Raw genomic sequence first — 115,343 nt, 5'->3', positions numbered from 1 at the left:
GGGGATGAGCCTCGCCCGCTGGCCCCAGGACAGCGGCTACTCCGCGTGGACCGGCACCTGCGGAACGGTCGCCGCCAATGTCACGAACATCGACGACACGTTGCCGGGGATGAACGTCAGCGCGGCCGTCGCCATGGGCGGGCTGACGGTGACGAACACGTCGACCACGAACCGCACGATCTACCTGGTCAACCAGGCCAGCGGCTGTGCCACCGAGTACTACACAGCAACTGTCGCAGCAGGTGTCGGTAAGACAACCCAGATCGCTCTGCCCTACGGGTCCTGGCGCTACGGCGGCAGCCTCACCAACCTCATCGGCTCGACCGTGACCATGGACCCGAGCAACCCCCTGCGGAGCGTGACGTGGTGAACCGAGCAGTTCGAGCTCTCCGGCGGAGGCTCGCCGGTGGCGGACCGCGGGACGCGGGGATCACGCTCGCCGAACTCACGGTCACGATGGTCATCGGGGGGATCCTCCTCGCCCTCGTCGCGACCGTGGTCGTCCAGGCCTACCAACTGCAGGGCAAGACGACTGCGCGCGAGAACGACACCACCGACGCCCAGATCGTCATGGACACCATGTCGCGGGCGCTGCGGGTGGCGGTCAGCTTGCCCGACCCCAGCGACAGCGACAAGTCGCTCCCGGCGTTCTCGGTGATCTCGCCGACGGAGGTGACCTTCACCACGAACCTCGGAGCCGACCCGAGCAGGGTCAACTACAAGCTGACGAACGGTGTCCTCACCCAGACGGTCTACAAGCCGGTGAAGGCCGGGCTGGGCAAGGCCTCGACCTTCGTCACGTCCGGAGCCAGCCGGCCCCTCTCCACCAAGGTCGTCCGCTCCGGCGGTGCAGCGTTGTTCAGCTACCAGTACCTCAGCGGCAACGACTGCACGGACACAGTGCCCGCTACTGACGCCATCTCGAAGGTCTGCGCCGTCCAGATCATGTTGACCGTCGACACCGACGGCTCAGGACCGCTGGTCGGGACCACCCTCGACGCTGTGGTCGTCAACCAGAACTTGAACAAGGACTGAGGAGGCTCGCGATGCGACACACCGACGACCGTGAAGAGCGCGACGCCGGCTTCGCCATGATCACCGTGGTGATCGCCATGGTGATGCTGCTCCTCGTCTCGTCCCTGGTCCTGACGACCGTACTGCGGAGCCAGTCGTTCCAGCGCAACCAGCAGGACTACGACGCAGCGCTGCAGGCGGCGCAGGCCGGTGTGGACGACTACGTGCAGCGCCTCAACGCCAGCGGCGGGACGTACTACCAGTTCGACGGGGTCACGACGTTCCCGCCAGCCACAGCCCCCAACAACGCCATGGGTTTCGACGGCAAGGGGAAGCCCAACTGGGCCGCGGTCGAGACGGGGGCGAAGGACGCGCGTGGTTCCTTCCACTACTCGATCGACACCTCCGCCTACACCGGGCGCGAGGCCAGTGGCTCCCTGCCGGCCGTCTCCGCCAACGGGATCCTGACGATCACCTCGACGGGTAGGGTCGGTGACGAGACCCGCACCGTGGTGAGTGCCGTCCGGCGCAACGGTTTCCTCGACAACCTGTACTACACGGTCTACGAGACGAAGGACCCGTTCCAGTACCCCTCGACCGGGACGCTGAACAAGACCTGGGCTGCGAGCAACTGCGCTGACTTCTACGGGACGCGCAGCACGTCGTGCGGCGACATCCAGTTCGGCAACGACACCCTCAGCGGGCCGGTCTACAGCCAGGACATCATGATGATCTGCAACGACGTGACCTTCAAGTCCAAGGTCATGACGTCGCACGCGCCCATGGGCGGCAAGTACTACCGGACCAACAACTGCGGCAGCACGAGCAACCAGAAGTTCATCTCCGGTGCCCCCGTCGCAGCCGCGACCCTGGACATGCCGTCGACGAACGGCGGTTTGAAGGCGCAGACGGCTCAGACGGCGATTCCGCGCGGCTGCCTGTACGTGGGTCCGACGGAGATCACCCTCAAGGGCAGCAAGATCTACGTCGAGAGCCCCTGGACCAAGATCGTCCGCCCCGAGTGCGCGCTCAAGACGTGGATCAGCATCCCGGCGAACGGGACGATCTACGTGGACAATGTGCCGTCGAACACCGCGGACGAGAACTACTGGAAGGCTACCGACGCAGGGAAGCCCACGTGCCCCTCGGTGGGCAACAACCTCGGCTACCCGATCGCCAACGAGAGCAACTTCAGCGACCTCGACCTCTACGGGTGCAAGGTGGGCGACGTCTTCATCCAGGAGGAGGGGGGCCTCAAGGCGAACGCTCTCGACGGCCGGCTCACGGTGGCGGCGAAGAACGACCTCATCATCACCGACAACATCGACTACAAGGACGGGACGGCTGGCAAGAGCCTGCTGGGTCTCATCGCCGAGCGGAACCTCTGGTACTGGCACCCCACCAACAGCACCGGGACCTTCGGCCAGGACCTCTGGTACGTCGGGAAGAACAGCGAGGACGGCCAGGCCCGCGTGTCTGCCGCACTGCTCAGCGTCCAGCACTCGGTCGGTCTGATGAACCCCGGTCGCGGGAGCTTCAGCGGGGTGAAGCTGTCGATCACCGGCAACATCACCCAGAGGTTCCGCGGCATCGTTCGCAACCAGTCCGGGTACGACAAGAACTACATCTACGACCCGCGGCTGCAGTACGACGCCCCGCCGCACTTCCTCGAACCGACGACCAGTTCGTTCATCGTCAAGGAGACGAGCGAACCCGCCCCCCTGTACCCCGCGAACTGATGACGACGTTCACCACCCTGGCGGCTGGACTCGCCGGCCTGCTCATCGGCTCATTTCTCAACGTGGTGGTGCACCGCGTCCCGAGGGGGGAGTCAGTGGTGGCGCCGGCGAGCCGCTGCCCGGGATGCGGCCACGCCATCCGTCGCCGGGACAACGTCCCGGTCTTCTCGTGGCTGGTGCTGCGGGGACGCTGCCGCGACTGCTCTGAGCCCATCAGCGCCCGCTACCCCGCCGTGGAGCTGGGGACGGCTCTGATGTTCGTCGGGGTGGCTGCCCTGGTGGGGCCCACCGCGGCCCTGCCCGCCTACCTGTACCTGGGGGCCATCGCGGTCGCGCTGGGGCTCATCGACCTCGACGTGCAACGGCTGCCGGACCAGATCGTCAAGCCCTCCTACGTGGTGGCGATCGTCCTGCTGGCCGGGGCGAGCTGGGGCACCGGCGACTGGGGGGCTCTCGCACGCGCTGGCATCGGCGGCGCCTCCTTGTGGGCCCTGTACATGCTCATCGTCCTCGTGAAACCCGGGGGCATGGGCCTCGGGGACGTCAAGCTCGCCGGTGTGCTCGGCCTCTACCTGGCCTGGTGGGGTTGGGACGCCCTGGCCGTCGGCGCGTTCGGCGCGTTCCTCATCGGAGGTGTCGTCGGGATCGCCGCCATGGTGTTCTCCGGAGCCGGCCGCAAGACCCGGATCCCCTTCGGCCCCTCGATGCTGGTAGCCGCCCTACTGGCCCTGGCGGTCGCTGCGCCCATCGCCGACTGGTACGTCGGGCTACTGGGGATTGCTCCATCCGCGTGATGCTGGTTCACCCTTCGTGCACCAGATCTCAAGGCCGGGCACTCAAGACCCGATCTTCACTGCAGAACGGAAGCGAGCCCGCGGGGCTCCCCACGAGAAGGAGGCGACGTGCCCGGACGAACCGCGATCGGTCTCGACATCGGGACGTCGGGCGTGCGCGCCGCGGAGCTGTCCTACGGACGCGGCGGCATCACGCTCGAGAAGTTCGGGCAGGTGGCGCTTCCGGACGGTGCGGTGCGCGACGGCGAGGTCATCGACCGTGCGGCTGTCGTCGACGCCATCAAGGCGCTCTGGAAGGGGAGCGGGTTCACCGGCAAGAAGGTCGCCCTCGGCGTGGCCAACCAACGGGTGGTCGTTCGCCAGATCGACCTGCCGTGGATGCCGGCCGCTGAGCTCAAGGCCTCTCTCCCCCTGCAGGTGCAGGACTACCTGCCCATGCCGGTGGACGAGTCGGTGCTGGACTTCCACGTCACCGAGGAACTCCAGCAGGACGGGCAGCGCGTGCTGCGCGGACTCCTGGTCGCCGCCTCGCGGGACATGGTCATGTCGAACGTCGCCGCGGTCGACAGCGCGGGACTCCGCACCGCGTCGGTGGACCTGACCTCCTTCGCCGTCCTGCGCAGCATGGGCAAGCCGCACGGTGAAGCCGCGACCGAGGCACTGCTCGACGTCGGGGCCCGGGTGTCGAACCTGGTCATCCACTCCGGTGGTCACCCGCGCTTCGTCCGCGTCCTGCTCAGCGGCGGTCAGGACGTCACCGACGCCGTCAGCGAACGCCTGGGCCTGCCGGCCACCGTCGCCGAAGTCGTCAAGCGCGGCGGGGTCGAAGAACTCACCGACGCCGAGCGTGGACTCGCTTCCAGCGCCGTCGACCTCATGCAGGAGGTCTTCGTCGACGAGATCCGCAGCTCCCTCGACTACTACGCGGCGTCCAACCCCCGCTTCCCGGTGGAACGCATCGTGATCTCCGGCGGTGGGTCCCTGCTGGGCGGGTTGGCCGAGCGCCTCGAGCAGGTGACGCGCCGGCCCGTCGTGACCGGCGAGCCGATCTCCGGTCTGCACATCGGCCGCACGGGTCTGGACGACGACCAGCTGCGCACCATCCAGCCCCTCGCCGCGGTTCCCGTCGGCCTCGCACTCGGAGTGATCTCATGAGTTTCCAGACGCTGGAAGCGGTGGCGACCCGGACTGCGGTCGTGCGTGTCAACCTCCTCCCCCCCGAGATCGAGGACGCCCGCCGGGCCAAGCGGCTCCGCGCGGGTCTGGGCGGAGCGCTCCTGCTCGTCGTCGCCGCGTCCGCGGCGGGGTACGCATTGACCCTCGGACACGTGTCCGACGCGCAGGCCGGCCTGGAAGCCGAACAGAGTCGCACAGCGGCCCTCCAGGCCGCCCAGCAGCCGTACGCCGAGGTGCCCGTGGTGCAGAAGCAGTTGCAGCAGCTCAGCGCGGTGAGGGACAGCGTCTCGGCCAACGACGTCTCCTGGTACCGCTACATCGACCAGGTCTCGGCCGGAGCCCCCGCCGACCTGTCGCTGACCTCGCTGGTCTTTGGACTGACGTCGACGGCGGACTCGTCCACCGCCGCGGACCCGCTGGCCGTCGCTGGCATCGGGACGTTGACGGTGAACGGCCAGACGAAGTCGCAGGGCCAGGTCGCGTCGTGGCTCGAGAGCCTGGCGACGGTCGACGGTCTCAGCGACCCGCGCCTGAGCAGTTCCGTCCTGGACCCCGCCAGCGGGGTCATCACCTTCACGACCGGCGCGACCGTGACGTCGGACGCCCTCAACACCCAGCAGTGATCCGCGAGACGACAGGAGGATCGACGACATGACGAGCAACAAGAACACGGCCTGGGTCGCCGGCGCCGGTGTCCTCGCGCTGCTGATGCTGGTTGCGAGCTACTTCCTGCTCATCGCACCCAAGCGTGCGGAAGCAGCCGACCTCGCCACCCAGACCGAGAGCGTGAAAGCCGGCAACGCCACCATCGAGCAGCGCACGGAGCTGTTGAAGGCGCAGTTCGCCACGTTGGACACCCAGCGCGGGGAACTCAGCCAGATCCAGTCGACGCTCCCGGGCAACGCCGAGGTGCCCCAGTTGCTGCGCACCCTCGAGGGATACGCCGGAACCGCGGGCATCACCCTGGTCAGCGTCGCCCCCGGCACGCCGGAGAACTTCGGCACCGACGCTGCGGACCCGACGTCCGCGACCGCGGCCGTCGACATCCCGCTGACGATCACGACCTCCGGGTCGTTCGCGCAGACCGAGCTCTTCGTCAAGAACGTGCAGGCCGACATGGGGCGCTACTTCCTCGTCGACAACGTGACCCTGCAGGTCGCCGACGGCAGCACCGCTGGGGTGACCAGCACCATCTCCGGCAAGATCTTCGTCCTGCGGGATGCGACCACGCAGACCCAGGACATGGCCACGGCGGGCACCGCCGCGAGCACCGAACCCGCAGCGCCAGCTTCGACTGAGACGGTGAGCTGATGAGCGAGCAGTTTCCTCCGACCGACGCGGAGAACCCCTTCGATGCAGGACGCACCCCGCGTGACCCCCGCGCGGTCAAGACGCTCCTCGCTGGTGTCGCCGGTGTAGCGGTCATCGGGGGCGGTGCCCTCGGTTTCGTCTGGCTGGGCAGTGCGCCCGGCGCCGACGCCTCGGCGCTCGGCGTGACCGGTGGCACCGTGTCCGTCCCGCAGGTGACGACAAGTCCGAGCACGACCGGCGACTCTGCGTTCGCGGCGAACGGGCGCGACATCTTCGCGGCCACCGTCGCTCCCTCGACCGCCGCTTCAGCGGTGGAGACTTCAGGGGCCAACAACGCCGCGGGGGTCTCCACGTCGTCGTCCACGCTGAACTCGGTGATCACCTTCGGGAGCGGGAGCAAGTCCTCCTCTTCATCCTCCTCCACGAAGGCCCCGACGAACGCATCCGGTTCCTCGAGCTCCTCGCCGGTCACGACCTCGGCCCCCGCCCCGGCCGCGACGGCCACCCCGACCGCCGGAGTACCCTGGACGGCTCCGAACGTCCGGTTCGCCGGCGCGAGCACGGACACGGCCGACTTCTGGGTCCGCGACGAACCGACCAAGGTCTCCCGGGGCACCACGATCGGTCTGACGACCACGGTCTTCGACTCCTACGCGACGGTCGCCACGACCGTCGTCGTGGAGGACATCAACGGGGTCAAGACCGAGAAACCCTCCACCGACGGCTACGCCGTCCTCCGCGCCGGGCAGGGTCTCCTGCAGGGGTGGATGTTGAAGAACCCCCCGGGGACCGACATCGTCCCGGTGGACCTCCCGGGCGCGGCCGTCGGCAACACCCAGGGGACGATCAAGGTCTACGAGGTCGGGAACTACGGTCCGATCAACGGTGACGGTGCCCGCATCTCGGTGAACGGCGCGGCACCGGTCTACGTGAAGGCCAAGGCCCAGATTCCGGGTACGGACTTCACCTACGCGCCCGACGCGGCCGCGAAGGCCTTCGCCACCACCACCATCAGCAAGACGCGCAACGACTTCGCCGTCCTCTCCGACGGGTCCGGCCGCATCTACTTCGGTCTCATCGGTGCTGGCGAGGACGCAGGTATCCGCTACTGACGGGCCAGGGGGACCGACCCCGTGGTCGATCCCCCACCCGCCGGTCGTCCGGCGGCTCAGACAACCCACGCTGTTCCACGTCGGCCGACAGGCCCGCAGGAGGTTCCCATGTCCCGCCCCACCACCCGCCAAGCCCGGCGGCTCGTCACCATCGCCGCCCTCACCGGCTTGTCGATGGGGCTAGTCCTCAACTCCGCCGTCGCCTCGCCGCTGCGCGGTGACCGTCTCGCCGGTGCCGACCGCTACGAGACAGCCGTCGCCCTGCGCAACATCGGCTACTACGACACCGTCTACCTCGTCACCGGCGGGAACTTCCCCGACGGTCTGGCGGCCGGCGCTGTCGCGGGCCAGCTCGGCGGCAGTGTCCTGCTGACCACCAAGGACCGGGTTCCCCCGAGCACCGCGGAACTCATCAGCTACGCCCGCAAGATCGTCGTCGTCGGCGATGAAGGCGTCATCAGTGCCAAGGTGTGGACCTGGCTGCAGGAGAACACCAAGGCCTCCATCACCCGGATCGCGGGCTCGGACCGCTTCGACACCGCAGCGAAGCTGTCGGCCGAAGCGAAGCGGGGCGACGGGTCGGCGCTGTTCACGCCCGGTCTGCGCGAAGTCCTCATCGCCACCGGCGCCGACTACCCCGACGCCCTGACCGGTGGCGCGGCGGCGGCCAAGATCGATTCCCCGTTGCTGCTCACCGGCCGGGACTCGCTGCCCGCAGCGACCCTGGCCGAGTTGAAGCGTCTCGCGCCTCAAAAGATCACCGTCGTCGGTGGCGCCGGATCGGTGTCCGACGCGGTCCTCACGCAGTTGAACACGGTGGCCCCCACCGGTCGCATCGCTGGTGCGGACCGGTACCAGACCGCGCGCCGGCTCAACGAGGCGTACTTCCCCGCCGGGGCTCCCATGGCCGTGGTCACCACGGGTACCGGCTACGCCGACGCCCTCGCCGCCTCCGCGAAGGCCGGGCGCGAGGGTGGACCGCTGCTGCTGTCGGACCCGTTGTGCATGCCGCAGGACACGAACGTCGCGATCGAGCAGACCGACGCCGAGATCGTCTGGATCGCCGGTGGCGAGCAGACCCTGACCGAGGACGTGGCGCTGCGCACCGCGTGCCAGGCGCCAGGTACCGCGCCGAAGACCTACCTGCACTCCCTGACCCGGGAGACCGGAAACGCGAAGGCCTTGCAGGCCCACCCGTTCCTCGGCGGTTCCGTCTTCCCGCGGACGCTCACCTACGACACGGACCAGCGCAACAGCGACTACGCGACCTGGAACATCGGCGGGAACTTCGCCCGGTTCACCACCACGGTGGGACTGGGGGACGGGGTCACCTCGGCCCTGGTCTCCGACGTGCAGGTCTGGGGTGACGACCGCCTCCTCTGGTCCGGCCAGGTGAAGGCGGGCGTGAACCTCCCCGTCGACGTCGCGGTCCGCGGGGTGCACCACCTCAAGCTCACCACGACCACCCGCGGTGGTCTGAACCCCGACACCGGGAACCAGGACGTGTCCGCGAACTACGTCTACTTCGGCGACGCCGCCGTCAACTGACGACGTCCCCTGAGGCCCGCACCCCACCGGGGTACGGGCCTCAGCCGTTGCCGGGCCTAGGATCGTCGGGTCAACCGCTGCCCACCGCAGGAGCCCATCCGTGATCGTGCTCGTCGGCTTCATGGGTGCCGGCAAGACGACTGTCGGTCGTCTCCTGGCCGACCGCCTCGGGCTGCCGTTCGTCGACACCGACCTCGTCATCGAGGACCGTGAAAAACGGCCCATCCCGGAGATCTTCGCCACCGACGGTGAGCCCGCCTTCCGCGACGCCGAGCAGGCCGCCGTCGCCGAGGTCCTGAGCGGTCCGGAAGCCGTCGTTTCCCTCGGTGGGGGCGCCTGCGGTCGCGAAGCGACCCGCGAGGTCCTGCGCGCGCACACTGTCGTCCACCTCGACGTCTCCTTCACCCAGGCGAAGCAGCGGACCGCGGGGGACCTGTACCGGCCGATGCTGCACCGGCCCGGGCTCGAGGACCTGCACGCCGAGCGGCGGGCCGTCTTCCAGGACATCGCCGATGTCGACGTTGACACCGACGGGCGCCGAGCCGAGTCGGTCGCGCTCCAGGCCCTCGACGTGGTCACCGGTCGCGACGGGTTCCTCGTCGCTCCGCCGGGTGGCACCTACCGGGTGCTGGTCCGCTCCGGGTTGCTGGCCGACGTCGGTGCCCAGCTGCCCCCGGGTGGGGTGGTGCTCGTCGTGGCGCGCGCCGGTGAACCCTCGCTCCCGGCCGTGCTGGCGAGCCTCGGCCGACCGGCCACCGTCGTGGAACTGCCTCTCGGGCCGGTGAAGACGCTCGGCACGTACGGTCTCCTCGCCGGCCGCGCCGCCGAGGTGGCGCTGCACCCCGAGGACCTGGTCCTCGCCGTCGGTGACGAGGCGGTCATTGACGTCGCCGGGTTCCTGGCCGCCACCTACAACTGCGGCGTGCGCTGGGCGGTCGTGCCGCGGTCGCTGGAGGCGCTCGTCGACTCCTCGATCGGCGGGGAGGTCGCGATAGACCTGCCCCAGGCCCGCAACCTCCTCGGCGCGGTCCACCAGCCCGTCGCCGTGCTCAGCGATCCCGATGGGATCTCACCCTCCACCGACCCGCGGTTCGGAGCCGGTCTCGCAGAGGCGGTGAAGGCCGCGCTCGTCGCAGACCCCACCGACCTGGAACTGCTCGTAGGCAGTGCGCCCGCTGTCCTCGCGGGGGAGCCCGACGCGGTAGCGGCCCTGGCGCGACGAGCCGTCGCAACGAAGGCCCGCATCGTCACCACGGGCGAACGTGAGGCCGCTCGACTGCACTTGAACTACGGGCACACGTTCTCGCACGCCTTCGAGCAGTTGCTCGCCGACGACACCGACGCCCTGGCGCTGGGGTTGATGGCTGCTGCGCAGCTGGCCCGGCGGCTGGGGATGCTCGACGACGCCGGGGTCGAGCTCCACCGCACGGCGTTGCGCGCATTCGGACTGCCGACCGCAGGGCGTTTCGTTACCGCCGATCTGCAACCGTTCTGGTTGCGGGACAAAAAGTTCAAGGACGGAGTCCGGTTCGTGCTGCTGCGCGGCCCGGGCCGACCCGAGGCGGGAGTCCCCGCCGACGACGACGCACTCACCGGTGCGCTGAACGACCTCGCGGAGGACAGATGACCACCCCAAGCACCAATCAGGAACCCGTTCGCATCACCGTTCCCGGCGAAGCTCCGTACGACGTCCTGATCGGCCGGGGACTCCTCGGAGAACTCCGTGGGCTGCTCGGACCGAAGGTCGCGAAGGTCCTCGTCGTGCATCCGCGCGCGTTGCGCAGCACCGGGGAGGCCGTGCGTGACGACCTCGTGGGGCAGGGCCTCGAGGCGATCCTCGCCGAGGTCCCCGACGGCGAGGAGGCGAAGTCAGCCGAGGTCGCGGCCTTCTGCTGGACGGTGCTGGGGCAGTCCGACTTCACCCGCTCCGACGCCGTCGTCGGTGTCGGCGGGGGAGCGGTCACCGACCTCGCGGGTTTCGTCGCGGCGACCTGGTTGCGCGGGGTCCGCGTGGTGCAGGTGCCGACGACGTTGCTGGCCATGGTCGACGCGGCGGTGGGGGGCAAGACGGGGATCAACACCGCGGAGGGCAAGAACCTCGTCGGTTCGTTCCACCCGCCGGCCGGGGTGCTGTGCGACCTCGACGCCCTCGACACGCTGCCCGCGCACGACCTGCGGGCCGGGCTGGCCGAGGTCGTCAAGTGCGGTTTCATCGCCGATGACCGGATCCTGGAGCTCCTCGAGGCCGACGTCGCCGCGGCGACCGACCCGCACTCCCCGGTGCTCGCGGAACTCGTCGAGCGCGCCGTCCGGGTCAAGGCCCGCGTCGTGGGGGAGGACCTCAAGGAGTCCGACCTGCGCGAGATCCTGAACTACGGGCACACTTTCGCCCACGCCGTGGAACTCGTCGAGCGCTACCAGTGGCGCCACGGCGCGGCCGTCAGCGTCGGCTTGGTCTACGTCGCCGAACTCGCACGGATGGCGGGCCGGTTGTCCGACGCGGACGCCGACCGCCACAAGGCTGTGCTGCAGTCCCTCGGACTGCCCACCACCTACCGCGGCGACCGGTGGCCGCAGCTGCTCGACGCGATGAAGCGGGACAAGAAGTCTCGGGGTGCGCTGCTGCGGTTCGTGGTCCTGGACGGGATCGGGAAGCCCTCCCGGTTGGAGGGCCCCGATCCCGCCATGCTGCAGGCGGCCTACGCCGAGATCAGTGCTGAGTGACGCCGTTCAGCAACCCTCGCGGCTGAACGTCGCGGCCGAGGAGTAGTACCAGGGCTGAGAGTCACCGTCGGCGGCCCGACCGCCGAGGCAGAACCCCTGGGTGTCAGCGGCCAGGATCGCGACGTCGCTCGCGGGCTCGGCGATGCCCAGCGCCAGCGGGTCGGCGGTGTAGGTGCCGTTGGCCGCCCAGTAGTTCTGCTCGGCGGTGGCCACGTTCTGCAGGTCCGTCTTGACGGCCGTGTCGGTGGCCTTGGCGCGCTCGTTGAGGAGGACGGGGACGGCCACCGCGGCGACGATCGCCAGCAGGACGAAGGCGACGATCGCGCACCCCAGACCGATCAGGACCTTCACCCAGGTCGGGGTCCGGGGTGTGGTGGCGTAGGAGCTCAGGGCGTGCGTCGGCGCGCCGGACGGTGCTGCCGGGTTCGTCGGAGTCTCCGTCCGTCGATGACTCGCGAAGAACTGGGCGTTGGGGTCGAACGAGGACACGGCTACCTCCAGGTGGGTTGCAGGGAGTTTCGGGTCCTGGTGCGCCCTGCTTGAGATCGTTCAGCCGAGGGTCCGGACGAATGGCCCCCGAGAATCAGCCGCAGGCCTTGTCGGAGACACCGATGACCGGGGTGTAGTAGAGGACGACTCCGCCCGTGACGGACGTCCCCTTGAGGCAGTATCCGTTCGGCGTGACGCCGACGACCGTGACCTGGTTGATGGTCTTGGGGATGCTGAGCGAGCCGAAGTCGTTGCCGTAGGTCCCGTTGAGCCTGAAGTAGCTGGCCTGGCCGGCGGCGACGCCGGCCAGGTCGGCGCTGACGGCCTGGATTTCTTTGGCGTGCACCCTTTCCATGACGACGGGATAGCCGTACTTCGCCCCGATCGCCCCGATGGTGAGCACCACGGCCGCGGTCAAGAGCGTCTTCAACGGATTGCGGCCGGCCCGCCGGGGAACGGCTTCGGTCCGCGGCACTTCGAACGGACGGCTGTTCCCAGGGTTGAACACGGGAGCCCGGGGGGCGTAGAAGTCGTCGCCACCGGTGGGTGCGTTGTTCATCGCGGGTCCCTTCGTGGTGCTGCGGGCGCGCCTCTTGCGTGGCCCGAGGACTGCATCGACCGTTCCGTCGCCGATCTCCAGCTCCACGCCGGGAGGTCACCCGTCGGCACTAGCCGCAGGTAGTACCGCTGAACCCGCGGTCGGGGGAGTAGAAGACCGCCGACTCTGTCCCCGGGTCGTAGGCCCCCACGCAGAAGCTGCCCTCGTCCGCCTGCACGATGGCCAGGTCGTCGTCGCGCCCTGCGAGGCCGAGATCGGCGAGCTGGGTCGTGTAGTCGCCGTGGGCGGCCCTCCAGGCGTTCTGCGCGGTCGCCACCTGCTGCAACTGCTCCCGCAGGTCCGTCGCGGCGCTGGAGGCCCGGTCGTCGAGGACGACGGGGAGGGTGGCGGCGCTCGCCAGCCCGAGGACGAGCAGCACCCCGGCGCCCACGACGACGGTGCGGTGCGGTCGTCGACCCGGCCGCTCGGGGTCGGGGCGGGTGGGGGTCTCCACGTACAGGCTCACACGCGGTCTCCTCTCCCTGGTCCGACGTCGGCGGTGGTGGCTGGGGCGTTGCCCAGGAGTGATCGGGCGGGGTGTCCGCGTGACTGAGGTCCGGAGCCTCCGGGCCACCCGGACGCGCATCCCACTCCACCGTCCGGCCCAACGGACGCCCCTGCAGGCTGGGCGCAGGGTGATCGCCGGGACACCCGGACGCCACCCGTGCGGACGGGACGGGGGCCGTGCGCTCGGTAGGATGCATCAGCTACACCCGCGCCCGTTCCCGGTCGCCGGGTGATCGACGGACAACGAGATGGACTGAGAGACGACGTGGCATCGACGAACGACCTGAAGAACGGCACCGTGCTGAACCTCGACGGCAACCTCTGGGCCGTGGTCGAGTTCCAGCACGTGAAGCCCGGCAAGGGCGGGGCCTTCGTCCGGACCAAGCTCAAGAACGTCCTCTCCGGCAAGGTCGTGGACCGCACCTTCAACGCCGGCTCCAAGGTGGAGACCGCGACGGTCGACAAGCGCGACATGCAGTACCTGTACAAGGACGGCGAGGACTTCGTCTTCATGGACTCCGCCACCTACGACCAGCTCTACGTCAGCGCGACCACCGTCGGTGACGCCGCCAACTACATGCTCGAGTCCACCGAGGCCATGGTCGCGACGCACGAGGGCACCCCCCTCTACGTCGAGCTGCCGGCGTCGGTCGTCCTCGAGATCACCTACACCGAGCCCGGACTGCAGGGTGACCGCTCCACCGGTGGCACCAAGCCCGCGACGGTGGAGACGGGCTACGAGATCCAGGTCCCGCTGTTCCTCGAGACCGGCACCAAGGTCAAGGTGGACACCCGCTCGGGCGACTACCTCGGCCGCGTCAACGACTGATGGCTGCCCGCCGCAAGGCACGCACACGCGCGCTGGAGGTCCTCTTCGAGGCCGACCAGCGCGGGCTGGCACCCCTCGACGTCCTCAAGGACAAGATCGTCCGCGCCGACCCGCCCGTGGGCGAGTACGCGGTCACCCTCGTCGAGGGCGTCGTCGCCCAGCAGGCCCGCATCGACGAGATCCTCTCGACGTACTCGATGGGCTGGACGATCGACCGGATGCCGGCGGTCGACCGCGCGATGCTCCGCATCGGGGTCTGGGAGATCCTGCACGCCCCCGACGTCCCCGACCACGTCGCCGTCAGCGAGGCCGTGGAGATCGCGCAGGACCTCTCGACGGACGAGTCCCCGAAGTTCGTGAACGGGCTCCTGGCCCGGATCGCCGAGCTCAAGGAGACGCTCTCCGCCTGAGTGGGTGGGCGTGCTGGAGGGGGATCGTTGCCTCCCCGATGACGTAGAGCGTCATCGCGGAGGCAACGATCCCCCTCCGCGTCAGCCGACCCGTCGGGCGGCGATAGCGAGGGTCGCGCTCAGTTGCCGGAGGAACCCCTCCATGTCGGCGAGGACGTCGGCGGGGGCGATGGAGACGAGCAGGATCCCGGCTTCCGCGTAGGCCCGCTGCTTCGCCTGGGTACGCCGGATGTCGTGGGGCGTCGAGTGCCAACGGATCCCGTCGACCTCGAGCGCGACGCCGAGCTCAGGCCAGTACGCGTCGGCCTCGCCGACGACCAGGCCGTTCACGACCACCGTCTCGTTCCAGAGCGGCTGCGGCAGGCCGGACGCCGAGATCGCACGGAGAACGGTCGCCTCCGCGGTGCTCCTGACCCCGGCCGACACCTCGCCCAGGACGAGACGGGCGTCGGCAGTGCGTTGCGTCGGTCCGTCGAGGACCTCGTCCCTCAACTCCTCCACCGTGCAGCGCCGCTGGTGCAGGGTCGCGCCGAAGATCTCGCGGATGCGCTCGAGGTCGGCGCCGTGCCGGGCGGCGTCGGCAGCGGCTCGCGCGGGAGGAACGACGGGGAGGCCGCGCCGCAGACTGGTGGTGGCCTCGCGCTGGGTGCGTTCGACGGTGACGAATCCCGTGGACAGGCGTTTCCGGGTCCACGGGATGAGCACGAGGATCTGGTCCCCGATGGCGATCCGATCGCCGGTGACGCCCAGGACCTCGAGCGCGTGCTCTCCGCTCAGGACCGCAGCCGGACCGCAGTAGCCCAGGGCGCCGAGGCGTCGTTGACGCCGCGACAGCGTGCCGCGGTGGCCGGCGACGACGCCGGGGAGGACACGCTGCCAGGGGCCCCTGCTCGCCCACCGCGCGATGGTCTTGATCGGCATCCCCAACGCCCTCAGCTGCGCGTGCGTCGCGATGCGGTCGTTCTCCCGGAGGAGCGCTTCGACAGCGTCCGGGTCGAAAGTCCGTCGAGTCACACCGAGGATGTTCGGGCGGAACGATCGCCCACGTGTCGTGCTGCGATGCGGGGTGTGGACGGCCGGGTGCTCAAGGCGGCTGTGGAGACGGCGCCGTCACCCCTCCGGTGGGATCGTTGCCTCCCCGGTGACGTCTAGTGGCCTCGGGGAGGCAACGATCCCACCCCCGGGGCGCCGACAACGCCGAACGGCCCGGGCCCCACGGGGGGACCGGGCCGTCAGCGTTCGGGTGGGATCAGCCGTGCTCGACGGCGCGACGCGCGTCGGCGTTGAGCACGCCCCAGGCGATGAACTCGTCGCACAACGTCGTCGCGGGGACGTCGTAGATGACGGCGAGGGTGCGGAGGTCGTCGGCGCGGATCGAGAGGACCCGGCCGTTGTAGTCGCCACGCTGGGACTGGATGGTCTTCGCATAGCGGTCGAGGGGGCCGGCCTTCTCGGCGGGGACCTCCTGGAGACGCTCGAGGTCGAGCACGAGCCGCGGCGGCGGCTCGGAGCTGCCCTGCGGGGCGCCTTCGGGAAGCAGAGCCGAGACGGGGACTCCGTAGAAGTCCGCGAGTTCTGCCAGTCGCTGGACGGTCACTGCACGGTCGCCACGTTCGTAAGAACCGACGACGACAGCCTTCCACCGTCCCTCGGACTTCTCTTCGACGCCGTGCAGGGACAGACCCTGTTGAGTACGGATGGCGCGAAGGCGCGATCCGAGTGCGCGGGAGTAGTCCGATGCCATACGAGAATCGTCACGGAGCGTGAACGTCTTCGTCAAGCTGACCTGCCGTTTCCCACCCTGTTCTCAGAGATTCACCACTCTCTCGGCACTCCAGCCATTACTCCGTGTGAGCGTTTGACCCCGCAACGACAGCTCTCGGGAGTCGAGGCGCCCCCGCACGAGGACACCAGCCTGCTCCTGTAAGGTCCCCGGTGACCAGCACCCACCGTCACGACGAGGTGGGGAGCCGGTGAAGACGTCCTTTAAGGATCCGTCCAGTGAGGCGGGGAAGGAGGTCGCAGTGAGCGCTGCCCATGACCAGGCAGACCCGTCCGCCCAGGGCAGGGTGCTCCTCGAAGGAGCCGACATCTCCCGTGCCGTGTCGCGCATCGCGCACGAGCTGCTGGAGACCAACCGGGGTGCGGACGATCTCGTCCTGCTCGGCATCCCCACCCGCGGGGTCCCCCTCGCGAAGCGACTGGCGGCCAGGCTGGCCGAGGTCGAGGGACGCACCGTCCCGACCGGCTCCCTCGACGTGACGATGTACCGCGACGACCTGCGCCGCCACCCCACCCGCGAGCTGCTCCCCACGGAGCTGCCGGCCGGCGGGATCGACGACAAGGTCGTGGTCCTCGTCGACGACGTCCTCTACTCCGGGCGGACCATCCGGGCCGCCCTCGACGCCCTGAACGACCTCGGCCGCCCCCGTGCGGTCCGTCTCGCCGTCCTCGTCGACCGCGGTCACCGCGAGCTGCCGATCCGCGCCGACCACGTCGGCAAGAACCTCCCGACCTCCTCGACCGAGCGCGTCAGCGTCCTGCTGAGCGAGCTCGACGGCCGCGACGCGGTCATGATCACGGGAGGCCCCCAGTGACCATGCGCCACCTGCTCTCCGCCGCCGACCTCGACCGCGACGCCGCCGTCCGCGTCCTCGACGTCGCCGAGGAGATGGCCGCCACCCAGCGCCGGGAGATCAAGAAGCTCCCCACGCTGCGCGGGCGGACCGTCGTGAACCTCTTCTTCGAGGACTCCACCCGCACCCGCACGTCCTTCGAGGCCGCCGCGAAGCGCCTCAGCGCCGACGTCATCAACTTCTCCGCCAAGGGCTCCAGCGTCTCCAAGGGCGAGAGCCTCAAGGACACCGCGCTGACGCTGGAGGCCATGGGCGCGGACGCCGTCGTCGTCCGGCACGGCTCCTCCGGCGCCCCGCACCGCCTCGCGCACGCGGGCTGGACGAAGGGCGCGGTCGTCAACGCCGGCGACGGCACCCACGAGCACCCCACCCAGGCCCTGCTCGACGCCTACACGATGCGTCGTCACCTCCGCGGCGGCACGGGTGACCTCGAGGGCGCGAAGGTCGTCATCGTCGGCGACGTCCTGCACTCCCGGGTCGCCCGCTCCAACGTCCTGCTGCTGCACACCCTCGGCGCGCAGGTCACGCTCGTCGCGCCGCCGACGCTGCTGCCCGTGGGGATCGAGGACTGGCCGTGCGCCTCCTCCCACGACCTCGACGCGACCCTGCGCGAGCGCGACCCCGACGCGGTGATGATGCTGCGCGTGCAGGCCGAGCGGATGGACGCCTCCCAGGGGTCGTTCTTCCCCTCCGCGCGGGAGTACAGCCGTCGCTACGGCCTGGCCCGCACGCGGCTCGAACTGCTCAACGACCACGCGATCGTGATGCACCCCGGCCCGATGAACCGCGGGCTGGAGATCTCCGCCGAGGCGGCCGACTCGGTCCGCTCCACCATCGTCGAGCAGGTCGGCAACGGCGTCGCGGTGCGGATGGCCGTCCTCTACCTGTTGCTGGCCGGCGAACTCCCGGGAGGGGACGCGTGAACACCACGATCATCCGCAACGTGAGACCGCTGGGCGGCGAGACGACCGACCTGCTGCTGCGCGACGGCCGCATCGACGCGATCGGGCCGGGGCTCAGCGCCGAGGGCGCCACGGTGCTCGACGCCACGGGACTCATCGCGCTGCCGGGTCTCGTCGACCTGCACACCCACCTGCGCGAACCGGGCCGCGAGGACGCCGAGACCGTCGAGTCCGGCACCCGCAGCGCGGCCCGCGGCGGGTACACCAGCGTCTTCGCGATGGCCAACACCTTCCCCGTCGCCGACACCGCCGGGGTCGTCGAGCAGGTCCAGCGCCTCGGCGAGGAGGCCGGCTGGGTCGACGTCCGTCCCGTCGGCGCCGTCACGGTCGGTCTCGCCGGGCAGCAGCTCGCCGAACTCGGCGCCATGGCCGACTCCCGTGCGGGGGTCCGGGTCTTCTCCGACGACGGGCACTGCGTCTCCGACGCCGTCCTGATGCGCCGGGCGCTGGAGTACGTGAAGGCGTTCGACGGCGTCATCGCCCAGCACGCCCAGGAACCCCGCCTCACCGAGGGCGCGCAGATGAACGAGGGCACCGTGAGCGCCGTCCTCGGCCTGCGCGGCTGGCCGAGCGTGGCCGAGGAGGCGATCATCGCCCGCGACGTGCTCCTCGCCGACCACGTCGGCTCGCGCCTGCACGTCTGCCACCTCTCCACCAAGGGGTCCGTCGACATCGTCCGCTGGGCCAAGGCGCGCGGGGTCCAGGTCACGGCCGAGGTCACCCCCCACCACCTGCTGCTCACCGACGAACTCGTCCGGGGCTACGACCCGGTCTACAAGGTCAACCCGCCGCTGCGCACCCAGGCCGACGTCGAGGCCGTCCGCGAGGGTCTGGCCGACGGGACGATCGACGTCGTCGCCACCGACCACGCGCCGCACCCGGTCGAGGCCAAGGACTGCGAGTGGTCCGCCGCGGCCATGGGCATGACCGGCCTGGAGACCGCGCTGAGCGTGGTCCAGCACACGATGGTGGACTCCGGCCTCATCGGCTGGGACACCCTCGCCGACCGGATGTCGTTCGCCCCCGCGCGGATCGGCCGGCTCGCCACCCACGGTCAGCCGCTGGACGTGGGCAGCCCCGCGAACCTCGTGCTGCTCGACCCCGCCGCGCGCTGGACCGTCGACCCCGCCGCGATGGCCACCGCCGGGCGCAACTCGCCCTTCCGGGACATGGAGCTGCCCGGCCGGGTCGTCGCGACCTTCCTGCGCGGACGCGCGACCGTCCTCGGCTCGCAGCTGGTGGACGCGTGAAGGTCCTCGCGGTGATCGTCCTCGTCGCGGCGCTGCTGGTGCTGTGGCGGATGATGTTCATGGGCTACCGCGGCCGGGCGTTGCGCCAGCGGCGCGACCTGCCGCGACCGGTCGGGTCCAGGGACTGGAAGGCCATGAGCCGCTCCGTCGAGGGGATCTACGTCTCCACGACCGACGCGGAGAACGCCCTGGACCGGATCGCCGCCCATGGGCTCGGCAGCCGCAGCGCGGTGCAGCTCGGCTTCGTCGAGGAGGGCATCGGGTTCCTGCGCCAGGGCGCGCGCTCGTTCGTCGTCCCGATCGGAGACGTCCTCGGCGTGGGCCACGGGCCGGGCATGGTCGGCAAGTGGATCGGCAAGGAGAAGGGGCTCATCGTCCTCCGCTGGAAGCTGGGGGACAGGGTCGTCGACACGGGAGTGAAACCGCGACACCCCGCCGAGGGTGCGGCGTTCGCGGAGCAGGTGGAGGAACTCGTGCGCAAGCACAAGAACACGAAGAACCCCGGAGGTGCCCAGTGAGCGATCGCGTTCCCGCCGTGCTCGTCCTCGAGGACGGCCGCACGTTCCACGGACAGGCCTACGGCCGCGTGGGTCAGACCGTCGGTGAGGCGGTGTTCTCCACCGGCATGACCGGCTACCAGGAGACGCTGACCGACCCCAGCTACCACCGCCAGGTCGTCGTCATGACCGCCCCGCACGTCGGGAACACCGGCTACAACGACGAGGACCAGGAGTCGGGCCGGATCTGGGTCGCCGGCTACGTCGTCCGCGACCCCGCGCGCACCCCCTCGAACTGGCGCTCGCAGCGCGGTCTCGGCGAGGAGCTCGACGCCCAGGGGGTCGTCGGGATCTCCGGGGTCGACACCCGCGCGCTGACCCAGCACCTGCGCGAACGCGGCGCGATGAAGGTCGGGGTGTTCTCCGGCGACGCCGCCGCGACGTCGCCCGCGGACCTGCTGCAGGCCGTGCGGGACGCCCCCGACATGGAGGGCACCGACCTCGCCTCGCTGGTCAGCACCGACGTGGACTACGTCGTGCCGGCCGTGGGGGAGCGGCGGTTCTCCGTCACGGCCGTCGACCTCGGCATCAAGTCGATGACCCCGCACCGCCTCGCGGAACGCGGGATCGACGTGACCGTCGTGCCCTCGACCGTGACCCTGGAGCAGGTGCTGACCTCCGGGCCGGACGGGAGCGCCCCCGACGGGGTGTTCTTCTCCAACGGCCCGGGCGACCCGGCCGCCGCGACCCACGAGATCGAGGTCCTGCAGGGGGTGCTGGAGCGCCGGATCCCGTTCTTCGGGATCTGCTACGGCAACCAGCTCCTCGGCCGCGCGCTCGGGTTCGGGACCTACAAGCTCAAGTACGGCCACCGCGGGATCAACCAGCCGGTGATGGACCTCACGACCCGCAAGGTCGAGGTCACCGCGCACAACCACGGTTTCGCCGTGGACGGGAGCGCCGGGGAGGTCCGCGACACCCCCTACGGGCGGGCCGAGGTCAGCCACGTCGGTCTCAACGACGGCGTCGTCGAAGGGCTGCGCTGCCTGGACGCCCCGGCGTTCTCCGTGCAGTACCACCCGGAGGCGGCGGCCGGTCCGCACGACGCCTCGTACCTGTTCGACCGGTTCGTCGACCTCATGGCGAACCCGGTGCACGACGACAACGAGAAGGACGCCTGATGCCCCGTCGCACCGATCTGAAGTCGGTCCTCGTCATCGGGTCCGGGCCCATCGTCATCGGCCAGGCCGCCGAGTTCGACTACTCCGGGACCCAGGCCTGCCGCGTGCTGCGCGCCGAGGGGCTGCGCGTGATCCTGGTGAACTCCAACCCGGCGACGATCATGACCGACCCGGAGATGGCCGACGCGACCTACGTCGAGCCGATCACCCCCTCCGTGGTCGAGGCGATCATCGCCAAGGAACGTCCGGACGCGGTGCTGGCGACCCTGGGGGGCCAGACCGCGCTGAACACCGCGATCGCGCTCTACGAGAACGGCGTCCTCGAGAAGTACGGCGCGGAACTCATCGGCGCCGACGTCGACGCCATCAAGCTCGGCGAGGACCGCCAGCTGTTCAAGGGCGTCGTCGAACGCTGCGGTGCGGAGTCCGCGCGCAGCCACCTCTGCCACTCGATGGACGAGGTCCTCGCCGGGGCCGCCGACCTCGGCTACCCCGTCGTCGTGCGCCCCAGCTTCACCATGGGCGGTCTGGGTTCGGGTTTCGCCTACGACGAGAACGACCTCCGGCGCATCGCCGGTCAGGGGCTGCACCACTCGCCCGTGACCGAGGTGCTCCTCGAGGAGTCGATCATGGGCTGGAAGGAGTACGAGCTCGAACTCATGCGCGACCGCGCCGACAACGTCGTGGTCGTCTGCTCGATCGAGAACTTCGACCCGATGGGCGTCCACACCGGCGACTCCATCACCGTCGCGCCCGCGATGACCCTCACCGACCGCGAGTACCAGCGGATGCGCGACATCGCCATCGCCGTCATCCGCGAGGTCGGCGTCGACACCGGCGGCTGCAACATCCAGTTCGCGGTGAACCCCGCCGACGGCCGCATCATCGTCATCGAGATGAACCCTCGGGTGTCGCGTTCCTCCGCGCTGGCGTCGAAGGCGACGGGGTTCCCCATCGCCAAGATCGCCGCCCGCCTCGCCGTGGGCTACACCCTCGACGAGATCCCGAACGACATCACCCGGTCGACCCCGGCCAGCTTCGAGCCCTCCCTCGACTACGTCGTGGTCAAGGTCCCCCGGTTCGCCTTCGAGAAGTTCCCGGCCGCCGACCCCACGCTGACCACGACGATGAAGAGCGTCGGCGAGGCCATGGCGCTGGGCCGCAACTTCACCGAGGCGCTGCAGAAGGCGCTGCGCAGCACCGAGAAGCGCGGTGCGCAGTTCTCCTGGGCGGGTGACCCGGGGGACCGTGCGGACCTGCTGCGCCGCGCCGCGCAGCCCACCGACGAACGCATCGGGCTGGTCATGCAGGCCATCCGCGCGGGCGCGACCCCGGCGGAGCTGTTCGAGTCCACCCGGATCGACCCGTGGTTCCTGGACCAGCTGTTCCTGCTCGACGAGATCGCCGTCGAGGTCCGCGAGAGCGACGAACTCACCCCGGACCTGCTGCGTCACGCCAAGCGGCACGGGTTCTCCGACCTGCAGATCGGCGAACTGCGTCACCTGCCCGAGGACGTCGTCCGCGGCGTCCGGCACGCGCTGGGGATCCGGCCCGTCTTCAAGACCGTCGACACCTGCGCCGCCGAGTTCGCGGCGAGCACGCCGTACCACTACTCCAGCTACGACGAGGAGGACGAGACCCGCCCCCGCGAGAAGGAGGCGATCCTCATCCTCGGCTCCGGCCCCAACCGCATCGGGCAGGGTGTGGAGTTCGACTACTCCTGCGTGCACGCGAGCTTCGCGCTGCGCGACGCCGGGTACGAGACCGTCATGGTCAACTGCAACCCCGAGACGGTGTCGACGGACTACGACACCTCCGACCGCTTGTACTTCGAACCGTTGACCCTCGAGGACGTCCTCGAGGTCGTGCACGCCGAGATGCGGTGCGGCCCGGTCAAGGGCGTCATCGTGCAGCTCGGTGGGCAGACCCCGCTGGGCCTCGCCGCCAAGCTCGAGGAGGCGGGCGTCCCCATCATCGGGACCTCCCCGCAGGCCATCGACCTCGCCGAGGAGCGCGGCGCCTTCGGCCAGGTGCTGGAACGCGCCGGGCTGGTCGCCCCCAAGCACGGGACGGCGTCGAGCTTCCCGGGCGCCAAGGCGATCGCCGCCGAGATCGGCTACCCCGTCCTCGTCCGCCCGAGCTACGTCCTCGGCGGCCGCGGGATGCAGATCGTCTACGACGAGGCCTCCCTCGAGGAGTACATGCGGACCGCGACCGAGGTGTCGCCGGAACGTCCCGTGCTCGTCGACCGGTTCCTCGACGACGCCATCGAGATCGACGTCGACGCGTTGTTCGACGGCGAGGAGATGTACCTCGGCGGGATCATGGAGCACATCGAGGAGGCCGGCATCCACTCCGGCGACTCGGCCTGCGTCATCCCGCCCGCGACGCTCGGGAACTCCGAACTCGCCCGGGTCCGCACCGCGACAGAGGCCATCGCCCGCGGGGTCGGGGTGCGGGGTCTGCTCAACGTGCAGTTCGCCCTCGCCGCCGACATCCTCTACGTCCTCGAGGCGAACCCGCGGGCCTCGCGCACCGTGCCGTTCGTCTCCAAGGCCACCGGGGTCGCACTGGCCAAGGCCGCAGCACGGTTGATGGCGGGCACGTCGATCCGGGACCTCCGGACCGAGGGTCTGCTGCCGTCGCGGGGCGACGGTGGGCTGCTGCCGGCGGACTCGCCGGTGTCGGTGAAGGAAGCGGTGCTGCCGTTCGCACGGTTCCGCACCGCCGAGGGCGTCGTCGTCGACTCCCTGCTCGGGCCGGAGATGCGCTCGACCGGTGAGGTCATGGGCATCGACGTCGACTTCCCGACGGCGTTCGGGAAGTCGCAGACCGCCGCCTACGGCGGGTTGCCGACGGAGGGGACCGCGTTCATCTCGGTCGCCGACCGGGACAAGCGCGCGATGATCTTCCCGATCAAGCGCCTCGCCGACCTCGGGTTCACCCTGGTCGCCACCGAGGGCACCGCGCAGGTGCTGCGCCGCAACGGGATCGCCTCCACCGTGGTGCGCAAGCTCACCGAGGGCGTGGGGGAGGACGGGGAACCCACGATCGTCGGGCGCATCGGGGACGGCGAGATCTCGATGGTCGTCAACACCCCCTCCGGCAACCAGGCCCGCGCCGACGGCTACGAGATCCGCGCCGCCGCCACCGCGGTCGGAGCCCCGATCATCACGACGATCCAGGAGCTCTCCGCCGCGGTGCAGGCCATCGAGGCCTACCGCAACGGCGGCGGACGGAACGTCGCGTCGCTGCAGGAACACACCGCGCGGCTCGTCGCCGCCTGGGACGGGTTCCGCGCGTGACCACGACGGCGCGCTTCGGGGAGCGCCTCGCCGAGGCGATGGCCGCGCACGGTCCGCTCTGCGCGGGCATCGACCCGCACGCCCCGCTGCTCGCGGCGTGGGGCCTGACCGACGACGCCGCGGGCGTCGAACGGTTCGGCCGCACGGTCGTCGAGGCGCTCGCCGGGAACGTCGCCTGCGTCAAACCGCAGGCGGCGTTCTTCGAACGGCACGGCTCCCGGGGGGTGGCGGCGCTGGAACGTGTCGTCGCCGACGCCCGGGCGGCGGGTCTGCTGACGATCGTCGACGCCAAGCGCGGGGACATCGGCTCGACCATGGCCGCCTACGCCGACGCGTTCGTGGGTGACTCGCCGCTGGCCGGGGACGCCGTCACGGTCTCGCCCTACCTGGGGTTCGGGTCGTTGCGCCCGGTTCTGGACCTGGCCGCGGCGAACGGCCGGGGCGTCTTCGTGCTGGCGCTCACTTCGAACGCGGAGGGGGCCGGCGTCCAGCACGCGCTCGGTCGCGACGGTCGCTCCGTCGCCCGGGCCGTCGCGGAGTCGGCGGCGCGGGAGAACTCCGGCGCGCTGCCCTTCGGCGACGTCGGTCTCGTCGTCGGCGCGACCGTGGGTTCCGCCGTGGGGGACCTGGGCATCGACCTCGACGCCGTGAACGGTCCGCTGCTGGCCCCCGGGGTCGGCGCGCAGGGCGCGACCGCGCAGGACCTGCAGCGGGTGTTCGGCCACGGGCGCCGGTTGGTGCTCGCGTCCAGTTCGCGGGAGGTCCTACAGGCCGGGCCCGACGTGACGGCCCTGCGCGACGCGGCCCGGCGCAGCGCGGACGCGGTCGGGGCGGCGCTGGCCCGCTAGCGGCAGCCCCGCCGCTCACTACGATGGACGGGTGCTCCTGCGACACCCCGGCGAGACCTGCTGATGCCCTCGAAGGAGATCGCCCGCGGACTCGCGGCCCTCACGGTGACGGCCGTCGAGGTCGGTCACGACGAGCTCGAGGCGCGGCGTCAGGTCGGCGCCTTCCTGCGCGGTCTCTCGCTGGACCCGGTGACGATCCTGCGCGAGGCCGTCGCGGCCGTGGCCGAGCTCGCTCCGGCGGAGATGCGGGTCGCGGGCGGCGAACGGCAGCTCCTCGCCGCGCTGGAGGCCCGCGCCTGGCTGGAGCGGATGACCGTCGACACCGCGAGCGGCACCCCTCTCTGACCCGTGATCCCGCGGGGAATCCCGCGAGATCGCGGGTCGGGGGAGGTGTTCACCGTGAGGTGGTTGTGTGGTTGCTGAGAGTGGCTAGGTTGCTCCCGATCACGGAACCGACCGGGGGGACCCACTCATGCGCCACGCCCGACTGCTGAGCGGGGGCGCGTTCGCCCTCGTCGTCGCGAGCCCACTGCTCACCGCCCTGCCCGCCGCGGCGACCGGCTGCGCCGCGCCCACGCAGGCCGTCGGGGCCGTCCAGGGGAGCGGCGACGTCAGTCCTCTCGCCGGCCGGACCGTCACCGTGAGGGGGACCGTCGTCGGCGACGTCCCCGGGTTGTCCGGCTTCTACCTGCAGGACGGCGGGGACCGGGACCGCGCGACCTCCGACGGCGTCTTCGTGTACGCGCCGGACGCCGCGGTCGACCTCGGGGACACGGTGACCGCGACCGGCGCGGTGAGCGAGTACTCCGGGCAGACCCAGGTCTCGGCCCGCGGCGGCGTCACCACCGTCTGCGCCGAGGGATCGGCGAGGAACCTGCCGAAGGCCGCGAAGCTGGACCTCCCCGCCGACCCCGCCGCCCGCGAGCGCCTCGAGGGCATGCTCGTCGCCCCGGCCGACACGCTGACGGTCAGCGAGGTCTACGACCTCACCCGCTTCGGGGAACTGACGCTCTCCGAAGGCGGCCGGCTCGTCCAGCCCACCGAACTGGCCCGCCCGGGCTCGCCCCGCGCGCAGCGCATCGCGACGGACAACGCGAACTCCAGCATCGTCCTCGACGACGCCTCCAGCGCCCGCACCAGCACGACGGAGCGGCCCTACCTCTCGGCCACCACCCCCGTCCGGGTGGGCGACGTCGTGCGGTTCCGCGAACCGCTCGTCCTCGGCCACGGGTTCGACGCCTGGCGGTTGCAGCCCGCCGACGGCACCGCCGACGGGGTGTTCACGGCCCAGGACACCCGGGAACGCCGCCCCGACCGCGTCGGCGGGGACGTGCAGATCGGGGCCTTCAACGTCCTGAACTACTTCCTGACCTTCACGGGCCCGGACGCACGGGGGGCCGCGGACCAGGCGGGACTCGACGCCCAGGCCGCCAAGATCGTCCCCGCGATCAGGGCCCTCGGTGCCGACGTCGTGACCCTCATGGAGATCGAGGACACCGACTCCACCGGACTCACCCCCGGCAACGCCGACACCGCGCTGGCCGACCTCACGCGCCGGCTGAACGCGGCGGGCGGCGGGCACTGGTCCTACGTCCCGATGCCGGCCGAGCTGTACGGGGTGCAGCGCGACGCGATCCGCAGCGCCATCGTGTACCGCGACGACACCGTCCGGGCGCTCGGCGCCCCCGTCGGCCTCGTCGACGAGAGCGTCTGGTCCAACGCCCGCGAACCGCAGGCGCAGACCTTCGTGCAGGTCGGGCGGGGGAGGACCGACCGGTTCACCGTGGTGGCGAACCACTTCAAGTCCAAGGGTTCCGGTGACGACGCCGTCGGCGACGACGCCGACTCCGGCGACGGGCAGGGAGCCTGGAACGGTGACCGGGTGCGCCAGGCCGCGTCGCTGGCCGGGTTCGCGGACCGGTTGCGCCGCAGCACGGGTGACCCCGACGTCGTCCTGCTGGGCGACTTCAACTCCTACACGCGTGAGGACCCGATCGAGGAACTGCGTCACGACGGGTTCACCGACCTGGGCTCGAGGTTCGACGCCGGTCGCTACAGCTACGTCTTCGACGCCCTCTCCGGTTCTCTCGACCACGCGCTGGCCACCCGGGAGCTGACGCGGAAGATCACCGGCGTGGCGCACTGGAACGTCAACTCGGTGGAGTCCTTCGCCTACGAGTACGACGGGGACCCGGCGCTGTACGCGGCGAACCCCTACCGCTCCAGCGACCACGACCCCCTGGTGATCGGCGTCGACCTGGAGCGCTGACGGGGACCCGGCGACCCGTTCCCGGAGCCCGCGGGGAGGACCACCCGGGGCGGGTGGGGACCCCCTCCCGTTGCAGGGCTGTGAACAGGGTGGATAGGTTCAGCCGAACTCCTCCTGGTGTTCGTCCGCTCGACCGGGCGACACCGCAGAAACTCGAGTGGACGACCCGAGGTGACTACGTGGCTCTGCCTCCCCTGACCGCCGAACAGCGCGCCGCTGCGCTGGAGAAGGCGGCTGCCGCCCGCCGGGAACGCGCCGCGGTGAAGCACCGCCTGAAGTACACCGGCGGCGACCTCGAAGAGGTCATCAAGGACGGCCAGGAGAACGAGGTCCTGGGCAAGATGAAGGTCTCCGCGCTGCTGGAGTCGTTGCCGAACGTGGGCAAGGTCCGCGCGAAGCAGATCATGGAGGAGATCGGGATCTCGGAGTCGCGCCGCGTGCGGGGCCTCGGGGCGCACCAGATCGCCGCCCTGGTCGACCGGTTCGGGAACCACCGCTCCCCGGACCACGCCGCCGGGAGCCCCTCCTGAACGCTGCGGCCCCGCGCCTGACCGTCCTGGCCGGCCCCACGGCCGTCGGGAAGGGCACCGTCTCCGCCGACCTCCGCACGCGCTACCCCGAGGTCTGGATCTCGGTGTCGGCGACGACCAGGGCCCAGCGCCCCGGTGAGGTCGACGGGGTGCACTACCACTTCGTCTCCGAGGACGTCTTCGACGGCTACGTGCGCGACGGCGAGCTGCTGGAGTGGGCCCGCGTCCACGGCCGCCACCGCTACGGCACGCCGCGTCGTCCCGTCGCCGACGTGCTGGCCTCCGGTCGACCGGCGCTGCTGGAGATCGACCTCGCGGGCGCCCGCCAGGTCCGGGAGTCGATCCCCGTCACCGGCCTGAACGCCCAGTTCGTCTTCCTCGCCCCGCCCAGCTGGGACGAACTCGTCCGCCGCCTGGTCGGTCGCGGGACGGAGTCGGAGGAGGAGCGCGAGCGCCGCCTGGCCACCGCGAAGGTCGAACTGGCGGCCGAACCGGAGTTCGACGTGACCATCTACAACGACGACGTGCGCCGGGCGACCGACGAGCTCGTAGGATGCATGGGTCTACCGGTCCACCCTGCGTGATGGACCGGACGCTTTCGAACCGAGGAGAACCATCGTGGCTGGAACCGTCGCAGCGCCCGAGGGCATCACCAACCCGCCCATCGACGACCTGCTGACGGCCGCCGACTCCAAGTACGCCCTGGTCATCTACGCCGCCAAGCGCGCGCGTCAGATCAACGCGTACTACTCCCAGCTGGGCGAGGGCCTGCTGGAGTACGTCGGTCCGCTCGTCGAGACCCACGTGCAGGAGAAGGCGCTGTCCGTCGCCATGCGTGAGATCAACGAGGGTCTGCTGACGTCGGAGCCGATCGAGCAGCAGTGAGCACCACCCGTGGCCCCGCGAACGGCCCGCGCGTCGTCCTCGGGGTCGCGGGAGGCATCGCCGCGTACAAGGCGGCGCTGCTGCTGCGCGAGCTGACCGAGTCCGGGCACGACGTGACCGTCGTGCCCACCGCGGCCTCCGAGCACTTCGTCGGGCGCGCGACGTGGGAGGCGCTGTCCGGGAAGCCGGTCGCCACCGACGTCTGGAGTCACGCCGACGAGGTCCCCCACGTCCGGCTGGGCCGGCACGCGGACCTCGTGGTCGTCGCCCCCGCGACCGCCGACCTGCTGGGTCGGGCGGCGCACGGCCTCGCCGACGACCTGCTGACCAACGTGCTGCTGACGGCGACCTGCCCGGTGCTGCTGGCCCCGGCGATGCACACCGAGATGTGGCTCAACCCGGCCGTCCAGGCCAACGTCGCGCTGCTGCGCTCGCGCGGGGTCACCGTGCTGGAGCCGGCCTCCGGTCGCCTCACCGGCGCCGACACCGGCCCCGGGCGCATGCCCGAACCCGCCGACATCGCCGCCGCCTGCCGCCGCCTGCTGGCTTCCGGGCCGCGGTCCTACGACCTCGCGGGGCGACGGGTCGTCGTCTCCGCGGGCGGGACCCGCGAACCGCTGGACCCGGTGCGCTTCCTCGGCAACCGCTCCTCGGGGCGCCAGGGGGTCGCGCTCGCCGCGGCCGCCGCCGCGCGGGGCGCGGTCGTGACCCTCGTCGCCGCGCACGTCGAGGTCCCCGACCCCGCTGGCGTCGAGGTCGTCCACGTCGCGACGGCCGCCGAGCTGGGGGAGACCGTCCGGGCCCTGGCCGCCTCCGCCGACGTCGTCGTGATGGCCGCGGCCGTCGCCGACTTCCGCCCCGCGACCCGCGCCGGCAATAAGATCAAGAAGTCCGAGGACCCGGCCCGCGACCCGGTCGTGGTGCTCGAACGCACCGACGACGTCCTCGCCGGGCTGGTCCGCGCGCGCGCCGGCGCCGCACCGGTGATCGTCGGGTTCGCCGCCGAGACGGGGGACGAGACCGGCACCGTCCTCGAGCACGGCCGGGCGAAGCTGGCCCGCAAGGGCTGCGACCTGCTGGTGCTGAACGAGGTGGGGGAGGCGAAGGGCTTCGCGACCCCCACGAACGCCGTCACGATCCTCGGCGCCGACGGTTCCGAGCGCGAGGTGCCGGAGGCGAGCAAGGACGTCGTGGCCGACGCGGTGTGGGACGCCGTGGTGCCTATGCTGACGTCCGCCGTCACACTGACGACGTGAAGGACCCGTTTGGAGACTGGAGCCCCGTGACGACCCCGCTTCGCCTGTTCACGTCCGAGTCGGTCACCGAGGGCCACCCGGACAAGATCTGCGACCAGATCTCCGACGGGATCCTCGACGCGCTGCTGGCCCAGGACCCCAGGAGCCGGGTCGCGGTGGAGACGATGGTCACGACCGGCCTCGTGCACGTGGCCGGCGAGGTCACCACCGAGGCCTACGCCGACATCCCCACGATCGTGCGCCGGACGTTGCTGGACATCGGCTACGACTCCTCGGCGAAGGGTTTCGACGGCCGTACCTGCGGCGTCGAGGTCTCGATCGGCTCGCAGTCCCCGGACATCGCCCAGGGCGTCGACTCGGCGTGGGAGAACCGCCAGGACGGCGGCGGGGGAGACCCCCTCGACCTGCAGGGCGCCGGTGACCAGGGCCTGATGTTCGGCTACGCCTGCGACGAGACCCCCGAGCTCATGCCGTTGCCGATCCACCTGGCCCACCAGCTCTCGCAGCGGCTCTCGGAGGTGCGCAAGAAGGGTGAGATCCCCTACCTGCGTCCCGACGGCAAGACCCAGGTGACGGTCGGCTACGACGGCGACAAGGCCGTCCGCCTCGACACCGTCGTGCTCTCCACCCAGCACGAGCCGGACGTGGACCTGATCAAGACGCTGACCCCGGACGTGCGCCGCTTCGTCATCGAACCCGTGCTGGAGGGTCTCGACCTCGACACCTCCGACATCCGCCTGCTGGTGAACCCGACGGGCCGCTTCGAGATCGGCGGCCCGATGGGCGACGCCGGTCTCACCGGCCGCAAGATCATCGTCGACACCTACGGGGGCATGTCCCGCCACGGCGGCGGCGCGTTCTCCGGCAAGGACCCCTCGAAGGTCGACCGCTCCGCCGCGTACGCCATGCGCTGGGTCGCGAAGAACGTCGTCGCGGCCGGTCTCGCGACCCGCTGCGAGGTCCAGGTCGCCTACGCCATCGGCAAGGCGCAGCCCGTCGGGCTCTACGTGGAGACGTTCGGCACCGAGAAGGTCCCCCGCGCCCGCATCGAGTCCGCCATCCGCGACGTGTTCGACCTGCGTCCGGCGGCCATCGTGCGCGACCTGCAGCTCCTGCAGCCGATCTACGCCCAGACGGCCGCCTACGGCCACTTCGGCCGGGAACTGCCCGGGTTCACCTGGGAGCGCACCGACCGGGTCGAGCAGCTGCTCGCCGCGACGGGTGCCTGACCCTCACCCGACCGTGTCCGCTGACCACGACGCTCAGCCCGCGCTCGACGGGCTGAGCGTCCCCGCGGTCGCTCCGGCGAAGAAGAAGCCGGCCGCGAGGAAGAAGACCCTCGAGGGGGTCGCGGAGACCGACCCGGTCGCGCGAATCCTGGTGAGTTCGCAACTGCCGCACCTGGACCGGCCCTTCGACTACCTCGTGCCCGCGTCGATGGAGAACACCGCCGAACCGGGACGCCTGGTCCGCGTCCCGTTCGCGGGCACCGACGCCGAGGGGTACGTCCTCGAGCGGCTCGCCGAGAGCGAGCACCCGGGCCGCCTCGCCCGGCTGCGGCGCGTGGTCTCGGGCGTGCCGGTCCTCACCCCCTCCACGCTGGAACTGTGCCGACGCGTCGCCGCGGAGTACGCGGGGACGCTGTCCGACGTGGTCCGCCTCGCCGTTCCCGGCCGGCACGCCGCCGCCGAGGAGTCGGTGCTGAGCGCCGACCCCGTCGTGCACGAACCCGTCGTGCTGGGGGAGGACCTGCACGGGTGGGAACGCCACAGCGCCGGACCCGCCTTCCTCACCCACGTCCGCGACGGCGGGTCACCGCGGGCCGTCGCCACCTTCGCACCGGGGACGGACCCGTTCGCGGCGCTCGCGGTCGCCGCACGCGCGACGCTGGCCTCGGGGCGGACGGCGCTGCTCGTCGTCCCCGACCACCGCGACCTCGACCGGTTGTCGCAGGCGCTGAAGCGCATCGTCCCGGAGGGACACGTCCGCCTCGAGGCCGACGCCGGACCGTCGCCGCGCTACCGGGCCTTCCTGCAGGCCCTCACCGGCCGCACGCGGATCGTCGCGGGCACCCGGGCCGCGGTGTTCGCCCCGCTGCCCAACCTGGGGCTCATCGCGGTCCTCGACGACGGCGACGACTCCCACGCCGACCAGCGCGCCCCTTACCCCCACGTCCGCGAGGTCGCGGTGCTGCGCGCCGAGCAGACCGGCGCCGCCGCGCTGTTCGCGGGCCGGACCCGCACCGCCGAGACGCAGCTGCTGCTGGAGTCCGGCTGGGCGCGTCCCGTCCTCGCCTCCCGCGACACCGTCCGCTCCTCCTCGCCGCGCATCTCCGTCGCCGGGACGAGCGGCTTCGACGCCCAGGACCCGCTGGCGGCGGCGGCGCGACTGCCCTCCGACGGGTGGCGGGTGCTGCGCGACGCCGTGCGGCGCGGGCCGGTGCTCGTCCAGGTGCCGCGGACCGGCTACGTCCCCACGCTGGCCTGCCAGACGTGTCGCGATCCTGCCCGGTGCACGTCCTGTCACGGCCCGCTCGCCGTCACCGACGCGGGGGAGCGCGCCTCGTGCCGCTGGTGCGGCCGGCCGGCGACGGACTGGGTGTGCCCGAACTGCGGCGACGGCCGGTTCCGGGCGGTGGTCACCGGGGCCCGCCGCACCGCCGAGGAGCTCGGCCGGGCCTTCCCCGGCGTCGACGTCCGCACCTCGGGCGGCTCGCAGGTCCTGGACACCGTGCCGGACAAGCCGTCGCTGGTGATCTCCACCCCGGGCGCCGAACCGGTCGTGGCGACCGGGTACGCCGCGGCGCTGCTGCTCGACGGGTGGGCCCTGCTGGCCCGCCCGGACCTGCGCGCGCAGGAGGAGGCGTTCCGGCGCTGGACGAGCGCCGCCTCCCTGGTCCGTCCCGCCGCCGAGGGTGGGGCGGTCGTGGTCGTCGCCGATCCCCAGGCCGCGGCGGTGCAGGCCCTCGTGCGCTGGGACCCGGCGGGCTTCGCCGAACGGGAGCTGGCCCAGCGCCGCGAGCTCGACCTGCCCCCGGCGGCGCGCTTCGCCGGTCTCATCGGGGTCGCCGCCGACGTCGAGGACTTCGTCGAGGCGCTGCCCGAGCTGCCCGGGGTGCGGGTGCTCGGACCCCTGCCCGTGCCGGACCGGCCCGGTCACGCACCGATGGTCCGCAGCGTCGTGCGCGTGCCGCGGACGGAGTCGGCCGCGCTGTCGGCCGCGGTGAAGAACGTCACCGCCGGTCGCAGCGTCCGCAAGCTGCCCCTGGTGCGGGTTCGCATGGACCCCCTCCAGATCGGCTGACCGCGCGCCATCGCCGTGACGGGTGAAGGATCGCCCCCGTGGACTTCCGACACCTCGGCCGCTCCGGCCTGAAGATCAGCGAGATCACCTACGGCAACTGGCTCACCCACGGGTCCCAGGTCGAGAACGAGGCGGCGATCGCGTGCGTGCACGCCGCCCTCGACGCGGGGATCACCACCTTCGACACCGCCGACGTCTACGCCAACACCGTCGCCGAGACCGTCCTCGGGCAGGCGCTGAAGGGGCAGCGACGGGAATCCCTGGAGATCCTCACCAAGGTCTTCGGCCCCATCGGCCCCAAGCAGCACAACGACACCGGCCTCTCCCGCAAGCACGTGATGGAGGCCTGCGAAGGGTCGCTGCGCCGCCTCGGGACCGACCACATCGACCTCTACCAGGCGCACCGCTATGACTACGCGACGCCGCTGGAGGAGACGATGCAGGCCTTCGCCGACCTCGTGCGGCAGGGGAAGGTCCTCTACGTCGGGGTCAGCGAGTGGACCTCCGAGCAGCTGCGCGCCGGCGTCGAACTGGCCGGGAAGCTCGGCTTCCAGCTCATCTCCAACCAGCCGCAGTACTCGATGCTGTGGCGGGTCATCGAGGAGGAGGTCGTCCCGACCTCGAAGGAACTCGGTGTGTCCCAGGTGGTCTGGTCGCCCATCGCGCAGGGCGTGCTGACCGGCAAGTACGTCCCGGGCGGCAAGCTGCCCGAGGGCTCGCGCGCCACCGACACCAAGGGCGGCGCCGACATGATCAAGCGGTTCATGCGCGACGACGTCCTCTCCCGGGTGCAGGAGCTCAAGCCGATCGCGGCGGAACTCGACCTCTCGATGGCGCAGCTCGCCGTGGCGTGGGTCCTGCAGAACGAGAACGTGGCGACCGCGATCATCGGGGCCTCGCGCCCGGAGCAGGTCGCCGACAACGCCGGGGCGGCCGGTAAGACGATCCCGGCCGAGGTGCTGGCCCGCATCGACGCCGTCCTCGGTGACGTCGTCGAGCGCGACCCGGCCAAGACCCACGAGTCCTCGCCCAAGCAGCGCGAGGTCTGATCCCCGCGCCCGGGCTCAGGACTCCTGGTGGGGGCGCGGGACCGGGGTGAACGCGCGGGTGTCCCAGGAGGACCACGAGGTCTGCGGGGTCCGGGCGACGGGGCGGGTGGAAGCCAGGCGCAGGTCGGCCTCCACCCGTGCCGCCCGGGCGCGCGGGCGCACCACGGCGAGGTCGACGAAGGCGCCGACCACGGCCACGAGCATGAGGATCCACCCCACCGTCGCCACGTCGACGACGTCGAGGTCGACGTGCACGGCGAAGGCGAGGATCGCGCCGATCGTGAGCAGGCAGCAACTGTTTCCGGTTCGCACGACCCCACCCTCCGCGGTCGCAACGGTGGAACCCGCCCCGGCTCACCCGCCCGCCGCAGGAGGGTCCCTCCGTAGGCGGCCGTGGCAGCACGCAGAGCCACCGGTCGCGACGGGGCGTGGCTGCGCGTCGTCGTCGACGGTCACCACTGGCCCGTAGACTCGACGCCGCACCCAGCCGTTCCACTTCCAGGGAGCCTCGTGGCGATCCAGCCCATCCGACTCTTCGGGGACCCCGTCCTCCGCCAGCGCGCGGAGGAGGTCACCACCTTCGACAAGGAGCTGCGGCAGCTCGTCAAGGACCTCGAGGAGACGATGCTCGCCGCCCCCGGGGCGGGGCTCGCGGCCCCGCAGCTCGGGGTGTCGCTGCGCGTGTTCACCTACAACGCCGACGACGAGATCGGGCACCTGATCAACCCCGTCCTCGACCTCTCCGAGGAGTGCCAGGAAGGTGACGAGGGCTGCCTCTCGTTCCCCGGGATCGTCGCCGACACCCGGCGTTCCCTGCACGTGGTGGCCAAGGGCTTCGACATGCACGGTGAACCGGTCACGATCTCCGGCTCGGAGTTCAAGGCGCGGGCCATCCAGCACGAGACCGACCACCTCGACGGCATCCTCTTCATCGACCGCCTCGACAAACCGCAGCGCAAGCTGGCGTTGAAGGCCGTGCGCGAGGCCGAGTGGCTGGGTCTGGAGACGCCGCAGATCAAGGTCTCCCCGCACGACACCTTCGGTCAGGCGAGGTAGTGCGCCTCGTCGTCGCCGGAACCCCCGACGTCGCCGTCCCCGCCCTCGACGCGCTGCTCGCCAGCCGGCACGAGGTCGTGGCCGTGCTCACCCGTCCCGACGCGGCCGCCGGTCGCGGCCGTCGCCACGCCGCCTCGCCCGTGGCGCTGCGGGCCCGCGAGGTCGGACTCCCGCTCCTGCAACCGGTGAAGCCGCGCGGTGAGGAGTTCCTGGCCCAGCTGCGCGAGCTGGCGCCGGACGCCTGCCCGGTCGTGGCCTACGGGGCCCTGGTGCCGCGCGCGGCGCTGGACGTCCCGCGCTTCGGCTGGCTGAACCTGCACTTCTCGCTGCTGCCCGCCTGGCGCGGAGCGGCGCCCGTGCAGCGCGCGGTGATGAACGGTGACGACGTCAGCGGCGCGTGCGTCTTCCAGCTCGAGGAGGGGCTGGACACCGGTCCGGTCTACGCCTCGTTCGCGGATCCCGTCGGCCCCACCGACACGTCGGGGGACCTGCTGTCCCGGTTCGCGGAGCGCGGGGCCGCGTTGCTGGTCGACGTGCTCGACGCGATCGAGGACGGCACCGCCCACGCCGTCCCGCAGCCGTCCGAGGGGGTGTCGCTGGCGCCGAAGATCAGCGTCGAGGAGGCCCGGATCGACTGGACGGCGAGCGCCGCCGAGATCGACCGCCGGGTCCGCGGCTGCACCCCCGAACCGGGCGCCTGGACGACGTTCCGCGGCGACCGCGTCAAGGTCGGCCCGCTCGTCCCGGGCCCGGAGGACGTGCCCGCGGGGCGCATCGTGGTGGAGAGGAAACGGGTCCTGGTGGGTTCTGCCCAGGGCTCCGTGGCGCTGGGCACCGTCCAGCCCGCGGGCAAGAAGGCGATGAACGCGACCGACTGGGCGCGTGGGATCCGGCCGGAGCCGGAAGAGGAGTTCTCGTGACCGGACCGAAACTGGGAACAGGTCAGCAGCAGACCCCGCGCACCGGGGTCAAGCAGGACCGCTTCACCCGCGTCGACGAGTCGCGCAAGGTCGCCTACGAGGTGCTGCGCGCGGTGTCCGGGGACGACGCCTACGCCAACCTCGTGCTGCCGAAGCTGTTGCGCGCGAGGAAGTTGAACGGCCGCGACGCCGCGTTCGCGACGGAACTCGCCTACGGCGTCCTGCGCGGTCAGGGCACCTACGACGCGCTGCTCGCCACGCTCGTCGACCGCCCCTTCGCCGAGCTCGACGCCGGGGTCCTGGACATCCTGCGCATGGGCCTGCACCAGCTGCTGGCCATGCGGGTCCCCGACCACGCCGCCGTCGCGACCTCCGTCGCGCTCGCGCGCAACGTCGTGGGCGGCGGGCCGTCCGGCCTGATCAACGCCGTGCTGCGCAGCGCCGCCGGCCGTGACCTCGACGCCTGGATCGCGGAGGTCGCGAGCACCGGTCGTGAGGACGACGACCTCGCGCTGCGCTACTCCCACCCGCAGTGGATCGTGCGCAGCCTGCGCGAGGCGTTGAAGGCGCACGGGCACGAGGTGGGCGAGCTGGAGGACCTGCTCACCGCCGACAACACCCCCGCCCAGGTCGCCGTCGCCGCCCTGCCGGGGTTGTCCGAACCCGAGGACCTCGTGGGGAAGGCGTCCTTCCTCGAGGTCGTCCCCGGCCGCTGGGCGCCGACGGCGGTCCAGCTCGTCCACGGCGACCCGGGCAAGCTGCCTTCGGTGCGCGGCGGGCGGGCCCGGGTGCAGGACGAGGGGTCGCAGATCGTCGCCCTGGTGCTCGCCGCCGCGGACGTCGAGGGGCGCGACGAGCGCTGGCTCGACCTGTGCGCCGGGCCGGGCGGCAAGGCGGCCCTGCTGGCCGCGACGGCCGCCGGGCGGGGAGCCGCGCTGACCGCGGTCGAGCTCGCCCCGCACCGCGCCGACCTGGTGCGCCAGGCCCTCACCGCGATCCCCGGCGAGGTCGAGGTCCGGGTCGGCGACGGGCGCACCGTCGGATCCGAGGAACCCGCGAGCTACGACCGGGTGCTCGTCGACGCGCCCTGCACGGGCCTCGGAGCCCTGCGCCGCCGCCCGGAGGCCCGCTGGCGCCGCACGCCCGCCGACCTCGGCGAGCTCGGTCCGCTGCAGCGCGAGCTGCTGGCCTCGGCGCTGGACGCGGTCCGCCCCGGGGGGGTCGTCGCCTACGCGACGTGCTCGCCGGTGCTGAGCGAGACCCGCCTCGTCGTCGACGACGCGGTGAAGGCCGCGAAGAAGCGCGGGGTCCTCGTCGAACGTCTCGACACCCCGGCGGTGCTCGAGCGGGTGGTGCCTGGGATGCCTTCCGCCGCAGCGGGTCAGGCCGTGCAGCTGTGGCCGCACACGCACGGGACGGACGCCATGCACGTCGCGCTGCTGCGCCGCGTCAGCTGATCCCACCCGACGGGAGGCGGGGCCGGTGCGCCCGGGCGGAGGGGGCGTGGGAGGTTTCGGGGGTGAACTCCGCCGAGAAGGCCGCACGACTGCGGCAGCTGCACGCCGATCCCGAACTCCTCGTCCTGGTCAACGTCTGGGACGCGGTCTCCGCCACCGTCGTCGCGGGTGAACCGCAGACCAAGGCGCTGGCCACCGCCGGCCACTCCATCGCCGCCACCTTCGGCTACGGCGACGGCGAGCAGATCCCGCTCGACCTCGCGCTCTCGCTCGTCGAGCGCATCGTCGTCGCCGCCGGTGACCTGCCCGTCTCCGCCGACCTCGACGGTGGCTACGGCAACGCGGGGGAGACCGTCCGCAAGGCCATCGGCGTGGGCGTCGTCGGCGCCAACGTCGAGGACCAGCTGCGACCGCTGGCCGACTCCGTCGCCAACGTCGAGGCCATCATCGCCGCCGGTGAGGCCGAGGGCGTCCCGTTCGTCCTCAACGCCCGCACCGACGCGTTCGCCAAGGGCGGCGACCGACCCGCCGACGTCGTCCTGGCCGACGCGATCGAACGCGGCCGGGCCTACCTCGCCGCCGGGGCCACCACCGTCTTCGTGCCGGGCATGCTCGACGAGGACACCGTCACGCAGCTCGTGGCCGCCTTCGGCCCGCAGAAGCTGTCGGTCATCGGGTTCCCGAGCCTGCCGGACCAGGCCCGCCTCGCGGAGCTGGGCGTCGCGCGCATCACCTACGGTCCGCTGACCCAGCGGGTCGCGCTGACCGCCCTGCAGGACGCGGCCCGCGGGATCTACGCCGGTGGCGGCATCCCCGAGGGCACCCGACCGCTGAACTAGTGACGCCGAACCGGTGACATCGCTCCCGGATCGCCGGGAGCGGTCACACCCGTGAGCGCCGGTGGGCGAGGATGAGTTCCGTGACCTGGATCGAAGACCTCGCCCACCGCGCCGACGCCGTGCTGCCGGACTACGTGTCGGAGTACTACCACTCCTACGCCGGCGACGGTTCCTGCGGACGCGAGGGGATCGCCGACTGGAACGCGCTGCGGTTGCGGCCCAGCGTGCTGCGCGACGCGTCGATCCAGAGCACCGCCACCCAGGTCCTCGGGACGCCGGTCGCGGCCCCGATCCTGGTGGCCCCGATGGCCCAGCAGGTCGGTGCCCGCCCCGAGGGCGAGGTGCTGACCGCCCAGGGGGCGGCCAAGGCCGGGACCCTGCTCGGGGTCTCCACCAACACCGGCGCGACGTTCTCCGACATCGCCGCCCAGGGCGCGCCCTGGTGGTACCAGGTCTACGTCGCGCGCGACCGCGAGGCGACGCGCCTGCTCGTCCAGCGCGCCGCCGAGGCCGGGGCCGGGGCCCTCATCCTCACCGTCGACACCACCCCGATCGGCCGCGAGATCCCGGCGATCGACCCGCGCAACTGGCCCGCCGGCCCGCGCAAGAACCGCACCGCGAACCTCACCGCCGACGAGCTCGACCGGTTCGGCGCCGACACCGACATGGCCCTCGACCTGACCCCCGACACCATCGGCTGGCTCGCCGAGACCTCGGGCCTGCCGGTGCTCTGCAAGGGCGTGCTGACCGCCCGTGACGCGCGCCGCTGCGTCGACGCCGGGGCCGAAGGGATCATCGTCTCCACCCACGGCGGTCGCCGCCTCGGCAACTCCGTCACCTCCGCGTACGCACTGCCCGAGATCCTCGCCGAGGTGGGGTCCGAGGTCGAGGTGCACGTCGACTCCGGCATCCGCGGCGGAGCCCAGGCCGCGGCGGCGATCGCCCTGGGCGCCAAGGCCGTCCACATCGGCCGCCCGGTCATGTGGGGTCTGGCCGCCGACGGGGCCGACGGGGTCGCCGCGGTGCTCGCGACCTACCAGGCGGAGTTCGTCACCACCCTGCGTCAGATGGGGATCGGCTCCGTGCACGACCTCGCGCCGCGCGACGTCGTCGTCCGCCGCTGACGCGGGGGGATCGTTGCCTCCCCGGTCCCGCTGGACGACACCGGGGAGGCAACGATCCCGAGCGCGGCGGCTACCCTCGGCGGGTGTCGAGCACCGTGCAGATCAACCCCAGCATCCTGTCCGCGGACTTCGCCAACCTCGAGGCGGAACTGCAGCGGATCTCCACCGCCGACGCGGCCCACGTCGACGTCATGGACGGCCACTTCGTGCCCAACCTGACGCTCGGGCTGCCCATCGTCGAAGCGCTGCAACGAGTCTCGCCGATCCCGCTGGACTGCCACCTGATGATCGAGGCCCCGGACCGCTGGGCGCCGGCCTACGCCGAGGCCGGCGCGGCGGGGGTCACCTTCCACGCCGAGGCCGCGATCGCCCCGGTGAAGCTGGCCCGCGAGATCCGCGCGGCGGGCGGTCGTGCGGGGATCGCGCTGCGGCCCTCGACGCCGATCGAGCCGTTCGTCGACCTCCTCGGCGAGTTCGACATGATCCTCGTCATGACCGTCGAACCCGGGTTCGGCGGGCAGAGCTTCCTCGACGTCACCCTGCCGAAGGTCCGCCGCGCACGGGCCGCCATCGGTGACCTCGACGTCCGGCTGCAGGTCGACGGCGGGGTCTCCGCGGACACGATCGAACGGGCCGCCGACGCCGGCGCCGACGTCTTCGTCGCCGGGTCCGCGGTCTACGGGGCGCAGGACGCGGCCGCCGCGATCGGGACGCTCAGGAACCTCGCCGCCGGGGCCTGCAGGCACTGACCGGGTCCGCGTGGCACACTGCCGCCAGCAGTACCAACAGCTAGACCGCACGACACGCGTGCTCCGGGGTCGGTGGAAGTCCGAGCCGGCGGTGACAGTCCGCGAGCCCCTGCTTCGGCAGGTGGTTGATCCGGTGGAACTCCGGGGCCGACGGTGAGAGTCCGGATGGGAGGCAGCGCGCGGTGTCGTCGGTGCGAGCCGTCGTCGCCGTCCTCTGCTGACGCGCGTGCCGGTCCCTCCGACGACGCCCGAGTCGACGGTCCGCCGCGGTGCACCCCTCCGGGGATGCTCCGTCGCCGACCCGTCGTCGCCCCCCTGTGTGCACCCCTCCGGGGTCCGTTCGTCGGACCGTCCGAGAGGCAGGAACCGGTGGTGGCACCAGCAGCAGAACTCGCCGCGATGCGACGCGCCCTCGAGCTCGCCGCGCGCGGACCCACGCACGGACCCAACCCCCGGGTCGGGTGCGTGATCCTCGCCCCCGACGGCACGACCCTGGCCGAGGGGTACCACCACGGTGCGGGCTCTCCGCACGCCGAGGTCGTGGCGCTGCAGGCGCTCAGCACCTCCGCCGCGGGGGCGACCGCGATCGTCACCCTGGAGCCGTGCAACCACACCGGGCGCACCGGGCCGTGCAGCCGGGCCCTGCTCGCCGCCGGGATCACCCGCGTCGTCGTCGCGACCCCCGACCCGAACCCGCACGCTGCCGGCGGCATCGCCGAACTCACCGCGCACGGGGTCGACGTCGAGGTCGGCCTGCTGGGAGAGGAGTCCCGGGCCCTCAACGAACGCTGGGCCACCGCCGTCGGCCGCGGCGGACCGTGGGTGACCTGGAAGTGGGCCTCGACCCTCGACGGGCGCTCCGCCGCCGCCGACGGGAGCAGCCGCTGGATCACCTCCGCGACGGCCCGGACCGACGTGCACCGGCTGCGGGCCGAGCACGACGCCGTCCTGATCGGGACCGGGACCGCGCTCGCCGACGACCCCTCGCTCACCGTGCGGCGCGACGGCGTCGTCCGCGGGCCGCAGCCGCTGCGGGTCGTCGCCGGACTGCGCGACCTGCCGCCCGGAGCGCGACTCCTCGACGGGGATGCGGACCTGCTCCACGTCCGCACCCGCGACCCCCACATCGTCCTCGCCGAGCTCGCCGCCCGCGAGGTCCGGACCGTCCTGCTCGAGGGCGGCCCGGCGCTCGCGGCCGCGTTCCTCGCGGCCGGTCTCGTCGACGAGGTCGTCTGCTACCTCGCCCCCGCCCTGCTCGGCGCCGGTCCCGCCGCCGTCGGCGACCTCGGGATCCGGGGGATGCCCGACATCGCCCGCCTGCGGACCACCTCCGTCGACCTGGTCGGCGACGACGTCCGCATCGTCGCCCGGCCGCTCGGCCGTGACGTTCCACCGCAGTACCAGCCCAGTCAGACCAGCCACGAGTTGCAGGAGGCCTTCGGTGTTCACCGGGATCGTTGAGGAGATCGGCGAGGTCGTCGCCGTGGAGTTCGGTGCGGAGTCGGCGAGGCTGACCGTGCGCGGTCCGCTGGTCGTGTCCGACGCCGTGCACGGGGCGTCGATCGCGGTGGACGGGGTGTGCCTGACCGTGGTCGACCAGCCCGAACCGGGGACGTTCACCGTCGACGTCATGCAGGAGTCGTTGGTGCGCAGCTCGTTGCACGACGTCGCCGCGGGGCGTCGGGTGAACCTGGAACGGGCGATGGCCGCCCACGGCCGCCTCGGCGGGCACATCGTCCAGGGCCACGTCGACGGCACCGGCACCATCGCCGTGCGGACGCCGGGGGAGGCGTGGGAGGTCGTGCGGGTCGCGATCCCGGCCGACCTCGCCCGCTACGTCGTGGAGAAGGGGTCCATCACCCTCGACGGGACCTCGCTGACCGTCTCCGGGGTGAGTCCCGTCGAGGAGCGGGAACCGTGGCTGGAGGTTTCGCTGATCCCCACGACGCTGGACCTCACGACCCTGGGTCGCAAACCGGTCGGGGCCACCGTCAACCTCGAGGTGGACGTGCTGGCGAAGTACGTCGAGCGCCTCAACGCCTTCGACCGGTCCGCGCAGGTGTCCGCGTGAACGCCCCGACGGTGGGTCTCGACCGGACCATCGCCGCGGCCCTCGACGCGTTGCGCGCGGGGAGACCCGTCCTGGTGACCGACGACGCCGACCGCGAGAACGAGGGCGACGCGATCCTCGCGGCGGAGCTCGCCACCCCCGAGTGGGTCGGCTGGACCGTGCGGCACACCTCCGGGATGATCTGCGCGCCGATGCCCGCGGAGCGCGCCGACGCCCTCGGGCTGCCGCGGATGGTCGAGCGCAACGAGGACTCCTACCGCACCGACTACACCGTCAGCTGCGACGCGGCGGTGGGCGTCACGACCGGCATCTCCGCCGCCGACCGGGCCCGCACCGCGCGCGTCCTCGCCGACCCGGCCTCGGCCCCCTCGGACCTGATCCGACCCGGGCACGTGTTCCCGCTGCGGGCCCGTCCCGGTGGGGTGCGGGAACGGCCCGGACACACCGAGGCCGCCGTCGACCTCTGCCGGTTGGCGGGGCTCGCGCCGGTCGGGCTCATCTCGGAGCTCGTCGAAGACGACGGATCGATGTCACGCTGGGACCAGATCGTCGCTCTGGGTGAGGAATTCGACCTGCCCGTGCTGACGATCGCCGATCTGCGGGCTCACTTGACCGCAGCTGCACCCGAGGGAGAGCACAGATGAGCGGGGACGGAAGTCCGGAGATCACCGTCGACGGGAGCGGGCTGCGGATCGCGGTCGTCGCCGCCCGGTGGCACACCGAGACCATGGACGGCCTCGTCGCGGGGGCGCGCCGCGCACTGGAGGCGTCGGGCGTCACCGACGTCACCGAGGTGCGGGTGCCCGGAGCGTTCGAGCTGCCCGTCGCCGCCTCCCGCCTCGCCCGGGCGGGCTACGACGCCGTCGTCTGCCTCGGCGTCGTCATCCGCGGGGGCACCCCCCACTTCGAGTACGTCTGCGACGCGGCGACCTCGGGGCTGACCCAGGTCGCGGTGACCACCGGCGTCCCGATCGGCTTCGGGGTGCTGACCGTCGACACCGAGGCGCAGGCGCTGCACCGTGCCGGCCTGCGCGGCTCGCGCGAGGACAAGGGCGCCGAAGCCGTCCTCGCCGCCCTGGAGACCGTCGTCGCCCTGCGCGACGTCGCGCCCCTCCCGAAGGGCTGACCCCGCCGGGTGGGATCGCGAGGTCGGATCGCAGGGTGGGATCGTTGCCTCCCCGAGGTCGCTGGGGGTCCTCGGGGAGGCAACGATCCCACCCGGCCGGCTCCGCCAGGGGGTGGCAGGAAAGCGGGGCGCCACCACCTAGACTCCGTGCACGTGAAGACCTTCGACGCCCTGTTCGCCGAGCTGAGCGACAAGGCGCTGACCCGACCCGCTGGGTCGGGGACGGTGCTGGAACTGGACGCCGGGGTCCATGCCATCGGCAAGAAGGTCGTCGAGGAGGCGGCCGAGGTGTGGATGGCTGCGGAGCACGAGTCCGGGGAACGGACGGCCGAGGAGATCTCCCAGCTGCTGTACCACCTGCAGGTGCTGATGATCTCCCGCGGACTGACCCTCGACGACGTCTACGCCCACCTCTGAGGAACCCACCATGCTGCGCATCGCCGTCCCCAACAAGGGTTCTCTCGCCGAGGCCGCCAGCGCCATGCTGCGCGAGGCCGGCTACAACCAGCGCCGCGAGGCGAAGGAACTCATCCTCGACGACCCGGACAACTCCGCGCAGTTCGTCTTCCTGCGCCCGCGCGACATCGCGCTCTACGTCGGCTCGGGGACCCTCGACGTCGGCATCACCGGTCGTGACCTGCTGCTGGACTCCCACGCGCCGGCGTCGGAGATCCTGCCGCTGGAGTTCGCCCGCAGCACCTTCCGCTTCGCCGGCCGCCCCGGGGTCGCCGAGGGTGTGAGCGACCTGCAGGGCCGCCGCATCGCGACCAGCTACTCCGGCCTGCTGGGCAAGCACCTCGCCGAGCACGGCGTGACCGCCGACATCGTGCACCTCGACGGGGCCGTGGAGACGGCCGTCGCCCTCGGCATCGCCGACGTGATCGCCGACGTCGTCGAGACCGGGACCACCTTGCGCGCCGCCGGGCTCGAGATCTTCGGTGAGCCGATCATGTCCTCGGAGGCGACCCTCGTCCGCCGGGCCGACGCCCCGCTCGACCCGGCCGTCGAGGTCCTGGTGCGTCGGCTGCGCGGGGTCCTCGTCGCCCGCCAGTACGTGATGGTCGACTACGACTGCCCGAAGTCGATCGTCGAGGAGGCCTGCGCGATCACCCCGGGGCTGGAGTCCCCGACGGTGTCGCCGATGGCGAACCCGGACTGGGTGGCGGTACGCGCCATGGTGAAGAAGGCGGCGACCAACCAGGTCATGGACGACCTCTACGACCTCGGTGCGCGGGCGATCCTGGTGACCAGCATCCACGCCTGCCGGTTGTGACGCCCCCCGTGCCGAGTGCGGTCCCGGAGTCCCCGTTCCGCCCGCGCCGGGCGCGGGTCGTCGGACTGGTCTTCGCCGTGGGCGTCGTCGTCGTGATGGTCGGGATGTCGATCCTGCTCACGTTCTCGCCGCAGTCCGGGTGGACCGGCCAGGACACCGTCTCGGCCGTCGTCTTCGCCGTGCTGCTCGCCGGCGTCCTCGTCCGCCTCGTCGCGGTCCGCGCCCGGGTGACCGCCGACGGCCTCGAGGTCCGCAACGTCGTCTTCACCCGGCAGGTGGCCTGGGGCGCGGTCGTCGCCGTCCGCTTCGGCGGGGCCGAGCCGTGGCTCACCCTCGACCTCGACGACGGCGAGAACCTCGCGGTCATGGCCGTCCAGCGCGCCGACGGCGAGTTCGCCCAGACCGAGGCGCGGCGCCTGGCCCGCCTCGTCGAGGCGCACGCGCCGCGCCCCGACGTCGACTAGCGCCAGGCCGGTTCCCCGCCCGCCGTGGTGTCGGACGTGAAGACGACGTCGGCACGGAACGGCTCGTGCGAGAACAGCTCCGCCTCCTGAGCGGCCCACGCGTCCCAGTGCGCCTCGAACGTCGCCCCGTCCCGGGTCAGGGCCCGGTCGCGTCGGACGTCGGGGTCGGCCTCCAGGCGAACTAGCAGGTCCACGGGCCGGGCGCAGCCCGACCCGACCCCCTCGACCACGACGGTCCCCGCCCGGGGGAGGACGACCTCGCGGGTGTAGGCGGCCGTGGCCCAGTCCCAGACCGGGTGGGTCGTCGACGCGCCGGAACGCAGACCGTCGAGGACCCGGCCCAGCAGCCGCACCGACGCCGCGAGACCGGACCACCCCGGGTAGAGGTCGTCCATGTGCACCACGACCGCCCCGACGCGGGCCGCGAGGACGTCGGCGAGGTCGGTCTTGCCCGACCCGGACCGGCCGTCGACCGCCACCACCACCGGACCGGCGGGTGGGACCGGCGTCGCCGCCAACAGGGCGACCACCTCGTCGACGACGTCGGTGGTCGAGCGGGCGGTCAGAACCACGTGGGGCACCAGGGGGCCTCGGGCGTCGCGAAGAGCGTCTGTAGGGCGAACGCGTCCGCGGCGGAGCAGTCGAGGCGTCCCGCGCGGTGCAACGCCACCGCCGAGGTCCCGCCGAGCACGAGCGAGGCCAGCTCCCCGACCCCCAGCACGACGTCGGGCGCCGCGTCGGTGGTGGTGATCTCGGCGCAGACCCACCCGTCGGCGCCGCAGCGCTGCGGGGCGACGTGCAGGGAGACCGTCGCGTCGGCCAGCCCCAGCGGGTCCACGACCTTCAGCACCAGCGTCCCGCAGCCCAGGTAGCGCCGTGCGGCCAGCGCACCCGGGACGTCGAGGACGCGCAGCCACGCGAAGTCGTCCACGGGCCCGGTCTGCACCGCACGGGGATCGAGGAGCAGGTGCGGCAGCAGTTCGTCCACGGGCCGGTCCTTGGCCCGGGTGGTGCGCACCAGGTCGATCGAGGTCACGAACTCCCAGAGCGCGCGGTAGGCGGCGGGCGTCGTCGCCGTCAGGTCCAGGACCGTCGTCGTACCGGTGACGACGCGCCCCACCGACTCGTCGCGCAGCTCGTAGACGACGTAGCCGTCGGCGGCCCCGCGCTCGTCGCGGTGCAGCACCGCGTGACCGTGGGTCCCGATCCAGCGCCCCGCGCCCCGGCGGTTCGCGGCCTCCCAGAAGGCGGCGTCGCGGTGCAGGCCACCCGGGCGGGACCGCCGCGCCGCGTCGTGGACCAGGGCCGCCTCGTCGAGCGCTCCGGTGACGAACTCCAGCGACCCGCTCGCCGCCGGCGCGTCGTCGCGGAACCGCACCCGGGTGTTGTCGATGGCCAGGCTGGTCGCCCGGGTCGCGGCGCCGAACCCGAACCGGCCGTAGATCGGGGCCTCCGCCGCGATGAGCGTCGCGAAGGCGTGCCCGGCGAGCCGGGCGCGCTCGAGGTCCGCCGTCAGCATCCGCGTCAGCAGCCCCCGCCGGCGGTGGGTCGCGAGGACGGTCGCCGTGGAGACCGCGTCGACGCTCACCGGACCGGCGCCCGGCATCGTCAGCTCGGAGTCGAAGGTCCGCAGCGTCGCGACGAACCGCTCACCGTCGCGGACGGCGGTGAGGCGGTGCGCGGCGATGGCCTTCGACCGCTCGTCGAGGTCGGCCTCGGTGGGGGCGGCCTCGAGGAAGGCCGCCCGGCTGGAGGTGTACCAGGCGCGCAGGGCGTCCCGGTCGCCCGGGTCGACCGAGCTCAGCGGAAGGGTCTCCTCGAGCACGCTCATGCCCGCCACCGTAGCGGTCGGGCCCCGACGCGGCCCCGTCTAGTCTGACCCCGTGAGCGTCGCCGTCCGTGTCATCCCCTGCCTCGACGTCGACGCCGGCCGCGTCGTCAAGGGCGTCAACTTCGCCGACCTGCGGGACGCCGGTGACCCCGTCGAACTCGCGCGGCGCTACGACGCCGAGGGCGCCGACGAGCTGACGTTCCTCGACGTCACCGCCTCCTCCGGCTCGCGGGAGACCACCTACGACGTCGTGCGCCGCACCGCGGAGCAGGTCTTCATCCCCCTCACCGTCGGCGGCGGTGTCCGCAGCGTCGCCGACGTCGAGAAGCTGCTGCGCGCCGGCGCGGACAAGGTCGGCGTGAACACCGCGGCCATCGCCCGGCCCGAACTCATCGCCGAGATCGCCGACCGCTTCGGCGCGCAGGTCCTCGTGCTCTCCGTCGACGCCCGCCGGACCCTGCCCGGCGAACCCACCACCGCGTCCGGCTTCGAGGTCACCACCCACGGTGGCCGACGGGGGACCGGCCTCGACGCCGTCGAGTGGGCCGCCCGCGCCGCCGAGCTCGGCGCCGGGGAGATCCTGCTGAACTCGATGGACGCCGACGGCACCAAGGCCGGCTTCGACCTCGAGATGCTCGGCCAGGTCCGCGCCCGGGTCAGCGTCCCCCTCGTGGCCAGCGGCGGCGCCGGGGCCGTCGAGCACTTCCCGCCGGCCGTCGCCGCGGGCGCCGACGCCGTCCTCGCCGCCAGCGTCTTCCACTTCGGCCAGCTCACCGTCGGCGAGGTCAAGGACGCGCTGCGGGCCAGCGGGTCCGCCGTCCGCTAGCCCGGGAAAGCCTTCCGGAAGCGCTGCACCGCAGCGGGAGTGCCGTCGATCTCGACCTTCGCCCGACTGCGCCGACCGAACGCGTGCAGCACCAGCTCCGCCGGCTCACCCGTGAGCGAGACGGCCTCCTCACCGGAGCGGACGACGGCGCGCGGACCGCCCGGGGTGACCAGCACGACCCCGACCCCGGCACGGCGGTAGGCGACACGACCCATCACCCTCACCGTGCGCCACAGCGTCGCCGTCTGCCCCCGGGGGAGCTCGCGCGGGGCCCAGTCGTCCTGGGCCCGCAGGATGTCCTCGTGGTGGACGAAGAACTCCGAGGTGTTCGCCAGGCTGTCCAGCGCCTGCAGCTTCAGCGGCCCGTGCGGGCCGTTGCGCACCCGCTCCACCAGCTCCTCGAAGGGCTGGGCGCCCAGTTCCGCCAGCACCCGCGCGCGTCGCGGGCGCAACGGGCCCACGGCTTCGCCCAGCACCACGTCCGGCCGGTTGTCGCGCACCGCCAGGTGCACCAGCAGGTCACGCACGTCCCAGCCCGCGCAGAGCGTCGGCGCGTCGGGACCGACCCGCGAGGCGCTGTCGCACAGCGCGTCACGCTCCCGCCGGGCGTCGGTGCGGTGGCTGCTGCGGGGGGCCTGCGCCGTCGTCATGGCCAGATCGTGCCACCCGGGGCGGAGCGCGCCACGCGCGGGCGGTGAGACCATCGTCCCCGTGTCGTCCCTCGATCTCGATCCCCACGTCGCCGAGCGGCTCAAGCGCAACGAGGCCGGACTGGTCTGCGCCGTCGTGCAGCAGCACGACACCCGGGAGGTGCTGATGGTCGCCTGGATGGACGACGAGGCGCTCGCGAGCACGCTGGCCACCGGCCGGGCCACCTACTTCTCCCGCAGCCGCCAGCAGTTGTGGCGCAAGGGCGACACGTCGGGGCACGTCCAGTGGGTCAAGAAGGTCTCGCTGGACTGCGACGGCGACGCCCTCCTCGTCGAGGTCGACCAGGTCGGGGCCGCCTGCCACACCGGCGACCGCACGTGCTTCGACGCCGTGACGCTGCCCCTCCTGCCGGCGTGAACGCCGGACGCGAACGCGGTCTGCTGCTGCTCGCCGGGATCGCGGGGGCCGTCGTCGGCCTCGGGGCCGGTGCGCCGACGTGGGTGAGGGGGGCCGTGGAGACCGCCACCGGTGCGAGCGCCGTGCTCGTGAACGGCCGCGACGCCGCCCCCGTCGCCACCGCGCTGAGCCTGGTCAGCCTCGCCGCCGTGGTGGCCTCGACGCTGGGGCGCCGGGTCGCGCGGCTCGTGGCCGCGGTGGTCCTCGTCCTCGGCGGAGCCGGGACGGTCGTGGCCAGCCTGGCCGTCACCTCGGACCCGTCCGCGGCGTTGACCGCGCCCGCCCGGGCCGCCAGCGGGACGACCGGGGTCCGCCTCCAGGGCGACCCGTCGGTGCGGCCCTGGCCCGTGGTCTCCGCCGTCGGCGGGGTGCTGGTGCTCGTCGGCGGGGTGGGCGTGCTGGTGCGGACGCGGCGCTGGAACACGGCTGCGCCGTCCGTCGGCTCCACCCGCCACGAACGCGACGCCACCCGCGCCGCGGTCACCCTGGCTCCCCACGAGGACCCTGCCGCGGCCTGGGACTCCCTGACCCAGGGCGACGACCCCACCCGCTGAACCGCTGGACCCGCCCACCCGCTCGACCCACCGCGGCGGGCGGCCGGGCCGGGGGAGTAGGTACGGTGTGCGTAGTACGCCCCCCACCTCCAGGAGCCCACCGTGAGCAGCCAGCAGACCCCCTCGAACAGCCACGGGGCGAACGACTCGACCACCCGCGGAGCCACCGACGTCGTCGACGAGCACGGTCACGGCCACAGCGTCGCGGCCTGGGCCGGTGTCGCGGTGTGCCTCGCCGGGTTCCTCATCCTCTGCCTCGCGATCGTCTTCCCCAGCCTGACCTGGGGGATCATCGGTGGCGTCGTCATCGTGGCCTCCCTGGCCGTCGCGGGCGGGCTGGCCAAGGCCGGGTACGGCGTCAAGAAGGCCGACGGGACCCCGGTCGGCGTCGGCCGCGCCCAGCACTGAGCAGGCCCTCACCGGACGGGGTCAGGACGGTGTCGGGCGTGTCGGTGAGCGGGGATACCCTCGTGCTGTGACTGTCCTCGACGACATCCTGGCCGGCGTCCGTGAGGACCTGGCCGCCCGCAAGGCGCTGACCACCCTCGACGAGTTGAAGGACCGCGCCCACCGTCAGGTCGCGGCGAAGGACGCCCGTGCGCTGCTCAAGCCGCGTGACGTGGAGCAGCGCGGGGTGAAGGTCATCGCCGAGGTGAAGCGCAAGAGCCCCTCCAAGGGGGCCCTCGCCACCATCCCGGACCCGGCCGCCCTCGCCGGGCAGTACGAGCTCGGCGGTGCCACCGTCATCTCCGTCCTCACCGAGCAGCGCCGCTTCGGCGGCAGCCTCGACGACCTCCGTGCGGTGCGCCTGGCCGTGGACGTCCCGGTGCTGCGCAAGGACTTCGTCGTGGATTCGTACCAACTGTGGGAGGCCCGCGCCTGGGGAGCCGACGTCGTGCTCCTCATCGTGGCCGCCCTCGAACAGGAAGCTCTCGTGTCCCTCATCGAACGCACCCAGTCCCTGGGCATGACCGCGCTGGTGGAGGTGCACACGGCCGAGGAGGTCGCGCGCGCCCTCGACGCCGACGCGAAGGTCATCGGGGTCAACAACCGCAACCTCAAGACCCTCCAGGTCGACAACGGCACCTTCGCCGACCTCGCTCCGCTCATCCCCGACCACGTCGTCAAGATCGCCGAGTCGGGCGTGTCCGGTCCCCGCGACGTCGTCGAGTTCGCCCGCGCGGGCGCGGACGCCGTCCTCGTCGGCGAGACCCTGGTCAAGGGTGCGGACCCCCGCCGTGCGGTCGCCGACCTCGTCGCCGCCGGCGCGCACCCCTCCATCCAGGCGGTGCGCCCGTGAGCGCCTCCGCCGGGGTCAACGAGACGCCCCTGTCCACCTCCGCTCGCAGCTTCGCCCAGGAACGCGGCCCGTACTTCGGGGACTTCGGCGGCCGCTTCGTCCCGGAGGCGCTGGTCGCAGCGCTCGACGAGATCGAGGCCGCCCACAACGCGGCCATGGCCGACGAGGGCTTCCTCGCCGAGCTCGCCGAACTGCACCGCAGCTACTCCGGTCGTCCCAGCATCATCACCGAGGTCCCGCGCTTCGCGGCCCACGCCGGTGGGGCGCGGCTCATCCTCAAGCGCGAGGACCTGAACCACACCGGTTCGCACAAGATCAACAACGTGCTGGGCCAGGCGCTGCTCACCAAGCGGATGGGCAAGAAGCGGATCATCGCGGAGACCGGGGCCGGCCAGCACGGTGTCGCCACCGCCACCGCCGCGGCCCTGATGGGTCTCGAGTGCGTCGTCTACATGGGCGAGGAGGACACGAAGCGGCAGGCGTTGAACGTCGCCCGCATGCGTCTCCTCGGCGCGACCGTCGTGCCCGTCACGGCCGGCAGCCGCACCCTGAAGGACGCCGTCAACGAGGCCTTCCGCGACTGGGTCGCCTCCGTCGACACCACCCACTACGCCTTCGGCACGGTCGCGGGCCCGCACCCGTTCCCGGTGCTGGTCCGCGACCTGCAGAGCGTCGTCGGCATCGAGGCGCGCCAGCAGGTGCTCGACCTCGTCGGCCGGCTGCCCGACGCCGTCGCTGCGTGCGTCGGTGGCGGGTCGAACGCCATCGGCATCTTCCACGGCTTCCTCGACGACCCGGGCGTCGCGTTGTACGGCTACGAGGCCGGCGGCGACGGGATCGAGACCGGCCGCCACGCCGCGCCGATCTCGGCCGGCGTCACGGGCGTCTTCCAGGGGGCCCGCCAGTACGTCATGCAGGACGACGACGGCCAGACGATCGAGTCGCACTCCATCTCCGCCGGCCTGGACTACCCGGGCGTCGGTCCGGAGCACGCGTGGCTGGCGGCCAGCGGACGCGCCACGTACCGCCCGGTCACGGACGCCCAGGCCATGGAGGCGTTCCGCCTGCTCTGCCGCACCGAGGGGATCATCCCCGCGATCGAGAGCTCGCACGCGCTCGCCGGCGCGCTGGACCTGGGCAAGGATCTCGGCCCGGACGCCGTCATCCTCGTCAACCTCTCCGGGCGCGGGGACAAGGACGTCGACACCGCGGCGCGCTGGTTCGACCTCGTCAGCGACGCCGACCTCGTCGCCTCCGAAGCCGAGCGGGTCTCCGAGGCCCCCGAGAAGACCGAAGGATCCGGCTGGTGAGCACCTTGGAGAGCCCCGCACGCGTGGGCAAGGCCGCTGCGGCGGTGGACCGGGCGAAGTCCGAGGGGCGCGCCGCGCTCGTCGCGTACCTCCCGGTCGGCTACCCCGACGTCGACGCCTCGATCGACGCGGCCAAGGCCGCCGTCGCGGGGGGTGCGGACATCATCGAGCTCGGGTTGCCCTACTCCGACCCGACGATGGACGGGCACACCATCCAGCAGGCGGTCGACGTCGCGCTGGCCCACCGGACCCGGCCCGTCGACGTCCTGCGGGCCGTCGAGGGGGTCGCCGCCACCGGCGCCGCCACCCTCGTCATGACCTACTTCCCGCCGATCGACCGCTACGGCATGGACCGCTGGGCGACCGACCTGGCCAACGCCGGGGGAGCGGGCCTCATCACGCCCGACCTCATCCCCGACGAGGCCGCCGCCTGGATCGCCGCCAGCGACGACCACGACCTGGAACGCGTGTTCCTCGTCGCTCCGAGCTCGACCGACGCCCGGCTGGCGACGACGGCGGCCGCGTGCCGCGGGTTCGTCTACGCGGCGTCGTTGATGGGGGTCACAGGAACGCGTGCCACGGTGGGCGCGGGAGCGTCGGAACTCGTCCGACGCACCCGCGCGGCCGGTGCCGAACGCGTCTGCGTCGGCCTCGGGGTCTCCACCCCGGCGCAGGCGACCGAGGTCGCGGGCTACGCCGACGGCGTCATCGTCGGCTCGGCCTTCGTCCAGCGCCTGCTCGACGCGGACTCGCCCCTCGCGGGGGCGCGTGCCGTGGAGGAGCTCGCCCGTGCCCTCTCCGAGGGTGTCCGCGCCGGCTGAACGCCTTCACCGACGAGAACCCCGACGAGGAGAACCTGCGTTGAGCACGAAGAAGCCCGGTGGCAACCCCGCACGAGCCGGGGAGGCCGAGGACGCGCGCGAAGCCCGGCGCAAGAAGGCCGCGGCCCTGCGCCAGCGTGAGCTGGCCCGCGAACGCAGCCGCAGGGTGGTGCTCATCAGCATCGCCGTCGTCGTGGTGCTGGCGCTGGTCGCCGTGGTCGTCGTCGTGATCCGACGGGCGAGCGAGCCCACCGCCGCAGCAGCGCAGCAGATCCCCGCCAGCGCCGGTGCCGCGGGGGCCGGGTACGTCCTGCCGGGCACTCCGGCCACCGGGGCGCCGACGGTGGACATCTGGCTCGACTACCAGTGCCCCTACTGCAAGCAGTTCGAGACCGCGGCCGGGGAGAGCTACCTCGCCATGGCCGCGGCCGGGCAGGCCAAGGTCGTGGTGCACACCCTGACCTTCCTCGACGGCAACCTCGGCAACACCGCCTCGCAGCTCGCGGCCGAAGGGGCGGCCGCGGCCGAAGCGCAGGGGAAGTTCGCGGAGTACACGACGACGGTCTTCGCCAACCAGCCGAAGGAGGGCGTCGGGTACACCGTGGCCACCCTGCGCGACCTGGCGAAGGAGGCGGGGGTCCCCGACCTCGACGCGTGGCAGAAGGCGGTCGAGGGTCACGCCTACCGCGACTACGTCGACTCCGTCGAGGACTCGATGAAGGCCGCCGGGGTCAGCGGTACCCCGACCATCACCGTCACCCCCGTGGGCGGGGAGAAGAAGGAGATCCCGACCGCGGACCTCCTCGGCTCCGACCCGGCCGGCGCCCTGCAGCAGGCCGTCACCGCCGCGACGGCCGCGCCGTGATCCCCGCCGCCCTGGCCTCTGCCCTCCCCAGCCCGACGGTCGCCGTCTGGCACCTGGGCCCGATCCCGGTGCGCGCGTACGCGTTGTGCATCGTGCTCGGGATCGTCGCCGGCGTGGTCATCGCCGAGCGTCGCTGGCAGGCCAAGGGCGGCCGCAAGGACTTCGTCCTCGACGCCGCGGTGTGGGCCGTCCCGCTGGGCGTGGTCGGGGCGAGGCTGTACCACGTCATCACCTCCCCCCAGGCGTACTTCGGTGCGGACGGCAGTCCGGTCCGCGCCCTCTACGTCTGGGAGGGCGGGCTCGGGATCTGGGGCGCGATCGCCGGTGGGGCCCTCGGGGTCTGGATCGCCTGCCGCCGGGCCGGGTACCGGCTCGCGCCGATGGCGGATGCGATGGCCCCGGGTCTGCTGGTCGCGCAGGCCCTGGGCCGCTGGGGCAACTGGTTCAACAACGAGCTCTACGGTCGCTCCACCGACGTGCCCTGGGCCCTGACCGTCCACCGCTGGGACGAGTCGGCCGGCCGCGCCGTCGTCGGTGCCGACGGCAACCCCGTGGTGCTCGGCACCTTCCACCCGACGTTCCTCTACGAGTCGTTGTGGTGCGCGGCGGTGGCGGTCGTGATCGTGCTGCTCGACCGGCGCTTCCGGCTGCGCCACGGACAGGCGTTCCTGCTCTACGTCGCGCTGTACTGCCTGGGCCGCAGCTACTTCGAGGACCTGCGCATCGACGAGGCCAACCAGATCCTGGGCCTGCGGGTCAACCAGTGGGTGGCCGGGATCGTCTTCGCGGTCGCACTCGTCGCGTTCATCCGTTCACGCAGGGTGCACAGGGACGATCGTGGTCAGCCCGAGGTCCTGGAACGGGTAGCCTCCTCCGAGTCGCCGGCGGTCACCCCGTCCCGTGACGAAGCGATGCAGACCGGCGGACCGACCGTCACCGCGACTGCCGATCACCCTCCGCTGGACCGTGAAGAACGCCCGGACGCGCGCAATTCGTGATGATCCGGTGACGCGGTAGTGCGCCTGAGCACCGCGTCTCGCGCGTTACAGTGAGGTGAACGCGGGCCAGCGCCGCCCCCCGTTCGTGGTGCGCGCCCTCCAGGCGTGAGCCTCATCTCGAAGAGACCCACCCGGCTCGCCGAGATCGCCACCCGTGTGGCGAACGCTCGAGGAGATCCGTCGAGAGACCCCCTGTCCACTCGAGGTCGATCGCGACCTCTCTCCGAGGACGGTGCACTGCATGTCGCATTTCCCCGCGTCGCACCCGATCACCACGTCCGTGACCCAGCCGCTGACCCCGCCGGTCCGCCCGCTGCCGTTCACGTCGTTCCCGCCCTCGGCCGGTCTCTACGACCGAGCCAACGAGCACGACGCCTGTGGTGTCGCCTTCGTCGCCACCATGCGCGGCGAACCCGGTCACGACATCGTCGACCACGCCCTCACCGCCCTGCGCAACCTGGACCACCGGGGTGCGGTCGGCGCCGAGACCAACACGGGTGACGGGGCCGGCATCCTCACCCAGGTCCCCGACGAGTTCCTGCGTGCCGTCATGGCCGAGCAGGGCGTCGAGCTGCCGTCCAAGGGGGCCTACGCCGTCGGCAACGCCTTCCTGCCGGTGGACGAGACCGAGCGCGCCGCCGCGGTCGCCCGCATCGAGGAGATCGCCGTCGCCGAGGGCCTCGACGTCCTCGGCTGGCGCGACGTGCCTGTGACGGCCGACCTCGTGGGCCAGCAGGCGCGCGCCGCGATGCCCTTCTTCGCCCAGCTCTTCGTCGCGACCCGCCGCGAGGGCCTGCAGGCGCAGGAGACCGGCATCGTCCTGGACCGCCGCGTCTACGCGCTGCGCAAGCTCGCCGAGCGCGAACTCGCCGTCTACTTCCCCTCCCTGTCCTCGCGGACCATGGTCTACAAGGGGATGCTCACCACCGGGCAGCTCGAGCCGTTCTTCCCCGACCTCTCCGACCGCCGGTTCACCTCCGAGCTCGGCCTGGTCCACTCCCGCTTCTCGACGAACACGTTCCCGAGCTGGCCGCTGGCGCACCCGTTCCGGGCCATCGCCCACAACGGCGAGATCAACACCGTCAAGGGCAACCGGAACTGGACCGCCGCCCGCGAGTCGACGATGTCCACCCCGCTCATCCCGGGTGACGTCCAGCGCCTCGGCCCGGTCTGCGCGACCGAGGGCTCCGACTCCGCCTCCTTCGACGAGGTCCTGGAGCTGCTGCACCTCAGCGGAAGGTCCCTGCCGCACGCGGTGCTGATGATGATCCCGGAGCCCTGGGAGAACAACACCGAGATGGACCCGGCCCGCCGGGCCTTCTACGAGTTCCACTCGATGTTCTCCGAGCCGTGGGACGGCCCGGCCAACCTCACCTTCACCGACGGCACCGTCATCGGCGGCGTCCTGGACCGCAACGGCCTGCGCCCCTCGCGGTACTGGGTCACCGACGACGGTCTCGTCGTGCTGGCCTCCGAGACCGGTGTGCTCGAGCTGGACCCGTCCTCGATCGTGGCCCGCGGCCGCGTCGCCCCCGGCAAGATGTTCCTCGTCGACACGGCCAAGGGCCGGATCGTCGACGACGAGGAGATCAAGTCCGAGCTCGCCGCCGCCCAGCCCTACGCCGAGTGGCTCAAGAACGTCGTCCACCTCGGCGACCTGCCCCCGCGCGAGCACATCGTGCACAGCCACGCCTCGGTCACGCGTCGTCAGCAGACCTTCGGCTACACCGAGGAGGAGCTGCGGCTCATCCTGGCGCCGATGGCCCGTGCGGCGGCCGAGCCGATCGGCTCGATGGGGTCCGACACCCCGCTCGCGGTGCTCTCGCCGCGTCCGCGGTTGCTCTTCGACTACTTCGTCCAGCTCTTCGCGCAGGTCACGAACCCGCCCCTGGACGCGATCCGCGAGGAGCTCGTCACCTCGCTGATCACCACCGCCGGGCCGCAGCAGAACCCGCTCTCGGAGTCGGCGGCGCACTGCCACCAGCTGGTGCTGCCGTTCCCGGTGATCGACAACGACGAGCTCGCGAAGATGGTCCACATCGACAAGGACCGTCGCAACCCCGGTCGCACCACCCACACCGTCAAGGGCCTGTACCGGGTCGCCGGCGGCGGGGCGGAACTCGCCCGTCGCATCGAGGAGATCCGCGCCGAGGTCTCGCGCGCCATCGCCGACGGCGCCGTCTTCGTCGTGCTCTCCGACCGCGACTCCAACGCCGAGTACGCACCGATCCCGTCGCTGCTGCTCACCTCGGCCGTCCACCACCACCTCGTGCGCCAGAAGCTGCGCACGCAGGTCGGGCTGCTCGTCGAGGCCGGTGACGTCCGCGAGGTGCACCACGTCGCGCTGCTCATCGGGTACGGCGCGGCCGCGGTCAACCCCTACCTGGCGATGGAGACCGTCGAGGACCTCGTCCGCCACGGCGTCATCACCAACGTCGACGGCACCACGGCCGTGAAGAACCTCATCAAGGCGCTCGGCAAGGGCGTCCTGAAGGTCATGTCGAAGATGGGCATCTCGACCGTCGCGTCCTACCGCGGGGCGCAGGTCTTCGAGGCGCTGGGTCTCTCCCAGACCCTCGTCGACGAGTACTTCACCGCCACGACCTCCCGCCTCGGCGGCGTCGGCCTCGACGTCCTCGCCGAGGAGGTCTCCCAGCGGCACCGCCTCGCCTACCCCCTCGAGGGCCAGGAGCGCGCGCACCGCCGGCTGGAGACCGGGGGCGAGTACCAGTGGCGCCGTGAGGGTGAGCCGCACCTGTTCGACCCCGAGACCGTCTTCCAGCTGCAGCACTCCACGCGTCAGCGCAACGAGGGCCTCTTCCGCAAGTACACCTCCCGGGTGGACGAGCAGTCCGAACGGCTGATGACCCTGCGCGGTCTGCTGCAGCTGAAGAAGGGGGTCCGCGAGCCCGTCCCGCTCGACGAGGTCGAACCCGTCAGCGAGATCGTCAAGCGGTTCAACACCGGCGCGATGAGCTACGGCTCGATCAGCCAGGAGGCCCACGAGGTCCTCGCGGTCGCCATGAACCAGCTCGGCGGACGGTCCAACTCCGGTGAGGGCGGCGAGGACGTCGACCGCCTCTACGACCCGCAGCGGACCTCGCGCGTCAAGCAGATCGCCTCCGGCCGCTTCGGCGTCACGAGCAACTACCTGACCTCGGCGACCGACCTGCAGATCAAGGTCGCGCAGGGCGCCAAGCCCGGCGAGGGCGGTCAGCTGCCCGGGCACAAGGTGTACCCGAACATCGCCAGGACCCGGCACTCCACGCCGGGCGTCGGGCTCATCTCGCCGCCGCCGCACCACGACATCTACTCCATCGAGGACATCGCCCAGCTCATCCACGACCTGAAGAACGCGAACCCGGCCGCCCGGGTCCACGTGAAGCTGGTCTCCGAGATCGGCGTCGGCACCGTCGCGACGGGTGTCTCCAAGGCCAAGGCCGACGTCGTGCTCATCTCGGGTGCCGACGGTGGCACGGGCGCCGCGCCGCTGACGAGCCTCAAGCACGCCGGCGGTCCCTGGGAGCTCGGTCTCGCCGAGACCCAGCAGACCCTCGTCGTCAACGGGCTGCGCGACCGGATCACCGTCCAGGTCGACGGTCAGTTCAAGACGGGCCGCGACGTCGTCATCGCCGCGCTGCTGGGCGCCGAGGAGTTCGGCTTCGCGACCGCCCCGCTGGTCGTGTCGGGCTGCATCATGATGCGCGTCTGCCAGTTGGACACGTGCCCGGTCGGCGTCGCGACGCAGAACCCGGAACTGCGGGCACGCTTCACCGGCAAGGCCGAGTACATCGTGAACTTCTTCGAGTTCATCGCCCTCGAGGTGCGCGAGATGCTCGCCTCGCTCGGTTTCCGCTCGGTCGAGGAGGCCGTGGGCCACGTCGAGGTCCTCGACAGCCGTCGTGCCGTCTCGCACTGGAAGGCGTCCGGTCTGGACCTCTCGCCGATCCTGCACGCGCCGGTCCCGCCGGCGGGCACGACCCTCTACCGGTCCCAGACCCAGGACCACGGGCTGGAGAAGGCGCTGGACCACGTGCTCATCGAGCGCGCCTCCGGTGCCCTCGCCGACGGGACGCCGGTCCAGGTCGAGCTGCCCGTGCGCAACGTCAACCGGACCGTCGGCACGTTGCTGGGTCACGAGCTGACCCGGAAGTGGGGCGAGGACGGTCTGCCCGAGGGCACGATCGACGTGACCCTCACCGGGTCGGCCGGTCAGTCCCTCGGGGCGTTCCTGCCCCGGGGCATCACGTTGCGCCTCTTCGGCGACGCCAACGACTACGTCGGCAAGGGGCTCTCCGGCGGGACCGTCGTCGTGCGCCCCGACCGCGCCTCGGGTTCCCGGGGACGCGACATCGTCGCCGGCAACGTCATCGCCTACGGCGCCACGAGCGGTTCGCTCTTCCTGCGCGGTGAGGTCGGCGAACGCTTCTGCGTCCGCAACTCCGGGGCGACGGCCGTCGTCGAGGGGGTGGGTGACCACGCGCTGGAGTACATGACCGGCGGGGTGGTCGTGATCCTCGGCCGCGTCGGGCGCAACGTGGCCGCGGGCATGTCGGGCGGATTCGCCCACGTGCTCGACCTCAAGGAGTCCCGCGTCAACCGCGACATGGTCGACGTCGTCCCGCTCGACGACGAGGCCGCCGCGACGGTGCACCGGCTGCTGGTGCGCCACCGCGACCACACCGACTCCACCACCGCCGCCAAGCTGCTCGCCGACTGGGGCACTGCGCGGCACCGTTTCTCGACGATCGTCCCGCGGGACTACCAGCGCGTCCTCGAGGTGCGGGCCAAGGCCGTCAGCGACGGCCTCGAACCCGACTCCGACGCCGTGCTCACCCGCATCATGGAGGCTTCGCATGGTTGATCCCCGGGGATTCCTCACCGTCCGGGAGCGGGAACTGCCCCCGCGCCGTCCCGTCCCGCTGCGCCTCATGGACTGGCGCGAGGTCTACGAGAAGCAGGACATGCAGCAGTTGCAGCGCCAGGCCGGGCGCTGCATGGACTGCGGCATCCCCTTCTGCCACAGCGCGTGCCCGCTGGGGAACCTCATCCCCGAGTGGAACGACCTGGTGAGTCGCGGTGACATGCACGAGGCCATCGAGCGCCTGCACGCGACGAACAACTTCCCGGAGTTCACCGGGAAGCTCTGTCCCGCGCCGTGCGAGTCGGCCTGCGTGCTGGGCATCAACCAGCCGCCGGTGACGATCAAGCAGGTCGAGGTGATGATCGCGGAGAACGCGGCCGAGAACGGCTGGCTGGAACCGCGCGTCCCCGAGCGGCTCACGGGCAAGACCGTCGCCGTCATCGGGTCCGGCCCGGCCGGGCTCGCGGCGGCGCAGCAGCTCACCCGGGCCGGTCACACCGTCGCCGTCTACGAGCGCGACGACAAGATCGGCGGGCTGATGCGCTACGGCATCCCCGAGTTCAAGATGGAACGCGCCGTCCTGGACCGTCGTCTCGCCCAGATGGAGGCCGAGGGCACCCGGTTCCGCGCCGGCGTCTCCATCGGTGAGGACATCACCGGCGAGCAGCTGCGCGACCGCTACGACGCCATCGTCGTCGCGACGGGCGCGACGGCGTGGCGCGACGTGGACCTGCCCGGCCGCGACCTGGCCGGCATCCACCAGGCCATGGAGTACCTGCCGCCGACCAACCGCGTCGCGGTCGGGGAGGAACGTCCCGCGGACCACATCGACGCGGCGGGTCTCGACGTCGTCGTCATCGGCGGCGGCGACACCGGCTCCGACTGCTACGGCACCGCCCTGCGCCAGGGCGCGAAGTCGGTCACGCAGCTGGACATCTACCCCCAGGCTCCGGGGGAGCGGCACGAGGCCGAACCGTGGCCGACGATGCCCAAGGTCTTCTCGGTGTCCTCCTCCCACGAGGAGGGCGGGGAGCGGAAGTTCTCCGCCTCGACCCAGGCGCTGATCGGCGAGGACGGTCACGTCACCGCGCTGCGCGTCGTCGAGGTCGAGAAGGTCGACGGCGTCTGGACCCCGATCGAGGGGACCCAGGAGGACCTCCCGGCCCAGCTCGTGCTGCTCGCGATCGGCTTCACCGGTCCCGAGCACGGTGGTCTGGTCGAGCAGCTCGGTCTGCAGGCCGACGCCCGCACCCGCTTCACCCGCACCCCGGGCTACGCGACCTCGACGCCGGGCGTCTACGTGGCCGGCGACGCCGGTCGTGGGCAGTCGCTCATCGTGTGGGCCATCGCCGAGGGGCGCGCCTGCGCGTCGGCCGTCGACGAGTTCCTCATGGGCGACACCGCGCTCCCGTCGCCCATCCGGGCCGACGCGGTGCCCCTGACCGCCTGATCGACCCGACTTCTGGGGGACTTCCCACCTTTCTCGTGCGCGGGAAGGGTGGAGAGTCCCCCAGAAGTGGTTCACCGGACTACCAGCCGGCGACCTCGTCCTTGTCGTAGGTCCAGACGGCGTTGTCGCTGAGCACCGTCACGTCGGCGGCGTGCCCGGACAACCCGCGGGCCTGTGCGGCGGCGGTGACGCGCGCGAGCGCGTGCCGGGCCGCGCCCTGGGCGTCCAGACCGTCCCCGTCGACGCTGATGACGACGTCGTGGCGGGGTGCGTCGACCTGCTCGAGGCGCGGGTGGGTCGCGTGCAGGTCGGCCAGCAGCGTCTGCAACGCCCCCGGCGGCCAGCGGCGGTCCTCGTGCAGGCGCAGGTAGACGGCGTACTCGTGCTCGCTCCCCTCCTCCGCGAGTTCGTCGATCTCGCGGTCGAAGTCCTTCTGCTGCTGCGGTTCGTGCGCGTTCACGGGCCCAGTGTGACGGGGCCGGGGGAGTGCGGCCCGTCGAGGCCCACCCACACGGCGCAGGCGTCGGGCAGGTGACGATCCGGTGAGTTCGAGGGTGCGCGGCGCGCCCCACGCACCGATCACCGCCGCGGGCGCAATAGGGTCTGGGTATGCGCAGAGCGAAGATCGTCTGCACCCTCGGACCCGCCGTGGCGGGTCCCGAAGGGTTGCAGTCACTGGTGGACGCCGGGATGGACGTCGCCCGGCTGAACTTGAGCCACGGTTCCCACGACGACCACCGGGCGAACTTCGAGGGGGTGCGATCGGCTGCGGCCGCCAGCGGACGCTCGGTCGCGATCCTCGCCGACCTGCAGGGTCCGAAGATCCGCCTCGGGAAGTTCGCCGCCGGGCCCCACGACCTCGCGGTCGGTGACGTGTTCACGATCACCACCGAGGAGATCGTCGGCACCAAGGACGTCTCGTCGACGACCTACAAGGGTCTGCCGGGCGACGTGTCGGTCGGCGACGCGATCCTCATCGACGACGGCAAGGTCGGCCTCGAGGTCACCGGGGTCGAGGGTCCCCGCGTCACCACCAAGGTGACCGTCCCCGGCCCCGTCAGCAACAACAAGGGCATCAACCTGCCCGGCGTGGCCGTGAGCGTCCCCGCCCTGTCCGAGAAGGACATCGAGGACCTCCGCTTCGCCCTCCAGCTCGGCGTCGACATGGTCGCGCTGTCGTTCGTCCGCTCCGCCGCGGACGCCGACGACGTGCACGCGATCATGGATGAGGAGGGGATCACCGTCCCCATCATCGCCAAGGTCGAGAAGCCGCAGGCCGTGCAGAACATCCGCGAGGTCGTCGCCGCCTTCGACGGCATCATGGTCGCCCGCGGTGACCTCGGGGTGGAACTGCCCCTCGAAGAGGTGCCGCTGGTCCAGAAGCTCGCCATCGAGCTCGCCCGTCGTCAGGCCAAGCCCGTCATCGTCGCGACCCAGATGCTCGAGTCGATGATCACCGCGCCGCGTCCGACCCGCGCCGAGGCCTCGGACTGCGCCAACGCCGTCCTCGACGGCGCGGACGCCCTCATGCTCTCCGGCGAGACCAGCGTCGGCGCGTTCCCCTTCGAGGCGGTCCGCACGATGGCCCGCATCATCGAGAACACCGAGACCCACGGCGCCGAGCGGATCGCCGCCCTGGGAACCGTTCCCCACACCAAGGGCGGTGCGGTCACCCTCGCGGCCGCCGAGATCGGCAAGCAGCTCGACGCCAAGCTGCTCGTGACCTTCACGCAGTCCGGGGACTCCGCCCGCCGCCTGTCCCGGTTGCGTTCCGGCATCCCGTTGCTGGCCTTCACCCCCGACGAGAAGACCCGCCGCCGCCTCGCGCTGTCCTGGGGCATCGAGCCCGAGTTCGCCGCGTTCATCTCCACCACCGACGAGATGGTGAAGGAGGTGGACCGTCGCCTCCAGGAGATGGGCCGCTGCGCCGTCGGTGACCTCGTCGTCATCGTCGCCGGTGCCCCCCCGGGCATCGCCGGTTCCACCAACGCCGTCCGCGTCCACCGGATCGGCGACGCCACGTCCGGATCGACCGCCGCCTACCGCTGACGGACGACGACGCAGCGCCCCCCGGCCAGGGACCACCTGAGCCGGGGGGCGCTTCGTCGTCCTCGGGCCGTGCCGTCGGGGCCGGAGACGACGAAGGCCCCGCAACGGCCCCTCCGGACGGGAGTCCGGGGAGCAGCTGCGGGGCCGACGACCGTTCACGCGTGCCCTGGGTGGGATTCGAACCCACACTGGTGCGAGTTTGAGTCGCATGCCTCTGCCGGTTGGGCTACCAGGGCGTCCCGGAGGATGCCGGATCACCTTACCGAAGCCGGAGCGGTGCCTTCGACACCCCTCGGGGACACCCGACGCGACGACGGGTCGTAGTAGGTGCGGGGTACGGACTAGGATGCCCTCCGTGACGAACACTCCCGACACCCCCGCCCCCTCCGCGACCACTCGTCGGGTGGTCGTCGCGGAGGACGAGGCCATCATCCGGCTCGACATCGTGGAGATGCTCACCGAAGCCGGGTACGACGTCGTCGGTCAGGCGGGTGACGGCGAGCAGGCCGTCGCGCTGGCCGAGGAGCACAAGCCGGACCTCGTGGTCATGGACATCAAGATGCCCATCCTCGACGGCATCTCCGCCGCGGAACGCATCGCCAAGGCCCGCATCGCCCCCGTCGTCCTGCTGACGGCGTTCTCGCAGGCCGAGCTCGTCGAACGCGCCCGCGACGCCGGGGCGATGGCCTACGTCGTGAAGCCGTTCACCTCCGCCGACCTGCTGCCGGCCGTCGAGATCGCGGTCAGCCGCTACCAGCAGATCATGGCGCTGGAGGACGAGGTCGCCGACCTCGCCGACCGCTTCGAGACGCGCAAGCTCGTCGACCGGGCCAAGTCGAAGCTGCAGACCCAGTTCGGCATGTCCGAGCCCGAGGCCTTCCGCTGGATCCAGAAGACCTCGATGGACAAGCGCCTCACGATGCGCGAGGTCGCGACGACGGTCATCAGCGCCGGCGGCGAGGACCGCGCCTGACGTCCCGTCCAGCGGTTCCCGTTGCGGTGACCGCACCACGACGACAGCCTCGACACGCGCTCCGCGCAGGTCGGGGTTGTCGTCGTTTCGGCATCGATCCGGTCACGGAACGGAACATCTGCGCAGTTCCGGGGCCGGGTGTTGACCGATGTGTGTAACGACCCGGTGAACTCGTACACGCAATGCCCCCGAAAGTGCTGTGCGCCCCCTAGTGTTCACCCCGGCTCCACCGCTCACGGGTGGTGCCCGCGGGTGCGTGCGTCGGTGCGCCTCCCGCGCCCACGGCCCAGGAGGACAAGCCAGTGCGCTCCATCGTCAAACTCGCGGCTCCGGCCGCGGCCGCCGCCCTCTTGCTCGCTGCGTGCGGCACCACCGGCGGCGACGACACCGCGACCGGCGGCGAGTCGAGCGGAGGCAGCAGCAGCTGCCCCTCCGACCTCAGCATCGGCTTCTTCGGCGCCCTCACCGGCCCCGACGCGAACCTGGGTGTCAACATCCAGAACGGCGTGAAGCTGGCCCTCAAGGAGCACAACGCCGAGTCCGGCGCGTGCCAGGTCAAGCTCACCCCCTTCGACTCCCAGGGTGACCAGAACCAGGCCCAGGGTCTGGCCCAGAAGGCCGCCGGCGACAAGAACCTCATCGGCCTCGTCGGTCCGGCGTTCTCCGGCGAGTCCAAGGTCGCCGACCCGATCTTCGCCGACCCCGACGTCAACCTCGTCGCGATCACCCCCTCGGCCACCAACCCCGCGCTGGCCGAGAACGGCTGGAAGACCTTCTTCCGCGTCCTGGGCAACGACGCCTCGCAGGGCCCGGCCGCCGCGTCCTACATCACCGGCACCCTGGGCAAGCAGAAGGTGTACGTCGTCGACGACTCCTCCGAGTACGGCAAGGGTCTGGCCGACCTCACCCGCAAGGGTCTGGGTGCGGCCGACGTCAAGGACAACACCATCCAGAAGGGCCAGACGGACTTCTCGGCCGTCGTCGCCGACATCCGCGCCTCCGGCGCCGACGCCGTCTTCTTCGGCGGCTACTACGCCGAGGCCGGGCTGCTGCTCAAGCAGATGCGCGACGCGGGGCTGACCTCGGACCAGGTCGCCTTCGTCTCCGACGACGGCGCGAAGGACCAGGGGCTCATCACCGCGGCGGGCGAGTCCGCGGCCGAAGGTGCCTACCTCACCTGCCCGTGCCTGCCCCCGGACAAGGCCGGCGGCACCTTCGTCGCCGACTACACCAAGGAGAACGGTTCAGCGCCGGCCACCTACTCGGCCGAGGGCTACGACGCCGCGACGATCCTGCTCAAGGGCATCGCGGCCGGGAAGGTCACCCGCGCCGACCTGCTGTCCTACGTGGCCAGCTACGACGAGGCCGGTGTCACCAAGCAGCTGAAGTTCGACGCCAAGGGTGAGCCCAGCGAGATCAGCGTCTGGGCCTACAAGGTCGAGGGCGGCCAGATCGTGGCCGACCAGGAGATCAAGGCTTCCTGACGTCGTCGACGGCCCCACCCGCCGCTGTGCGGGTGGGGCCGTCGCACGTCCTCACCGTCCCCCCGCTCGTTCCCCTCACCCCGGGTGGTTCCCCTGTCCACGTTTCTCGACCTGACATTCACAGGTCTGGTGATCGGCGCGATCTACGCCCTGTTCGCCCTCGGCTACACCCTCGTCTACGGCGTCCTGCGCCTCATCAACTTCGCGCACTCCGAAGTCTTCATGTGGGGCAGCTTCGGTGCCGTCTGGGCCATGACGCTGCTCGGTGCGCACTCCGGCATGAACTGGGTGGCCGCGATCGGGCTGCTGATCGTCGCGCTGGTCGTGGCCATGCTCGTCAGCGGTGGGGTCGCCCTCGTCGTCGAACGGATCGCCTACCGCCGTCTGCGTGAGAAGCACGCGCCGCCGCTGGTCGCGCTCATCTCCGCCATCGGGGCCTCGTTCATGCTGTCCGAGATCATGGGTCTGCGGGACCGCATCGCCGGCTGGGTCGGTCTCGACGGCGTCCTCGGCGACTACGTGCGCCAGGCCCGGGAGAACACCTCCTTCCCCAACCCGCTGCCCAACGTGCAGGTGCTGGCGGTCGGCGGTTTCGAGATCCGCAGCAACCAGCTGATCGTCCTCATCGCGGCGATCCTCATGATGGTCGCGCTCGACCAGTTCGTCAGCCGCTCCCGCCTCGGCCGGGGTGTCCGCGCCGTGTCGCAGAACCCCGAGGCCGCGGCGCTGATGGGGGTCAACCAGAAGCGCGTCGTCCAGCTGACGTTCTTCATCGGTGGCCTGATGGCCGGTGCAGCGGCGCTGCTGTACCTGCTGCACATCGGGGTCACCCGCTACAACGTCGGGTTCATCCTCGGCATCAAGGCGTTCACCGCCGCCGTCCTGGGCGGCATCGGCAACATCCGCGGCGCCCTCGTCGGCGGTCTCGTCCTCGGCCTGGCCGAGAACTACGCCACGTTGTTCGGGTTGGCGTCGTCGTGGAAGGACGTCGTGTCGTTCCTGCTGCTGATCGTCGTCCTGCTGTTCCGGCCCACCGGCATCCTCGGTGAGTCCCTCGGGAAGGCCCGCGCATGAGCACCTCCGCCACGGCGAAACCCGTGAAGCCGACCCTGGTCGACCGCTGGTCGGCCCTGCCCAAACCCGCCCAGATCCTGGTCTGGGTGCTCATCGCGGTCTTCTTCTTCGTCCTGCCGCTGATGAACCTGCCGATCGTGTCCACCCCGGACGCCGAGTTCGGGTCCGTGCTGGCCACCGTCGCGAACTACGCCCTCGTCGCCCTCGGCCTGAACATCGTGCTCGGCTACGCGGGTCTGCTCGACCTCGGGTACGTGGGTTTCTACGCCATCGGCGCCTACACCGTCGGGGTCGGCGGGTCGCTGCACGGCCACATCAACTGGTTCGTCCTGGTCATCATGGCCGTCACCATCTCCACCGCGAGCGGTCTGCTCCTCGGGGCCCCGACCCTGCGGGTGCGCGGTGACTACCTGGCGATCGTGACCCTCGGGTTCGGCGAGATCATCCGTCTCACCGCCCTGAACTCCTCGTGGCTGAACCAGGCCCGCGGCATCACCGGCATCCCGCGTCCGCCCTCCAGCGAGTTCTTCGGACTGCCCAGCCTGGTCTGGGACGGGGCCACGGCCCAGGTGGACCTCGGCGACGGCGCGAAGTCGATCTTCCTGAAGTTCGGACTGCTCGACGCGGTGCCGTACTACTGGCTGGCCCTGATCGTCATCATCGTCGTCCTCATCGCCGACAAGCTGCTGCAGGCCAGCCGCGTCGGCCGCGCGTGGGAGGCCACCCGCGAGGACGAGGAGGCCGCCGAGCTCAACGGGGTCCCGACGTTCCGCTTCAAGCTGCTCGCGTTCGCCATGGGGGCGTTCGTCGGGGGGTTGTCGGGCGCGCTGTACGCCTCGCGCATCGGGTCGATCAACCCCGACTCGTTCATGATCCAGCTGTCGATGATGTTCCTCGCCGCCGTCGTCATCGGGGGCCAGGGCAACCGCTGGGGCGCCATCGTCGGCGGTGTCGTCGTGGCCTACCTGCCGGAACGCTTCCGCGAGTTCGCCGACTTCCGCATCGTCGTCTTCGGCCTGCTCCTGCTGCTGCTGGCGAACTTCCGCCCGCAGGGTCTGCTGCCACCGCGGCGGGCGAAGCGTGCCCAACGCGCCGACGCCGCCACCAAGGAACTCGAAGGGACCGAGGAGGGCGCTCGTGCCTGAGCTCACGAAGGACACCGGGAACACCGCACCGGCCCAGGCCGGCCGTGCGCTGCTGACCATGGAGAACGTCACCCTCAAGTTCGGCGGGGTCGTCGCCCTCAACGAGGTCTCCTTCGAGATCCGCGAGGGGGAGATCCTCGGCCTGATCGGCCCCAACGGCGCCGGCAAGACGACGTGCTTCAACGCCCTCACCGGCGTCTACCAGCCGACATCGGGCCGGGTCGTCTTCGACGGGCAGCCGCTGGGCAAGCGCAAGCGGTTCCAGATCAACCGTCTCGGGATCGCCCGCACGTTCCAGAACATCCGCCTGTTCGGGAACATGACCGCGCGGGAGAACGTCCTCGTCGGGGCCGATTCCCACCACCGCTCGGGGGTGATCAACTCCCTCTTCCGGCTGCCCCGGCACCGGCGCGAGACCCGTGAGGGACACCGGCTGGCCGACGAACTGCTCGAGATGATGGACCTCTCCCACCGGGCGGACGACCTGGCGCGCAACCTCTCCTACGGCGAGCAGCGCCGCCTGGAGATCGCCCGCGCCCTGGCCACCCGGCCGAAGCTGCTCTGCCTGGACGAACCCGCCGCAGGTTTCAACCCGGTCGAGAAGCAGCGGTTGATGGACCTGATCCGCCGGGTCCGCGACATGGGCAACACGGTCCTGCTCATCGAGCACGACATGCGCCTGGTCATGGGCGTCACCGACCGGATCGTCGTCCTGGAGTTCGGGAAGAAGATCGCCGACGGGCTCCCCGCGGACATCCGCAACGACCCCGCCGTCATCGCCGCCTACCTCGGCGTCGAGTCCGAGGAGGACGACCAGTGAGCACGCCGACGCAGAAGACCCTCGGTGAGACCCAGCTCGTCGTCGACGACCTCAGCGTCAACTACGGGCGCATCGAGGCCATCCGCAACGTCTCCTTCAGCGTCCCCCAGGGCGGGATCGCAACGCTCATCGGCGCCAACGGGGCCGGCAAGACGACCACGCTCAAGACGGTGTCGGGTCTGCGGACCGTGCGCACCGGCAGGATCGTGTTCGAGGGCGAGGACATCACCAAGGTGCCCTCGCACAAGCTCGTCACGAGGGGGCTCTGCCAGGCCCCGGAGGGTCGTGGGACGTTCGTCGGGATGACGGTCGAGGAGAACCTCGACATGGGCGCCTACACCCGCAAGGACCGGCGCTCCGCGGCCTACCGGAGCGACCTCGACCGCGTCTACACGTTGTTCCCGCGGTTGAAGGAACGCCGCACCCAGTTCGCCGGGACGATGTCGGGCGGGGAGCAGCAGATGCTCGCCATCGGACGCGCCCTCATGAGTCGACCCCGCGTGCTGCTCCTGGACGAGCCGTCCATGGGCCTCGCGCCCAAGCTCATCCAGCAGATCTTCTCGATCATCGTGGAGATCAACCAGCAGGGCACCACCGTCCTGCTCGTCGAGCAGAACGCCGCCCAGGCGCTGCGGATCTCCGACGTGGCCTACGTCCTGGAGACGGGAACCGTCGTGCGGACGGGCACGGGGGCCGAACTGGCCGCCGACGACTCCATCCGCGCTGCCTACCTCGGGGGCGATGTCTAGGTCCTCCCCGTCCGTCACGACGCCGCAGACCCCGGGAGCCCCGCTCCCGGGGTCTGCGTGCGCCTGATCGCGGGCGCGGTGGATCGTCACGTTGACAGCACAACCGAGCACGCAACGTCGAAGGTGACCCCCAGATCGTGGGGGTACCTTCCGCCCCGGCACTCTCGTGCCCTAGTGTCCGGCGCAGTCGCCACGAGCAAGCGGGGCGGCCACCGGAGCGGGGGCCCGGTCTGCTTCGTCGGGTGCGTCGACGCACCTCGTGGAAGGGGATCACGTGGCACGACCTGCCGTAGAGGTCCGAGACGCCGGCACGGGCGATCTCGACGCCCTCATGGAGCTCTACTCGAGCGCCCGCTTCGACCAGGGCCAGTTGCGCGCCTCGGTGGGCAGCGTCCGGGCCCGGCTCGAGCGGGCGATGGAGGCCGGCGAGGTCCAGGTGCTCATCGCGTTCCTGGGCGCCGAGCCCGCCGGCTACGCCCTCCTGACGACCTCGCCGCTGCTGCCGCTGGGCAGCACCGCGGGCCCCAGCATCGAACACCTCCACGTCGTCCCGGCGCTGCGGCGTCGCGGGGTCGGCCGGGCGCTGCTGCGTCGTGCGCTGCACCTGGCCCAGGCCGAGGGCGCCGAGCAGATCGCCTGCACCGTCCTGCCGGGTGACCGCGACTACACCCGCTACATGGCCCGCCTCGGGTTCGCGCCCGCCGTGGTGCGCCGCGCGGTCCCCGTCCACGTCCTGCGCCGTCGTCTCTCCGAGGGACCCGCCGCCCTCGTGCACACGACCGACGTCGTGGCCCGGCGCCGCTCGTTGCGGGCCCGGCTGGCCCGCTCGGCGGCCCCGACGACTCCCGGCACGGGCGTCCCGACCGCCTCCTGAGGCTCAAGACCACCTCCGGGGTGCCGACACCCCGAAGGTGAGCACGTCGGAAGCAGCTGCCGCCATCGTCGCCGCCATGCGGGCCAACGAGCGGTCCCGCGTCTGCGCCATCGACGACGAAGGCGTGCTCGTCACGGTCCCCGCGAGCCTGGAACTGCCCGCGGGGATCGCGCTCACCCCGCCCGACCACCGCACGACGCTGGCCCACCTCGTGGACTCCCTGGACCTGATGCGCGTGGTCGAGATGTGGGAGTCCGTGCAGGACGACGGCGTCGCGTCCGGGGTGGTCCGGCTGCCGGGCAACCCCGAGCAGTACGCCCTCGCCTTCGCCGACGCCCGGGCGGAGCACGGGTGCTACCTGGCCTCGCTGACCCCGCTCGGGGTCACCGGGGTGGGGACCGGCAGCGGCGCCCAGGAGATCACCCGCGTCATCGAGGAGGTGCGTCCGCGCACCGCCACCCTGCGCAAGGACTCCCACGCCCTCATCACCGAGGTCGGCGACCGGGCCGAACGCCTCCTGGGACACCCCGCCGCGGCGATGCTCGGACACCGCTCCACGGAGTTCCTGCACCCCGACGACGTCGCCGTCGCCCTCGACGGGTGGATGCAGATGCTGAGCACCGGAGTCGGCTACCGGTCGCGGCTGCGCCACCGCCGCGTCGACGGCAGCTGGCTCTGGCTCGAGGTCGTGCAGCAGATCGTGCCCACCGACGACGGCACCGTGTCCGTGGTCGCCGAACTCACCGACATCAGCACCGAGATGGCCGCCGTGGAGGAGCTGCGTCGCCGGGAACGGCTCTTCCGCCGCACCGTCGAAGCGCTGCCCGTCGGCCTGCTCCGGATGGACCTGCAGGGCCGCGTCGTCCAGGTCAACGCCCGCTTCGGCGCGCTGCTGGGCTCGCCCGCGGGCCTGGCCGAGGACGCCTCGCTGGCCGCCCGCCTCGCCGACTGCGGCGAGGACTGCGCCACCCGCACCCTGGCCGCCGTGCAGGCCTGCCTCACCGGGGGTGACGACGCCCGCGTGCAGGTCACCGTCGGCGGCGACGACTGGTCCGGCGCCCAGCACTGCTCGATCGACGTCGTCCCCCTGGGCGACGACGACGGTGAACCCGGCGTCGTGCTCGTCGTCCAGGACGTCACCGAGGCCGTGCGCGCCCAGCGGCGCCTCGCCCACCGTGCGACCACCGACGGCCTCACCGGCTGCCTCAACCGCTCCGCGGTGCTGAGCGCCCTCGACGACGCGCTCGCCACCGCCCCGACGGGGGGCGAGCACGCCCCCGCGGTGATCTTCTTCGACCTCGACGGCTTCAAGTCCGTCAACGACCGTCTCGGGCACGCCGTCGGCGACGCGCTGCTGATCCGGGTCAGCGAGGTCCTGCGCGAGGTCGTCGCCGGCCACCCCGGAGGCGCCGAGGTCTCCCGCCTCGGCGGCGACGAGTTCCTCGTCGTGCTGCACCGCAGCGAGGACCAGCAGGAGGTCGAGGACCTCGCCCGGCGCGCCTGCGAGACGTTGCGCGAGGACCTGCCCCGCACCCCGCAGCTGGCCGGGGACCTGCACCGGCTGCCCATCGGGTCCAGCGCGGGTTCGGCGCGGGCCGTCCCCGGCGACACCGCCGGCACGCTGGTCGCCCGCGCCGACGCCGCCATGTACGTGGCGAAGCGCGCCGGGCGCCGGGCGGACTGGAGCGACCCCGGCCGTTGACCCCTCGCTGGTGAGGCCGGTGTCGGAGGGGCTGGCTACCCTGACCGACGTGACACCCGCTGCCTCCACGCCCACTCGCGCCGCCGCGAAGAAGACCGCCGCGAAGCCCGCGAAGAAGGCGGCGCCCACCCGTCCCCGGCTGCTGCTCATCGACGGCCACTCGATGGCCTACCGCGCCTTCTACGCCCTGCCGGTGCAGAACTTCGCGACGACGACGGGCCAGCCGACGAACGCCGTCTACGGCTTCACCTCGATGCTCATCAACCTGCTGCGCGACGAGGACCCGACCCACTTCTGCGTCACCTTCGACGTCTCGCGCGCCTCCTTCCGCACCGAGGTCTACGCCGAGTACAAGGGCACCCGGACCAAGAGCCCGGACGAGTTCCGCGGGCAGGTGGACCTGGTCAAGGAGGTCCTCACCGCCCTGCGGGTGCCGATCGTGGAGATCGAGGGCTACGAGGCCGACGACGTCATCGCGACCCTCACCGAACGGGCCGTCGAGCAGGGTTTCGAGGTCCTCATCTCCAGCGGGGACCGCGACGCCTTCCAGCTCGTCCGCGACGAGGTCACCGTCCTCTACCCGGTGAAGGGGGTCTCCGAGCTCACCCGGATGACCCCCGAGGCCGTGGAGGCGAAGTACGGCGTCCCGCCGCAGCGCTACCCCGACCTCGCGGCCCTGGTGGGGGAGACCTCGGACAACCTGCCCGGGGTGCCGGGCGTCGGCGCGAAGACGGCCGCGAAGTGGATCAACCTCTACGACGGCCTCGACGGCGTCATCGCCAACGCCGACCTCGTCAAGGGCAAGGCGGGGGAGAGCCTGCGCGAGCACCTCGACTCCGTCATCCGCAACCGGCGCCTCAACGCCCTGGTCAACGACCTCCAGCTCTCCGCGACCATCCCCGAGCTGATCCGCCGCGCCTGGGACCGTGAGGAGGTCCACACCGTCTTCGACGGCCTCGAGTTCCGCGTCCTGCGCGACCGGCTGTTCGCGACGCTGGAGTCGGCCGAACCGGAGGCCGAGGAGGGGTTCGGCGTCGACGGCGCGATCCTGCTCGGCGGCGAGGTCGCCCCCTGGTTGCTGGAGCACGCCCAGGGCCGGACCGGCCTGCAGGTCACGGGGGAGTGGGGACGCGGTACGGGCGAGGTCACCGGCCTCTCCCTCGCCGGCGCGGACGGCGTCGCCGCCTGGATCGACCCGGTCACCCTCGAACCGGGCGACGAGCAGGCCCTCGCCGCCTGGCTCGCCGATCCCGCACGACCCAAGGTCGCCCACGACGTCAAGGGCCCCAGCCACGCCCTGCTCGCCCGCGGCTGGGAGCTGGCCGGGGTCGTCTTCGACACCGCCCTCGCCGCCTACCTGTGCCGGCCCGACCAGCGCAGCTACGACCTCGCCGACCTGTCCGTGCGCCACCTCAAGCGCGAGCTGCGCGCCGAGGGCTCCGCGCCCGGTTCGCCCGCCGAACCCGTCGACGAGCAGCTCACCCTCGACGGTGACGACGGCCCCGTCGGCGGTGACGAGCAGGCCCGCGCCGAGGAGGGCATGGTCCGGGCGCTCGCGATCTCCGAGCTGGCCGGGGTCCTCGCGACCGAGCTCGAGGAGCGCGGCGGCACCCGGCTGCTGCGCGAGGTCGAACTGCCGCTCGTCGGGGTGCTCGCCCGCCAGGAACGGGTCGGCGTCGCCGTCGACGGGCAGCTGCTGACCGACCTCGAGGCGCACTTCGCCGAGCGCGTCGCGCAGGCGCAGACCCTCGCCTACGAGGTCATCGGCACCGAGATCAACCTCGGCTCGCCCAAGCAGCTGCAGACCGTGCTCTTCGAGCAGCTGGAGATGCCGAAGACCAAGCGCACCAAGACCGGGTACACGACGGACGCCGACGCGCTGGCCGCGCTCTTCGTCAAGACCGAGCACCCGTTCCTGGCCCACCTGCTCGAGCACCGCGACGCGTCCCGGCTGCGCCAGACCGTCGAGGGCCTGCAGAAGTCCGTGGCCGACGACGGCCGCATCCACACGACGTACCAGCAGATGATCGCCGCGACCGGTCGGCTGTCCTCCACGGACCCCAACCTGCAGAACATCCCGATCCGCACCGAGGAGGGCCGCCGGATCCGGGAGGCGTTCGTCGTCGGGTCCTACGCAGCTGGTGGGGGGGAGTTCGAGTGCCTGCTCACGGCCGACTACTCCCAGATCGAGATGCGGATCATGGCCCACCTCTCCGGGGACGAGGGGCTGATCGCCGCCTTCACCTCCGGTGAGGACCTGCACCGCTTCGTCGGCAGTCGCGTCTTCCACGTCGAGCCCGCCGACGTGACGTCGGAGATGCGCGCGAAGATCAAGGCGATGTCCTACGGACTCGCCTACGGCCTCAGCGCCTTCGGGCTCTCCAACCAGCTGAAGATCTCCACCGAGGAGGCCAAGGGCCTCATGGACGAGTACTTCGAACGCTTCGGAGGGGTGCGCGACTACCTGTTCGGTGTCGTCGAGGAGGCCCGCCGGACCGGGTGGACCGAGACGATCATGGGTCGCCGCCGCTACCTCCCCGACCTCGCCAGCGACAACCGCCAGCGTCGCGAGATGGCCGAGCGGATGGCCCTCAACGCGCCCATCCAGGGTTCGGCCGCCGACATCATCAAGGTCGCGATGCTCGACCTGGACCGGGGTCTGCGCGAGTCCGGGCTGCGTTCGCGGCTGCTGCTGCAGGTCCACGACGAACTCGTCCTCGAGGTCGCCGAGGGCGAGCGCGAGGCCCTGGAGGCCCTGGTGCGCTCGACGATGGCGGGGGCGGCGGACCTGGCCGTGCCGTTGGACGTGTCGGTCGGCGTCGGGCGCAGCTGGCACGAAGCGGGGCACTGACCTCGATCGGGCGGGTCGCTGCGGTGCTCACCCCCGCAGCGACCGGGCGACTTGCCACCGGTCCGTCCCGACGCTGCCGCGCCGTGGGGTGAGGTGCGGGTGTGCCGGACAGGTCGCCCTGACCCCTACTCCGTCCCACCCACACCTCACCCCACGTGGTGACACCGATGGGTGCGACGGCCCGGGCGTGGACGCGCGGGTCACGGCAGGTCAGCGACCAGGACGAGCGTCCCCGGCAGCAGTTCTCCGCGCAGCCGGCTCCACCCGCCCCACACGGCGTCGCCGGCCGCCCACTCGGGTTCGACCAGGTCGCGCGCCACGAACCCGGCGCTGACGAGGAGTCGCACCCAGTCTCCGACGGTGCGGTGGTGCTCGGCGTAGGTCACGACGCCGTGCTCGTCGGCCTCCACGTAGGCCCGGCGGTCGAAGTAGGAGTGGGTGGCGGTGAGGCCCTCGGGGCCGGGGACGTCGGGCAGGGCCCACCGCAGCGGGTGCGGGACGCTCGCCGCGAACCGGCCGCCCGGGCGCAGCACGCGGGCGGACTCCGCGAGCACGGCGTCCGCGTCGGCGACGAAGGGGAGTGCCCCGTAGGAGGTGAAGACGACGTCGAAGCTGTCGTCGGCGAAGGGCAGCACCCGGGCGTCGCACTGCACCAGCGGCACCCCTGCGGCGTGCGCGGCGTCGGAGCCCTCGCGCAGCATCCCGAGGGAGAGGTCGCTGGCCACGACCCGTCCGCCGCGGGCGGCGACCCAGCGGGCGCACTGCGCGGCCCCGGCGCCGAACTCCAGGACGGTCCTCCCGGTGAGGTCGCCGAGCAGGCCCGCGTCGGCCTCGCGCAGGCCCTCCGGTCCCCAGACCAGGTCCGAGCCCTCCCGGTCGTCGCCGAGGAAGGCGCCGTGCTCGCGGCGGTACCCGTCGGCCTCGGCGTCCCACCAGCGGCGCTGGGCGGCCACGGTCTCGCTCGCGCCGACGCTGCGGCGTCCCACGGAGGGCTGGTCGGGGAGTTCCTCGGTGCTCACCGGGAGATCGTCGCAGTCACCCCGGTGCCGGGGCGGCTTTGCCCCCTCCGCCGCGCACAGGTAGGCTCGTACGGCTTGCGTCCCCAGGTTCCACCTACGGTTCCCCGGGTGGCGCAGGTGGCGGCCGGGACGACCCGGGCCCGCGACCCTACGACTGTCCATGACGGAGCCCCTACCTCCATGACGACCACCACGACCGCGCCGGCGGGCACCACTCCTCAGATCGCGATCAACGACATCGGATCGGCTGAGGACTTCCTTGCCGCGGTCGACGCGACCATCAAGTACTTCAACGACGGTGACATCGTCTCCGGCACCATCGTGAAGGTCGACCGTGACGAGGTCCTCCTCGACATCGGTTACAAGACCGAGGGCGTCATCCCCTCGCGCGAGCTCTCGATCAAGCACGACGTCGACCCCAACGAGGTCGTCGGTGTCGGCGACGAGGTCGAGGCCCTTGTCCTCCAGAAGGAGGACAAGGAAGGCCGTCTGATCCTGTCCAAGAAGCGCGCTCAGTACGAGCGTGCCTGGGGCACCATCGAGGCCAAGAAGGAAGCCGACGAGGTCGTCGAGGGCGTCGTCATCGAGGTCGTCAAGGGCGGCCTCATCCTCGACATCGGTCTGCGCGGCTTCCTGCCCGCGTCGCTGGTCGAGATGCGTCGTGTCCGCGACCTGCAGCCCTACGTCGGCAAGACGATCGAAGCCAAGATCATCGAGCTGGACAAGAACCGCAACAACGTGGTCCTGTCCCGCCGTGCCTGGCTCGAGCAGACCCAGTCGGAGGTTCGCCAGAACTTCCTCACGACCCTGCAGAAGGGTCAGGTCCGCTCCGGCGTCGTCTCCTCGATCGTCAACTTCGGTGCGTTCGTGGACCTGGGCGGCGTCGACGGTCTCGTCCACGTCTCCGAGCTGTCCTGGAAGCACATCGACCACCCCTCCGAGGTCGTCGAGGTCGGTCAGGAAGTCACCGTCGAGGTCCTCGACGTGGACATGGACCGCGAGCGCGTGTCCCTGTCGCTCAAGGCGACGCAGGAAGACCCGTGGCAGCAGTTCGCCCGGACCCACGCGATCGGTCAGGTCGTGCCGGGCAAGGTCACCAAGCTCGTCCCGTTCGGTGCGTTCGTGCGCGTCGACGACGGCATCGAGGGCCTGGTCCACATCTCCGAGCTGGCCGAGCGCCACGTCGAGGTGCCGGAGCAGGTCGTCCAGGTCAACAGCGACATCTTCGTCAAGGTCATCGACATCGACCTCGAGCGTCGCCGGATCTCGCTGTCGCTGAAGCAGGCCACCGAGGCCCTCGCGGCCGCGGGCGAGGAGTTCGACCCCTCGCTCTACGGCATGGCGGCGGACTACGACGAGCAGGGGAACTACAAGTACCCCGAGGGCTTCGACCCCGAGACCAACGACTGGCTCGAGGGCTTCGAGACCCAGCGCGAGGAGTGGGAAGGGCAGTACGCCCTCGCCCACGAGCGCTGGGAGGCCCACAAGAAGTCCGTGGCCGAGCAGGCCGAGGCCGAGGCGAAGGCCGAAGCCGAGGGCGTCACCGCGGCGTCGACGACCAGCAGCTCCAGCTCCTCGAGCAGCAGCAGCTCTTCGTCCTCCGCTCCGTCGTCCTACACCTCCGAGGCTCCGGAGGCCGCCGGCACGCTGGCGTCCGACGAGGCCCTGGCGGCCCTGCGCGAGAAGCTCACCGGCGGGAACTGATCGTCCGCTGACACGCTGATCGATTGACGAAGGCCCCGACCGGATCCCCGGTCGGGGCCTTTGTCGTGCCGGGGTGTCCGGTCAGCGGGGAACGGCCGTGCTGGAACGGACGACGAGAGCGGGGGAGACCGGACCGGTCTCGACGACGCGCTCGCCCAGGCGGCCGAGCAGCACCCGCACGCAGCGACGGCCGATCTCCGCGAAGTCCTGGCTGACCGTCGTCAGCGGGGGGAACAGGAACCGCGCTTCGGGGATGTCGTCGAAGCCGACGACGCTCACGTCGTCGGGGACGGAGCGGCCCACGTCGGCCAGCGCCCGCAGGACCCCCACGGCCATGTGGTCGTTGGCGACGAAGAGGGCGCTGACCTCCTCCAACGGCAGTCCGCCCAGCGCCAGGTACCCCGACTGCGCGGACCAGTCGCCGCGGACGGGACGGGCTACGACCCGCACCCGCTCGACCAGCGCGGTCCGCCAGCCCGTGGAGCGTGCCCGCGACTCCGCCCAGTCCCGGGGCCCGGCGACGTGGTGGACCGTGGTGTGCCCGAGGTCGAGCAGGTGGTGGGTCGCCTCCCGGGCCGCGGTGACCTCGGCCCAGTAGGCGTCGGCGATCCCGGCCCCGTCGAGGCCCGGGGCCAGCACGCAGGGGAACGCGGCGTCCACCGCGCGGACGGCCTCCTGCGAGGCGTCCTCAGGGACGACGGCGATGGCGCCGTCGACGTACTGCGAGCGGAGTTCCTCCAGCGCCGTCCGCACACCGTCCGGCGTGAGGTCGGGCAGCATCACGAGCGAGACGGAGTACCCGGCCGCACGGGCCGCCTCCTGGATCCCCGACAGCGTGGTGACGCTGCCGTAGAGCGAGGTGTCGGCCGCGACCACGCCGATGCGGTGGGAGCGTCGGGTGACGAGGGTGCGGGCGGCGATGTTGGGCCGGTAGCCGAGCTCGGCGATGGCGAGCTCGACGCGTTCGCGGGTGCGACGCGCGACGGAGGGACTGCCGCGCACCACGCGTGAGACGGTCTGCTGGGAGACGCCGGCCAGCGCGGCGACGTCGGCGAGGACCGGAACGCGCGACTCGGCCTCGGGGGCAGCGGCGCCCCGGGCCTCGGAATCGGCGGACATGCCACTTCCTGACTGGTGAGCAGGTCCAGTCCCTCATCGCTGAGGGACGGGAGAAGGGCTGAGGGACGACGGGGGTGCGGGGGAGTGCTCCTGTCGGCGTCGACCTCGCGGCGTCAGGGTAACCCACGCCCGCACTACCACGTGCACCTTCTCGGCGTCTGGGTGAACAGCTTGACGAGGGCGTTTGGCAACGTTAACAATGAAGTCACCAGTCACACCAGATCGTCAGATCGACCTGCTGTCGGGCGCTGGGACGAGGAAGCTCGAGCCCCGCAGCGAACATCCATCCCCCAGCGCCGTCCGGCGCACACTCAGTGCCGCGCGAGCTCGTTCGCGCGGCATTCACGAGGTACAGAGGAGTTCCGCCGTGATGAAACGCCGCAGTGCCCTTGCCGTCTTCGGCGCAGGTATCGCCTTCACCCTCGCCGCCTGTGGCGGTGGCGGTGCGGGTACCGACACCGCCAGCGGTGACGGCAGTTCCTCCGCCAAGCCCTCCGACGTCACCGTCGGTGTCTCGATGCCGACCCAGACCTCCGAGCGCTGGATCGCCGACGGCAACAACGTCGAGGCGGGCCTGAAGAAGGCCGGCTACAAGGTCGACAAGCAGTTCGCCAACGACGACATCCCGACGCAGGCGCAGCAGATCGACCAGATGATCACCAAGGGTGACAAGGTCCTCATCATCGCCGCGATCGACGGCACCGCGCTGACCAGCCAGCTCACCGCCGCCAAGGCCGCGGGCATCAAGGTCATCTCCTACGACCGCCTCATCCGCGGTTCGGCCGACGTCGACTTCTACGTGTCGTTCGACAACTACAAGGTCGGTGTGCAGCAGGGCACCTCGCTGCTGACCGGTCTCGGCCTGCTGAACGCCGACGGAACCCCCGGCACCGCCACCGGCCCGTTCAACGTGGAACTCTTCGCCGGTTCCCTGGACGACAACAACGCGCAGTTTTTCTGGGACGGTGCGATCGACACCCTGCAGCCCTTCATCGACAAGGGTCAGATCGTCGTCAAGTCCAAGCAGTCGAAGATCGACCAGGCCGCCATCCTCCGTTGGCAGCAGGAGGTCGCGCAGCAGCGCATGGAGAACCTCCTGACCTCCGCCTACAACGACGGCAGCAAGGTCGACGGCGTCCTCTCGCCCTACGACGGCATCTCCCGCGGCATCATCACCGCGCTGCAGAACGCGGGCTACGGCACCGGCGACAAGAAGATGCCGACCATCACCGGTCAGGACGCCGAGATCGCCTCCGTCAAGCTCATCAACGACGGTGTGCAGTACTCGACCATCTTCAAGGACACCCGCAAGCTCGCCGACGAGGCCGTCACCGCCGCCGGCGACATCCTCGCCGGCAAGGAGCCCACGGCCAACGACACCAAGACGTACGACAACGGCGTCAAGGTCGTCCCGGCCTTCCTGCTCGAGTCCCAGGTCGTCACCAAGGACAACGTGAAGACCGCCCTGGTCGACACCGAGTACTACACCCAGGCCGAGGTCGACGCCGGCAAGGCCAGCTGACCCACCACGTGAACCTCCCGCCCCGGCCCGGTCTCCGCGGCCGGGGCGGGATCCGTGGTGTCGCAGCACGAAAACCCCCCATCCAGAACGAGGGACGACGGTTCACCGATGACCGACACAACCCAGGCGTCGACTTCAGCGACGCAGCCCACCATCCTGGAGATGCGTTCCATCACCAAGACCTTCCCCGGGGTCAAGGCGCTGTCCGACGTCTCGCTGTCGGTCCGTCGCGGTGAGGTGCACGCCATCTGCGGCGAGAACGGCGCCGGGAAGTCGACGCTGATGAAGGTCCTCTCCGGGGTCTACCCCTACGGGACCTACGAGGGCGAGATCCACTTCGACGGCAACCTCTCGCAGTTCTCGGGGATCGCCGACAGCGAGAAGACCGGCATCGCGATCATCCACCAGGAACTCGCGCTGGTGCCCTACCTGTCGGTCGCCGAGAACCTGTTCCTCGGCAACGAGATCAAGGGTCGCAGCGGTCTCATCGACTGGAACCGCACGAACGGTGAGGCGTCGAAGCTGCTGGCCCGCGTCGGTCTCGACGAGAACCCGACGACGCCGATCGGGCAGCTCGGGGTCGGCAAGCAGCAGCTGGTCGAGATCGCCAAGGCCATCAGCAAGGACGTCCGCCTGCTGATCCTCGACGAGCCGACCGCGGCGCTCAACGACAACGACTCCGCCCACCTCCTCGACCTGCTGCGCCAGCTGCGGGAGGAGGGGATGACCTGCATCATGATCTCGCACAAGCTGAACGAGATCGAGGCCATCTCGGACTCGGTGACGATCATCCGCGACGGTCGCACCATCGAGACCCTCGACATGCGCGCCGACGCCGTCACCGAGGACCGCATCATCCGCGGGATGGTCGGCCGTGACCTCGACAGCCGTTACCCCGAGCGCGAGTCGAACCCGGGCGAGGAGGTCCTCCGCATCGAGGACTGGACCGTCGGGCACCCCGTGCAGGACCGGTTGGTCGTCGACCACGCGAGCCTGAACGTGCGGGCCGGCGAGGTCGTGGGGATCGCCGGGCTGATGGGGGCCGGGCGCACCGAACTCGCGATGAGCGTCTTCGGCCGCAGCTACGGCCGCTACCTCGGTGGGCAGTTGTTCCACCGCGGCAAGCCCTTCCAGACCCGCAACGTCGGCGAGGCGATCAAGCACGGGCTGGCCTACGCCACCGAGGACCGCAAGAAGTACGGCCTCAACCTCATCGACGACATCAAGCGCAACGTCTCCGCAGCGGCTCTCGACAAACTCGCCACCGGCGGTTTCGTCAACGCCAACGAGGAGATCAAGGTCGCCGAGGACAGCAAGCGGAGCATGAACATCAAGGCTCCGACGGTGACGGCCCTGACCGGGAAGCTCTCCGGTGGGAACCAGCAGAAGGTCGTCCTGTCGAAGTGGATCTACTCCGACCCGGACGTGCTGATCCTCGACGAACCCACGCGCGGCATCGACGTCGGCGCGAAGTACGAGATCTACACGATCATCAACCGGTTGGTGGCCGCCGGCAAGGCCGTCATCGTGATCTCGTCCGAACTGCCCGAACTGCTGGGCATCTGCGACCGCATCTACACCCTCTCGGCCGGCCGGATCACCGGTGAGGTGCCGATCGCCGAAGCATCGCAGGAGAGCCTGATGGTCCTCATGACGAAGGACCGCTCGCTCACCACCACCCCCACCCCTCAGGAGCACACCGCATGAGCGGCACCAGCACGGTCAAGAAGGCGACGCCGCCGCCGGCGCCGAAGACCGGTTCGGCCAACCCCCTCGTCGCCATCACGGCGAACCTGCGCGAGAGCGGCATCTACATCGCGTTCGTCGTGGTCGTGGCGCTGTTCTGGCTGATCACCGACAACCACCTGTCGCTCAGCCCGGGCAACATCACCAACATCATCCTGCAGTACTCCTACGTCCTGGTGCTGGCCATCGGGATGGTCATCGTCATCGTCGCCGGCCACATCGACCTCTCGGTCGGGTCCGTCGTCGCCCTCACGGGGGCGGTCTCGGCGAAACTGGTGATCGGCGACGGTCACGCGTGGTGGGTCGGCATCCTCGCCGCCCTCGGGGTGGGCATCGTCATCGGTGCCTGGCAGGGTTTCTGGGTCGCCTTCGTCGGCATCCCCGCCTTCATCGTCACGCTGGCCGGGATGCTGCTGTTCCGCGGTTTCACGCTGTTCGTGCTGGACAACGTCTCGCTCTCGCCGTTCCCCGAGCAGTACGGCAAGGTCGCGACCGGGTTCATCAACGGCCTGTTCGGCGGGTACGGCTACGACGCGTTCACCCTCTTCATCGGGGTCGTCGCGGTCGTCGCGTTCGCCGTGGGTCAGTTCCGCACCCGGTTGGCCAAGGTCCGCTACCAGCAGGTCGTCGAGGCGCTCCCGCTGTTCGTGCTGCGCATCGTCCTGGTCGCGCTCGTCGTCATGGCCATCGCGTGGAAGCTCGCGCACAGCCGTGGTCTGCCGATCGTCCTCATCATCCTGGCCGTCCTGATCCTGGCCTACTCCGTGATCATGAAGAGCACGGTGTTCGGTCGTCAGGTGTACGCCATCGGCGGGAACCTCGCCGCGGCGCAGCTGTCCGGCGTGAACGTCCGTCGGGTGAACTTCTGGATCTTCGTCAACATGGGCTTCCTGGCCGCGGTCGCCGGGATCATCTTCTCCTCGCGGTCCAACGGCGCCCAGCCGGGCGCCGGCAACGGCTTCGAGCTCGACGCGATCGCCGCGGCCTTCATCGGTGGCGCGGCCGTCACCGGCGGCATCGGGAAGATCCAGGGCGCCATGATCGGTGGTCTGCTCGTCGGCGTGATCTCCAACGGCATGCAGCTGCTGGGCATCGACCAGTCCCTGCAGTCGGTCATCAAGGGCCTCGTGCTGCTGCTGGCCGTCGCGTTCGACGTCTACAACAAGCGTCGCGGTGGGGTGCGCTGACCCACCACCACCCACGACGAAGGGCCCGACCGGAGCGATCCGGTCGGGCCCTTCGTCGTTCTCGGGGGGGGGCGGGGCGGGGCAGGATCAGCGGCGCGACAGCCGGCGCCACAGGCTGTCCCGGCGCCGGTAGCGCGGGCAGTCGCACTCGCTGCAGTCGCTCCCGCGCCGGTAGTGCTGGTGGTGGACCGCGGGGTGCCCGCAGACGCAGAGGCGCTCGGGCTGTCCGCTCATCGCTTCCTCCGGCACTCGGGGGTTCCAGACTAGGTGATCCGTTAGGGTCCGACCGTGCTGAGAGTGGGCCTCACCGGGGGCATCGGGGCGGGGAAGTCGACCGTGTCGCGGTCGCTGGCGGCCCTGGGTGCCGTCATCGTCGACGCCGACCTGCTGGCCCGGGAGATCGTCGCCCCCGGGACACCGGGTCTGGCCTCGATCGTCGAGCACTTCGGGACCGGGGTCCTGGGGGCGGAGGGTGACCTCGACCGTCCGTCGTTGGGGCGCATCGTGTTCCAGGACGCGCAGGCCCGGACGGTGCTGAACGGCATCGTGCACCCGTTGGTCGCGGCCCGGCGGGCCGAGCTGGCCGCCGCCGCGCCGCCCGACGCGATCGTCGTCGAGGACGTCCCGCTCCTCGTGGAGACCGGGGCGGCGGCGGGCTTCCCGCTAGTCGTCGTCGTCGAGGCGCCGGAGCCGGAGCGGCTGCGCCGGCTCGTCGAGGACCGCGGGATGAGTCCGGAGGACGCCCGCGCGCGGCTCGCGGCCCAGGCCGGCGACGACGAACGCCGGGCGGTCGCCGACGTCCTGCTGGCGAACCCGCGCCGCCCAGCGGGAGCGCCGGACCCCCTCGCGGGGCTCGTCGAGACCCTCTGGCGGGAGCGGCTGCTCCCCTTCGAGGCCGGCCTCCGTGCCCGCCGGTCCGCCGCCCGCGGGCCGGTGGCGCTGGTGGACCCCGACCCGGGCTGGGCGGCCGCCGGTGCGCGTACCTGCGCCCGGGTGTCCCGGGTGGCGGGCGCGCGGGCCCTCGACGTGCAGCACACCGGCTCCACCGCCGTCCCCGGGCTGGTGGCCAAGGACGTGATCGACGTGCAGGTCGTGGTGGCCGACCTCGAGACGGCGGCCGCGGTGGCCGAGGACCTGCTCGCCGTCGGGCTGGTCCGCGAGCCGGGGCGCTGGTGGGACCGGTTGCCCGGCGGGGGCGAGGTGGACAAGGCCCTGGCCTCCAACGCCGATCCCGGCCGGGCCGTCAACTGCCACGTCCGGCCGGTCTCCTCGCCCGCCGTCGCGCACGTGCTGGCCTTCCGGGACGCGCTCCGGGCCGACGCCGGGTTGCGCGAGCGCTACGTCGCGCTCAAGCGGGCCCTCGCGGCGTCCACCGACGACACCGAGGCCTACGCCGCGGGCAAGTCCGCCTTCGTGGACGAGGTGCTCGCGCAGCGCTGAGGGGCTCGTGTCGGAGGTCCCGCCTAGGCTTCCCCCCATGCGGCCGACGACAGACATCGAGCGCCGGGTGGCGCCCTTCGAGGTGGTCTCCGAGTTCTCCCCCTCGGGCGACCAGCCCGCGGCCATCGCGGAGCTCGCGAAGCGGGTGAACGCGGGGGAGCAGGACGTCGTGCTCCTCGGCGCGACGGGTACCGGCAAGTCGGCGACGACGGCGTGGCTCATCGAGCAGGTCCAGCGGCCCACCCTGGTGATGGCCCCGAACAAGACCCTCGCGGCCCAGCTGGCCAACGAGTTCCGCGAACTTCTGCCCAACAACGCGGTCGAGTACTTCGTCTCCTACTACGACTACTACCAGCCCGAGGCCTACGTCCCGCAGTCGGACACCTACATCGAGAAGGACTCCTCGGTCAACGACGAGGTCGAACGGCTGCGGCACTCGGCCACCAACTCGCTGCTGACCCGTCGCGACGTCATCGTCGTGGCCTCGGTGTCGTGCATCTACGGGCTGGGTACCCCGCAGGAGTACGTCGACCGCATGGTCCCGCTCAAGGTCGGTGACACGATCGAGCGCGACGACCTGCTGCGCAAGTTCATCGTCGAGCAGTACACCCGCAACGACCTCGCCTTCACCCGTGGCACCTTCCGCGTCCGCGGGGACACCGTGGAGATCATCCCGGTGTACGAGGAGCACGCGATCCGCATCGAGTTCTTCGGTGACGAGATCGACAAGCTCTACACGCTGAACCCCCTCACCGGGGAGGTCCTGCGCGAGGAGGAGCACGTCTACATCTTCCCGGCCTCGCACTACGTGGCCGGCCCCGAACGGCTGGAACGCGCCATCGGGACGATCGAGGCCGAACTCACCGAACGCCTCGCCGAACTCGAGCAGCAGGGCAAGCTGCTCGAGGCGCAGCGGCTGCGCATGCGCACCACCTACGACATCGAGATGCTGCGCCAGGTCGGCTCCTGCTCCGGGGTGGAGAACTACTCCCGCCACTTCGACAACCGGGCCCCCGGGTCGGCGTCGAACACCCTGCTGGACTACTTCCCCGAGGACTTCCTCCTCGTCATCGACGAGTCGCACGTCACCGTCCCCCAGATCGGGGGGATGTTCGAGGGGGACATGTCCCGCAAGCGGACCCTCGTCGACTTCGGGTTCCGCCTGCCCAGCGCCATGGACAACCGGCCGTTGCGCTGGGAGGAGTTCCTCGAGCGCACCGGGCAGACGGTCTACCTCTCGGCCACCCCGGGGCAGTACGAACTCTCCCGCGGGAAGGGCGTCGTCGAGCAGATCATCCGCCCGACGGGACTCGTCGACCCGCAGGTCGTGGTCAAACCCACCAAGGGCCAGATCGACGACCTGCTGCACGAGATCCGCCTGCGCACCGACAAGGACGAGCGCGTCCTCGTGACGACGCTGACGAAGAAGATGGCCGAGGACCTCACCGACTACTTCCTCGACCAGGGCGTCCGGGTCCGCTACCTGCACTCCGACATCGACACCCTGCGCCGGGTGGAACTGCTGCGGGAGCTGCGTCAGGGCGAGTACGACGTCCTCGTCGGGATCAACCTGCTGCGCGAGGGCCTCGACCTGCCCGAGGTGTCGCTGGTGGCGATCCTCGACGCCGACAAGGAGGGGTTCCTCCGCTCGGCCACCTCGCTGATCCAGACGATCGGACGCGCCGCCCGCAACGTGTCGGGCGAGGTGCACATGTACGCCGATCGCATCACCGCCTCGATGGAGCAGGCGATCGAGGAGACGAACCGTCGCCGCGAGAAGCAGGTCGCCTACAACCTCGAGCGCGGGGTCGACCCGCAGCCGCTGCGCAAGCGCATCGCCGACATCACCGACCTCATCGCCCGCGAGGACGCCGACACCGCCGACCTCCTCGCCGCCGCGAGCCAGGGCGGCAGCGGACGTTCGCAGTCGCGGGGGAAGGCCCCGACCCCGGCGAAGAGCAAGGGCCGGAAGGCCGCGCAGGGCGAGACGGCGGCCCCCCGCCCGGGCATGGCCCAGGCCGACCTCGCCCAGCTCATCCAGGAACTCTCCGACCAGATGCACGGTGCCGCCGCGGAACTGCAGTTCGAGCTCGCGGCCCGGCTGCGGGACGAGGTCGGGGACCTGAAGAAGGAACTGCGGGGGATGCAGGCGGCTCAGGGCGCCTGATCCTGGTCCTTCGTGAGGTGCAGCAGGAGGTTCTCCGGCTTCGGCCCGCCGGTGCGGATCAGCGCGTACCGGCGGGTCCCCGCGCGCCCGTGCAGGGCGAACAGGGTGCGGCGCCCGGTGCGGTCCAGCAGTTCCCACCAGCCGGTGTCGGCGATGGCCTTGTCCTCGTCGGTGTAGGTGAGGTGGGCCAGGTCGTGGTCGGGGACGGCGATCGCCAGCCGGTCGGCGGCCGGCGACGTCGGCAGCCCCTTCGGCAGTGCCCACGAGCGCAGCACCCCGTCCTCCTCCAGGCGGAGGTCGTGGTGCGGACGGGGCCTGCGGTGCTCGTGCAGGACGAAGGCCGGGCGCTGCGTCACCCGCTGCGTCACCTCCTGCATCACCTCGAGCGCCGGGTCAGGGCGCGCCGGGCAGGCCCGGGACGGGGGAGACGCTGCCGGTCTCGGTGAGGTGGGCCATCAGCGTCTCGCCGATCCCGCGCAACTGCTCGAGCTGGGTGGGGGAGAGCTGGTCGAAGAGGTCGCGCCGCACGGTCTCCACGTGGCCCGGGGCGGCCTGGGCGAGGGCGGTGAAACCCTCGTCGGTGAGGACGGCGAGGTAACCCCGGCCGTCGGTGGGGCAGGCTTCGCGACGGACCCAGCCCCGTTCCTCCATCCGGGCCACGGCGTGCGAGACGCGGCTGCGGGAGGACAGCGAGGACTCCGCGAGCTCGCTCATGCGCAGCGAGCGGTCCGGGGCCTCCGAGAGGCGCACCAGCATCTCGTAGTACGTGAGGACGATCCCGGAGTCCTGCTGCAGCTGCCGGTCGAAGCGGTCCAGCAACAGCTGCATGGTCGACAGGAAGGTCCGCCAGGTCACCTGCTCGTCGTCGTCCAGCCACCGGGTGCCCTCGCCCGTCACCGGGCCCGGTTCGGCGTCCTGCGACGCGGTGGTGCTCTGGACCTCGATCAGCGTGCCGGATGGTGCCATGTCCCCAGCTTATGCAGTGCTTTCAACTACCGCGTCCGCCGAACGGCTGACCCTGAGGTGGGCCTTCGTCACCGACGGGGTCCCCGAACACCGTCCGAACGCCGCGGAGGCTCGTGTCGGAGGTGACGCCTAGGGTTGCCCCGTGGCCACTCGCTCTCCCTCCTCCAGTCCGCGCACCCCGGGTCCCCGCTCGAAGACCGCCGCCAGCGCGGCGACGCGATCGGTGACCTCCGCCCGGGTGGCCAACGACCGTCTCGTCGTGCGCGGCGCCCGTGAGCACAACCTGAAGAACGTCTCCGTCGACCTGCCCCGGGACAGCCTCGTCGTCTTCACGGGCCTCTCGGGTTCGGGCAAGTCCTCGCTGGCCTTCGACACGATCTTCGCCGAGGGGCAGCGCCGCTACGTCGAGTCGCTCTCGGCCTACGCCCGCCAGTTCCTGGGTCAGATGGACAAGCCCGACGTCGACTTCATCGAGGGGCTCTCCCCGGCCGTCTCGATCGACCAGAAGTCGACCTCGCGCAACCCCCGCTCCACCGTCGGGACGATCACCGAGGTCTACGACTACCTCCGTCTGCTCTACGCCCGTGCGGGGCGGCCGCACTGCCCCGTCTGCGGGGAGCCGATCGGTCGCCAGACCCCGCAGCAGATCGTCGACCAGCTGCTGGAGATGGCCGAGGGCACCCGCTTCCAGGTCCTCGCCCCGATGGTGCGCGACCGCAAGGGCGAGTACGCCGACCTCTTCCGCGAGCTGCAGACCAAGGGCTTCGCCCGCGCCCGCGTCGACGGCGAGGTCGTGGCCCTCGACAACCCGCCGGAGCTGCAGAAGAAGCTCAAGCACACCATCGAGGTCATCGTCGACCGCCTCGTCCTCAAGGACGGTGTGAAGCGGCGCCTCACCGACTCCGTCGAGACGGCCCTCGTCCTCTCCGCCGGGCTGCTGGTCGTGGACCTCGTCGACGTCGAGGGTCCCGAGGGAGAACGTCGCTTCTCCGAGAAGATGGCCTGCCCCAACGAGCACCCGCTGGACATCGACGACATCGAACCGCGGAGCTTCTCCTTCAACGCACCCTTCGGCGCCTGCCCGGAGTGCACCGGCATCGGCACCCAGCTCGAGGTCGACCCCGAGCTCGTCGTCCCCGACGAGGACCTCTCGCTCAACGAGGGCGCCATCGCACCCTGGGCCAGCAGTTCCGCCGACTACTTCCAGCGGCTCATGACGGCGCTCGCGGCCGACCTCGCCTTCTCGATGGACGTCCCGTGGCGGGCCCTGCCCAAGCGCGCCAAGGACGCGTTGCTGCGCGGCAAGGACCACGAGGTCCACGTCCGCTACAAGAACCGCTGGGGGCGCGAACGCTCGTACTCCACCGGCTTCGAGGGCGTCGTCGACTTCATCAAGCGCCGCCACGGCGAGACCGAGTCGGACATGAGCAAGGAGCGCTACGAGGGCTACATGCGCGAGACGCCGTGCCCGGTGTGTCACGGGGCCCGGCTCAAGCCCTCGATCCTCGCGGTGAAGGTCGGCGACCGCTCGATCTCCGAGGTCTGCGCGATGCCGCTCGACGAGTGCTCGACGTTCCTCAACGCCCTGCAGCTCTCGACGCGGGAGAAGCGGATCGCCGCGCAGGTGCTCAAGGAGATCCAGGCCCGGTTGGGGTTCCTCCTCGACGTCGGCCTGGACTACCTCTCGCTGGACCGGCCGGCGGGCACGCTGTCCGGCGGGGAGGCCCAGCGCATCCGGCTCGCGACGCAGATCGGTTCCGGCCTCGTCGGGGTCCTCTACGTCCTCGACGAGCCGAGCATCGGGCTGCACCAGCGCGACAACCGCCGCCTCATCGACACCCTGACCCGGCTGCGCGACCTGGGCAACACCCTCATCGTCGTCGAGCACGACGAGGACACCGTCCGGGTGGCCGACTGGATCGTGGACTTCGGTCCGGGGGCGGGGGAGCGCGGTGGTGAGGTCGTGCACTCGGGCGACTTCAAGGGCCTGCTGGAGAACCCGCGCTCGCTCACCGGGCAGTACCTCTCCGGGGCCCGGGCCATCGAGGTCCCCGAGCAGCGCCGTCCGATCGACCCGGCCCGCAAGCTCGTGGTCACGGGGGCGCGGCAGAACAACCTGCAGGACGTCACGGTCGAGTTCCCGCTGGGCTGCCTGGTCGGCGTGACGGGGGTGTCGGGGTCGGGGAAGTCGACACTGGTCAACGACATCCTCTACACGGTCCTGGCCAACCAGCTCAACGGTGCCCGCCGGGTGCCGGGGCGGCACAAGGCCGTCAAGGGCCTCGAGCACCTCGACAAGGTCGTGCACGTCGACCAGAGCCCGATCGGGCGCACGCCGCGCTCGAACCCCGCCACCTACACCGGTGTCTTCGACCACATCCGCAAGCTGTTCGCCTCCGCCCCGGAGGCCAAGCTGCGCGGCTACCAGGCCGGCCGGTTCTCCTTCAACGTCAAGGGCGGCCGCTGCGAGGCGTGCTCCGGTGACGGGACGCTGAAGATCGAGATGAACTTCCTCCCCGACGTCTACGTCCCGTGCGAGGTCTGCCACGGTGCGCGCTACAACCGCGAGACGCTCGAGGTGCACTTCAAGGGCAAGACCATCGCCGAGGTCCTCGACATGCCCATCGAGGAGGCCAAGGACTTCTTCGCGGCCGTCCCGGCGATCTCACGGTTCATGACGACCCTCACCGAGGTCGGTCTCGGCTACGTCCGTCTCGGGCAGCCGGCGACGACGCTGTCGGGGGGCGAGGCGCAGCGGGTGAAGCTCGCCTCGGAGCTGCAGAAGCGCTCCAACGGCCGGACGATCTACGTCCTCGACGAACCCACCACGGGTCTGCACTTCGAGGACATCCGCCGTCTGCTCGGTGTCGTGCAGGGTCTCGTCGACAAGGGCAACAGCGTCCTGGTCATCGAGCACAACCTCGACGTCATCAAGTCCGCCGACTGGCTGGTGGACATGGGTCCCGAGGGTGGCAACGGCGGCGGCACGGTCGTGGCCGAGGGCACTCCCGAGGACGTCGCGGCGAACCCGGACAGCTACACCGGCCAGTTCCTCGCCGAGGTGCTCAAGACCCCGACGGCAGCGACGACGACGTCGCGTCGGCGAGCCCGCGCGAGCTGAGCCCCGCCTGTGGGCGACGGGTGATCGGGGCTGCTGAGGGCCCCGATCACCTACTCCCCGTGAAGGTCCGGTGCCCGCTTCGGCAACTGCCGGTCACCGTCGAGAACGCTTCGTGTTTCTCGCGCGCAGATCGGGGGTTTGCCGTCCCGACGGTCGTCCCGCCTGTCACACTCCTCGTGATCACGCGCGGATTCCGGGGGGTCTCCGCGCGGTAGCGACCTGGGGGGACGTTGAACGACACCGTGACCACGAGCACCGCACCGCCGCGGGGGGCCGTGCTCCAGGGACCCCTCGTCGCGGGGACCACGGATCGTCTCGGGGAGAAGCACATGGGGCAGAGGAGTACGACGTGAGCGCGCTCGTCGTGGAGGGTGTGACCGGCCGCGCCGGCACCGACCAGCCGGTCGTCGTCATCGGGGCCGGTCCCGCCGGGCTGGCCGCCGCCGAGCACCTGCTCGACGCCGGGGCCCAGGTCGTCGTCGTCGACGGCGCCCCCGGGGTCGGTGGTCTGTCCCGCTCGATCGAGTTGTGGGGCCACCGCTTCGACCTCGGCCCCCACAGCTTCCGGTCCGACGCCCACCCGGAGTCGGTGACCCGGTGGCTGGACCTCGCGGGCGCCGTCGGCGGGGTGGAACGCACCCGGGCGCGGCGATCCGCCGTCTGGCGCGGACGTGTCGTGGGTCTCCCGCCCCGTCCCGGGCAGGTCCTGCGCACCGTCGGCGCCGGAGCCGCGGCCCGCACCGCCGGTGCCCGCCTCGCCGCGACGCTGGACCGCCGCGAACCCCGCACCCCCGTCGACGCCTACCAGGCGCTCGTCGCGAGCCACGGCCGCGCCATCGTCGAGGAACTCCTCGTCCCCTACACGCGCAAGCACCTCGGGGCCCACCCCCGCGACCTGTCCCCGGCCTTCGCCGACGAGCTGCAGGCCACCCGCCGCGGCGGGGAGCGACCCGTCGAACTCCTCACCCCGCGCGAGGGGACCGGCGCCGTCTGGGACGAGCTGGCCCGTCGGCTGCGCGCCCGCGGCGCCCGCATCCTGCTCGGCACCAGCGTGACCGGGCTGAGCGCCACCGACGGCCGGGTCACCGCCGTCCGGGTGCGCGACACCTCCGCCGAGTTCTCGATCGCCGCCCGCGCCGTGGTCTCCAGCGTCCCCGCGCACGTGCTGCTGCGGTGGCTCCCCGGTACCACCGCCCCGGCCGGCCCGTCGCTGCGCAGCCGCGACACCTACCTCGTCCACCTGCTCCTCGACGGGGACGTCGGCCAGGACAGCCACCACGTCACCGCCTACGACGAGTCGCTGCGCGTCGGACGCCTCACCAACACCCGGGTCTGGCGGCCCGCCGCGTTCCGCGACGAACCCCGGACCGTCCTCTGCGCGGAGTTCTGGAGCTCCGGCGACGACGACCTGTCGGCCCGGACCGACCACGAGCTCGCCCAGCTCGCCATCGCGGAACTCCCCGCCTTCGGGGTGGACCGCGGCGTCCGCGTCCTGGACCACGACGTGCTCCGCCTGCCGCGCAGCGTGCCCGTGCTGACCCGTGGCGTCGAAGCGGCCCGCGCGCAGCTCGACGTCCAGCTCGACGCGTTCTCCAACCTCGCCCGGGTCGGGCGCCACGGGCGCCACGACGGGGACGGGCAGGAGGACGCGCTGCTCACGGGCCGCAGCATCGACGCGCACGTCCTCACCGCCTGACGCACCCACGCGACAGCGGCCGGGGGCTCAGACCTGGAAGCTGCGGACCGCCTCGTCGAGGCGGGCGGCCGAGCGCGCGACCTGCTCGGCCGCGTCCGCCGTGCGCTGGGCGTCACCCGTCGTGCGGTTCACGTCCTGCGCCATCCCCGTGATGGACCGGGTGACGTCGCTGGACCCCGCCGCGATCTCCTCGACGTTGCGGACCATCTCCCGCGTCGTCGCGGTCTGCTCCTCCACGGCGCTCGCGATCGTCGACTGGATCGCGCTGATGCGTTCCACGACCTCGTCGATGCGCCCGATCGCGACGCTGGCCGCGGCCGCGTCCTGCTGCGCCGCAGCGATCTTCGCGACGATCGTCTCCGACGTGCGCGCCGACTCGGTGGCGAGCTCCTTCACCTCGCTGGCGACGACGGCGAACCCCTTGCCGTACTCACCGGCGCGAGCGGCCTCGATGGTCGCGTTCAGGGCCAGCAGGTTCGTCTGCTCGGCGATGGAGGTGATGACCTTCACGATGTCGCCGATCTCCGCCGACGACCGGGCCAGGCCCTGGACCGTGCGGGCCGCGTCCCCGGACGCCGCGACGGCGTCGTGGGCGACCTGGCTGGCCTCGGTGGTCGCCGCCGCGATCTGGGCGATGGCCTGTTCCATCTCCGCGCTGGAGTCGGCGACGGAACGGATCGTCACCGAGATCTCCTCCGACGCCGCCGAACCCGCGTCGGCCTGGGACGCGGACCCCGCGGCCCGGTCGCGCAGGTCACCGGAGACGCCGGTCAGGTCCGCCGCGGACGCCGTCAGCTCGTCGCTGGAGCGCGCGACCTGGGACAGCAGGCCCGACATCCGGTCCAGGGCGGTGTTCAACGCCAGGGTCATCCGCCCGATCTCGTCGTGACGACCCACCTCGCCGCGCTGGTCCAGGCGTCCGTCGGCCAGCGCCTCCAGCACCGTGACCGTCGCGCGCAACCGCCGGCGCAACGACGTCACCACCGTCAGCGCGACGGCCGCCAGCAGAGCGGCGACGACGGCGGCCGTGGCCAGCGTCAGCAGCTGCGCCTTGCGCCGGGCACCGTCCGCCGCGGTGATGGCCCCGGCGCGGGCGGTGGACGCCTGCTCACGGACCTGCGGCAGCGCCGCGGCGACCGTCGTGGCCTGCGCGGTGAACGCCGGCACGGCTTCGCGGGCCGCGACCTGACCCGGGTCGGTGACGTCGTGGTTGGCGAGCGAGACCACCCGCTGCCCCAGCGTGATGAGCTGCTCGGACTGGGTCAGCAGCTGTTCGGCGGCCGCGCGCGTCTGCGGGTTGCCCGCCGCGGCCAGCTCGCGCAACGCCGATCGGAGCGCGACGGCGTCGTCGCCCAGCGCGGACATCGCGGCCTGCCGGTCGGCGGCGTTCGCGGCCACCACCGACACCAGGACGTCCGCGCGCAGGGCGGCCTGCTGCGCGTCGACCGTCTCGGCCAGGGTGGCGGCCCGCTCCGCACGCACCAGCGTGGTCCGGGCGGTGTCCTGGCTCGCGGAACCGACGAGGCCGATGGTGCCCACGGCAGCGACACCCACCAGGCCGGTGACCGCGAGCAGCGCGACCCGGGTGGCGAGACTCGTCGAACGGCGGGGGGCGGCGGTCGTGCTGGACATGCGGGGCTCCTGACCGGTCGGTGGGGACCAGACCCCACGAGGTTCGGCATCGGCGTCCCGTCACGGTGACTGAACCACTTGCGCCGAGGAAGCGACACCCGAACGGGTGAACGGGCCCACCGCCCCAGCTGCCGATGGACACAGCGGGGGCCCCACCGGGCCCCTTCGTCGCCGGAGTCCGAGGAGCCACCGTGCCCGCACCGCTGTCCCGATCCCGGGCGCTCACCGCCACGCTCGTCCTCGCGGCGACCCTGCCGGTCCTGGCCGGCTGCGGGGGAGACGCCTCCGCCACCGCCCCCGCCTCGAAGGTCGCGGTCGACCTCCCCCTGCTCACGCCCGGGACCCTCACGGTGGCCACCGACGCCACCTACGCCCCGATGGAGTCGATGAACGGCACCGCGTTCACCGGTGCCGACATCGACGTGGTCACCGACCTGGCCCAGCGGATGGGCCTGAAGGTGACCTTCGTCCAGACCGGCTTCGACGACCTCATCGACACCGTCGGCGCGCACCGGGCCGACCTCGTCGTCTCCTCGATGACCGACCGAGCCGCCCGCCAGGAGAAGGTCGACTTCGTCGACTACTTCATCGCCGGCAGCCAGGCCATCGCCGCGGCCGGGAACCCCCTCGGCCTGGCCGCGCCCGACACGTGGTGCGGGCACACCGCGGCCGTCAACTCCGGCACGACCAACGGCGACCTCGTCGCCGCGCAGTCCGCGCTCTGCACCGCCGCCGGGCGACCCGCCGTCGCGATCGTCGACGTCCCCAACGGCAAGAGCGCGGACCGGGTCGCGGCGGGTGCCGCCGACTTCGGCGTCGAGGACTACCCCTCGGCCGCCGACCTCGTCGCCACCTCGAGCGGCGCGCTCTCCCTCGCCGGGGACCCGCTGCAGGCCGCGCCCTACGGCCTGGGGTTCGCCAAGGACCGCAGCGACCTGCGCGACGCCGTCCAGGTCGCCCTCCAGCAGTCCATCGCCGCCGGCCGCTACGACGAGATCCTCAAGGCCCACGGCGTCGAGGCCGCCGCCCTGCGCACCACCGCGATCAACGGCGGCGCCTGAGGTCCGGGGCTGCGGGGGCGAGGCCTAGGCTGGGGTCGTGAACACGACGTGGTGGCGCACCCATCCGGTGGGGCACCGGCTCCTGGCCGTCCTGGTCTGCGAGGTCCTCTACCTGGGTCTCCCGGGCCGCGGGGTCCTCGCCCTGGTCTGGTTCGCGCTGGACCTGTGGCTGCTGCACCGCATCCGGCGCAGCAGCGGTCTGGCCTGGGTCGTGCTCCTCGCCCTCTCCGTCCTCGCCGGTGCCCTGGGGGTCGCCTCGCTCGTGGTGGTGGGGTTCGGCGTCGCGGCCCTGGCCGCCGTCGTGCTGAACGCCGCCGTCGCGGTCCTGCTCCTCACCCGTCCCGTCCGCGGCTGGGTCGCCCGCTCGGGGTTGATGTCGCTCCCGGGTGAGCACTGAGCGGTGGGTGTTCGCAACGTCCTCGTCGAAGGGGTCTCCGGCAGCGGCAAGACCTCGGTCTGCCGGGAGTTGCAGCGGCGCGGTCACCACGCCGTCAACGGCGACACCGAACTCGCGTACCAGGGGGACCCGGTAACCGGTGAGCCCACGACCGGTCGCACCCACGACCACCACCTGTGGCGGGTGGACGCGGTCCGCGCGCTGGTCGCGGACCGGAGCACCCCGGCCACCTTCTTCTGCGGGGGCTCGCGCAACCACGCGGCGTTCCTCGACCTCTTCGACGCCGTCGTCGTGCTCGACCTCGACCGCGCGACCCTGATCGCCCGCCTCGCCGCGCGCGGCGACGACGAGTTCGGCGGGCGGCCCGAGGAGCGCGACCTCGTCCTGCGGGTGCACGCCACCGGGGAGGACCTGCCGCGCGACGCCGTCCGGATCGACGCCACGGCCCCGTTGTCGCGGGTCGTCGAGGAGATCCTCCGCCACGCCGGCTGAGGCCTCATCCTGGTGGGGTGCTCTCCCTCGACCTGCACCCCGTCTTCCGCAGCGGCCGCGACATCGACAACGCCCTGCGCACGTTCCTGCTGCGGGCCGCCGCGAGCGGTGAACCGCAGGCGGAGATCGTGTGCGGCAAGGGGTCCGGGCAGCTGTGCGAGCGGGTGCTGACGTTCCTGCGCCAGCCCCACGTCCGCCGGTTGCACGCGGGCGCCGCGCCCGATCCGCACAACCCGGGTCGGGTCCTGGTGCGCTTCGAGCGCGCGGTCGGTCGTCCGGTCAGTCGTCGGGTCAGTCGTCCCGTCAGTACGGAGCGACCAGCTTGACGATCGACTCGACGATGACCCGGCTGGCCGACCCGTCGCCGTAGGGCGAGGGAACGTCCAGCAGCGCGCGCGGGTCCTCGGCCAGCGCGGAACGCACCGCGGCGCCCAGGCGCAACCCACCCGGGACCAGCGTGGCGAAGGTCCCCAGCACCTCCGGGCGTTCGGTGGAGCGGCGCAGCACGAGCAGCCGCTTCTTGAGGACGCTGACCTCCTCCTGCACGCCGCCGGAGTCGGAGACCACGAGGCGGGCCCGGTCCAGCAGCGCCAGGAACTCCGCCGGCGGCTGCGGTGCGATGGTCGTGAAGGCGTCGAGGAGGTCACCGAGACCGTTGCCGCGCAGGCGGTCCAGCGTCCGCGGGTGGGCCGGGAAGACGACCTGCAGGCCCCCGTCGACGACGCCGCGCAGTTCGGCGAGCACCTGACGCAGGACGGCCGGGTTGTCGACGTTCTCCGGCTGGTGGAGCGTCAGGAGGAGGTGGTCGCCGTGGATCCCGAGGCCGGCGAGGATCCGGTCCTGCTCCTCCCGCGCCGGCAGCAGCTGCTGGACGGACTCCACCACGGTGTTCCCGGTCAGCAGGATCCGTTCGTCGGAGATCCCCTCGGCGCGCAGGTGGGCGACGGCGGTCGGGGTCGGGGCGCAGCAGAGGTCGGCCAGGTGGTCGATGGTGACGCGGTGGTGCTCCTCGGGCGTCCGCCGGTCGAAGCTGCGCAGACCGGCCTCGACGTGCACGAGCGGCAGGTCGGCGGCGTTCGCGGCCAGCGCGCCCGCCAGGGCGGCCGTCGTGTCGCCCTGCACGACGACGCAGGAGGGCCGGTGCCGCGCGAAGGTGGCGTCGAGCGCGGCCACCGCCGCCCCCAGCTGGTGACCGCGCGAGGTCCCGCCCACGCCCAGACCGAGCGGGGTGGTGGCGAAGCCGAGCTGGGCCGTGACGTCGGACCACATCGGGGCGTCGTCGTGCTGGCCGGTGTGCACGAGCAGTCCGGCCCCGCCGAGCCGGCGCACCACGTCCGCGAGCTTGATGGCCTCCGGGCGGGTGCCGAGCACGACGGCGACCGGGCCGGGAGCGTCCTCGCCGACGGGGAACCCGAGCGGTCGCCGCAGGCCCCGCGGACGCTCGGGCACGGGGAGGTCGGCGGAGCTCATCGTCGGGGTGGCCACGTACGGACGGTAGGCCGGTGGACACCCCCGGCGAGGTGCTTCCACCGCGATCCGGTGAGAGTTCACACCAACTGCGCACCCGTTGTCGCAGAACGTGTTCGGTCAGGAACGAAGCGTGCGTGAGAGACCACGAAGGACCACGAGGGGCCCGTGTCGGACCCGCGACCTAACCTCGTACCCGTGCCCGACCCCGCCACCTACCGCCCCAAGCCGGGGGAGATCCCGCTCGATCCCGGGGTGTACCGCTTCCGCGACCCCCAGGGCCGCGTGATCTACGTCGGCAAGGCCAAGAACCTGCGCGCCCGGCTCTCCAACTACTTCCAGGACCTCTCGGCCCTGCACCCGCGCACGATGACGATGGTCACCACCGCCGCCAGCGTCGAGTGGACCGTGGTCACCACCGAGGTCGAGGCCCTGCAGCTGGAGTACTCCTGGATCAAGGAGTTCGACCCGCGCTTCAACGTCAAGTACCGCGACGACAAGTCCTACCCCTACCTCGCCGTCACCATGGGTGAGGACGTCCCCCGGGTCCAGGTCATGCGCGGGGCCAAGCGCAAGGGCACCCGCTACTTCGGCCCCTACACCCACGCCTGGGCCATCCGCGAGACGGTCGACCTGCTGCTGCGCGTCTTCCCCGTCCGCACCTGCTCCACCGGCGTCTACAAGCGCGCCGGTCAGGTCGGACGCCCCTGCCTGCTCGGCCACATCGACAAGTGCTCCGCCCCCTGCGTCGGCAAGATCAGCCCCGAGGACCACCAGGCCCTCGCCCAGGACTTCTGCGACTTCATGGCCGGCAACACCCAGAAGTTCGTCCGCCGCACCGAACGCGAGATGAAGGCCGCCGCCGCCGACCTCGACTACGAACGCGCCGCCCGGCTGCGCGACGACCTCGGCGCCCTCGACAAGGCGCTGGAGAAGTCCGCCGTCGTCCTGCCCGACGCCACCGACGCCGACGTCTTCGCCATCGCCGACGACGAGCTCGAAGCCGCCGTCCAGGTCTTCCACGTCCGCGGCGGCCGGGTCCGGGGCCAGCGCGGCTGGATCTCCGAGAAGGTCGAGGACGTCGGCACCCCCGAACTCGTCGAACAGCTCCTGCTCCAGGTCTACGGCGGCGAGACCGGCGAGGGCGTCCCCCGCGAGGTCCTCGTCCCCGAACTGCCCGCCACCGTCGAGAGCGACGTCGAGGACTGGCTCTCCGAACTGCGCGGCTCCCGGGTGGACCTGCGGGTGCCCCAGCGCGGGGACAAGCGCGCCCTGATGGAGACGGTGCAGCGCAACGCCTCCCAGGCCCTCGTCCTGCACAAGACCCGCCGCGGCGGGGACCTCACCACCCGCAGCCAGGCGCTGCAGGAACTGCAGGAGGCCCTCGGCCTCGACGAGGCCCCGCTGCGCATCGAGTGCTACGACGTCTCCCACACCCAGGAGACCAACGTCGTCGCCTCGATGGTCGTCTTCGAGGACGGCCTGCCCAAGAAGTCCGACTACCGCCGCTTCGCCGTCCGCGGCGACGAGGGCGGCGTCGACGACACCCGCGCCATGCGCGAGGTCCTCACCCGCCGCTTCCGCCGGCTGCGCAGCGACGAGGCCGACGACGCACGCATCACCGAGACCGACGACGGAGCCGAGATCGAGACCTCCGCCCCGGTCAGCGGGGAGGTCCTCGCCGGCATCGACCCCGACACCGGCCGCCCCCGCCGCTTCTCCTACGCCCCCAACCTCGTCGTCGTCGACGGCGGCCAGCCCCAGGTCGAGGCCGCCGCCCGGGCGCTCGCGGACGTCGGGATCGTCGACGTCGCGCTCTGCGGCCTGGCCAAGCGCCTCGAGGAGGTCTGGCTGCCGGGGGAGGCGCACCCGATCGTGCTGCCCCGCACCAGTCCCGGGTTGTTCCTGCTGCAACGGGTCCGCGACGAGGCGCACCGCTTCGCCATCACGTACCACCGCTCCAAGCGCAGCAAGGCGATGACGACCAGCGCCCTCGACGGCGTGCCCGGCCTCGGTCAGGCCCGCAAGACGGCGCTGCTGCGCCACTTCGGGTCGGTGAAGAAGCTCCGTGCCGCCTCCGCCGAGGAGGTCGCGGCCGTCCCCGGCATGGGACCGCGCACGGCGCAGGCCGTCGTCGAGGCGTTGCAGGGGGGCGGGACCCAGGCGGTCGACACCGCGGCGCAGCCCGCGGTCAACACGGCCACGGGGGAGCTCCTCGACTGACGGCCGGGACCGCCCCGCTGGAACGCAGGGTGATCGGACGACAGCGACGAGTGCCAGGCTCGTCGCGGGCGACACGCCCGGGATGACAGGATGGGCGAGTGCAGGACGCGGCGGACAGTACGAGCGACGCAGGGGACGGGGAACGGCCACGCCGTCCCGAACTCCTGATCATCACCGGCATGTCGGGGGCCGGGCGCTCGACCACCGGCAAGGCGCTGGAGGACCTCGGCTGGTACGTCGTCGACAACCTCCCGCCGCAGATGCTGGAACCGCTCGCGGAACTCGCCGCCCGGGCCGGGCTGACCATCCCGCGCCTCGCCGTCGTCGTCGACGTCCGCGGTCGCACGTTCTTCGCCGAGCTCACCGGGGCGCTGGCCGCCCTCGACACCCGGCACGTGTCCCCGCGGGTGCTGTTCCTCGACGCCACCGACGACGTCCTGGTGCGCCGCTTCGAATCCGTGCGCCGTCCGCACCCGCTGCAGGGCGACGACCGCATCGTCGACGGCATCGCCCGCGAACGCGCCCTCACCGGCGAACTGCGTGCCCGGGCCGACGTCGTCGTGGACTCCAGCTCCTTCAACGTCCACCAGCTCGGTGCGCTGGTCGCCTCGCTCTTCGAGGCCGACCGCGCGGAGGACCTGCGGGTCACGGTCATGAGCTTCGGGTTCAAGTACGGGACCCCCGCCGACGCCGAGCACGTCGCCGACGTCCGGTTCATCCCGAACCCGCACTGGGAACCCGAACTGCGCCCGCTCACCGGTCAGGACGCCCCCGTCGCCGAGTTCGTCCTCGCCGCCGACGGGGCCGCGACGTTCCTCGACCGCTACGAGGCCGCGCTCGCGCCGGTCTTCGACGGTTACCGGCGGGAGAACAAGCGCTACGCGACGATCGCCTTCGGCTGCACCGGCGGCAAGCACCGTTCGGTCGCGATGACCGAGGAACTGGGCAAGCGGCTGCGCCGTGACGGGGTGCCGGTGCGCGTCCTGCACCGCGACCTGGGCCGGGAGTGAGCACGCTGCCCGAGCACTCGCACCCCTCGTCCACGAGCTTCCCGACCGGCATGATCCCCACCGTCGGGGCCGTTCCGGCGACGGGTTCCCCGCCCCTCACCCCGTCCGGGGTCGGCGCCTCCGGTGCGCCCGCCGTGGTCGCCCTCGGCGGCGGCCACGGGCTCTCGGCCTCGCTCTCGGCCCTGCGTCACCTCACCGACCGCCTGACCGCGGTCGTGACCGTCGCCGACGACGGCGGTTCCTCCGGGCGGTTGCGCCGGGAGCTCGGCGGCCTGCCGCCGGGTGACCTGCGGATGGCCCTGTCCGCCCTCTGCGACGACTCCGAGTGGGGCCGGACCTGGCGCGACGTGCTGCAGCACCGCTTCTCCAGCGAGGGGTCGCTGCACGGTCACGCCACCGGCAACCTGCTCATCTCGACGCTGTGGGAACTGCTCGGTGACGAGGTCGCCGGCCTGGACTGGGTGGGGCGCCTGCTCGGGGCCCGGGGCCGGGTGCTGCCGATGGCCGCGGTCCCGCTCGACATCGAGGCCGACGTCCTCGGTCTCGTCGAGGGCGCCCCGGAGGAGACGACCGCGGTGCGCGGACAGGTCGCGGTGGCCTCCACGACGGGTCGCGTGGCGAACGTCCGGCTCGTCCCCTCCGACCCACCGGTGCGCCCCGAGGTCGTCGAGGCCATCGGGTCGGCCGACTGGGTCGTGCTCGGGCCGGGGTCGTGGTTCACCAGCGTCCTGCCGCACCTCATGGTGCCGGGACTGCTCGCGGCGCTGACCAGCACCCGGGCCCGGACGTGCGTCACGCTGAACCTCGCCGTCCAGCCGGGGGAGACCGACGGCTTCAGCGCCGAGGCGTACCTCGAGGTCCTCGCGGCCCACGCCCCGGAGCTGGTGATCGACGCGGTCCTGGCGGACCCGGTGGCCGTCGGGGACGTGGACTCGCTGGTGCGGGTCGCGGAGGCCCTCGGTGCGGAGGTGTTGCTGCGCAGCGTGTCGATGGGCGACGGAACCCCCCGCCACGACGCGCTGCGGTTGGCCGCGGCCTACCGTGACGTCTTCTCCTCGCCCCGGTTCGCGGCGCGGTGAAGGCTGCGGTGGTAGTCGTGGAACCAGACGTGTGGACAGACGTGCGGACAGAGCAGGAACGAGGAGACTCACGCGTGGTGCGGGTGTCGGGGGAGGTCCAGTCATGGCGATGACGGCAGCGGTCAAGGACGAGCTGAGCCGGTTGCCGGTGACGACGACGGCGGCGCGCAAGGCCGAGGTGTCGGTGATGCTGCGCTTCGCCGGCGGGTTGCACATCGTGTCCGGTCGCATCGTCATCGAGGCCGAGCTCGACTCGGCCTCGATCGCACGGCGCCTGCGACGCGACATCGCCGACGTGTTCGGTCACCCCAGCGACCTGCTGGTCGTCCAGGCGGGGGGGCTGCGCCGGGGGACCCGCTACGTGCTGCGCGTCGCGCGCGACGGGGAGTCGCTGGCCCGCCAGACGGGACTGCTCGACACCCGGGGTCGCCCGGTCCGCGGGTTGCCCTCGCACATCGTCTCCAGCTCCGCCCAGATCGCCGAGGCCGCCTGGCGCGGGGCGTTCCTGGCCCGCGGTTCGCTCACGGAACCCGGCCGCTCCGCCGCGCTCGAGGTGACCTGCCCCGGTCCGGAGGCGGCGTTGGCCCTCGTCGGTGCGGCCCGCCGCCTCGACCTGTCGGCGAAGGCCCGCGAGGTCCGCGGCGTCGACCGCGTCGTGCTGCGCGACGGCGACGCCATCAGCGCGCTGCTCACGCGCCTCGGGGCCCACGACGCGATGATGACCTGGGAGGAGCGCCGGATGCGGCGCGAGGTCCGCGCCACCGCCAACCGCCTCGCGAACTTCGACGACGCCAACCTGCGCCGCTCCGCGCGGGCCGCGGTCGCCGCGGGAGCGCGGGTGGAACGGGCGCTGGAACTGCTCGGCGACGAGATCCCCGACCACCTGCTGCAGGCCGGTCGGCTGCGACTGGAGCACAAGCAGGCCAGCCTCGAAGAGCTGGGTCAGCTCGCCGACCCGCCCATGACCAAGGACGCGATCGCCGGCCGGATCCGGCGGCTGCTCGGCATGGCGGACAAGAAGGCCATCGAGCTCGGGATCCCGGGTACGGAGTCCGGGCTCACGGCGGACATGCTCGACGCCTGAGCGCGGACCCCCGTTCACGGGCAACGTGACGCAGGCCATAAGGTCGGGGCGACGCCGCGGGGCCGCGGCGCAGCACCCGTAGGACCAGACACAGGACCGGTACCGCAAGCACGAGACGCACCAGGCCCGCCCGGTCGAGGGTGCGTCAAGGAGGAGAGCGCATGACCACTCGCGTCGGCATCAACGGATTCGGTCGCATCGGCCGCAACTTCTTCCGCGCGGCACTCGCGCAGAACGCGGACTTCGAGATCGTCGCGGTCAACGACCTCACCGACGCGAAGGCCCTGGCCCACCTGCTCAAGCACGACTCGATCCTCGGCAAGCTCGCCGAGGACGTCCGGGTCGAGGGTGACTCCATCGTCGTCGGCTCGAAGACGATCAAGGTCCTCGCCGACCGCGACCCCGCCAACCTCGGCTGGGGCGCGCTGGGCGTCGACGTCGTCGTGGAGTCCACCGGGTTCTTCACCGACGGCGAGAAGGCCAAGGCGCACCTCACCGCCGGCGCCAAGAAGGTCGTCATCTCCGCCCCGGCGACCAACAACGACGTCACCCTGGTCATGGGGGTCAACGACTCCGACTACGACGGCTCGAAGCACTCGATCATCTCGAACGCGTCCTGCACCACGAACTGCCTGGCCCCGCTGGCGAAGGTCCTCGAGGACTCCTTCGGCATCGAACGCGGTCTGATGACCACGATCCACGCCTACACCGCGGACCAGAACCTGCAGGACGGCCCGCACAAGGACCTCCGCCGCGCCCGCGCCGCAGCCCTCAACATCGTGCCGACCTCGACCGGTGCGGCCAAGGCGATCGGCCTGGTCCTGCCGCAGCTCAAGGGCAAGCTCGACGGCTACGCGCTGCGCGTCCCGGTCCCGACCGGCTCGGCGACCGACCTGACCGTCACGCTGGCCCGCGAGGTCACCGTCGACGAGGTCAACGCCGCCTACCAGGCCGCGGCCGACGGTCCGCTCAAGGGCTACCTCGTCTACTCCGACGAGCCGCTGGTCTCCACCGACATCGTGACCGACCCCGCGTCGTGCATCTACGACTCGGGCCTCACCAAGGTCAACGGCAACCAGGTCAAGGTCGTCGGCTGGTACGACAACGAGTGGGGCTACTCCAACCGCCTCGTCGACCTCGTCAAGCTCGTCGGCTCCTCGCTCTGAGGTCCTGACACGTCGGCCCGGGCACTCGCGTCACGAGTGCCCGGGCCGTCGTCCGTCCGGACCCGGGCAGTCACGCGAAAGGAACACCCGTGAAGACGATCGACGACCTCGAGGCCCAGATCGGCGGCCTGGCCGGCAAGCGCGTCCTCGTGCGCAGCGACCTCAACGTCCCCCTCGACCAGTCCGGTGACGCTCCCGTCATCACCGACGACGGCCGCATCCGCGCCTCGGTGCCGACGCTGCGTCGTCTCCTCGACGCCGGTGCCCGCGTCGTGGTCACCGCGCACCTCGGCCGCCCCCAGGGCGCCCCCGAGCCCAAGTACTCCCTGGCGCCCGTGCACGCCCGCCTCGTGGAGCTGCTCGAGGGTGTCTCCGTCGGCTTCAGCCCCGTCACCGTGGGGCCGGAGGCCAAGGCCGCGGTCGACGCGCTCGCCGACGGCGAGCTCCTCCTCCTCGAGAACATCCGCTTCAACGCGGGCGAGACCAGCAAGGACGACGGGGAGCGCGGTGCCTTCGCCGACGAGCTCGCCGCCCTCGCCGACGCCTTCGTCTCCGACGGCTTCGGTGCGGTGCACCGCAAGCACGCCAGCGTCTACGACGTCGCGCGCCGGTTGCCGCACGCCGCCGGTGGCCTCGTCGCCACCGAGGTCGAGGTGCTGAAGCGGCTCACGACCTCCCCGGAACGGCCCTACGCCGTCGTCCTGGGCGGCTCGAAGGTCTCCGACAAGCTCGGGGTCATCGACAACCTGCTCGGGTCGCTGCTGAGCGAGGGCGACCGCCTCCTCGTCGGCGGGGGGATGGTCTTCACCTTCCTCAAGGCCCAGGGGTACGAGGTCGGGACCTCGCTGCTCGAGGCCGACCAGCTCGACCGCGTCGCGCAGTACGTGCGGACCGCGAAGGACAAGGGCGTGGAGCTCGTCCTGCCCACCGACGTCGTCGCCGCGACCGCGTTCGCGGCGGACGCCGAGCACGACGTGGTCGCGGCGGACGCCATCCCCGCCGACCGCCTGGGCCTCGACATCGGCCCCGACTCCGGCGCCGCGTTCGCCGCGAAGCTCGCCGACGCGCGCACGGTGTTCTGGAACGGCCCGATGGGCGTCTTCGAGATGGAGCCCTACGCCCACGGCACCCGCGCCGTCGCGCAGGGCATCGTCGACTCCGGCGCCTTCAGCGTCGTCGGCGGCGGCGACTCCGCCGCCGCGGTGCGCAGCCTCGGCTTCGCCGACGCGCAGTTCGGGCACATCTCCACCGGCGGTGGAGCGAGCCTGGAGTACCTGGAGGGCAAGCACCTGCCCGGCCTCGACGTCCTCGACTGACCCGCCCGAACCGACGAGACGAAGGATCGACGATGACCCGCACCCCGCTGATCGCCGGGAACTGGAAGATGACCCTGGACCACCAGCAGGGCACCCTGCTGGTCCAGAAGCTGGACTGGACGCTGAAGGACGCCAAGCACGACTACTCGGTCGTCGAGGTCGCCGTGCTGCCCTCCCACACCAGCCTGCGCACGGTGCAGACGCTGATCGAGGGGGACAAGCTGTCCCTCAAGCTCGGCGCGCAGGACGTCTCCGAGCACGACTCCGGGGCGTACACCGGTGAGGTCTCGGGCGCGATGCTCGCCAAGCTCGGCGTCACCTACGTGGCCGTCGGGCACTCCGAGCGTCGCCAGTACCACGGCGAGGACGACGCGGTCGTGCGGACGAAGACGGCGAAGGCGCTGGCCAACGGGCTGACCCCGATCGTCTGCGTCGGCGAGGCCCTGGAGATCCGCAAGGCCGCGCAGCACGTCGAGTTCACCGTCGGGCAGGTCACGCAGGCGCTCACCGGGCTCACCGCGGAGCAGGTCGCCGGTCTCGTGCTGGCCTACGAACCGGTCTGGGCGATCGGCACCGGCGAGGTCGCGACGCCCGAGGACGCCCAGGAGGTCTGCGCCGCGCTGCGCGCCGCCGTGGCCGAGCAGTTCGACCAGGCCACGGCGGACGCCGTGCGGGTCCTCTACGGCGGCAGCGTGAAGCCCGCGAGCATCGCGGCCATCATGAAGCAGCCCGACGTCGACGGTGCGCTGGTCGGCGGGGCCAGCACGGACGCCGGTGACTTCGCCGCGATCGTCCGCTTCCGCGACCACCCCGCGTGACGAATCTGCGGGAACACCGCCAGTGATGGCTTAGGCTGACCGGTGTGAGCGTGCTCCGCATCGTGCTGCAGGTCATCCTGGGGATCTCCAGCTTCCTCCTGACGCTGTTGATCCTCCTGCACAAGGGCAAGGGGGGTGGGCTGTCCGACATGTTCGGTGGCGGCGTGACGACGAGTCTCTCCGGGTCGAGCATGGCCGAGCGGAACCTCAACCGCTTCACGGTCGGTCTGGGACTGGTCTGGTTCGCCACGATCGTCACCCTCGGCCTCGTCGAGCGGTTCACCAACGAGTTCTGACCAGCCAGCACCGCAGCACGGCATCCACCGAGACTGAAGCAGGAAGAGGACCGACGTGGCAGGTGGCAACGCCATCCGGGGCAGCAGGGTCGGCGCCGGCCCCATGGGCGAGGCGGAACGAGGGGACACCGCGCCCCGCATCCGCATCTCCTACTGGTGCGCCAACGGGCACGAGACGAAGCCGAGCTTCGCCGAGGAGTCCGGGGTCGAACCCCCCGAGACCTGGGACTGCCCGCGGTGCGGGTTCCCCGCCGGCACGGACCGGGCCAACCCGCCCGCTCCGTTGAAGAACGAGCCGTACAAGACGCACCTGGCCTACGTGAAGGAACGTCGCTCCGACGCGGACGGCGAGGCCATCCTCAACGAAGCGCTCGACTCCCTGCGGGCCCGCGGTCTCATCCGCTGACCTGTCGAACGGGAGAAGGCCCCCTGCGGTTCCCGCAGGGGGCCGTCTCCCGTTCCTGGTGGTTCAGAGGTCGGAGGCCGCGGTCTCGTCGACGAGCCAGAGCGTCCGTTCGGTCCCGAAGACCCCCGCCGCGGGGGTCTCGGAGACGTCGCCGGCCGCGACCCCCCGGGCCACGGCGGCCGCCTTCTCGGCACCGGCCGCCACGAGCCAGACCTGGCGGGCGCGCGCGATGGCCCCGAAGGTGAACGACACCCGCAACGGCGGCGGCTTCGGGGACTCCCGGACCCCGACGACGCTGGAGTCGTCGCGACCCAGCCCGGGGTGGTGCGGGAACAACGACGCGACGTGACCGTCGGGCCCCATCCCCAGGAGCAGGACGTCGAACGCGGGGACCTCGGCCCCGCCCCCGAAGGCCAGCAGCTCGGCCGCGTAGCGGGCCGCGGCCGCGTCGAGGTCATCCCCGTCCGGACCGTCGGTAGCCGGCGGCAGGTGCACCGTGGACGGGTCCAACGGCAGCGCGTCGAGGAGTGCGTCGGCGGCCTGGGTCGCGTTGCGATCCGGGTCACCGGTGGCGAGGAACCGTTCGTCGCTCCACCACAGGTGGACGCGGGACCAGTCGACGCTGTCGCGCGCGGGGGAGGACCCCACCGCGGCGAGCGTCTTGCCCCCGATGGTGCCGCCCGTGAGCGACACGTGCGCGACCCCGCGTTCGGCCTGGGCGTCCGCGATGGCCGCGAGCAACCGTCCGGCCGTCGCGGCGGCCAGCACGTCCGGCGTCGCGTGCCGGACGACGAGCGCCCGGGTCACGCCGTGGCCTTCTTCGCGACGGCCCGCTTGCGCGGAGCCGCCTTCTTGGCCGCCGGGGTGGGGCTGACCGGTGCCGCCAGCGTCAGGTCCCCGCCGCGTTCCGGCTCCGGCGGGGTGCCCTTCATGCTGCGCGAGACCTTGGCCGATTGCTGCTCGGCGGCGGCCTGGCGCTTCGCGGCGGCCGCCGGGGTCGAGAGCTTCCCGGCGGTCTGCGCGTCGCGGACGGACATGACCTTCTTGTTGACCTGGGGCAGGCCGTCGGCCAGGACCTCGCCGTAGACGTCGTCCGGGTCGAGACGGCGCAGCTCCTCGGACAGGCAGTCCTTCACCAGTCGACGCGCCAGCGACAGCCGACGGTCGGGCTGGCCGGGCTGGGTGAGGGTGGCGACGCTCTGCTCCGGCCGGATGAGCTCCACCGCACCGGACTTGCGCTCCAACCGGACGCTCTGCACCCCGGTCCCACGCTTGGTGCGGGCCCGCACGACCGGTGCCTTGAGCTTCGCCGCGAGCCACGCCGCGAGGAGTTCGGTGCTGGGGCTGTCCGGGGCACCGGCCACCGTGATCGAGGTGACCGGCTCGTAGGGCGGCTGGTCCAGCGCAGCCGCGAGCAGCGCACGCCAGTTGGTCAGCCGCGTCCACGCCAGGTCGGTGTCACCGGCCCGGTAGCTGGTGCGGCGGGAGTCCAGCGCCTTGGCCGGGTCCCGCGCCTCCGCCGAGTCGGTGATGCGGCGCTGCGCGATGGCCCCGATGGGGTCGGTGCGCAGGTCGTCGGGCGCGGTCCCGGGCCAGTACGCCACGATCGGCGCGTCGGGCAGCAGCAGGGAGACGATGGTCGTCTCCCCGTGCTCGACGAGCGGGCCGTAGGCGCGCAGCACGATGACCTCGCTCGCGCCGGCGTCGCCGCCGACGCGGATCTGGGCGTCGAGACGGGCCGCACCGCGCTTGTTGCCGCGGGCCAGCACGAGCACCCGGCAGGGGTGCTCGCGGCTGGCCTCGTTGGCCGCCGAGATGGCGTCCTCGGCGTGGGCGTCGTCGGTGATGACGACGAGGGTCAGGACCCGGCCGAGCGCGACGGCCCCGCCGGAGTCCCGCAGGTCGACCATCGCCTTGTTGATGGCGCTGGTCGACGTGCTGGGCAGGTCGATGATCACATCAGCTCCTGGTGGGTCTGGCTCACGGGCGCCGCCACTGCCGGCCGGACCGTTCGAGCATGGCGTCGGCCGAGGCAGGGCCCCAGTTGCCCGACGCGTAGGGCTCGGGCTTGCCGTTCTTGGCCCAGAACTGCGTGATCGGGTCGAGGACCTTCCACGACAGTTCGACCTCGGTGTGGCTGGGGAAGAGCGGCGGGTCACCCAGCAGCACGTCGAGGATGAGGCGTTCGTAGGCCTCGGGGCTGGACTCGGTGAAGGCGTGGCCGTACCCGAAGTCCATGGTCACGTCGCGCACCTCCATGGCCGTCCCGGGGACCTTCGACCCGAACCGCATGGTGATGCCCTCGTCGGGCTGCACCCGGATCACCAGGGCGTTCTGCCCGAGTTCCTCGGTGGCGGTCTTCTCGAAGGGCAGGTGCGGGGCACGCTTGAAGACCACCGCGATCTCGGTCACCCGACGGCCGAGCCGCTTGCCGGCCCGCAGGTAGAACGGGACCCCCGCCCAGCGGCGGGTGTCGATCTCGAGCTCGATCGCCGCGAACGTCTCCGTCGTCGAGGTCGAGGGGATCCCGTCCTCGTCGAGGTAGCCCTTGACGAACTCCGAACCCTGCCAGCCCGAGGCGTACTGGCCCCGTGCCGTCGACTTCGCGATGTCCTTGGCCGGACGCACGGCGGAGAGGACCTTGGCCTTCTCCGCACGCAGGTCGGCGGCGTCGAAGGAGACGGGCTCCTCCATCGCGGTCAGCGCCAGCAGCTGCAGGAGGTGGTTCTGGATGACGTCGCGCGCGGCGCCGATCCCGTCGTAGTACCCCGCGCGGCCACCGATGCCGATGTCCTCGGCCATGGTGATCTGCACGTGGTCGACGTGGTTGGCGTTCCAGAGCGGCTCGAACATCTGGTTGGCGAAACGCAGCGCCAGGATGTTCTGGACCGTCTCCTTGCCGAGGTAGTGGTCGATGCGGAACACCGAGTCCGGCGGGAACACGTTCTCGACGACGGCGTTCAGCTCGCGCGCCGACTTGAGGTCGTGCCCGAAGGGCTTCTCGATGACGACGCGTCGCCACTGGTCGCCGTGCTGGGCGCTCAACCCGCTGCGCGCCAACTGCTTGGCGACGACGGGGAAGAACCGCGGCGGGATCGACATGTAGAACGCGTGGTTCCCGCCGGTGCCGCGGACCCGGTCGAGGTCGGCGACGGTCGTGGCGAGCTGGTCGAACGCCTCGTCGTCGTCGAACTCACCGGGGACGAACCGGAAGCCCTCGGCGAGCTGGGCCCACACGGACTCCCGGAAGGGGGTCCGGGCGTGCTGGCGCACCGAGTCGTAGACGATCTTGCCGAAGTCCTGGTCGACCCAGTCGCGACGGGCGAAACCCGTCAGCGCGAAACCGGGGGGCAGCAGGCCCCGGTTCGCCAGGTCGTAGATCGCGGGCATGAGCTTCTTGCGCGCGAGGTCACCCGTCACGCCGAACATCACCATGCCGCACGGACCGGCGATCCGCGGGAGCCGACGGTCCCGCGGATCGCGCAGCGGGTTCTCCGCGTGCGTCACCCGCGTCGGACTCACTGGGCGTCGACCTGCGTCTTCACTCGCTCCAGCTCGTCGGTGACGGTGGTGAGCAGCTCGCCCCAGCTCTTCTCGAACTTGTCGAGACCGTCGGTCTCGAGGAACTCGACGACGTCGGTGTAGGAGACACCGAGACGCTCGAGGTCGTCGAGGACGGCCTGGGACTCGCCGTAGGAACCGCGGATGGTGTCCCCGGTGACCTCGGCGTGGTCGATGGTCGCCTCGAGGGTCTTGCCCGGCATCGTGTTCACGGTGTTCGGGGCGACGAGCCCGGTGACGTAGAGGGTGTCGGGGAGGTCGGGGTTCTTGACCCCGGTCGAGGCCCACAGCGGACGCTGCGCGCGGGCGCCGGACTCCTTGAGGACCTGCCAGCGCGGGGTCGAGAAGACCTCCTCGTAGGCCTGGTAGGCCAGGCGCGCGTTGGCCAGACCGGCCTTGGACCGCAGGGCCTTGGCCTCGTCGGTCCCGATCTCCTCGAGGCGCTTGTCGATCTCGGTGTCGACGCGGGAGACGAAGAAGGAGGCGACCGACTCGATCTTGGAGATGTCGTGGCCGTTCTGCTTGGCCTGCTCGAGCCCGGTGAGGAACGCCTGCATGACGGCGCGGTAGCGGTCGAGGGAGAAGATCAGGGTCACGTTGACGCTGATGCCCTCGGAGATCGCGGTGGTGATCGCGGCGAGGCCTTCAACGGTCGCGGGGATCTTGATGTAGAGGTTCTGGCGGTCGACGGCCTTCCACAGCTTGCGCGCGGAGACCTCGGTGCCGGCGGTGTCGCGCGCCTGGCGCGGGTCGACCTCGAGGGAGACGCGGCCGTCGAGCCCGTCGGTGCGGTCGAAGACCGGCTTGAGCACGTCGCACGCCTTGCGGACGTCCTCGGTGGTGATCTGGAAGACGGCTTCCTCGGTGTCGGCGCCGGCGGCGACGAGTTCCTTCACCTGGTCGGTGTAGCGGTCGCCCTTGCTCAGCGCGCTCGCGAAGATCGTCGGGTTCGAGGTGACGCCGAGGACACCGGCCTCGACAAGGCGGCCGAGTTCACCGCCGTCGGTCAGCTCGCGGGAGAGGTCGTCCAGCCAGACCGACACGCCGTGTTCGTGCAGGGTCTCGAGGTTGTTGCTCATGAGGTGCTCCGTTCCATCGTCCACTGGGTGGGTGGGCGCCGGGACGGCGCCCGCAGAACCCGGGGGCCGCGGATCGCGGCCCCCGGGAAGAGGTCACTGCAGACCGGCGAGGGATTCCTTGGCCGCGGTGACGACCGCGGTGTCGGTCATGCCGAACTCGCGGTAGAGGTCCTGGTAGTCCGCCGAGGCACCGAAGTGCTCGATGCCGACGACGCGACCGGCGTCGCCGGTCAGGTCGTGCCAGCCCTGGGCGATGCCCGCCTCGACGGCCACGCGCGCCTTGACGCCCGGGATGAGGACGGTGTCGCGGTAGGACTGGTCCTGCGCGTCGAACCACTCACGGCACGGCATCGACACCACGCGGGTGGGGATGCCCTCGGCCTCGAGCTTCTCGCGGGCGGCGACCGCGATCTGCACCTCGGAGCCGGTCCCGATGAGGATGACCTCGGGGTTCGCGGTGGAGGCGTCGACGAGGACGTACCCGCCCTTGGCGACGCCGTCGGCCGCGCCCCAGCCCGGCTGCGAACGGTCGAAGGTGGGCAGGTCCTGGCGGGAGAGGGCCAGACCGGCGGGCCGGTTCGTCGTCTCCAGGATCGTCTTCCACGCCCACGCGGTCTCGTTGGCGTCGCCGGGGCGCACCACGTCGAAGCCGGGGATGGCGCGCAGCGCGGCGAGGTGCTCGATCGGCTGGTGGGTCGGGCCGTCCTCGCCCAGGCCGATGGAGTCGTGGGTCCAGACGTAGGTCACCGGCAGCTGCATGATCGAGGCCAGGCGGACCGCGGGACGCATGTAGTCGCTGAAGACCAGGAAGGTGCCGCCGTAGGGACGGGTCCCGCCGTGCAGCGCGATGCCGTTGAGGATCGACCCCATGGCGTGCTCGCGGATGCCGAAGTGCAGCACGCGGCCGTAGAGGTTGCCGTCCCAGGTCTTGGTGGTGCGGCTGGGGGGCAGGAAGGACGGTTCGCCCTTGAGGGAGGTCAGGTTGGACTCGGCCAGGTCGGCCGAACCGCCCCACAGCTCCGGCAGCGAGGACGCGATGGCGTTGAGGACCTGGCCGGAGGCCTTGCGCGAGGCCATCGCCTTGCCGGGTTCGAAGACGGGCAGCGACTGCTCCCAGCCCGCGGGCAGGGTGCGGGTGCGCATGCGGTCGAAGAGCTCCGCACGCTCACCGGCGTCCTCGCGCCACGCGTCGTAGTCGCTCTGCCAGGCCTCGTGGGCGCTCTTGCCGCGCTCGCGGACGGCGCGGGCGAAGCCGAGGACCTCGTCGGAGACGTCGAAGGTCTTCTCGGGGTCGAAGCCGAGGACCTCCTTGGTGGCCTTGACCTCGGCCTCGCCCAGCGCGGAGCCGTGCGACTTGCCGGTGTTCTGCAGGGTCGGCGCGGGGTAGGCGATGATCGTGCGCAGCACGATGATCGAGGGCTTGCCCGTCTCGGCCTTGGCGGCCTCGATGGCGGCGTGCAGGCCGGCGACGTCCTCGGTGTAGGGGCCTTCGCCGCCGTTGGTCCAGTCCATGGTCTGGACGTGCCAGCCGTAGGCCTCGTAGCGCTTGGCGGTGTCCTCGCCGAGCGCGATCGCGGTGTCGTCCTCGATGGAGATGTGGTTCTGGTCGTAGATGACGACCAGGTTGCCCAGCTCCTGGACCCCGGCGATGGCGGAGGCCTCGGAGGTCACGCCCTCCTCGATGTCCCCGTCTGAGCACAGCACGTAGACGTGGTGGTCGAAGGGGCTGGTGCCGGGGGCGGCCTCGGGGTCGAACAGGCCGCGCTCGCGGCGGGCGGCCATGGCCATCCCCACGGCGGAGGACAGACCCTGGCCCAGCGGGCCGGTGGTCATCTCGACGCCGGCGGTGTGTCCGTGCTCGGGGTGGCCGGGGGTCTTGGAACCCCACTTGCGCAGCGCCTTCAGGTCGTCGAGCTCCAGGCCGTAGCCGGAGAGGTAGAGCTGGTTGTACAGCGTCAGGCTCGAGTGCCCGCAGGACAGCACGAACCGGTCGCGCCCGACCCAGTCCGGGTCGGCGGGGTCGTGCCGGAGGACCTTCTGGAACAGCAGGGTGGCCACCGGGGCGAGGCTCATGGCCGTACCCGGGTGACCGTTGCCGGCGCGCTGCACCGCGTCCATCGCCAGGACGCGGGCGGTGTCCACCGTCCTCTGGTCCAAGTCGCTCCACTCGAAGCTGGGCTGGCTCACGTGTCTCCTCCCGTGCGAACCAGCTGACCGACCAGCGCCGGGATGGCGGTGGAGGACCGGCCGTGGTCCGCTCTGTGTCTCCGTCGTCCGTCGCCACCGCGTGCGGTGCGACGTCCCGAGGCGTTCGTCTGTGTGCGGCTCCTCCGTCCCGACACGACGGGCGCGGCGGGAGGATCACCGAGTGCGAGCCTACTCGCACGGGACTCTGGCGCAGCTCGTGAGGGTGGCGCACCGGGAGTGCTCAGGGGCCTCGTGCGACGTCCCGTCGCCGACACGGGAGGTGGCGCCGCGTACGACACTGCGTAGCAGCGGCGTAAGCTCGTGCTCGCCCGTTGTCGCCTCGCCCTGAGGACACTGTGACCGTCGCCGACCCGCGTCTGACCGACGCCCCCGCGCACTCCCGGACCAGCTTGCTGGGCCGGCGCCGCAAGGGGCGTCCTCCGCGTTACCCCCGGGTGGCCGCCTACGTGGCGCTCACCAAGCCGCGCATCGTCGAGCTGCTGCTCATCACGACCATCCCGGTCATGCTCTTCGCCGCGGGTGGCCTGCCGTCCGGCTGGCTCATCCTGACGACGTTCGTCGGTGGGGCGTTGTCCGCGGGCTGCGCGAACACGCTCAACTGCTACTTCGACCGCGACATCGACGCGTTGATGAAGCGCACCGAGAACCGACCGCTGGTGACGGGTCTGATCTCACCGAACCAGGCGCTCGTCTTCGCCACGGTCCTGGGGCTCGCCTCGACGGCGATCTTCGTCGCGTTCGTCAACGTCCTCTCCGCGGCGCTGGCGTTGCTCGCGATCCTGCTCTACGTCGTGGGCTACACGCTGCTGCTGAAGCGCCGGACCTCCCAGAACATCGTCTGGGGCGGGGTCGCGGGGTGCATGCAGGTGCTCATCGGCTGGACCGCGGTGCGCGACTCCCTGGACTGGGCGCCCTTCGTGCTGTTCGGCGTGATCTTCCTCTGGACCCCGCCGCACTACTGGCCCCTCTCGGTGCGCTACCGCGAGGACTACGCCAACGCCGGGGTCCCGATGCTCCCCGTCGTCGCGAAACCCACGACGGTCTCGCGCCAGATCGTGCTCTACACGATCGCGATGGTGCTCTGCTCGTTGCTGCTGGTGCCGCTCGGGAACGCCGGTGTCGTCTACGGGGCGGCCGCGCTCGTGCTCGGCGTCGGGTTCCTCGTGCAGACGATCGGGTTGCACCGCAGGGCGACCCGCTTCGAGCGGGAGACCGGGGGGCGCGACGCCGGAACCCTGGAGCAGCTGAAGCAGATCTCCCCGATGGGGGTCTTCCACGGTTCGATCACCTACCTGACGCTGCTGTCGACCGCCGTCGCGGTCGACCCGTTCGTGAGCGTCGGCTGGCCGTTCTGACCGCCTGACGAACGAACGACGAGAGCCGCCGTGGACGAGTTGTCCACGGCGGCTCTTC

106 protein-coding genes, 1 tRNA gene, 1 pseudogene and 1 riboswitch (1 of these 109 running past the window's edge) are annotated in these 115,343 nt (G+C 71.7%); of the genes and pseudogenes, 85 read left to right on the top strand and 23 right to left on the bottom strand.

Annotation, left to right across the window (positions count from 1 at the left end; translation table 11 throughout):
* The 11 genes from AC0I8G_RS07130 to aroB form a co-directional block, all read left to right on the top strand.
* On the top strand, positions 1-370 hold the 3' portion of the coding sequence (locus AC0I8G_RS07130; RefSeq protein WP_471729302.1) for a type IV pilus modification PilV family protein. Its footprint begins 860 nt before the window's first position; only the last 370 of its 1,230 coding nucleotides appear in the window; its start codon lies beyond the left edge, outside the window; it ends in the stop codon at positions 368-370.
* Positions 367-1,035 (top strand): PilW family protein, encoded by a 669-nt coding sequence (locus AC0I8G_RS07125; protein ID WP_471729301.1) that lies wholly within the window; start codon positions 367-369, stop codon positions 1,033-1,035. Before AC0I8G_RS07130 ends, AC0I8G_RS07125 begins: the two co-directional genes overlap by 4 nt.
* 11 nt (positions 1,036-1,046) lie before the next feature.
* Complete coding sequence (locus AC0I8G_RS07120; RefSeq protein ID WP_471729300.1) at positions 1,047-2,753, top strand: hypothetical protein; 1,707 nt, start codon at positions 1,047-1,049, stop codon at positions 2,751-2,753.
* Positions 2,753-3,547 carry a prepilin peptidase gene (locus AC0I8G_RS07115; RefSeq protein ID WP_471729299.1) on the top strand — a complete coding sequence of 265 codons (795 nt, stop codon included), beginning with the start codon at positions 2,753-2,755 and terminating at the stop codon, positions 3,545-3,547. The genes AC0I8G_RS07120 and AC0I8G_RS07115 overlap by 1 nt, the downstream gene beginning before the upstream one ends.
* Positions 3,548-3,655: 108 nt before the next feature.
* On the top strand, positions 3,656-4,702 hold the full coding sequence (pilM, locus tag AC0I8G_RS07110; RefSeq protein WP_471729298.1) for a type IV pilus assembly protein PilM: 1,047 nt from the start codon (positions 3,656-3,658) through the stop codon (positions 4,700-4,702).
* A complete protein-coding gene (locus AC0I8G_RS07105) occupies positions 4,699-5,346 on the top strand; it encodes a PilN domain-containing protein (RefSeq protein ID WP_471729297.1) in 648 nt (215 codons plus the stop codon). The genes pilM and AC0I8G_RS07105 overlap by 4 nt, the downstream gene beginning before the upstream one ends.
* 28 nt (positions 5,347-5,374) lie before the next feature.
* Positions 5,375-6,034 (top strand): type 4a pilus biogenesis protein PilO, encoded by a 660-nt coding sequence (gene pilO / locus AC0I8G_RS07100; protein ID WP_471729296.1) that lies wholly within the window; start codon positions 5,375-5,377, stop codon positions 6,032-6,034.
* Complete coding sequence (locus tag AC0I8G_RS07095; protein WP_471729295.1) at positions 6,034-7,146, top strand: hypothetical protein; 1,113 nt, start codon at positions 6,034-6,036, stop codon at positions 7,144-7,146. Before pilO ends, AC0I8G_RS07095 begins: the two co-directional genes overlap by 1 nt.
* Before the next feature lie 108 nt (positions 7,147-7,254).
* Positions 7,255-8,694 (top strand): cell wall-binding repeat-containing protein, encoded by a 1,440-nt coding sequence (locus AC0I8G_RS07090; protein WP_471729294.1) that lies wholly within the window; start codon positions 7,255-7,257, stop codon positions 8,692-8,694.
* Between the two features lie 100 nt (positions 8,695-8,794).
* A complete protein-coding gene (locus tag AC0I8G_RS07085) occupies positions 8,795-10,321 on the top strand; it encodes a shikimate kinase (RefSeq protein ID WP_471729293.1) in 1,527 nt (508 codons plus the stop codon).
* Positions 10,318-11,418, top strand: coding sequence for a 3-dehydroquinate synthase (gene aroB / locus AC0I8G_RS07080; RefSeq protein WP_471729292.1), 1,101 nt, complete (start codon positions 10,318-10,320; stop codon positions 11,416-11,418). The genes AC0I8G_RS07085 and aroB overlap by 4 nt, the downstream gene beginning before the upstream one ends.
* A gap of 6 nt (positions 11,419-11,424) precedes the next feature.
* Here the strand turns inward: aroB and AC0I8G_RS07075 are convergent, their stop codons facing one another.
* The 3 genes from AC0I8G_RS07075 to AC0I8G_RS07065 all read right to left on the bottom strand — a co-directional run bounded on the left by AC0I8G_RS07075 (position 11,425) and on the right by AC0I8G_RS07065 (position 12,971).
* Complete coding sequence (locus AC0I8G_RS07075; RefSeq protein WP_471729291.1) at positions 11,425-11,907, bottom strand: hypothetical protein; 483 nt, start codon at positions 11,905-11,907, stop codon at positions 11,425-11,427.
* A gap of 94 nt (positions 11,908-12,001) precedes the next feature.
* Positions 12,002-12,553 carry a hypothetical protein gene (locus AC0I8G_RS07070; RefSeq protein WP_471729290.1) on the bottom strand — a complete coding sequence of 184 codons (552 nt, stop codon included), beginning with the start codon at positions 12,551-12,553 and terminating at the stop codon, positions 12,002-12,004.
* 22 nt (positions 12,554-12,575) lie between these two features.
* The gene (locus AC0I8G_RS07065) at positions 12,576-12,971 is read right to left on the bottom strand and encodes a hypothetical protein (protein ID WP_471729289.1); all 396 of its coding nucleotides are present in this window, start codon (positions 12,969-12,971) and stop codon (positions 12,576-12,578) included.
* 306 nt (positions 12,972-13,277) lie between these two features.
* Between AC0I8G_RS07065 and efp the strand changes: the two genes are divergently transcribed.
* Entirely contained in the window at positions 13,278-13,841 is a 564-nt protein-coding gene (efp, locus tag AC0I8G_RS07060) for an elongation factor P (RefSeq protein ID WP_380256261.1), read from the top strand.
* Complete coding sequence (gene nusB, locus AC0I8G_RS07055) at positions 13,841-14,251, top strand: transcription antitermination factor NusB (RefSeq protein ID WP_328295909.1); 411 nt, start codon at positions 13,841-13,843, stop codon at positions 14,249-14,251. The genes efp and nusB overlap by 1 nt, the downstream gene beginning before the upstream one ends.
* Positions 14,252-14,332: 81 nt before the next feature.
* Here the strand turns inward: nusB and AC0I8G_RS07050 are convergent, their stop codons facing one another.
* Complete coding sequence (locus AC0I8G_RS07050; RefSeq protein WP_471729288.1) at positions 14,333-15,265, bottom strand: hypothetical protein; 933 nt, start codon at positions 15,263-15,265, stop codon at positions 14,333-14,335.
* A 235-nt stretch (positions 15,266-15,500) separates the two neighbouring features.
* Positions 15,501-15,995 (bottom strand): transcriptional regulator BldD, encoded by a 495-nt coding sequence (gene bldD, locus AC0I8G_RS07045; protein WP_106206055.1) that lies wholly within the window; start codon positions 15,993-15,995, stop codon positions 15,501-15,503.
* A gap of 280 nt (positions 15,996-16,275) precedes the next feature.
* On the opposite strand from bldD, the gene pyrR reads away from it, so the two are divergent.
* From pyrR to AC0I8G_RS06965, 16 genes are all read left to right on the top strand, one after another.
* The gene (pyrR, locus tag AC0I8G_RS07040) at positions 16,276-16,848 is read left to right on the top strand and encodes a bifunctional pyr operon transcriptional regulator/uracil phosphoribosyltransferase PyrR (protein WP_380256265.1); all 573 of its coding nucleotides are present in this window, start codon (positions 16,276-16,278) and stop codon (positions 16,846-16,848) included.
* A gap of 2 nt (positions 16,849-16,850) precedes the next feature.
* Positions 16,851-17,810, top strand: a complete 960-nt coding sequence (locus tag AC0I8G_RS07035) for an aspartate carbamoyltransferase catalytic subunit (protein ID WP_471729410.1) — start codon at positions 16,851-16,853, stop codon at positions 17,808-17,810.
* The gene (locus tag AC0I8G_RS07030; RefSeq protein ID WP_471729287.1) at positions 17,807-19,099 is read left to right on the top strand and encodes a dihydroorotase; all 1,293 of its coding nucleotides are present in this window, start codon (positions 17,807-17,809) and stop codon (positions 19,097-19,099) included. The genes AC0I8G_RS07035 and AC0I8G_RS07030 overlap by 4 nt, the downstream gene beginning before the upstream one ends.
* Positions 19,096-19,617: a PH-like domain-containing protein gene (locus AC0I8G_RS07025; RefSeq protein WP_471729286.1), complete on the top strand. Its 522-nt coding sequence runs from the start codon at positions 19,096-19,098 to the stop codon at positions 19,615-19,617. The genes AC0I8G_RS07030 and AC0I8G_RS07025 overlap by 4 nt, the downstream gene beginning before the upstream one ends.
* A complete protein-coding gene (carA, locus tag AC0I8G_RS07020; RefSeq protein ID WP_471729285.1) occupies positions 19,614-20,777 on the top strand; it encodes a glutamine-hydrolyzing carbamoyl-phosphate synthase small subunit in 1,164 nt (387 codons plus the stop codon). Before AC0I8G_RS07025 ends, carA begins: the two co-directional genes overlap by 4 nt.
* Positions 20,777-24,082: a carbamoyl-phosphate synthase large subunit gene (carB, locus tag AC0I8G_RS07015; protein WP_471729284.1), complete on the top strand. Its 3,306-nt coding sequence runs from the start codon at positions 20,777-20,779 to the stop codon at positions 24,080-24,082. Before carA ends, carB begins: the two co-directional genes overlap by 1 nt.
* Positions 24,079-24,930, top strand: a complete 852-nt coding sequence (pyrF, locus tag AC0I8G_RS07010) for an orotidine-5'-phosphate decarboxylase (protein ID WP_471729283.1) — start codon at positions 24,079-24,081, stop codon at positions 24,928-24,930. Before carB ends, pyrF begins: the two co-directional genes overlap by 4 nt.
* Positions 24,931-24,993: 63 nt before the next feature.
* On the top strand, positions 24,994-25,275 hold the full coding sequence (locus AC0I8G_RS07005; protein ID WP_380156664.1) for a hypothetical protein: 282 nt from the start codon (positions 24,994-24,996) through the stop codon (positions 25,273-25,275).
* A 127-nt stretch (positions 25,276-25,402) separates the two neighbouring features.
* Positions 25,403-27,199, top strand: a complete 1,797-nt coding sequence (locus tag AC0I8G_RS07000; protein WP_471729282.1) for an ExeM/NucH family extracellular endonuclease — start codon at positions 25,403-25,405, stop codon at positions 27,197-27,199.
* 179 nt (positions 27,200-27,378) lie between these two features.
* The gene (gene mihF, locus AC0I8G_RS06995; RefSeq protein WP_471729281.1) at positions 27,379-27,729 is read left to right on the top strand and encodes an integration host factor, actinobacterial type; all 351 of its coding nucleotides are present in this window, start codon (positions 27,379-27,381) and stop codon (positions 27,727-27,729) included.
* A complete protein-coding gene (gene gmk / locus AC0I8G_RS06990; protein WP_471729409.1) occupies positions 27,726-28,313 on the top strand; it encodes a guanylate kinase in 588 nt (195 codons plus the stop codon). The genes mihF and gmk overlap by 4 nt, the downstream gene beginning before the upstream one ends.
* A gap of 34 nt (positions 28,314-28,347) precedes the next feature.
* Positions 28,348-28,614: a DNA-directed RNA polymerase subunit omega gene (gene rpoZ, locus AC0I8G_RS06985; RefSeq protein WP_328295920.1), complete on the top strand. Its 267-nt coding sequence runs from the start codon at positions 28,348-28,350 to the stop codon at positions 28,612-28,614.
* On the top strand, positions 28,611-29,870 hold the full coding sequence (coaBC, locus tag AC0I8G_RS06980) for a bifunctional phosphopantothenoylcysteine decarboxylase/phosphopantothenate--cysteine ligase CoaBC (RefSeq protein ID WP_471729280.1): 1,260 nt from the start codon (positions 28,611-28,613) through the stop codon (positions 29,868-29,870). The genes rpoZ and coaBC overlap by 4 nt, the downstream gene beginning before the upstream one ends.
* A gap of 26 nt (positions 29,871-29,896) precedes the next feature.
* A complete protein-coding gene (gene metK, locus AC0I8G_RS06975; RefSeq protein WP_471729279.1) occupies positions 29,897-31,099 on the top strand; it encodes a methionine adenosyltransferase in 1,203 nt (400 codons plus the stop codon).
* Positions 31,100-31,112: 13 nt separating this feature from the next.
* Positions 31,113-33,173 (top strand): primosomal protein N', encoded by a 2,061-nt coding sequence (locus tag AC0I8G_RS06970; protein ID WP_471729278.1) that lies wholly within the window; start codon positions 31,113-31,115, stop codon positions 33,171-33,173.
* A gap of 38 nt (positions 33,174-33,211) precedes the next feature.
* Positions 33,212-34,222, top strand: a complete 1,011-nt coding sequence (locus AC0I8G_RS06965) for an aldo/keto reductase family protein (protein WP_471729277.1) — start codon at positions 33,212-33,214, stop codon at positions 34,220-34,222.
* A 15-nt stretch (positions 34,223-34,237) separates the two neighbouring features.
* Here the strand turns inward: AC0I8G_RS06965 and AC0I8G_RS06960 are convergent, their stop codons facing one another.
* Positions 34,238-34,534 (bottom strand): DUF6458 family protein, encoded by a 297-nt coding sequence (locus AC0I8G_RS06960; RefSeq protein WP_380256296.1) that lies wholly within the window; start codon positions 34,532-34,534, stop codon positions 34,238-34,240.
* Positions 34,535-34,732: 198 nt separating this feature from the next.
* Here AC0I8G_RS06960 and def point away from each other — a divergent pair, with 198 nt between their 5' ends.
* The 13 genes and pseudogenes from def to AC0I8G_RS06895 all read left to right on the top strand — a co-directional run bounded on the left by def (position 34,733) and on the right by AC0I8G_RS06895 (position 45,301).
* Complete coding sequence (gene def / locus AC0I8G_RS06955) at positions 34,733-35,278, top strand: peptide deformylase (protein WP_328295926.1); 546 nt, start codon at positions 34,733-34,735, stop codon at positions 35,276-35,278.
* Positions 35,278-36,198 carry a methionyl-tRNA formyltransferase gene (gene fmt, locus AC0I8G_RS06950; protein ID WP_471729276.1) on the top strand — a complete coding sequence of 307 codons (921 nt, stop codon included), beginning with the start codon at positions 35,278-35,280 and terminating at the stop codon, positions 36,196-36,198. Before def ends, fmt begins: the two co-directional genes overlap by 1 nt.
* Complete coding sequence (locus AC0I8G_RS06945; protein WP_471729275.1) at positions 36,195-37,655, top strand: RsmB/NOP family class I SAM-dependent RNA methyltransferase; 1,461 nt, start codon at positions 36,195-36,197, stop codon at positions 37,653-37,655. The genes fmt and AC0I8G_RS06945 overlap by 4 nt, the downstream gene beginning before the upstream one ends.
* Positions 37,656-37,717: 62 nt before the next feature.
* Positions 37,718-38,494, top strand: a complete 777-nt coding sequence (locus tag AC0I8G_RS06940) for an isocitrate lyase/PEP mutase family protein (RefSeq protein WP_471729274.1) — start codon at positions 37,718-37,720, stop codon at positions 38,492-38,494.
* 80 nt (positions 38,495-38,574) lie between these two features.
* Positions 38,575-39,618 (top strand): alpha-hydroxy acid oxidase, encoded by a 1,044-nt coding sequence (locus AC0I8G_RS06935; protein ID WP_471729273.1) that lies wholly within the window; start codon positions 38,575-38,577, stop codon positions 39,616-39,618.
* Positions 39,619-39,701: 83 nt separating this feature from the next.
* The gene (gene rpe, locus AC0I8G_RS06930) at positions 39,702-40,367 is read left to right on the top strand and encodes a ribulose-phosphate 3-epimerase (RefSeq protein WP_328295931.1); all 666 of its coding nucleotides are present in this window, start codon (positions 39,702-39,704) and stop codon (positions 40,365-40,367) included.
* A 54-nt stretch (positions 40,368-40,421) separates the two neighbouring features.
* Positions 40,422-40,548: riboswitch (FMN riboswitch) on the top strand.
* Positions 40,549-40,739: 191 nt separating this feature from the next.
* Complete coding sequence (gene ribD / locus AC0I8G_RS06925; protein WP_471729272.1) at positions 40,740-41,828, top strand: bifunctional diaminohydroxyphosphoribosylaminopyrimidine deaminase/5-amino-6-(5-phosphoribosylamino)uracil reductase RibD; 1,089 nt, start codon at positions 40,740-40,742, stop codon at positions 41,826-41,828.
* Entirely contained in the window at positions 41,809-42,438 is a 630-nt protein-coding gene (locus AC0I8G_RS06920) for a riboflavin synthase (protein WP_471729271.1), read from the top strand. The genes ribD and AC0I8G_RS06920 overlap by 20 nt, the downstream gene beginning before the upstream one ends.
* 29 nt (positions 42,439-42,467) lie before the next feature.
* Positions 42,468-43,046, top strand: a pseudogene (gene ribB / locus AC0I8G_RS06915) (3,4-dihydroxy-2-butanone-4-phosphate synthase); the annotation flags it as partial.
* 32 nt (positions 43,047-43,078) lie between these two features.
* Complete coding sequence (gene ribH, locus AC0I8G_RS06910) at positions 43,079-43,564, top strand: 6,7-dimethyl-8-ribityllumazine synthase (RefSeq protein WP_471729270.1); 486 nt, start codon at positions 43,079-43,081, stop codon at positions 43,562-43,564.
* A 153-nt stretch (positions 43,565-43,717) separates the two neighbouring features.
* Entirely contained in the window at positions 43,718-43,981 is a 264-nt protein-coding gene (locus AC0I8G_RS06905) for a phosphoribosyl-ATP diphosphatase (protein WP_380156636.1), read from the top strand.
* A gap of 10 nt (positions 43,982-43,991) precedes the next feature.
* On the top strand, positions 43,992-44,837 hold the full coding sequence (hisG, locus tag AC0I8G_RS06900; RefSeq protein ID WP_328295937.1) for an ATP phosphoribosyltransferase: 846 nt from the start codon (positions 43,992-43,994) through the stop codon (positions 44,835-44,837).
* Between the two features lie 8 nt (positions 44,838-44,845).
* Positions 44,846-45,301, top strand: a complete 456-nt coding sequence (locus tag AC0I8G_RS06895) for a PH domain-containing protein (RefSeq protein WP_471729269.1) — start codon at positions 44,846-44,848, stop codon at positions 45,299-45,301.
* On the opposite strand, the gene AC0I8G_RS06890 is transcribed toward AC0I8G_RS06895, so the two are convergent.
* Both AC0I8G_RS06890 and AC0I8G_RS06885 read right to left on the bottom strand, forming a co-directional pair.
* Positions 45,298-45,882, bottom strand: coding sequence for a nucleoside/nucleotide kinase family protein (locus AC0I8G_RS06890; protein ID WP_471729268.1), 585 nt, complete (start codon positions 45,880-45,882; stop codon positions 45,298-45,300). The two genes, AC0I8G_RS06895 and AC0I8G_RS06890, sit on opposite strands and share 4 nt — an antisense overlap.
* The gene (locus tag AC0I8G_RS06885) at positions 45,864-47,132 is read right to left on the bottom strand and encodes a GNAT family N-acetyltransferase (protein WP_471729267.1); all 1,269 of its coding nucleotides are present in this window, start codon (positions 47,130-47,132) and stop codon (positions 45,864-45,866) included. Before AC0I8G_RS06885 ends, AC0I8G_RS06890 begins: the two co-directional genes overlap by 19 nt.
* A 52-nt stretch (positions 47,133-47,184) precedes the next feature.
* Here AC0I8G_RS06885 and hisF point away from each other — a divergent pair, with 52 nt between their 5' ends.
* The gene (gene hisF / locus AC0I8G_RS06880; RefSeq protein WP_328295941.1) at positions 47,185-47,958 is read left to right on the top strand and encodes an imidazole glycerol phosphate synthase subunit HisF; all 774 of its coding nucleotides are present in this window, start codon (positions 47,185-47,187) and stop codon (positions 47,956-47,958) included.
* Here hisF and AC0I8G_RS06875 read toward each other — a convergent pair.
* Positions 47,955-48,608, bottom strand: a complete 654-nt coding sequence (locus tag AC0I8G_RS06875) for a TIGR03085 family metal-binding protein (protein ID WP_471729266.1) — start codon at positions 48,606-48,608, stop codon at positions 47,955-47,957. The genes hisF and AC0I8G_RS06875 overlap by 4 nt on opposite strands.
* On the opposite strand from AC0I8G_RS06875, the gene hisI reads away from it, so the two are divergent.
* From hisI to AC0I8G_RS06825, 10 genes are all read left to right on the top strand, one after another.
* Positions 48,607-49,026 carry a phosphoribosyl-AMP cyclohydrolase gene (hisI, locus tag AC0I8G_RS06870; protein WP_380156622.1) on the top strand — a complete coding sequence of 140 codons (420 nt, stop codon included), beginning with the start codon at positions 48,607-48,609 and terminating at the stop codon, positions 49,024-49,026. The genes AC0I8G_RS06875 and hisI overlap by 2 nt on opposite strands.
* Positions 49,023-49,619 (top strand): Trp biosynthesis-associated membrane protein, encoded by a 597-nt coding sequence (locus tag AC0I8G_RS06865; protein ID WP_471729265.1) that lies wholly within the window; start codon positions 49,023-49,025, stop codon positions 49,617-49,619. Before hisI ends, AC0I8G_RS06865 begins: the two co-directional genes overlap by 4 nt.
* 102 nt (positions 49,620-49,721) lie before the next feature.
* On the top strand, positions 49,722-50,027 hold the full coding sequence (locus tag AC0I8G_RS06860; RefSeq protein WP_380256324.1) for an HGxxPAAW family protein: 306 nt from the start codon (positions 49,722-49,724) through the stop codon (positions 50,025-50,027).
* Between the two features lie 67 nt (positions 50,028-50,094).
* Entirely contained in the window at positions 50,095-50,919 is an 825-nt protein-coding gene (gene trpC / locus AC0I8G_RS06855) for an indole-3-glycerol phosphate synthase TrpC (RefSeq protein WP_471729264.1), read from the top strand.
* Between the two features lie 29 nt (positions 50,920-50,948).
* Positions 50,949-52,229 carry a tryptophan synthase subunit beta gene (gene trpB, locus AC0I8G_RS06850; protein WP_471729408.1) on the top strand — a complete coding sequence of 427 codons (1,281 nt, stop codon included), beginning with the start codon at positions 50,949-50,951 and terminating at the stop codon, positions 52,227-52,229.
* Positions 52,226-53,050: a tryptophan synthase subunit alpha gene (gene trpA / locus AC0I8G_RS06845; RefSeq protein WP_471729263.1), complete on the top strand. Its 825-nt coding sequence runs from the start codon at positions 52,226-52,228 to the stop codon at positions 53,048-53,050. The genes trpB and trpA overlap by 4 nt, the downstream gene beginning before the upstream one ends.
* A gap of 40 nt (positions 53,051-53,090) precedes the next feature.
* Complete coding sequence (locus AC0I8G_RS06840) at positions 53,091-53,915, top strand: DsbA family protein (RefSeq protein WP_471729262.1); 825 nt, start codon at positions 53,091-53,093, stop codon at positions 53,913-53,915.
* On the top strand, positions 53,912-54,913 hold the full coding sequence (lgt, locus tag AC0I8G_RS06835) for a prolipoprotein diacylglyceryl transferase (protein WP_471729261.1): 1,002 nt from the start codon (positions 53,912-53,914) through the stop codon (positions 54,911-54,913). Before AC0I8G_RS06840 ends, lgt begins: the two co-directional genes overlap by 4 nt.
* 241 nt (positions 54,914-55,154) lie before the next feature.
* Positions 55,155-59,777, top strand: coding sequence for a glutamate synthase large subunit (gene gltB, locus AC0I8G_RS06830; protein WP_471729260.1), 4,623 nt, complete (start codon positions 55,155-55,157; stop codon positions 59,775-59,777).
* Positions 59,770-61,227, top strand: a complete 1,458-nt coding sequence (locus AC0I8G_RS06825) for a glutamate synthase subunit beta (protein ID WP_380256338.1) — start codon at positions 59,770-59,772, stop codon at positions 61,225-61,227. The genes gltB and AC0I8G_RS06825 overlap by 8 nt, the downstream gene beginning before the upstream one ends.
* A gap of 79 nt (positions 61,228-61,306) precedes the next feature.
* Here the strand turns inward: AC0I8G_RS06825 and AC0I8G_RS06820 are convergent, their stop codons facing one another.
* Positions 61,307-61,687 carry a hypothetical protein gene (locus tag AC0I8G_RS06820; RefSeq protein WP_328295952.1) on the bottom strand — a complete coding sequence of 127 codons (381 nt, stop codon included), beginning with the start codon at positions 61,685-61,687 and terminating at the stop codon, positions 61,307-61,309.
* A 149-nt stretch (positions 61,688-61,836) separates the two neighbouring features.
* On the opposite strand from AC0I8G_RS06820, the gene pyk reads away from it, so the two are divergent.
* Entirely contained in the window at positions 61,837-63,276 is a 1,440-nt protein-coding gene (gene pyk / locus AC0I8G_RS06815) for a pyruvate kinase (RefSeq protein WP_380256340.1), read from the top strand.
* Positions 63,277-63,438: 162 nt separating this feature from the next.
* On the opposite strand, the gene AC0I8G_RS06810 is transcribed toward pyk, so the two are convergent.
* A tRNA-Leu gene (locus AC0I8G_RS06810) sits at positions 63,439-63,512 on the bottom strand.
* Positions 63,513-63,622: 110 nt separating this feature from the next.
* Here AC0I8G_RS06810 and AC0I8G_RS06805 point away from each other — a divergent pair.
* From AC0I8G_RS06805 to polA, 9 genes are all read left to right on the top strand, one after another.
* Positions 63,623-64,249: an ANTAR domain-containing response regulator gene (locus tag AC0I8G_RS06805; protein WP_328295954.1), complete on the top strand. Its 627-nt coding sequence runs from the start codon at positions 63,623-63,625 to the stop codon at positions 64,247-64,249.
* A gap of 302 nt (positions 64,250-64,551) precedes the next feature.
* Positions 64,552-65,733 carry a branched-chain amino acid ABC transporter substrate-binding protein gene (locus tag AC0I8G_RS06800; RefSeq protein WP_471729259.1) on the top strand — a complete coding sequence of 394 codons (1,182 nt, stop codon included), beginning with the start codon at positions 64,552-64,554 and terminating at the stop codon, positions 65,731-65,733.
* Between the two features lie 84 nt (positions 65,734-65,817).
* Positions 65,818-66,807 (top strand): branched-chain amino acid ABC transporter permease, encoded by a 990-nt coding sequence (locus tag AC0I8G_RS06795; RefSeq protein WP_380256344.1) that lies wholly within the window; start codon positions 65,818-65,820, stop codon positions 66,805-66,807.
* On the top strand, positions 66,804-67,952 hold the full coding sequence (locus AC0I8G_RS06790; protein WP_471729258.1) for a branched-chain amino acid ABC transporter permease: 1,149 nt from the start codon (positions 66,804-66,806) through the stop codon (positions 67,950-67,952). The genes AC0I8G_RS06795 and AC0I8G_RS06790 overlap by 4 nt, the downstream gene beginning before the upstream one ends.
* Positions 67,945-68,772 carry an ABC transporter ATP-binding protein gene (locus tag AC0I8G_RS06785; protein WP_380256348.1) on the top strand — a complete coding sequence of 276 codons (828 nt, stop codon included), beginning with the start codon at positions 67,945-67,947 and terminating at the stop codon, positions 68,770-68,772. Before AC0I8G_RS06790 ends, AC0I8G_RS06785 begins: the two co-directional genes overlap by 8 nt.
* Complete coding sequence (locus tag AC0I8G_RS06780) at positions 68,769-69,521, top strand: ABC transporter ATP-binding protein (protein WP_471729257.1); 753 nt, start codon at positions 68,769-68,771, stop codon at positions 69,519-69,521. The genes AC0I8G_RS06785 and AC0I8G_RS06780 overlap by 4 nt, the downstream gene beginning before the upstream one ends.
* Positions 69,522-69,795: 274 nt before the next feature.
* A complete protein-coding gene (locus AC0I8G_RS06775) occupies positions 69,796-70,395 on the top strand; it encodes a GNAT family N-acetyltransferase (RefSeq protein WP_380256350.1) in 600 nt (199 codons plus the stop codon).
* Positions 70,396-70,432: 37 nt separating this feature from the next.
* Complete coding sequence (locus AC0I8G_RS06770; RefSeq protein WP_471729256.1) at positions 70,433-72,097, top strand: diguanylate cyclase domain-containing protein; 1,665 nt, start codon at positions 70,433-70,435, stop codon at positions 72,095-72,097.
* Between the two features lie 49 nt (positions 72,098-72,146).
* Entirely contained in the window at positions 72,147-74,948 is a 2,802-nt protein-coding gene (gene polA, locus AC0I8G_RS06765; RefSeq protein WP_471729255.1) for a DNA polymerase I, read from the top strand.
* 200 nt (positions 74,949-75,148) lie between these two features.
* On the opposite strand, the gene AC0I8G_RS06760 is transcribed toward polA, so the two are convergent.
* Positions 75,149-75,967, bottom strand: coding sequence for a class I SAM-dependent methyltransferase (locus AC0I8G_RS06760; RefSeq protein WP_471729254.1), 819 nt, complete (start codon positions 75,965-75,967; stop codon positions 75,149-75,151).
* A 180-nt stretch (positions 75,968-76,147) separates the two neighbouring features.
* On the opposite strand from AC0I8G_RS06760, the gene rpsA reads away from it, so the two are divergent.
* The gene (rpsA, locus tag AC0I8G_RS06755) at positions 76,148-77,671 is read left to right on the top strand and encodes a 30S ribosomal protein S1 (RefSeq protein WP_328295964.1); all 1,524 of its coding nucleotides are present in this window, start codon (positions 76,148-76,150) and stop codon (positions 77,669-77,671) included.
* Between the two features lie 81 nt (positions 77,672-77,752).
* Here rpsA and AC0I8G_RS06750 read toward each other — a convergent pair whose 3' ends face one another.
* Positions 77,753-78,790 carry a LacI family DNA-binding transcriptional regulator gene (locus AC0I8G_RS06750; protein ID WP_471729253.1) on the bottom strand — a complete coding sequence of 346 codons (1,038 nt, stop codon included), beginning with the start codon at positions 78,788-78,790 and terminating at the stop codon, positions 77,753-77,755.
* Positions 78,791-79,160: 370 nt separating this feature from the next.
* On the opposite strand from AC0I8G_RS06750, the gene chvE reads away from it, so the two are divergent.
* The 3 genes from chvE (at position 79,161) to mmsB (ending at position 83,245) form a co-directional block, all read left to right on the top strand.
* Positions 79,161-80,312, top strand: a complete 1,152-nt coding sequence (gene chvE / locus AC0I8G_RS06745; RefSeq protein WP_471729252.1) for a multiple monosaccharide ABC transporter substrate-binding protein — start codon at positions 79,161-79,163, stop codon at positions 80,310-80,312.
* A gap of 108 nt (positions 80,313-80,420) precedes the next feature.
* Positions 80,421-82,019 (top strand): multiple monosaccharide ABC transporter ATP-binding protein, encoded by a 1,599-nt coding sequence (gene mmsA / locus AC0I8G_RS06740; RefSeq protein ID WP_380256364.1) that lies wholly within the window; start codon positions 80,421-80,423, stop codon positions 82,017-82,019.
* Positions 82,016-83,245: a multiple monosaccharide ABC transporter permease gene (gene mmsB, locus AC0I8G_RS06735; RefSeq protein WP_380156587.1), complete on the top strand. Its 1,230-nt coding sequence runs from the start codon at positions 82,016-82,018 to the stop codon at positions 83,243-83,245. The genes mmsA and mmsB overlap by 4 nt, the downstream gene beginning before the upstream one ends.
* Before the next feature lie 87 nt (positions 83,246-83,332).
* Here the strand turns inward: mmsB and AC0I8G_RS06730 are convergent, their stop codons facing one another.
* Entirely contained in the window at positions 83,333-83,479 is a 147-nt protein-coding gene (locus AC0I8G_RS06730; RefSeq protein WP_471729251.1) for a hypothetical protein, read from the bottom strand.
* A gap of 54 nt (positions 83,480-83,533) precedes the next feature.
* On the opposite strand from AC0I8G_RS06730, the gene coaE reads away from it, so the two are divergent.
* Positions 83,534-84,685: a dephospho-CoA kinase gene (gene coaE / locus AC0I8G_RS06725; RefSeq protein ID WP_471729250.1), complete on the top strand. Its 1,152-nt coding sequence runs from the start codon at positions 83,534-83,536 to the stop codon at positions 84,683-84,685.
* 37 nt (positions 84,686-84,722) lie between these two features.
* Positions 84,723-86,852 (top strand): excinuclease ABC subunit UvrB, encoded by a 2,130-nt coding sequence (uvrB, locus tag AC0I8G_RS06720; RefSeq protein WP_471729249.1) that lies wholly within the window; start codon positions 84,723-84,725, stop codon positions 86,850-86,852.
* Here the strand turns inward: uvrB and AC0I8G_RS06715 are convergent.
* Positions 86,840-87,208 (bottom strand): DNA polymerase ligase N-terminal domain-containing protein, encoded by a 369-nt coding sequence (locus AC0I8G_RS06715; RefSeq protein WP_471729248.1) that lies wholly within the window; start codon positions 87,206-87,208, stop codon positions 86,840-86,842. The two genes, uvrB and AC0I8G_RS06715, sit on opposite strands and share 13 nt — an antisense overlap.
* 37 nt (positions 87,209-87,245) lie before the next feature.
* Positions 87,246-87,818: a MarR family winged helix-turn-helix transcriptional regulator gene (locus tag AC0I8G_RS06710; protein WP_471729247.1), complete on the bottom strand. Its 573-nt coding sequence runs from the start codon at positions 87,816-87,818 to the stop codon at positions 87,246-87,248.
* Positions 87,819-88,041: 223 nt separating this feature from the next.
* Here AC0I8G_RS06710 and uvrA point away from each other — a divergent pair, with 223 nt between their 5' ends.
* Entirely contained in the window at positions 88,042-90,939 is a 2,898-nt protein-coding gene (gene uvrA / locus AC0I8G_RS06705) for an excinuclease ABC subunit UvrA (RefSeq protein ID WP_471729407.1), read from the top strand.
* 349 nt (positions 90,940-91,288) lie between these two features.
* Entirely contained in the window at positions 91,289-92,635 is a 1,347-nt protein-coding gene (locus AC0I8G_RS06700; RefSeq protein WP_471729246.1) for a protoporphyrinogen/coproporphyrinogen oxidase, read from the top strand.
* Between the two features lie 27 nt (positions 92,636-92,662).
* Here the strand turns inward: AC0I8G_RS06700 and AC0I8G_RS06695 are convergent, their stop codons facing one another.
* Positions 92,663-94,267 carry a methyl-accepting chemotaxis protein gene (locus AC0I8G_RS06695; RefSeq protein WP_471729245.1) on the bottom strand — a complete coding sequence of 535 codons (1,605 nt, stop codon included), beginning with the start codon at positions 94,265-94,267 and terminating at the stop codon, positions 92,663-92,665.
* A 191-nt stretch (positions 94,268-94,458) separates the two neighbouring features.
* On the opposite strand from AC0I8G_RS06695, the gene AC0I8G_RS06690 reads away from it, so the two are divergent.
* From AC0I8G_RS06690 to AC0I8G_RS06675, 4 genes are read left to right on the top strand one after another with little or no spacing between them, the layout of a single operon-like run.
* Positions 94,459-95,328, top strand: coding sequence for an ABC transporter substrate-binding protein (locus AC0I8G_RS06690; RefSeq protein ID WP_471729244.1), 870 nt, complete (start codon positions 94,459-94,461; stop codon positions 95,326-95,328).
* A gap of 37 nt (positions 95,329-95,365) precedes the next feature.
* Positions 95,366-95,725 carry a hypothetical protein gene (locus AC0I8G_RS06685; RefSeq protein ID WP_471729243.1) on the top strand — a complete coding sequence of 120 codons (360 nt, stop codon included), beginning with the start codon at positions 95,366-95,368 and terminating at the stop codon, positions 95,723-95,725.
* A gap of 3 nt (positions 95,726-95,728) precedes the next feature.
* Positions 95,729-96,217 carry an AAA family ATPase gene (locus AC0I8G_RS06680; RefSeq protein ID WP_471729242.1) on the top strand — a complete coding sequence of 163 codons (489 nt, stop codon included), beginning with the start codon at positions 95,729-95,731 and terminating at the stop codon, positions 96,215-96,217.
* Between the two features lie 17 nt (positions 96,218-96,234).
* Entirely contained in the window at positions 96,235-96,543 is a 309-nt protein-coding gene (locus AC0I8G_RS06675; protein ID WP_471729241.1) for a Smr/MutS family protein, read from the top strand.
* Here the strand turns inward: AC0I8G_RS06675 and wecB are convergent.
* Positions 96,521-97,702 carry a non-hydrolyzing UDP-N-acetylglucosamine 2-epimerase gene (wecB, locus tag AC0I8G_RS06670; protein WP_471729240.1) on the bottom strand — a complete coding sequence of 394 codons (1,182 nt, stop codon included), beginning with the start codon at positions 97,700-97,702 and terminating at the stop codon, positions 96,521-96,523. The genes AC0I8G_RS06675 and wecB overlap by 23 nt on opposite strands.
* A 180-nt stretch (positions 97,703-97,882) precedes the next feature.
* Here wecB and uvrC point away from each other — a divergent pair, with 180 nt between their 5' ends.
* From uvrC to AC0I8G_RS06625, 9 genes are all read left to right on the top strand, one after another.
* Positions 97,883-99,907, top strand: a complete 2,025-nt coding sequence (gene uvrC / locus AC0I8G_RS06665) for an excinuclease ABC subunit UvrC (protein ID WP_471729239.1) — start codon at positions 97,883-97,885, stop codon at positions 99,905-99,907.
* Between the two features lie 98 nt (positions 99,908-100,005).
* Positions 100,006-100,917 carry an RNase adapter RapZ gene (gene rapZ / locus AC0I8G_RS06660; RefSeq protein ID WP_471729238.1) on the top strand — a complete coding sequence of 304 codons (912 nt, stop codon included), beginning with the start codon at positions 100,006-100,008 and terminating at the stop codon, positions 100,915-100,917.
* Positions 100,914-101,996 carry a gluconeogenesis factor YvcK family protein gene (locus AC0I8G_RS06655; protein ID WP_380256418.1) on the top strand — a complete coding sequence of 361 codons (1,083 nt, stop codon included), beginning with the start codon at positions 100,914-100,916 and terminating at the stop codon, positions 101,994-101,996. The genes rapZ and AC0I8G_RS06655 overlap by 4 nt, the downstream gene beginning before the upstream one ends.
* 103 nt (positions 101,997-102,099) lie before the next feature.
* The gene (gene whiA / locus AC0I8G_RS06650; RefSeq protein ID WP_471729237.1) at positions 102,100-103,080 is read left to right on the top strand and encodes a DNA-binding protein WhiA; all 981 of its coding nucleotides are present in this window, start codon (positions 102,100-102,102) and stop codon (positions 103,078-103,080) included.
* Between the two features lie 161 nt (positions 103,081-103,241).
* Positions 103,242-104,246 carry a type I glyceraldehyde-3-phosphate dehydrogenase gene (gene gap / locus AC0I8G_RS06645; protein ID WP_380256420.1) on the top strand — a complete coding sequence of 335 codons (1,005 nt, stop codon included), beginning with the start codon at positions 103,242-103,244 and terminating at the stop codon, positions 104,244-104,246.
* 89 nt (positions 104,247-104,335) lie between these two features.
* A complete protein-coding gene (locus AC0I8G_RS06640) occupies positions 104,336-105,562 on the top strand; it encodes a phosphoglycerate kinase (RefSeq protein ID WP_471729236.1) in 1,227 nt (408 codons plus the stop codon).
* Positions 105,563-105,594: 32 nt separating this feature from the next.
* The gene (gene tpiA / locus AC0I8G_RS06635) at positions 105,595-106,380 is read left to right on the top strand and encodes a triose-phosphate isomerase (RefSeq protein WP_471729235.1); all 786 of its coding nucleotides are present in this window, start codon (positions 105,595-105,597) and stop codon (positions 106,378-106,380) included.
* Between the two features lie 44 nt (positions 106,381-106,424).
* Positions 106,425-106,676, top strand: coding sequence for a preprotein translocase subunit SecG (secG, locus tag AC0I8G_RS06630; RefSeq protein WP_328295989.1), 252 nt, complete (start codon positions 106,425-106,427; stop codon positions 106,674-106,676).
* A gap of 55 nt (positions 106,677-106,731) precedes the next feature.
* On the top strand, positions 106,732-107,082 hold the full coding sequence (locus AC0I8G_RS06625) for an RNA polymerase-binding protein RbpA (RefSeq protein ID WP_328295990.1): 351 nt from the start codon (positions 106,732-106,734) through the stop codon (positions 107,080-107,082).
* Between the two features lie 63 nt (positions 107,083-107,145).
* On the opposite strand, the gene pgl is transcribed toward AC0I8G_RS06625, so the two are convergent.
* The 5 genes from pgl to tkt form a co-directional block, all read right to left on the bottom strand.
* Positions 107,146-107,889 carry a 6-phosphogluconolactonase gene (gene pgl / locus AC0I8G_RS06620; RefSeq protein WP_471729234.1) on the bottom strand — a complete coding sequence of 248 codons (744 nt, stop codon included), beginning with the start codon at positions 107,887-107,889 and terminating at the stop codon, positions 107,146-107,148.
* On the bottom strand, positions 107,886-109,040 hold the full coding sequence (gene opcA / locus AC0I8G_RS06615) for a glucose-6-phosphate dehydrogenase assembly protein OpcA (RefSeq protein ID WP_471729233.1): 1,155 nt from the start codon (positions 109,038-109,040) through the stop codon (positions 107,886-107,888). Before opcA ends, pgl begins: the two co-directional genes overlap by 4 nt.
* A gap of 22 nt (positions 109,041-109,062) precedes the next feature.
* Positions 109,063-110,604, bottom strand: a complete 1,542-nt coding sequence (zwf, locus tag AC0I8G_RS06610; RefSeq protein ID WP_328295993.1) for a glucose-6-phosphate dehydrogenase — start codon at positions 110,602-110,604, stop codon at positions 109,063-109,065.
* Entirely contained in the window at positions 110,601-111,722 is a 1,122-nt protein-coding gene (gene tal, locus AC0I8G_RS06605) for a transaldolase (protein WP_471729232.1), read from the bottom strand. The genes zwf and tal overlap by 4 nt, the downstream gene beginning before the upstream one ends.
* 93 nt (positions 111,723-111,815) lie before the next feature.
* Positions 111,816-113,909, bottom strand: coding sequence for a transketolase (tkt, locus tag AC0I8G_RS06600; protein WP_471729231.1), 2,094 nt, complete (start codon positions 113,907-113,909; stop codon positions 111,816-111,818).
* A gap of 356 nt (positions 113,910-114,265) precedes the next feature.
* On the opposite strand from tkt, the gene AC0I8G_RS06595 reads away from it, so the two are divergent.
* A complete protein-coding gene (locus tag AC0I8G_RS06595) occupies positions 114,266-115,285 on the top strand; it encodes a heme o synthase (RefSeq protein ID WP_471729230.1) in 1,020 nt (339 codons plus the stop codon).
* Positions 115,286-115,343 lie beyond the last annotated feature (58 nt).

The organism is Kineococcus sp. AC630, from assembly GCF_979255925.1.
This window is presented reverse-complemented; position numbering and strand designations above follow the sequence as displayed.

Coding starts and splice junctions, on each gene's coding strand:
- AC0I8G_RS07120 (WP_471729300.1), top strand. CDS start 1,047: ATGCGACACACCGACGACCGTGAAGAGCGCGACGCCGGCTTCGCCATG.
- AC0I8G_RS07115 (WP_471729299.1), top strand. CDS start 2,753: ATGACGACGTTCACCACCCTGGCGGCTGGACTCGCCGGCCTGCTCATC.
- AC0I8G_RS07105 (WP_471729297.1), top strand. CDS start 4,699: ATGAGTTTCCAGACGCTGGAAGCGGTGGCGACCCGGACTGCGGTCGTG.
- pilO (WP_471729296.1), top strand. CDS start 5,375: ATGACGAGCAACAAGAACACGGCCTGGGTCGCCGGCGCCGGTGTCCTC.
- AC0I8G_RS07095 (WP_471729295.1), top strand. CDS start 6,034: ATGAGCGAGCAGTTTCCTCCGACCGACGCGGAGAACCCCTTCGATGCA.
- AC0I8G_RS07090 (WP_471729294.1), top strand. CDS start 7,255: ATGTCCCGCCCCACCACCCGCCAAGCCCGGCGGCTCGTCACCATCGCC.
- aroB (WP_471729292.1), top strand. CDS start 10,318: ATGACCACCCCAAGCACCAATCAGGAACCCGTTCGCATCACCGTTCCC.
- nusB (WP_328295909.1), top strand. CDS start 13,841: ATGGCTGCCCGCCGCAAGGCACGCACACGCGCGCTGGAGGTCCTCTTC.
- bldD (WP_106206055.1), bottom strand. CDS start 15,995: ATGGCATCGGACTACTCCCGCGCACTCGGATCGCGCCTTCGCGCCATC.
- AC0I8G_RS07035 (WP_471729410.1), top strand. CDS start 16,851: ATGCGCCACCTGCTCTCCGCCGCCGACCTCGACCGCGACGCCGCCGTC.
- carB (WP_471729284.1), top strand. CDS start 20,777: ATGCCCCGTCGCACCGATCTGAAGTCGGTCCTCGTCATCGGGTCCGGG.
- AC0I8G_RS07005 (WP_380156664.1), top strand. CDS start 24,994: ATGCCCTCGAAGGAGATCGCCCGCGGACTCGCGGCCCTCACGGTGACG.
- AC0I8G_RS07000 (WP_471729282.1), top strand. CDS start 25,403: ATGCGCCACGCCCGACTGCTGAGCGGGGGCGCGTTCGCCCTCGTCGTC.
- ribH (WP_471729270.1), top strand. CDS start 43,079: ATGAGCGGGGACGGAAGTCCGGAGATCACCGTCGACGGGAGCGGGCTG.
- hisG (WP_328295937.1), top strand. CDS start 43,992: ATGCTGCGCATCGCCGTCCCCAACAAGGGTTCTCTCGCCGAGGCCGCC.
- AC0I8G_RS06885 (WP_471729267.1), bottom strand. CDS start 47,132: ATGAGCGTGCTCGAGGAGACCCTTCCGCTGAGCTCGGTCGACCCGGGC.
- hisI (WP_380156622.1), top strand. CDS start 48,607: ATGGCCAGATCGTGCCACCCGGGGCGGAGCGCGCCACGCGCGGGCGGT.
- AC0I8G_RS06875 (WP_471729266.1), bottom strand. CDS start 48,608: ATGACGACGGCGCAGGCCCCCCGCAGCAGCCACCGCACCGACGCCCGG.
- gltB (WP_471729260.1), top strand. CDS start 55,155: ATGTCGCATTTCCCCGCGTCGCACCCGATCACCACGTCCGTGACCCAG.
- AC0I8G_RS06825 (WP_380256338.1), top strand. CDS start 59,770: ATGGTTGATCCCCGGGGATTCCTCACCGTCCGGGAGCGGGAACTGCCC.
- pyk (WP_380256340.1), top strand. CDS start 61,837: ATGCGCAGAGCGAAGATCGTCTGCACCCTCGGACCCGCCGTGGCGGGT.
- AC0I8G_RS06805 (WP_328295954.1), top strand. CDS start 63,623: ATGCCCTCCGTGACGAACACTCCCGACACCCCCGCCCCCTCCGCGACC.
- AC0I8G_RS06790 (WP_471729258.1), top strand. CDS start 66,804: ATGAGCACCTCCGCCACGGCGAAACCCGTGAAGCCGACCCTGGTCGAC.
- rpsA (WP_328295964.1), top strand. CDS start 76,148: ATGACGACCACCACGACCGCGCCGGCGGGCACCACTCCTCAGATCGCG.
- AC0I8G_RS06750 (WP_471729253.1), bottom strand. CDS start 78,790: ATGTCCGCCGATTCCGAGGCCCGGGGCGCCGCTGCCCCCGAGGCCGAG.
- chvE (WP_471729252.1), top strand. CDS start 79,161: ATGAAACGCCGCAGTGCCCTTGCCGTCTTCGGCGCAGGTATCGCCTTC.
- mmsA (WP_380256364.1), top strand. CDS start 80,421: ATGACCGACACAACCCAGGCGTCGACTTCAGCGACGCAGCCCACCATC.
- mmsB (WP_380156587.1), top strand. CDS start 82,016: ATGAGCGGCACCAGCACGGTCAAGAAGGCGACGCCGCCGCCGGCGCCG.
- AC0I8G_RS06730 (WP_471729251.1), bottom strand. CDS start 83,479: ATGAGCGGACAGCCCGAGCGCCTCTGCGTCTGCGGGCACCCCGCGGTC.
- uvrB (WP_471729249.1), top strand. CDS start 84,723: ATGCGGCCGACGACAGACATCGAGCGCCGGGTGGCGCCCTTCGAGGTG.
- AC0I8G_RS06710 (WP_471729247.1), bottom strand. CDS start 87,818: ATGGCACCATCCGGCACGCTGATCGAGGTCCAGAGCACCACCGCGTCG.
- AC0I8G_RS06695 (WP_471729245.1), bottom strand. CDS start 94,267: ATGTCCAGCACGACCGCCGCCCCCCGCCGTTCGACGAGTCTCGCCACC.
- whiA (WP_471729237.1), top strand. CDS start 102,100: ATGGCGATGACGGCAGCGGTCAAGGACGAGCTGAGCCGGTTGCCGGTG.
- gap (WP_380256420.1), top strand. CDS start 103,242: ATGACCACTCGCGTCGGCATCAACGGATTCGGTCGCATCGGCCGCAAC.
- tpiA (WP_471729235.1), top strand. CDS start 105,595: ATGACCCGCACCCCGCTGATCGCCGGGAACTGGAAGATGACCCTGGAC.
- tal (WP_471729232.1), bottom strand. CDS start 111,722: ATGAGCAACAACCTCGAGACCCTGCACGAACACGGCGTGTCGGTCTGG.